This window comes from Streptomyces olivochromogenes (genome assembly GCF_021538895.1).
GTDB classification, from domain to species: domain Bacteria; phylum Actinomycetota; class Actinomycetes; order Streptomycetales; family Streptomycetaceae; genus Streptomyces; species Streptomyces olivochromogenes_A.
This window is the reverse complement of sequence record NZ_JADDRL010000003.1, coordinates 1-115,343: the sequence shown is the minus strand read 5'-3', so window position 1 is coordinate 115,343 and position 115,343 is coordinate 1. Positions and strand designations below refer to the sequence as shown.

At 70.7% G+C, this 115,343-nt stretch carries 75 protein-coding genes and 3 pseudogenes; 32 read left to right on the top strand and 46 right to left on the bottom strand.

What is annotated here, in order from left to right:
• Positions 1 to 130: 130 nt before the first annotated feature.
• From IPZ69_RS02390 to IPZ69_RS02370, 5 genes are all read left to right on the top strand, one after another.
• Complete coding sequence (locus IPZ69_RS02390) at positions 131 to 1,843, top strand: MFS transporter (protein ID WP_235451940.1); 1,713 nt, start codon at positions 131 to 133, stop codon at positions 1,841 to 1,843.
• 189 nt (positions 1,844 to 2,032) lie between these two features.
• Positions 2,033 to 4,888, top strand: coding sequence for a helix-turn-helix transcriptional regulator (locus IPZ69_RS02385; protein WP_235451939.1), 2,856 nt, complete (start codon positions 2,033 to 2,035; stop codon positions 4,886 to 4,888).
• 147 nt (positions 4,889 to 5,035) lie between these two features.
• Positions 5,036 to 5,818 (top strand): hypothetical protein, encoded by a 783-nt coding sequence (locus IPZ69_RS02380; RefSeq protein WP_235451938.1) that lies wholly within the window; start codon positions 5,036 to 5,038, stop codon positions 5,816 to 5,818.
• Positions 5,818 to 8,073 carry a bifunctional serine/threonine-protein kinase/ABC transporter substrate-binding protein gene (locus IPZ69_RS02375; protein WP_235451937.1) on the top strand — a complete coding sequence of 752 codons (2,256 nt, stop codon included), beginning with the start codon at positions 5,818 to 5,820 and terminating at the stop codon, positions 8,071 to 8,073. Before IPZ69_RS02380 ends, IPZ69_RS02375 begins: the two co-directional genes overlap by 1 nt.
• Positions 8,074 to 8,083: 10 nt before the next feature.
• A complete protein-coding gene (locus tag IPZ69_RS02370) occupies positions 8,084 to 10,249 on the top strand; it encodes a bifunctional serine/threonine-protein kinase/ABC transporter substrate-binding protein (RefSeq protein ID WP_235451936.1) in 2,166 nt (721 codons plus the stop codon).
• Positions 10,250 to 10,289: 40 nt separating this feature from the next.
• On the opposite strand, the gene IPZ69_RS02365 is transcribed toward IPZ69_RS02370, so the two are convergent.
• Both IPZ69_RS02365 and IPZ69_RS02360 read right to left on the bottom strand, forming a co-directional pair.
• Positions 10,290 to 10,790: a hypothetical protein gene (locus IPZ69_RS02365; RefSeq protein WP_235451935.1), complete on the bottom strand. Its 501-nt coding sequence runs from the start codon at positions 10,788 to 10,790 to the stop codon at positions 10,290 to 10,292.
• A gap of 126 nt (positions 10,791 to 10,916) precedes the next feature.
• Entirely contained in the window at positions 10,917 to 11,360 is a 444-nt protein-coding gene (locus IPZ69_RS02360) for a hypothetical protein (RefSeq protein WP_235451934.1), read from the bottom strand.
• A gap of 41 nt (positions 11,361 to 11,401) precedes the next feature.
• Between IPZ69_RS02360 and IPZ69_RS02355 the strand changes: the two genes are divergently transcribed.
• On the top strand, positions 11,402 to 12,532 hold the full coding sequence (locus IPZ69_RS02355) for an NAD-dependent epimerase/dehydratase family protein (RefSeq protein ID WP_235451933.1): 1,131 nt from the start codon (positions 11,402 to 11,404) through the stop codon (positions 12,530 to 12,532).
• A 14-nt stretch (positions 12,533 to 12,546) separates the two neighbouring features.
• On the opposite strand, the gene manD is transcribed toward IPZ69_RS02355, so the two are convergent.
• Both manD and IPZ69_RS02345 read right to left on the bottom strand, forming a co-directional pair.
• On the bottom strand, positions 12,547 to 13,788 hold the full coding sequence (gene manD, locus IPZ69_RS02350; RefSeq protein WP_235451932.1) for a D-mannonate dehydratase ManD: 1,242 nt from the start codon (positions 13,786 to 13,788) through the stop codon (positions 12,547 to 12,549).
• 139 nt (positions 13,789 to 13,927) lie between these two features.
• The gene (locus IPZ69_RS02345) at positions 13,928 to 15,373 is read right to left on the bottom strand and encodes a gluconokinase, GntK/IdnK-type (protein ID WP_235451931.1); all 1,446 of its coding nucleotides are present in this window, start codon (positions 15,371 to 15,373) and stop codon (positions 13,928 to 13,930) included.
• Positions 15,374 to 15,695: 322 nt separating this feature from the next.
• Here IPZ69_RS02345 and IPZ69_RS46840 point away from each other — a divergent pair, with 322 nt between their 5' ends.
• Positions 15,696 to 15,827, top strand: a complete 132-nt coding sequence (locus IPZ69_RS46840) for a hypothetical protein (protein WP_268834136.1) — start codon at positions 15,696 to 15,698, stop codon at positions 15,825 to 15,827.
• Positions 15,828 to 15,857: 30 nt separating this feature from the next.
• Here IPZ69_RS46840 and IPZ69_RS02340 read toward each other — a convergent pair whose 3' ends face one another.
• A complete protein-coding gene (locus tag IPZ69_RS02340) occupies positions 15,858 to 17,924 on the bottom strand; it encodes a SpoIIE family protein phosphatase (RefSeq protein WP_235451930.1) in 2,067 nt (688 codons plus the stop codon).
• A 215-nt stretch (positions 17,925 to 18,139) separates the two neighbouring features.
• Here IPZ69_RS02340 and IPZ69_RS02335 point away from each other — a divergent pair, with 215 nt between their 5' ends.
• Positions 18,140 to 20,512, top strand: a complete 2,373-nt coding sequence (locus IPZ69_RS02335; RefSeq protein ID WP_235451929.1) for a SpoIIE family protein phosphatase — start codon at positions 18,140 to 18,142, stop codon at positions 20,510 to 20,512.
• Here IPZ69_RS02335 and IPZ69_RS02330 read toward each other — a convergent pair.
• The 4 genes from IPZ69_RS02330 to IPZ69_RS47330 all read right to left on the bottom strand — a co-directional run bounded on the left by IPZ69_RS02330 (position 20,509) and on the right by IPZ69_RS47330 (position 24,644).
• Positions 20,509 to 21,993, bottom strand: a complete 1,485-nt coding sequence (locus IPZ69_RS02330) for a sensor histidine kinase (RefSeq protein ID WP_235451928.1) — start codon at positions 21,991 to 21,993, stop codon at positions 20,509 to 20,511. The genes IPZ69_RS02335 and IPZ69_RS02330 overlap by 4 nt on opposite strands.
• Positions 21,990 to 22,706, bottom strand: a complete 717-nt coding sequence (locus tag IPZ69_RS02325) for a response regulator transcription factor (protein ID WP_235451927.1) — start codon at positions 22,704 to 22,706, stop codon at positions 21,990 to 21,992. Before IPZ69_RS02325 ends, IPZ69_RS02330 begins: the two co-directional genes overlap by 4 nt.
• A 48-nt stretch (positions 22,707 to 22,754) precedes the next feature.
• Positions 22,755 to 23,780 carry an acyl-CoA dehydrogenase family protein gene (locus IPZ69_RS02320; protein WP_235451926.1) on the bottom strand — a complete coding sequence of 342 codons (1,026 nt, stop codon included), beginning with the start codon at positions 23,778 to 23,780 and terminating at the stop codon, positions 22,755 to 22,757.
• A 63-nt stretch (positions 23,781 to 23,843) separates the two neighbouring features.
• On the bottom strand, positions 23,844 to 24,644 hold the full coding sequence (locus IPZ69_RS47330) for an AraC family transcriptional regulator (protein WP_235451925.1): 801 nt from the start codon (positions 24,642 to 24,644) through the stop codon (positions 23,844 to 23,846).
• Positions 24,645 to 24,875: 231 nt separating this feature from the next.
• Here IPZ69_RS47330 and IPZ69_RS02310 point away from each other — a divergent pair, with 231 nt between their 5' ends.
• The 4 genes from IPZ69_RS02310 to IPZ69_RS02295 all read left to right on the top strand — a co-directional run bounded on the left by IPZ69_RS02310 (position 24,876) and on the right by IPZ69_RS02295 (position 30,546).
• Positions 24,876 to 26,411, top strand: a complete 1,536-nt coding sequence (locus IPZ69_RS02310; RefSeq protein ID WP_235451924.1) for a sulfatase family protein — start codon at positions 24,876 to 24,878, stop codon at positions 26,409 to 26,411.
• A gap of 304 nt (positions 26,412 to 26,715) precedes the next feature.
• A complete protein-coding gene (locus IPZ69_RS02305) occupies positions 26,716 to 27,915 on the top strand; it encodes a beta-1,3-glucanase family protein (protein WP_235451923.1) in 1,200 nt (399 codons plus the stop codon).
• Positions 27,916 to 27,939: 24 nt separating this feature from the next.
• The gene (locus tag IPZ69_RS02300) at positions 27,940 to 28,968 is read left to right on the top strand and encodes a trypsin-like serine peptidase (protein ID WP_235451922.1); all 1,029 of its coding nucleotides are present in this window, start codon (positions 27,940 to 27,942) and stop codon (positions 28,966 to 28,968) included.
• Positions 28,969 to 29,190: 222 nt separating this feature from the next.
• Positions 29,191 to 30,546: an ROK family transcriptional regulator gene (locus IPZ69_RS02295; RefSeq protein ID WP_235452010.1), complete on the top strand. Its 1,356-nt coding sequence runs from the start codon at positions 29,191 to 29,193 to the stop codon at positions 30,544 to 30,546.
• A 2,071-nt stretch (positions 30,547 to 32,617) separates the two neighbouring features.
• Here IPZ69_RS02295 and IPZ69_RS02290 read toward each other — a convergent pair.
• A complete protein-coding gene (locus IPZ69_RS02290; RefSeq protein ID WP_235451921.1) occupies positions 32,618 to 33,481 on the bottom strand; it encodes an SDR family oxidoreductase in 864 nt (287 codons plus the stop codon).
• A gap of 173 nt (positions 33,482 to 33,654) precedes the next feature.
• On the opposite strand from IPZ69_RS02290, the gene IPZ69_RS02285 reads away from it, so the two are divergent.
• From IPZ69_RS02285 to IPZ69_RS02270, 4 genes are all read left to right on the top strand, one after another.
• Positions 33,655 to 34,041, top strand: coding sequence for a winged helix-turn-helix transcriptional regulator (locus IPZ69_RS02285; RefSeq protein ID WP_235451920.1), 387 nt, complete (start codon positions 33,655 to 33,657; stop codon positions 34,039 to 34,041).
• Positions 34,042 to 34,222: 181 nt separating this feature from the next.
• Positions 34,223 to 34,942: a chitinase gene (locus IPZ69_RS02280; protein WP_235451919.1), complete on the top strand. Its 720-nt coding sequence runs from the start codon at positions 34,223 to 34,225 to the stop codon at positions 34,940 to 34,942.
• A 101-nt stretch (positions 34,943 to 35,043) separates the two neighbouring features.
• Positions 35,044 to 35,898, top strand: a complete 855-nt coding sequence (locus IPZ69_RS02275) for a glycoside hydrolase family protein (protein ID WP_235451918.1) — start codon at positions 35,044 to 35,046, stop codon at positions 35,896 to 35,898.
• Between the two features lie 80 nt (positions 35,899 to 35,978).
• Complete coding sequence (locus IPZ69_RS02270) at positions 35,979 to 36,413, top strand: septal ring lytic transglycosylase RlpA family protein (protein ID WP_235451917.1); 435 nt, start codon at positions 35,979 to 35,981, stop codon at positions 36,411 to 36,413.
• Between the two features lie 199 nt (positions 36,414 to 36,612).
• On the opposite strand, the gene IPZ69_RS02265 is transcribed toward IPZ69_RS02270, so the two are convergent.
• From IPZ69_RS02265 to IPZ69_RS02240, 6 genes are all read right to left on the bottom strand, one after another.
• Positions 36,613 to 37,185, bottom strand: coding sequence for a TetR/AcrR family transcriptional regulator (locus tag IPZ69_RS02265; RefSeq protein WP_235451916.1), 573 nt, complete (start codon positions 37,183 to 37,185; stop codon positions 36,613 to 36,615).
• Positions 37,186 to 37,313: 128 nt separating this feature from the next.
• The gene (locus tag IPZ69_RS02260; RefSeq protein WP_235451915.1) at positions 37,314 to 38,327 is read right to left on the bottom strand and encodes an alcohol dehydrogenase catalytic domain-containing protein; all 1,014 of its coding nucleotides are present in this window, start codon (positions 38,325 to 38,327) and stop codon (positions 37,314 to 37,316) included.
• 442 nt (positions 38,328 to 38,769) lie between these two features.
• Complete coding sequence (locus tag IPZ69_RS02255) at positions 38,770 to 41,667, bottom strand: non-ribosomal peptide synthetase (RefSeq protein ID WP_235451914.1); 2,898 nt, start codon at positions 41,665 to 41,667, stop codon at positions 38,770 to 38,772.
• 59 nt (positions 41,668 to 41,726) lie between these two features.
• The gene (locus IPZ69_RS02250; protein WP_235451913.1) at positions 41,727 to 42,575 is read right to left on the bottom strand and encodes a mycofactocin-coupled SDR family oxidoreductase; all 849 of its coding nucleotides are present in this window, start codon (positions 42,573 to 42,575) and stop codon (positions 41,727 to 41,729) included.
• Positions 42,572 to 43,279 carry a thioesterase II family protein gene (locus tag IPZ69_RS02245; RefSeq protein ID WP_235451912.1) on the bottom strand — a complete coding sequence of 236 codons (708 nt, stop codon included), beginning with the start codon at positions 43,277 to 43,279 and terminating at the stop codon, positions 42,572 to 42,574. The genes IPZ69_RS02250 and IPZ69_RS02245 overlap by 4 nt, the downstream gene beginning before the upstream one ends.
• 337 nt (positions 43,280 to 43,616) lie before the next feature.
• A complete protein-coding gene (locus IPZ69_RS02240; RefSeq protein WP_235451911.1) occupies positions 43,617 to 44,285 on the bottom strand; it encodes an LmbU family transcriptional regulator in 669 nt (222 codons plus the stop codon).
• 685 nt (positions 44,286 to 44,970) lie between these two features.
• Here IPZ69_RS02240 and IPZ69_RS02235 point away from each other — a divergent pair.
• The 11 genes and pseudogenes from IPZ69_RS02235 to IPZ69_RS02190 all read left to right on the top strand — a co-directional run.
• Positions 44,971 to 48,222, top strand: a complete 3,252-nt coding sequence (locus IPZ69_RS02235; RefSeq protein WP_235451910.1) for a non-ribosomal peptide synthetase — start codon at positions 44,971 to 44,973, stop codon at positions 48,220 to 48,222.
• Between the two features lie 138 nt (positions 48,223 to 48,360).
• Complete coding sequence (locus IPZ69_RS02230) at positions 48,361 to 50,160, top strand: flavin-containing monooxygenase (RefSeq protein WP_235451909.1); 1,800 nt, start codon at positions 48,361 to 48,363, stop codon at positions 50,158 to 50,160.
• Between the two features lie 258 nt (positions 50,161 to 50,418).
• The gene (locus tag IPZ69_RS02225) at positions 50,419 to 57,042 is read left to right on the top strand and encodes a non-ribosomal peptide synthetase (protein ID WP_235451908.1); all 6,624 of its coding nucleotides are present in this window, start codon (positions 50,419 to 50,421) and stop codon (positions 57,040 to 57,042) included.
• Between the two features lie 174 nt (positions 57,043 to 57,216).
• Positions 57,217 to 58,524, top strand: a complete 1,308-nt coding sequence (locus IPZ69_RS02220) for an MFS transporter (protein WP_235451907.1) — start codon at positions 57,217 to 57,219, stop codon at positions 58,522 to 58,524.
• Positions 58,525 to 58,543: 19 nt separating this feature from the next.
• Complete coding sequence (locus tag IPZ69_RS02215) at positions 58,544 to 62,341, top strand: amino acid adenylation domain-containing protein (protein WP_235451906.1); 3,798 nt, start codon at positions 58,544 to 58,546, stop codon at positions 62,339 to 62,341.
• A complete protein-coding gene (locus IPZ69_RS02210; RefSeq protein WP_235451905.1) occupies positions 62,338 to 63,393 on the top strand; it encodes a TauD/TfdA family dioxygenase in 1,056 nt (351 codons plus the stop codon). The genes IPZ69_RS02215 and IPZ69_RS02210 overlap by 4 nt, the downstream gene beginning before the upstream one ends.
• Before the next feature lie 248 nt (positions 63,394 to 63,641).
• Complete coding sequence (locus IPZ69_RS02205) at positions 63,642 to 63,851, top strand: MbtH family protein (RefSeq protein ID WP_235451904.1); 210 nt, start codon at positions 63,642 to 63,644, stop codon at positions 63,849 to 63,851.
• A gap of 218 nt (positions 63,852 to 64,069) precedes the next feature.
• On the top strand, positions 64,070 to 65,029 hold the full coding sequence (locus IPZ69_RS02200) for a fatty acid desaturase family protein (RefSeq protein ID WP_235451903.1): 960 nt from the start codon (positions 64,070 to 64,072) through the stop codon (positions 65,027 to 65,029).
• A gap of 45 nt (positions 65,030 to 65,074) precedes the next feature.
• On the top strand, positions 65,075 to 68,407 hold the full coding sequence (locus IPZ69_RS02195; protein WP_235451902.1) for a non-ribosomal peptide synthetase: 3,333 nt from the start codon (positions 65,075 to 65,077) through the stop codon (positions 68,405 to 68,407).
• Positions 68,408 to 68,574: 167 nt separating this feature from the next.
• Positions 68,575 to 68,953 (top strand): annotated as a pseudogene (locus tag IPZ69_RS48050) (hypothetical protein); the annotation flags it as partial.
• A 240-nt stretch (positions 68,954 to 69,193) separates the two neighbouring features.
• Positions 69,194 to 69,286, top strand: a pseudogene (locus IPZ69_RS02190) (IS5/IS1182 family transposase); the annotation flags it as partial.
• Here the strand turns inward: IPZ69_RS02190 and IPZ69_RS02185 are convergent.
• The 8 genes from IPZ69_RS02185 to IPZ69_RS02150 form a co-directional block, all read right to left on the bottom strand.
• On the bottom strand, positions 69,287 to 70,999 hold the full coding sequence (locus tag IPZ69_RS02185) for a carbamoyltransferase N-terminal domain-containing protein (protein ID WP_235451901.1): 1,713 nt from the start codon (positions 70,997 to 70,999) through the stop codon (positions 69,287 to 69,289). It abuts the pseudogene before it with no gap.
• Between the two features lie 55 nt (positions 71,000 to 71,054).
• Positions 71,055 to 74,303 carry an aminotransferase class III-fold pyridoxal phosphate-dependent enzyme gene (locus IPZ69_RS02180; protein ID WP_235451900.1) on the bottom strand — a complete coding sequence of 1,083 codons (3,249 nt, stop codon included), beginning with the start codon at positions 74,301 to 74,303 and terminating at the stop codon, positions 71,055 to 71,057.
• Positions 74,304 to 74,325: 22 nt separating this feature from the next.
• A complete protein-coding gene (locus IPZ69_RS02175; protein WP_235451899.1) occupies positions 74,326 to 76,884 on the bottom strand; it encodes a type I polyketide synthase in 2,559 nt (852 codons plus the stop codon).
• A complete protein-coding gene (locus IPZ69_RS02170) occupies positions 76,877 to 80,230 on the bottom strand; it encodes a non-ribosomal peptide synthetase (RefSeq protein ID WP_235451898.1) in 3,354 nt (1,117 codons plus the stop codon). Before IPZ69_RS02170 ends, IPZ69_RS02175 begins: the two co-directional genes overlap by 8 nt.
• A gap of 5 nt (positions 80,231 to 80,235) precedes the next feature.
• Positions 80,236 to 81,642: an acyltransferase domain-containing protein gene (locus IPZ69_RS02165; RefSeq protein WP_308407419.1), complete on the bottom strand. Its 1,407-nt coding sequence runs from the start codon at positions 81,640 to 81,642 to the stop codon at positions 80,236 to 80,238.
• Positions 81,639 to 84,869 (bottom strand): non-ribosomal peptide synthetase, encoded by a 3,231-nt coding sequence (locus tag IPZ69_RS02160; protein ID WP_235451896.1) that lies wholly within the window; start codon positions 84,867 to 84,869, stop codon positions 81,639 to 81,641. The genes IPZ69_RS02165 and IPZ69_RS02160 overlap by 4 nt, the downstream gene beginning before the upstream one ends.
• A 468-nt stretch (positions 84,870 to 85,337) precedes the next feature.
• On the bottom strand, positions 85,338 to 85,595 hold the full coding sequence (locus IPZ69_RS02155) for a phosphopantetheine-binding protein (protein ID WP_235451895.1): 258 nt from the start codon (positions 85,593 to 85,595) through the stop codon (positions 85,338 to 85,340).
• A complete protein-coding gene (locus tag IPZ69_RS02150) occupies positions 85,592 to 85,819 on the bottom strand; it encodes an MbtH family protein (RefSeq protein ID WP_235451894.1) in 228 nt (75 codons plus the stop codon). The genes IPZ69_RS02155 and IPZ69_RS02150 overlap by 4 nt, the downstream gene beginning before the upstream one ends.
• Positions 85,820 to 86,041: 222 nt before the next feature.
• Here IPZ69_RS02150 and IPZ69_RS02145 point away from each other — a divergent pair, with 222 nt between their 5' ends.
• Entirely contained in the window at positions 86,042 to 87,085 is a 1,044-nt protein-coding gene (locus IPZ69_RS02145; RefSeq protein WP_235451893.1) for a MupA/Atu3671 family FMN-dependent luciferase-like monooxygenase, read from the top strand.
• A gap of 206 nt (positions 87,086 to 87,291) precedes the next feature.
• Positions 87,292 to 87,432 (top strand): annotated as a pseudogene (locus IPZ69_RS02140) (IS5/IS1182 family transposase); the annotation flags it as partial.
• Positions 87,433 to 87,759: 327 nt separating this feature from the next.
• Here IPZ69_RS02140 and IPZ69_RS02135 read toward each other — a convergent pair.
• The 15 genes from IPZ69_RS02135 to IPZ69_RS02065 form a co-directional block, all read right to left on the bottom strand.
• A complete protein-coding gene (locus tag IPZ69_RS02135; RefSeq protein WP_235451892.1) occupies positions 87,760 to 88,929 on the bottom strand; it encodes a 2-oxo acid dehydrogenase subunit E2 in 1,170 nt (389 codons plus the stop codon).
• On the bottom strand, positions 88,922 to 89,929 hold the full coding sequence (locus tag IPZ69_RS02130; RefSeq protein WP_235451891.1) for an alpha-ketoacid dehydrogenase subunit beta: 1,008 nt from the start codon (positions 89,927 to 89,929) through the stop codon (positions 88,922 to 88,924). The genes IPZ69_RS02135 and IPZ69_RS02130 overlap by 8 nt, the downstream gene beginning before the upstream one ends.
• Positions 89,930 to 89,932: 3 nt before the next feature.
• Positions 89,933 to 90,862: a thiamine pyrophosphate-dependent dehydrogenase E1 component subunit alpha gene (locus tag IPZ69_RS02125; RefSeq protein WP_235451890.1), complete on the bottom strand. Its 930-nt coding sequence runs from the start codon at positions 90,860 to 90,862 to the stop codon at positions 89,933 to 89,935.
• A 175-nt stretch (positions 90,863 to 91,037) separates the two neighbouring features.
• Positions 91,038 to 92,138, bottom strand: a complete 1,101-nt coding sequence (locus tag IPZ69_RS02120; protein ID WP_235451889.1) for a C45 family autoproteolytic acyltransferase/hydolase — start codon at positions 92,136 to 92,138, stop codon at positions 91,038 to 91,040.
• A complete protein-coding gene (locus IPZ69_RS02115) occupies positions 92,135 to 92,749 on the bottom strand; it encodes a GNAT family N-acetyltransferase (RefSeq protein WP_235451888.1) in 615 nt (204 codons plus the stop codon). Before IPZ69_RS02115 ends, IPZ69_RS02120 begins: the two co-directional genes overlap by 4 nt.
• A gap of 1 nt (position 92,750) precedes the next feature.
• Positions 92,751 to 93,011 (bottom strand): phosphopantetheine-binding protein, encoded by a 261-nt coding sequence (locus IPZ69_RS02110; RefSeq protein WP_235451887.1) that lies wholly within the window; start codon positions 93,009 to 93,011, stop codon positions 92,751 to 92,753.
• A complete protein-coding gene (locus tag IPZ69_RS02105; protein WP_235451886.1) occupies positions 93,001 to 94,539 on the bottom strand; it encodes an AMP-binding protein in 1,539 nt (512 codons plus the stop codon). Before IPZ69_RS02105 ends, IPZ69_RS02110 begins: the two co-directional genes overlap by 11 nt.
• Positions 94,536 to 96,551: a class I tRNA ligase family protein gene (locus IPZ69_RS02100; RefSeq protein WP_235451885.1), complete on the bottom strand. Its 2,016-nt coding sequence runs from the start codon at positions 96,549 to 96,551 to the stop codon at positions 94,536 to 94,538. Before IPZ69_RS02100 ends, IPZ69_RS02105 begins: the two co-directional genes overlap by 4 nt.
• Positions 96,548 to 97,624, bottom strand: coding sequence for an NAD(P)/FAD-dependent oxidoreductase (locus tag IPZ69_RS02095; RefSeq protein ID WP_235451884.1), 1,077 nt, complete (start codon positions 97,622 to 97,624; stop codon positions 96,548 to 96,550). The genes IPZ69_RS02100 and IPZ69_RS02095 overlap by 4 nt, the downstream gene beginning before the upstream one ends.
• A gap of 3 nt (positions 97,625 to 97,627) precedes the next feature.
• A complete protein-coding gene (locus IPZ69_RS02090) occupies positions 97,628 to 98,923 on the bottom strand; it encodes a lysine N(6)-hydroxylase/L-ornithine N(5)-oxygenase family protein (RefSeq protein ID WP_235451883.1) in 1,296 nt (431 codons plus the stop codon).
• A 110-nt stretch (positions 98,924 to 99,033) separates the two neighbouring features.
• On the bottom strand, positions 99,034 to 100,269 hold the full coding sequence (locus IPZ69_RS02085) for an acyl-CoA dehydrogenase family protein (protein ID WP_235451882.1): 1,236 nt from the start codon (positions 100,267 to 100,269) through the stop codon (positions 99,034 to 99,036).
• A 458-nt stretch (positions 100,270 to 100,727) separates the two neighbouring features.
• Positions 100,728 to 101,645, bottom strand: coding sequence for a 3-oxoacyl-ACP synthase (locus tag IPZ69_RS02080; RefSeq protein ID WP_235451881.1), 918 nt, complete (start codon positions 101,643 to 101,645; stop codon positions 100,728 to 100,730).
• Positions 101,646 to 101,925: 280 nt separating this feature from the next.
• A complete protein-coding gene (locus IPZ69_RS02075; RefSeq protein ID WP_235451880.1) occupies positions 101,926 to 102,429 on the bottom strand; it encodes a hypothetical protein in 504 nt (167 codons plus the stop codon).
• The gene (locus tag IPZ69_RS02070) at positions 102,414 to 102,824 is read right to left on the bottom strand and encodes an MFS transporter (protein ID WP_235451879.1); all 411 of its coding nucleotides are present in this window, start codon (positions 102,822 to 102,824) and stop codon (positions 102,414 to 102,416) included. The genes IPZ69_RS02075 and IPZ69_RS02070 overlap by 16 nt, the downstream gene beginning before the upstream one ends.
• Positions 102,825 to 102,858: 34 nt before the next feature.
• The gene (locus IPZ69_RS02065) at positions 102,859 to 103,317 is read right to left on the bottom strand and encodes an acyl carrier protein (protein ID WP_235451878.1); all 459 of its coding nucleotides are present in this window, start codon (positions 103,315 to 103,317) and stop codon (positions 102,859 to 102,861) included.
• Between the two features lie 825 nt (positions 103,318 to 104,142).
• On the opposite strand from IPZ69_RS02065, the gene IPZ69_RS02060 reads away from it, so the two are divergent.
• Positions 104,143 to 105,540, top strand: coding sequence for an MFS transporter (locus IPZ69_RS02060; RefSeq protein WP_235451877.1), 1,398 nt, complete (start codon positions 104,143 to 104,145; stop codon positions 105,538 to 105,540).
• Between the two features lie 53 nt (positions 105,541 to 105,593).
• Here IPZ69_RS02060 and IPZ69_RS02055 read toward each other — a convergent pair whose 3' ends face one another.
• The 4 genes from IPZ69_RS02055 to lnt all read right to left on the bottom strand — a co-directional run bounded on the left by IPZ69_RS02055 (position 105,594) and on the right by lnt (position 110,687).
• On the bottom strand, positions 105,594 to 107,561 hold the full coding sequence (locus IPZ69_RS02055) for a helix-turn-helix domain-containing protein (RefSeq protein ID WP_235451876.1): 1,968 nt from the start codon (positions 107,559 to 107,561) through the stop codon (positions 105,594 to 105,596).
• Between the two features lie 76 nt (positions 107,562 to 107,637).
• Positions 107,638 to 108,438, bottom strand: coding sequence for a 3-hydroxybutyrate dehydrogenase (locus IPZ69_RS02050; RefSeq protein WP_235451875.1), 801 nt, complete (start codon positions 108,436 to 108,438; stop codon positions 107,638 to 107,640).
• A gap of 54 nt (positions 108,439 to 108,492) precedes the next feature.
• A complete protein-coding gene (locus IPZ69_RS02045) occupies positions 108,493 to 108,972 on the bottom strand; it encodes an NUDIX hydrolase (protein ID WP_235451874.1) in 480 nt (159 codons plus the stop codon).
• A 101-nt stretch (positions 108,973 to 109,073) separates the two neighbouring features.
• Positions 109,074 to 110,687 (bottom strand): apolipoprotein N-acyltransferase, encoded by a 1,614-nt coding sequence (gene lnt / locus IPZ69_RS02040; protein WP_235451873.1) that lies wholly within the window; start codon positions 110,685 to 110,687, stop codon positions 109,074 to 109,076.
• Positions 110,688 to 110,919: 232 nt separating this feature from the next.
• Here lnt and IPZ69_RS02035 point away from each other — a divergent pair, with 232 nt between their 5' ends.
• Positions 110,920 to 111,954 (top strand): O-antigen ligase family protein, encoded by a 1,035-nt coding sequence (locus tag IPZ69_RS02035; RefSeq protein WP_235451872.1) that lies wholly within the window; start codon positions 110,920 to 110,922, stop codon positions 111,952 to 111,954.
• 48 nt (positions 111,955 to 112,002) lie between these two features.
• Here the strand turns inward: IPZ69_RS02035 and IPZ69_RS02030 are convergent, their stop codons facing one another.
• Both IPZ69_RS02030 and IPZ69_RS02025 read right to left on the bottom strand, forming a co-directional pair.
• Positions 112,003 to 112,566, bottom strand: a complete 564-nt coding sequence (locus IPZ69_RS02030) for a hypothetical protein (protein ID WP_235451871.1) — start codon at positions 112,564 to 112,566, stop codon at positions 112,003 to 112,005.
• Positions 112,567 to 112,691: 125 nt separating this feature from the next.
• Positions 112,692 to 113,477: a glutamate racemase gene (locus IPZ69_RS02025; protein WP_235451870.1), complete on the bottom strand. Its 786-nt coding sequence runs from the start codon at positions 113,475 to 113,477 to the stop codon at positions 112,692 to 112,694.
• 57 nt (positions 113,478 to 113,534) lie between these two features.
• On the opposite strand from IPZ69_RS02025, the gene IPZ69_RS02020 reads away from it, so the two are divergent.
• Positions 113,535 to 114,710: a glycosyltransferase gene (locus IPZ69_RS02020; protein ID WP_235451869.1), complete on the top strand. Its 1,176-nt coding sequence runs from the start codon at positions 113,535 to 113,537 to the stop codon at positions 114,708 to 114,710.
• Between the two features lie 43 nt (positions 114,711 to 114,753).
• On the opposite strand, the gene IPZ69_RS02015 is transcribed toward IPZ69_RS02020, so the two are convergent.
• On the bottom strand, positions 114,754 to 115,343 hold a 590-nt coding region (locus tag IPZ69_RS02015), incomplete at its 5' end, for a TerD family protein (protein WP_445330166.1).

Genomic DNA, 115,343 nt, shown 5'->3' with positions numbered 1-115,343 from the left:
GGGTGAACACCGTTCTCGCCCGACCGCCCGTCAACCAGGGCCGTACCGGCGAGCCGGACAGTCACATGCATCCGTCCCACCGCGCGCGCGGATCGTCGCCGCGGCGCGGCCCTTCAGCGAGGAGTTCCCGATGTCCACCACCGGTGTCGCGTCCACCGAGACGCCCACCGACTCACCAGCGCCCTACCGGTGGCGCTGGGCTGCGCTCTTCGTGATCCTCGCGGCCGAGGTGATGGATCTCCTCGACGCCGTCGTCACGAACATCGCCGGCCCCAACATGCGGGCCGACCTCGGCGGCGGCGCCTCCACCCTGCAGTGGCTCGCCGCCGCGTACACCCTGTCGATGGCCGTCGGGCTGGTCACCGGTGGACGGCTCGGGGACATCCACGGGCGTCGCCGGATGTTCCTGGTGGGCGCCGCCGGCTTCACCGTGGGCTCGCTGCTGTGCGCGGTCTCCGTGTCGCCCGAGATGCTGATCACCGCACGTGTCGTGCAGGGCCTGTTCGGCGCGGTGATGCTGCCGCAGGGCCTCGGCATGATCAAGGAGATGTTCCCGCCGCACGAGTCCCAGAAGGCCTTCGGCATGTTCGGCCCGGTCATGGGACTGTCCGCGGTGTGCGGACCGATCCTGGCCGGCTGGCTCGTGGACGCCGACTACTTCGGCACCGGCTGGCGGATGATCTTCCTGATCAACCTGCCGCTGGGCGCCGCGGCCTTCCTCGGTGCCGTGCGCTACCTGCCGAAGGGCCGGTCCGGCCCCAAGCCGCGCCTCGACATCCCGGGCATGATCCTGGTGTCGCTGGCCGCGCTGCTCATCATCTTCCCGCTGGTCCAGGGACGTGAGTACGACTGGCCCGTGTGGACGTTCCTGCTGATGGGCGCCTCGGTGGTCGTCTTCGTCGCCTTCGCCGTGTACGAGTCGCGCCTCGGCAGGAGCGGCCGGGACCCGCTGGTCGTCCCCAGCCTCTTCCGCAAGCGTGGCTTCAGCGGTGGCATGGCCCTCGGGCTGGTCTTCTTCTCGACCATGCAGGGCTTCATGCTGGTCTTCAACCTCTACACCCAGATCGGCCTCGGCTACTCGCCGCTCAAGGCGGGACTGGTGATGGTGCCCTGGTCGGGCGGCATGGTCGTCGGCTTCGGCATCGCCCAGGGCATCGCCCGGTTCGGACGGGCCGTGCTGCAGGCGGGCACGCTGGTCATGGCGCTCGGCGTGTTCGGCGTATGGCTGACCCTCGACGTGATGGGCAGCGGCGTCGGCCCCTGGGAGCTCCTGCCCGCCCTGCTCGTCACCGGCATCGGCATGGGCCTGCTCATGGCACCGTTCTTCGACATCGTGCTCGCCAGCGTCGAGCAGCACGAGACCGGTTCGGCGTCGGGCACGATGACCGCGATACAGCAGCTCGGCGGCGCGTTCGGTGTGGCCCTGCTCGGCACCGTGTTCTTCGGTCTGCTGGGCGGCGGGATCGCCGGCGCCGTCGACCACCGCTCGGACCACCTGCGGCAGGAGCTGACCACCGCGCACGTCGCGCCGGCCGCGCGGGACCGCGTCGTGGCGGACCTGCGCGCCTGCGCCTCGGACCGCGCCGTCGCCAAGGACCCCGCCGCGACCCCGGCGTCCTGCGCCCGCCTGGAGAAGGACACCCGGACCGCGGTGACCTCGCCCGAGGCCGGCGCCCGGGTACCCGCCGCGCTGAAGTCGACCGCCACGTCGGCCTTCCAGAGCGGCTTCGGCTCCGTCATGAAGACGGTGTTGTGGATCGTCGACGGCATGCTCGCCCTGACCTTCCTGCTCTCGTTCCTCCTGCCGCGCCACGCGCGTCCCGAGGGGCAGGGCGGGCACTGATCGCGGCCCCACGGGCATCGGCGAACGACGGCAACGGCGAACGACGGCCGGGCACCCCCGCTCAGGGGCTGCCCGGCCGTCGTGGTCCCCGGGCTCCGCCCCTCGATCGGCTGTGCGGCCCCATAGGGTGAGCTGTGGGAATCGAAGATCGACGGGGCCGATCGGGTCACCGGCTGGGGGGACGGGAACATGGCGGAACTGGTGGGCAGGTCGTCGGAACTCGCGCGGCTGGACGCCCTGTTGGTGGCAGACCTGGAAAGTTCCGAACTGCCGAAGGTCGCCGACATCGTCGGTGAACCGGGCATCGGGAAGAGCCGGTTGCTCGACGAAGTGTGCGCGCGGGCCCGCCGGGCCGGGTTCACCGTCCTGCGCGGGCGGGCGACGGAGTACGAACAGCACGTGCCCTTACGGCTGTTCACCGACGCGTTCGCCGATGCGGATGCCGGCGCTGTTGCCGACGCCGGCCTCTTCGCCGACGCCGGTGCTGTTGCCGATGCCGCTCCTGCCGCCGCCCGATTCGGACTTCACCGTGACATCGCCGCGCACCTGACGCGTCTGGGTGAGCGCGGTCTGGTGCTGGCCCTGGACGACCTGCACTGGGCGGATCCCGCGTCACGCGAGCTCGTGGACCATCTGATCCGGCACCCCGCACGCGGGCGCGTCCTGCTGGTGGTGGCCCGGCGGGACCGGCAGACGCCGACCTCGCTTGGCGCGGCACTGACCCGCGGCGCGGACGGCGGAGCCGTACTCCACCTCGCCCTGGAGCCCCTCTCCGAGCGGGAGTCCGTCCTGGCGCTGGCTCCCGACGTTCCCGAGGACCAGGCCAGGCGGCTGCACGCCGCCAGCGAGGGCAACCCCCTGTATCTGTTCGCGCTGGTGCACGCGTACCGCACCGGGGCGTCCTCACGCGGCCTCACCCCCGACCACCACGCCGACGCCATGGAACCGGCCGGCCTGCCCGCCGGGCTCGCGGCCCTGCTGCTCGACGAACTGGCCGCGCTCACCGGGCCGCAGCGCCAGGTCGTCGAGGCGGTGGCGGCGCTCGGCGACCACGCGACACCCGCCCTGTTGAGCGTGGCGACCGGACTCCCCCGCGCGGACGTGGAGAACGCGACCGGCGCCCTCGTGGCACGGGATGTGCTGCGTGCCGGGCCGGGCGGCCGGTGGGTGCTGCGCCATCCCCTGGTCCGGGCCCTGGTCCACGAGAGAACCGGGCCGGCACGGCGTGCCGAGGTGCACCGCCGTACCGCGCGGGAGCTGGCCCGCCGGGGTGCTCCGGCCACCGAACGAGCCCGCCATGTCGAGCGGTCGATGACCTGCTGGGACCCCCAGGCCGCGGAGGTGCTCGTCGAGGCCGCGGCACGGTTCGCTTCGACCGCGCCGGCCACGGCCGCCCACCTCCTGGATGTCGTCCTCACCCATATGCCGGACACGCCCGACCGCTGGGCGCGGCGCGGCGAACTGGTCCTGGCGCGCGCCCGCGCGCTCGGCGTCAGCGGGAACCTCCGGGAGAGCCGGGACCTGCTGCACGCCCTGATCGAGACGTCCGGCAAGGACCATCCCGAACTGCGTACGCAGGCCGTCGCCCAGTGCGCCGTGATGGAGCGGCACCTCGGCCACTCCCCCGAGGCCACCGCACTGCTGCGCCGGGAGCTGTCCCGCGATCCGGGCCCGTCGCCCGCCCAAGGCGTCTCCCTGTGCCTGGCCCTCGGCATGTCCGCCCTGCTGACCGCCTCGTATCCGCAGGCACGCGCGGACGTGGCGCAGGCCGCGGCCGTCGCGCGGTGCGACGACGATCCCACCGGTGAGGCGGCGGCGCTGGCCCTGGCGGCGCTGGGCGAGGCATACGAGGGAGAGATCGACGCGGCGGCCCGGTTCGCCGACGCCGCCGGGTCACTCGCCGACGCGCTGACCGATCCCGGTCTCGCCACGCTGTGCGAGGCGCTGGTCTGGCTCGGCTGGGCGGAAACCGTGCTGGAACGCTACGACGACGCCGAGCGGCACATCAGCCGGGGGCTCGGCATAGCCCGCCGCACCGGTCAACTCCACGTCCTGCCCCACCTGTTGACGAGCAGGGCTTTCGTCCACCTCACCACCTGCCGGCTGCCGTCCGCGCTGGAGGCCGCCGAGGAGGCGGAGTCCATCGCCCGAGCCGCCGGCAGCGACGAACTGCTGGGCTTCACACTGGCCATCAAGACGCTGGTGCTGCTGCTGTCCCGCCCGCTGGGGGACGGCAGCGCCCTGTCCACCGGTCGTGAGGCCACCGCCGCGGCGGGCCGGAGCAGGGGCTGGTGGTCGTCGCTGGCCTGGTGCATGCTCGGGCACGCGACCTACGTGAGCGGCGACCCCCATGGCGCCCAGGAGGCCATCACGAAGGCGGGCGGCGGCCCCGAACTGCCCCTGCTGCAGCCGTCGATCCGTCCGGGCCAGCTCGACACCCTCGCGGCCGCGGCCCTCGCCGCCGGTGACGTCGAGGCGGCCGGCCGCTGTGTCGCCCAGGCGACGCGCGAGGCCGACCGGCTCGGCCTCGACGGCCAGCGCGCGGCCGCCCTGCGCGCCCGGGCCACGCTGGCCGAGCACCGGGGCGAAACCACCGAGGCCGTACGGCTTCTCGACGCCGCGGCACAGGAGTACGTCCGCTGCGGCCAGCCCCTGTGGGAGGCGTACTCCCTGCTGCGGGCGGCGCCCTTGGCACAGCGCACCGGGCAGGGGGCGCGCGCCGCCGCGATGTGGCGCCGGGCCCACCGGATCGCCGTAGACGGCGGCGCGCGCCTGCTGGTGGACCTCGCCGAGCTGATCCGCCCCCAGGTGATGGCCGCGACACCGGCGGTCCCGCCCCAGCTCGCGGAGCTGACGGCCCGTGAGCTGGAGGTGGCGAGGCTGGTGGCGGAGGGGCTGAGCAACCAGGACATCGCCGCCCGGCTCCACCTCAGCCGACGCACCGTCGAGACCCACCTGTCCACGATCTACCGCAAGGCCTCGGTGCCGTCCCGCTCGGCCCTGGCCGGACTCATGACCCGGGTCGGGCTGGGATCCGGTTCCTGAGCGCAACGCACCGAAACACGTAGTCGGTTACGTGTTTCCACCGAGGCCGCTTCCCTCGCCGCCGTCTACGTTCGGTCAGTCGGACGACTCGACCGGTGCAGAGGGGACTGCGTGAAGGGCAACACCCGAGGTATGGGGGGACGCTGGGTGACGCTCCTGGTGGCGGGGGGTCTGCTGGCCGGGTGTTCGGCCCAGGGGGTGGGCGACGGGTCCTCCCGGCCGACCAGGTCGTCCGCCCGAGCCGCCTCGCCGGAGGCCACGACGCCTCCGGCGGGCGGCTCGGCCGCCACCCCCGCCTTCACACCCGACGCCGACCTCGTCCCCAGGACCTCGAAGGACGGGCGCGACCTGGTGGACTCCGTGGTGTTCGCCCCGGCCGACTGGGGCCGGGCCTACGTCGCGCAGGACCCGGCCGCCAGCGCCCCGGGCACCTGGGCCGTACTGGACGACGGCTGCCGCTGGGGACGGGAGAAACTCCCCCGGGAGGTGCTGGCCAGCCTGTCCCGGTACAGCCTGCTGCCGGCCGGCAGGGGCAAGGGCGCCGTCAAGGTGACCGCCGCGGCCACCGCGCACGCCTCCGTCCTCGGTGCCGACGAACAGCTGAGCACCACCCTGGAGGAAGTCCTGCGCTGCCCGGAGCAACGGCCGCGCACCGACGAGCGGATCACGGGCCTGAACTCGCTCGGCACCCCCTTCGGCACGCGCGAGCAGGAGTACGCCGACGACTCGATCCTGGAGGCCGGTCAGTACGTCGAGCGGGGCGGTGCCGCCCAGCAGTACCAGTGGATGGTCGCCCGGCTGGGCACGATCGTCGTGGCGGTCTCCGTGACCGGCGGGAAGGGCCACACCCCACAGGAGCTCCAACAACTGGGCAGCTCCGCCCTGGGTCAGATGCTGGTGCGCGTCCAGCAGCGGTTGAAGGAGAAGTGATGGAGCCGCTGCACACCTCGGACCCGTCCAGGCTGGCGGGACATCGGCTGCTCGGGCGGCTCGGCGCGGGCGGGATGGGTGTGGTGTACCTGGCCCGCTCGGCGGGCGGTGCACTGGTCGCGCTGAAGGTGATCCAGGCCGAGTACGCCGAGGACGCCGACTTCCGGGAGCGGTTCAGGCGGGAGGCGGAGACGGCCCGCCGGGTGACCAGTCCCTGGGTGGCGTCCCTCGTCGACGCGGACCCGGACGCGCCGCAGCCCTGGCTGGCCACCGCCTTCGTGCCGGGGCCCTCGCTCGGTGAGGCCGTCGCGGCGCACGGCCCGCTGCCCCTGCGGAGCCTGCGGGTGCTGGGGGCGCGGCTCGCTCAGGCGCTGGGGGACCTGCACGAGGTCGGGATCGTGCACCGGGACGTCAAGCCGGGCAATGTGCTGCTGGCGCTCGACGGCCCCCGGCTGATCGACTTCGGTGTGGCCCGCGACCCGCGGGACACCGCGCTCACGTCGACCGGCGTGGTGGTCGGCACCCCCGGCTTCCTGGCACCGGAACAGATCCGGGGCGAGCCGGAGTTGGGCCCGGCCGGCGACATCTTCTCGCTGGGCTGCGTGCTGGTCCACGCGGCCACCGGCCGTCCGCCGTTCGGTACCGGTTCGCCGGACGCGCTGCTGTACCGCACGGTGCACGACGCACCGGACCTGGAGGGCCTTCCGCGGGAGCTCGCCGAGGCGGTGGGCGGCTGCCTGGAGAAGGAGCCGGGTCGGCGGCCCACCGCCGAGGCACTGGCCCGGTCCCTGACGGTCGACGCGCCCGCGACGCCTGCCGACCCGCGCGAGGCGCTACGGGCGGTTCGCCAAGGGGACGAGGACGAAGTCCCCGGTGACGAGGCCTGGTTGCCGGAGCCGTTGGTCCGGCTCATCGCCGAACGGTCGGCGGCGGGGCTCGCGGTGCCGGGCGTCGACGACACCGAGATCGACGCCACGGACGAGACCGCGGACGGCGCGACCGTACCCTCCCCGCCGCAGGGGCGCGCCGTGGGCAGGCGCCGTTTCCTCCTGCTGGCCGGTGGCGCCGGCGCGGTGGCGGCGGGCGGTGGCGCACTCGCCCTCTGGGCAGCGTCCCGGGGTGACGGAGAGGGCAAGGGCGCGGGTTCCGGCTCGGCGCCGAAGGACAGCATGCCCCTGTACACCATCGGGCTGCACGCCGACCTGACCGGCGATCAGAAGGCGGTCGGCCGGGCTCAGGAGCGTGGACTGCGGCTCGCGGTCGACGAGTTCAACGCCCGTAGGGACAGCCGGTTCGCGCTGGCCGTCAAGACCGTGGACGACGGCGGCGATCCGGCCAAGGCGGCCGCCGCGGCCAAGCGACTGGTCGCGGACCGTTCGGTCCTGGCCGTGGTCGGTCCCACCACGGACGCCACCGCCCTGGCCGCGCTGGCCACGTACGACGCCGCCTCGCTGCCCCAGATCGCGGTGTCCCCCGGGGCCACCGTGCTGGGGGTGACGGGCAGCCGGTCCTTCCTGCGCGCCCGCGTCACGGACACGATCCTGCCGTTCTATCTCAGCGCGTATCTGCGCGGCACCGCGAAGTCGCGCACGGTCGGGATCGTCGACGACCGGGCGGCGGACGCCTACGCCTGGGAGATCAGCAGCACGCTCGCCCGGGTCCTGCGCGACGCCCGGCAGCCATCCGTGCCGAAGGTGGTCAGCGCGCTGCGGACCGACTTCGCGCCGACCCTGGACGCCCTGCTCGACGGCGGCGCCGACTCCGTGGTCTTCGCCGGCTACCACGACCGGGCCGCGCTGCTGGCCAGGGAACTGACCCGCCGTGACTTCCCGGGCGCGCGGGCCGCCGCCCAGGGGGTGCTCGATGCCCGGTTCCTGTCCGCCGCCGGGGACGCGGCCGAGGGCTGGGCGATCGTCGCCCCCGTCATGGACGCCGCCGTGGCACCCGAGGCGAAGGCGTTCGCCGCCGCGTACCGCGGGCGATTCCATGCGGAGCCGGAGCGGTACGCCGTCGAGACGTACGACGTGGCGCAGCTCGTCCTCAGGACGCTGGGCGCGCTGTCCGTCGGACGCCGCACCCGGCAGCACCTGACGACGGCCCTGCGCTCGGCCACGTACAAGGGGATCAGCCGGAACCTCGCGTTCGACAAGAAGACCGGGGAGCTGGTCGTCGACGGCACCGGGGTCCACCTGTGGAAGGTCACCGGCGGCCGGTTCTCGTACCAGGGCGTGGCGCCCTTCCGGGTCTCCACCTGAGGGGCCGCTGATGGAGCCGTTGCGCGGTGCCGACCCGGCCGGGATCGCGGGGTACCGACTGCTGCGCCGACTCGGCGCGGGTGGCATGGGCGTGGTGTACCTGGCCCGGTCCGGTGGCGGTTCGCTCGCCGCGGTGAAGGTCATCCGCGCCGCGTACGCGCAGGACCCGGGGTTCCGGGCCCGTTTCCGGCGTGAGGTGGAGACGGCGGGCCGCGTCGTGAGCCCCTGGGTCGTACCGCTGCTCGACGCGGAGCCGGACGCGCAGTCGCCGTGGCTCGCCACGGCGTTCGTGCCGGGCCCCTCGCTGGCGGAGGCGGTCGAGGAGTGCGGTCCCCTGCCGGCCGCTTCGGTACGGTTCCTGGGCGCCCGGCTCGCCGAGGCGCTGGACGCCGTGCACGGGGCGGGTCTGGTGCACCGGGACGTCAAGCCGGGCAACGTGCTGCTCGCGGTCGACGGGCCGCGGATGATCGACTTCGGTATCGCCCGGATGCCGGAGGACACCGCGCTCACCGCCAGCGGGATGGTGGTCGGCTCCCCCGGGTTCCTCTCCCCCGAACAGGCCCAGGGAAGGGGCCGGGAGATCGGACCGGCCAGTGACGTCTTCTCGCTCGGTTGTCTGCTGGCCTACACGGTGACGGGCGAACGCCCCTTCGGCCGGGGCTCGGCGGCCGAGGCGCTGGTGCGTACGGTCCACGACGAACCGGACCTGGACGGCGTACCGGCGCCGCTGCTGCCGCTGCTGCGGGGCTGCCTGGCGAAGGAGCCCGGCGCCCGCCCCACCGTGGCCGAGGTGCGGGAGGCGCTGGATGGTGAGGGCGAGGCGGGGAGCTGGTCGCCGGAGTCGCTCACCCGGCTGATCGCGCGCCGTTCGACGGCCGTCCTCGCCCTGCCCGCGGTCGAGGCGACCGCGGTGTCCGGGGCTCCGGCGGGCGTCGACACGGTGCCCGCGGTGGAGGGACCGCCGCCGGGGGCCACACGGCGCCGCTTCCTGGTGCTGGGCTCGGCCGCCGGGGTCGTGGCCGCGGGCGCCACGGCGGCCTGGTGGACGGCGGGCCGCCCCGACCACTCCCCGACGCGCAGTGGCGGCACACGGCTGCCGCGCCTGGTGCTCGCCCTGCAGGCCGATCTGACGGGCGAGCAGAAGACGGCCGGCCTGGCACAGGAGAACGGTGTCCGGCTGGCCGTCGACCACCTCAACTCCCGTACGGGCCGCGGCTTCGACCTCGCCCTCCAGGTGCACGACGACGCGGGCAGCGCCACCCGGGCCGCGCAGGTCGCACGGCGACTGGCCGCCGACGACCGGGTCCGCGCGGTCATCGGGCCGACCACCGACGCCTGCGCCAAGGCCGTCCTCCAGCAGTACAAGACAGCACTGCTTCCCATGGTCTCCGTGTCGGTGGGGCTCGACTCTGAGTCCACCGGCACGTTCCGGACCTACGCGGCCACCCGGCCCCCCGACCGCAACCTGGCGGCTCCGCTGGTCGCTTATCTGGTACGGACCGTTCGGACACGCCGCACGGTGCTGATCGACGACGCGGCCGAGGGCGACTTCAGCTGGGGAATCTGCGCGGACGCCGCGCAGGCGCTCGCATCCGGACAGCGCACCACGATCCGGCGCACTCTCGCCGCCGACGCCGGGGCCGACGCCTTCCGTGCCCTCGCCGAGTCGGTGACCGACGCGAAGGCGGACGCGGTGCTGTTCGCCGGAGGGCACGCACGCGCGGCGAAACTGGCGCGTGCGCTGCGTGCCGCCGGCTACTCCGGTGCCCGGCTGGCCACCCAACGCGCCCTCGACCCGGGCTTCTTGACCTCGGCGGGCGACGCCGCCGAGGGATGGATCTTCGCCACCGCCTTCCTCGATCCGACCCGGGTGCCGGCCGCGCGGTCCTTCGTCACCGCCTACCGCGCACGCTTCCACGCCGCCCCGCCCTGGTACTCGGCGGAGGCCTACGACGCGACGCTCTTCGTGGCCCGGGCGCTGACGACGCTGGGCGCGTCGCGCGCGGAACGGGGCGCGATCGTGGGGCGGTTGCGCGAGATCGACTACCGGGGGATCACCAAGCGGCTGCGCTACACGTCGTCGAGCAGGGAGTACACGGTGACGGCGCTGTACCTCTTCCGGGCGTCCGGCGGCCGCTTCCGCTTTCTGGGCCAGTACGCGGATGCCACCGCCTGAGCCGCGCACGGCCGGCGCGGATCTCGTGGTGGCGCGGGCGTCACGCGTCCTCGGTCGCCTCCGCACGGGTCCAGCTGTGCCGGAGGTTCGGGTGATCCCGGCGGTCGACACGCGTGACCTCCGGCGCTCCGTTGCTGCGCGCCCGCGTCCCGCTGATCAGCGTGCGGTACGCGAAGAGGAGCGTCGCGGCCACGGTCAGGGTGAAGGCGATCCCGGGGCCGTACCCCGTGTCCCTGGACGTGCGGACCAGGTGGACGAGGCCGTAGCCGCTGAGGACCGTGGCCAGGGCGCACACCTTCCACAGCACCGCGTGCAGGCGCCGCTCGCGGCGCACGTCGGCGAACGACGGGAGGGCCACCCGGAGTTGTGCTCCGCAGTGGTCGCACGTCTCGTCGGTCTCGTTCCTGCGCCCGTCGAAACGCTCCAGCCGGCTGGTGGCGGCGTTGGTGAGTGCGGTCGTCCGGGTCGACTGGTGACTGACCTGCTTGGTGAGGCTGTGCATGATCCTGTACTCGAAGGTCCCCGGCACCTCTGCGGCCATGGCTCGCGCCCCTTCTCTCCCCCGACCCGGACAACATCAATTCTCCCCGGGCCTCGGCGACCTACCGCCGGATCAGCACCGTTTGGGACCACCCTGTGACGAAATGCGCGCCCGCCGCGGCGGGTTCTACCGCCGCCGTGCGACCAGGTACCGGGCCCGCCACTGCGGCAGGCAGTCGTGGAGGTACAGCGCGAAGGGGATCCACCAGATCAGATCGTTGGTCAGGAGGATGACGCCGGAGGCCAGGGGCCACTCGCCGGTGAGGGCCAACCCCAGCCAGCCGAGCGGTCCGAGGAGCTTGCCAGCCAGTCCGACCGCGGCGATGGTGAAGCCTTCGGCGGGGCGCAGGGCCACGTCCAGGTAGAGCAGCCCGTACAGGCCGAGCACCATGCCCAGCGTCATGAAGATCTGCGGGTGGTTCTGCGGGGGCATGCCGGCGACCCGGAACAGCCATTGCGGGTCGATGACCGCGTAGCAGCCCCAGGCGATGTTGTAGATGCCTGCCGCGGCGAAGACCCGTCGGTGCAGGCGCTCGCGGGGAACGGGAGAAGTCTCACATGAGGTGACCACCACCTTATTGTCGTGCCCACACGTCGGTAGCATCCCGGCACATGGGGGAATCGAACATCGTCGTGGTCGGGGGAAGCGGCTTCTACGGCCGGTACGTCGTCGCGGACCTGCTCCGCAGACCCGACGTCCGCGTCACCGTCGTCTCCCGCAGACCGCCGCAGCCGCCCTTCCCGTCCGACCGGGTCCACTGGGTCGCCGGTGACCGCGGCGCCCCGGAGCGACTGGGCGAACTCCTGGGCGACGCGGCCGCGATCGTGCACTGCGCGGGCCCGTTCCAGGCGCTCGACGGCCCCGGCAGCCATCCGCTCGGGCCGCTGCGGGCGGCGGTGTCCGCCGGAGTTCCGTACGTCGACATCTGCGAGGACCGCTCCTTTCTGCGCGCGGCAGCCGCGGTGGCCGGACCGGCGACGGCACCCGTCCTGGCGGGGGCCTCCGTCGTGCCGGGCCTACAGGCGCTGATCGTCCACGACCTCGCAAGCGGCATGGACCGGGTCGACGCCGTCCTGTGCTGCGCCGCTCCCGACACCCGGCGGCACCGCGGCCCGGCGATGTTCGAGGCGATGATGCACGGCGCCGGGCTCCCGTTCACGGCTCCTCGCGGGGGCGTCCCGACCGTGGTGCACGGCTGGTCCGAGCCCGAGTGGACCCTGTTCCCGCCGCCGGTCGGCAGGCGCCTGGTCCACCAGGTGTACGAGATGGCCGACCTGGACGTCCTGGCCGACCTTTTCGGTGCCCGAACGATCGCCTTCAAGGCCGGCACCGAATTCACCGCCGTCAACCGGGCGTTGGGACTCTTCGCGACGCTCCGTGCCCGCACCGGGCGGCCCCGCGGCACCCGGCACTGGACCCCGGTGGTGCGCGCGGCCTCCTGGCTCGTCGGCCGGTTCGGCGACGAGGCGGGCGGCTTCACGGTCACCGTGAGCGGGCAGCGCGACGGACGTCCGGTCACCCGACGACTGGGCATGACGGCCCGCCGGGACGGCGGCCGCATCCCCTCACTGCTCGCCGGCATCGCCGTCGACCACCTGCTGACGGGCCGACTCCCCACCCCCGGCCTCGTCCCCCTCCACTCCTGGCTGACACCCCACGAACTGCGCACCGCCCTGCGCGACCGCGGGATCGACCTGTGGCGGCGGGACGACGAGGACGACTGGCGACCCTGGGAGGAGTGACGGCCCGCTCGCCCTCACCAGTCGTGCACGGTCCCGTCGCGCAGCCTGCTGACCGGCAAGTACGCCTGTTGGTATGGGAAGTGACGGGCCGCCTCCACGTCGAGGTCGACGCCCAGGCCCGGCGTGTCGGACGGATGCAGCAGGCCCTCGTCGAAGCGGTAGGAGGTGCGGAACACCTCCAGGGTCCGGGCGGAGTGCCGCATGTACTCCTGGATGCCGAAGTTGTGCACGGCCAGGTCCAGGTGGAGGGCGGCCGCCATGCCCACCGGGGAGATGTCGGTGGGGCCGTGCATCCCGGACCTGACCCCGTAGACGGCCGCGAGGTCCAGCAGCTTCTTCATCGCGGTGACGCCGCCGGTGTGGGTCACCGCGGAGCGCACGTAGTCGATCAGCCGCTCACTGAGCAACGTGGTGTAGTCGTAGACAGAGTTGAAGACCTCGCCGATGGCCAGGGGCGTCGTCGTGTGCTGCCGGATCAGGCGCAGGGCAGCCTGGTCCTCCGCGGGCGTGGCGTCCTCCAGCCAGAACAGGTCGTACGGTTCCAGGGCCTTGCCCAGCCGGGCGGCCTGGATCGGTGTCATCCGGTGGTGTCCGTCGTGCAGCAGCGGGAGTTCCGGGCCGAACTCCGCGCGCACGGCCTCGAAGACGCCGGGCAGGTGCCGTAGGTAGGCGCGCGTGTCCCAGGTCTCCACGGTGGGCCGGGGCCGGTCGCCGGCGGTGGGGCGTGCGGGCTCGTAGTCGTAGCGGTCTCCGCCGCCGGCGCTCGACGCGGCGACGCCGTACACCGAGTCGAAGCCGGGGATCCCGGCCTGGACACGGATGGCGCGGTAGCCCTGTTCCTGGTGGGCGCGTATGGAGTCGAGCAGTTCGGGCACGTCGCGGCCGGAGGCGTGGCCGTAGGCGAGGGCGCCGCTGCGGGACGCGCCGCCGAGCAGCTGGTAGAGCGGCATCCCGGCGCACTTGGCCTTGATGTCCCACAGCGCCGTGTCCACGGCCGCGAGGGCCGCCATGGTCACGGGGCCGCGCCGCCAGTACGCCCCTCGGTAGAGGTACTGCCAGGTGTCCTCGATCCGGGAGGCGTCGCTCCCGATGAGCAGGGGCACGACATGGCTGTCCAGGTAGGAGTGGACGGCCAGTTCGCGGCCGTTGAGCGTGGCGTCGCCGAGTCCGACGATGCCGTCCTCGGTGGTGATGCGCAGGGTGACGAAGTTCCGTCCCGGGCTGGTGACGATCACCTCGACGGACACGATCTTCATGGTGGATCCCCCTCTTCCGGCGGTTCGTTCAGTCGGTCCGTTCGGTCGGTGCGGTCGGTCGGTGCGGTCGGGCATCTCGGCGGGCGCGGCAGCGCTGTGCGGCGGCGACGGCTGGATGAAACCGGGGGCGAAAGCCGGGTCAGTGGCCCCGGGTGCGCCGGGCCAGTTCGGTCTGGACCTCGGCGACGATGCGTTCGACCGGCAGGGTCGCGTCGACGGTCATCCCGGCCTCGTCGTCCTCCAGTGGTTCCAGGTCCTCGAACTGCGAGGACACCAGGGCAGCGGGCATGAAGTGCGACTTCCTGCTCTCCACACGGGACGTCGCGGTGTGCCGGTCGATCGTCAGGTGCACGAAGAACGCGTCGGGCCGGGCCACGCGCAGCAACTCCCGGTAGATGCGTCTGAGCGCGGAGCAGGTGATCACCAGCCCCTCCTCCGCGCCCGCCGCCCGCATACGGCCCGCGAGGGCGGCCAGCCACGGACTGCGGCTGCGGTCGTCGAGCGGGGTGCGGTTCTCCATCGCCTCGACGTTGCTCCGGGGATGGAAGCCGTCCCCCTCCTCGAACGGCACCCGGAGCGAGTCCGCCAGGTACCGGCCGACGGTGCTCTTGCCGCAACCGCTGACTCCCATGACGACCACGGGTGCGCGTCGGGCGTGGAACAAGCCGGCCATGGCCTCCTGGAAGCCGGCCCGATGGGCGGGTGGCAGGCCGTTGGCGTTGAAGTGGTCCAGGCCCGCCCGCAGTCGGTCGCGCACACCGGGATCGCGCAGTCGTCCGCTTCGGATCTCGGCGAGGAGCGCCTGCGCGAAGGCCTCGGCGGCCGTGGCCAGACCCTGGTCGATGGCGTAGGCCAGTCCCATGTGCAGCCACATGGCGATCGGCTCCGGCCGGGTGGGGTACCGCTGGACGGTGTCGGGGCAGAGGGCAGCCCGCGTCGGCGTGATCACCGCCTCCTGGTGGGTGCCGGCCCAGTCCCGGTCGATGCGGTGGTTCAGCGCCATGACGACCGGATAGGACAGGCGCAGGAACAGTTCGTTGCGCGAGCCGGCGAGGAGAGTCCGGTGGAAGGCCGCGTCCACGTCCCTGAAGCGCTGCCGGATCGCCGCGCCCTCCTCGGGCCGCGCGAAGTCCGGGTCCTCGCTCAGGGCGAGCAGGGTGCGCGCGTGGCTGGTGAGGTCGTGGCAGATCTCGGCGGACCGGCTCTGGGCGGCCAGCCTGGCCGCGTGGGGCTCGATCACCTCCCGCAACTCGGTCAGTGACCGCATCTGGCTGTCGGGGGCCACCTCCAGACGCCACGCGATGACGTCGGGGTCCAGCAGGTCCCACCGTTCCAGCGCCTGTACGGTGGCCCCGATCCGCGGCTGCAGATTCACCAGGCCCTTCTGGTGCAGCGTCTGCAGGGCCTCGCGGGCCATGGGCCGGGTGACCTCGAACTCCTGCGTGACGGCGTCCACGGTGAGGTGGTGGTCGCGGGGCTTGCCGCCCTCCACGATCTGGCAACCCAGTTGCTCCACCACCCGCGCGGTGGAGCCCCGTAACGCGTCCTCGGATCCTTCGGGCAGGTCGACTTCGGGACCAGTCATGGCGCAGATGCTAGGTCACAGCACCGTTCTGGTCAGCCGTCCGAACATCGCCAACGGGAGCGCGGAATGCCGTTGGGGCGCACGCCGGGGCGTTTCGCACACCTCTGCCGCCCCCGTGCGACCCCGAAGCCGATTGATGAGGCATCAGACACCTTCTCTGGCCTAGATCACATCAGTACGTTGGTCTGCCATCGAAAGGTTTCGATGACGTGGAGGACCGGCCATGCAGGAGAGCCGTATGCCCGAACCGACCTCGCCCACGCCTCCGCCTCCCCCTCCGCCTCCACCCGAGCGGTTATCACTGCGCTGGGCTCTCATCCTCTTGGCCGCGGTGGTGGCGGGGCTGCTGGTGGGCCTGCTGACGTACGCCCAGTCCCGCAATTGGCCGGCCTCACTCCTGGCGGCGCTCGGAGCGAGTGGCGCGGCCCTGGTGAGTCTTCCGCTGCTGCTCTGAGGCACCGGACGACCGGGCTCGGCTCATCGCTCAGGACTGGGCCCGGGCGATCAGCAGAGCGACGTCGTCCTCGCCCCCGGGCGGCCGCAGTTTCTCCAGGATGCGGTCACAGGTGTCCTCCGGGTCTCTGCCACATGCCGTACTGAGGGCGTCGAGGAGGACGTTCAGGCGGACGTCGATGGGTTCGCTCCGGGTCTCGACCAGGCCGTCGGTGTACAGGGCCAGCTCGTCGCCGGGGCGGAACGCGATGGTGGCCGCCTCGAAGGGCACACCGCCGACACCCAGCGGCGCGCCGGTGGGCAGGTCGAGCAACTGCGCTGCCTGGCCCACCCGCATCAGGGCCGGGGGCAGGTGACCGGCGAGGCAGATCTGGCACTGGCCCCGGTGCGGGTCGTACACGCAGTAGATGCAGGTGGTGATGGTCTGCTCGGTGCCCTCCGTCAGGTGATCGAGGTGGCGCAGGGCCTCGGCGGGGGCCAGGTCGAGTTCGGCGAAGGCGCGGGCGGCGGTGCGGAGTTGGCCCATGGTGGCGGCGGCGTTGATGCCGCTGCCCATGACGTCCCCGACGACCAGGGCGGTCTTGTCTCCCCGTAGGGGTATGGCGTCGAACCAGTCGCCGCCGATCTCGCTCGTGGCGCCCGCGGGTTGGTAGCGGCAGGCCACCTTCAGGCCCGGCAGGAGCGACGGGGGCTCGGGCAGCAGGCTGCGCTGGAGGGTCAGGGCCGCATGGCGCTGCGTCTGGTATCCGCGGGCGTTGTCGATGCAGACCGCGGCCCGGGCGGCCAGTTCGGAGGCCAGGAACGCGTCGTCGTCGTCGAACGGCTCGGGGTTCCGGATGCGTCTGAGGTCGAGGGCGCCGAGGACTTCGCCCCGGGCCACGAGCGGCACGGCCAGGTAGGAGTGCACACCGTCCGCCGCCAGCAGCGAGGCGGACTCGGCGTGGCGGGCGATGCTCGCCGGATCCGGACGGGCGGTGCGGGGCATGAGCACCGGCCGACGGGTGCGCACGCACTGGGAGATCAGGGGGTCGTCGTGGTCGACGAGTCCCGTGACGGGATCGGCCGTGCAGGCGGCGTCCGAGGAGTGAACCGCGTGCACGGCGAGGGCGCGGAACCGAGCGGGGCCGGTGTGCGGCGTCATCCGGTCGGGCAGGGCGTCGTCGAGCACGAGCACGGCGGCCGCATCGGCCAGAACCGGTACAACGATGTCCGCGAGTTCGCGTGCCGTCGTCTCCAGATCGAGGGTGGTACCCACGCAGGCGGAGGCCTGGGCGATCAGGTCCAGCCGCTGCCGGGCCCGGGCGGCTTCCGTGGCGGCTCGATGACGTTCGGTGACGTCGATGACGGAGTAGGCGATGCCCAGCACCCGCCCGGCCGAGTCCTCCAGCCGGTAGTACGAGACGGACCAGGCGTGCTCATGGTCCGGGTCGCTGGGGGGACGACAGACGATCTCCCGGTTCACGACCGACTCGCCCGTCTCCAGGACATGCCTCAGACGGGCCTCGGGGTCCGTGTCGAGGAAGGTCAGGATCTCGCCGACCGACCGGCCGAGACGGTCGGCGGCGGACTGACCGGAGATGCGTTCCAGAGCCGGATTCACGGCCAGGTACCGCAGGTCGCGGTCCAGGATGGCCAGCCCCAGCGGGGACTGGGACACCAGCCGCATGGCCAGGGCGGCGTCGCGCTCGACCTGTTCCACGACGGCCTGGTCCGCGGCCAGGCCCAGCACGTAGGTGTCACCGAGGTCGTCCAGCAGCCGCATGTTGCGGAACTCCACGAGGCGGGTGCTGCCGTCCTTGTGCCGGACGGGGAAGGCCCCGGCCCAGTCCTCGCCGGATTCCATGACCTCGGCGAAGAGCTTGACCACCTCGTCCTGGTGCTCCTCGTGGACGGTCAGCAGCGCCGCGTGCTCGCCCAGCGCCTCCGTCGAGGTGTAGCCGAAGAGCTCCTCGGCCTGGGGACTCCAGAAGACCACGCGGCCCTCGGTGTTCAGCACCACCGCGGCCACGCTCAGCAGGTCGAGCAGGCCGCTGGGCGGCGAGGCAGGGCCCACCGCGGGCCGGCTCATGCCTGCCCGGGAGGAGTCCGTCGTGCCCATGCCTCATTGTCCTTCCCGCTCGGCGCCTCGGCCCGTGCCTACCGGCGGGTGTTCTGCCTCCATCCATGGTCAGGCCTCCCGCTCCGGATGGCATGGTGGGTCGCGCCCGGCAATCCACCGGCCCCCGCCCCGTGGGAGCGGGTGGTCCTCGCGTGTGCGGTTGTCGTCCGTCGTGCGGCACGGGATGCTGAGTGAGCACGAAGGGAAGCGGTGTCATGGATCGTTTTCCGAATGCCGCCAACGTCGATTTCCACAGTCCTCTGGACCTTTCCAAGGCCGCCGCCGCGGTACTGGACGCCGAAGGCCGCGTCTCCGGGTGGGGAGCGTCGGCCCAGCGCCTCCTCGGACACGCGCCGGAGGACGTACTCGGAAAGCCGGCCGGCCGACTGCTCGCCGCGGCCCCCGGACCACGGCTGTCCGCTCTCTGCAGGACGCACAAGCCCCGCAGCACCGTCCTGGACCTGTGCTGCCGGGACGGACGCACCCTGCGCGCGGCCGTGACGTTCAGCCCGCTCGAACACCTGGGCGTCGCCGCGACCGTCGTGGTCGCGGCCGAGTTGGAGGCGCTGCGCGGCTGGGAGGCGCAGCTGGCGATGCTGGAGGGACTGGCGACCGAGTCGACCGTGGGCCTGACGATCTTCGACACCGACATGCGCGTCGTCTGGGGGAACGTCTCCACCGATCTGGAGCTCGCGGGAATCGCCCAGTACATCGGCCGGCCGGCCGCGGACCTCTTTCCCGAGGGCGAGTTCATCTCCCGGCACCACCCCCCGGACGAGGACCAGATCATGGAGCACGTCATGACGACGGGCGAACCGATCATGGGCATGCACTATCGCGGCCGCGCCCCCGCCGACCCGGTGCGCGAGCACGTCTGGTCCTGCTCGTACCACCGGCTGGTGGACGCCCGGGGCGAGCTGCTGGGCCTGTTCGAGGAGTCCCTGGACATCACCGACCGCTACCGCGCCCAGGAACGGCTGTCGCTGCTCGTACGGGCGGGAAAGCGCATCGGCGCCTCGCTGGACGTACGGCGTACCGCCGCGGAGCTCGCCGACGTGGCGGTGCCGCAGCTGGCGGACGAGGTGCTGGTGGACCTGCCGCCGGCGGTCATCGAGGGACGGCAGCCGCCGACGGGGTCGGCGCCGGCGCACAGTCTGCTGCGGATGCACGGCCGGACCCCGGAGGAGTTCCGGACCAGTCCCGTCTCCTATCCACCGTCGTCACCGCAGGCGCAGAGTCTGAGCAGCGGCCGCCTCGTCGTCGACGCCGCCCCGCCCGAGGCACCGGACGAGGAGGGACCGGCCGCCTCGCACTCCTGTCTCTTCGTGCCACTGCTCACCCGCAATACGGTCCTGGGCCTCGCCACCTTCCGGCGCAGCAGCAACCCCGACCCCTTCGGGCCCGAGGAGCAGACGCTCGCCGTGGAGCTGGCCGAGCGAGCCGCCGTCGGCATCGACAACGCGCGCCGTTACACCAGCCAGCACGCGGCGGCCCTGGTCCTGCAGCAGAGCCTGCTGCCCCAGCACCTGCCCGAGCAGAACGCGGTCGACGTGGCGTACCGCTATCTGCCGGCCGACAGCCGGGTGGGCGTGGGCGGCGACTGGTTCGACCTGATCCCGCTGTCCGGTGCCAGGGTGGGCCTGACCGTCGGTGACGTGGTGGGCCACGGCATGCACGCGGCCGCGACCATGGGCCGGCTGCGCGCCACCGTGCGGACCCTCGCCCTGCTGGACCTGGACCCGGCCGAACTGCTGACCCGGCTGGACGGCCTGGTCGCGCAGGACTCGGAACCCCACGCGAACGACGGGCTGAGCGACGAGGCGCTCGGGGTGACCTGCCTGTACGCGATCTACAACCCGGTCAACGGCCGGTGCTCCTGGGCGAGCGCCGGCCATCCCCCGCCGATCGTGGCGGACGCCAGCGGCTCGGTGGCGCTGTCCTCGCTGGCGCCGGGACCGCCCCTGGGGCTGGGCGGCCTGCCCTACGAGAACGTCGATCTGAACCTGTCCGACGGCAGCGTCGTGGCGTTCTTCACCGACGGAGTCGTGGAGGACCGGCGCACCGACATCGACAGCGGGATCGACCGCCTCGCCCATGTGCTGACCTGGCAACGGTGCCCGCTGGAGGAACTGTGCGACCGGGCGTTCTCGTCCCTGCCGCCAGGACCGCAGGCGGACGACGCCACGCTGCTGCTGGTCCGCACCCGGCGGCTCGACACCGACCGGGTGGCGGACCTGGAGCTGCCGCCCGACCCGGCCATGGTGGCGCAGGCCCGCACGCTCACCGAGCGCCAGTTGGAGGCCTGGGGCCTGTCCGAGCTGGCGTTCACCGCCGAACTCGTGGTGAGCGAGCTGGTCACCAACAGCATCCGGTACGCCACCGGGCCCGTCATGCTGCGGCTGATCAGGGACCGCTCCCTGCTGTGCGAGGTCTCCGACAACGCGCACACCGCACCTCACCTGCGGCGAGCGCGGCGGGACGACGAGGGAGGCCGCGGCCTGTTCCTCGTCGCCCAGGTGTCCCAGCGCTGGGGCACCCGCTACACCGCGTCCGGCAAGACGATCTGGGCCGAGCTGGCCATCCCCTAGGCCCTGGGATCCGGTGGTTCGCCGGCGGTGCTGGTCAGCCAGTCCCGGCGCAGGAGCGGCACGGTGTGCTCCACGTCCCGGACGGTGGTGGCCGGCAGGAGAACCTCGAAGCGGGTGCCCGGGCGGCCGTCGGCACGGTCCCGCACGGTGATCCGGCCGCGGTGCAGGGCGACCTGCTGGGCGACCAAGGTCAGGCCGAGACCGGAGCCGGGGCTGTCCGGACCCCGGCGGAAGCGCTGGAAGATTTCCTCGCGGCGTTCGGGCGGGATGCCGGGGCCGTGGTCGTCCACGGTGAGCACCGCGGCCGGTTGGTGCGGGTCGCCGGCCGGGGCCAGCGTCACTTCGATGCGGGCGACGCCGTCCTTGGCACGGCCATGGGTCCAGGCGTTGGTCAGCAGGTTGTCCACCGCCGAGCGCAGGCCCTGCTCCCAGCCGTGCACCTGCACCCCCGCGGCGGCATGCACGGACAGGTCGGCTTCCGGGTGCGTGCGCCGCAGATCGGACACGGACGCGTCCACGAGCTCCGCCAGGTCCAGCGACGTGAACGCGTCCGCCTCGATGAGGTCGCCCTGCGCGAGTGCCTTCAGCATCACCAGCAGCCCGAGCAGTCGTGCGTGCTCGTGCCCGAGGTCATCGAGCACCCCCGCCCGGTCCGCGGCGCCGAGGTCGGGGTGGTCGGTGAGGATGTCGAGGTTGGTGCGCATGCTCATCAGCGGGGTGCGCAGCTCGTGGGAGGCGGTCGAGGCGAACGCGCGGGCGGTGGCGAGCGCTTCGCCCGTGCGCGCGACCTGCTCGTCGTAGCGGGCGAGCACGGTCTGCACCGTGTACGCCAGGTCGTCGACCTCGGCGACACGGGTCGGGCTGTGTTCCAGGCGCGCGGGGCTGGTCCTGGGGTCGAGGCCGCTGGTACGCCGCTGCAGCCGCCGTAGCGGCAGAACCGCGCGGACGGCGACGGCCCAAGCGGTGACCCCGGACAGTGGCGCGGCCAGCAACGCGCCGGTCAGGACACGTCGGCGCACCAGCGACAGCTCGTCCTCGGCGGTGTCCGGCGACAGCAACCACAGATTCGGCGTGGTGCCCTCCTTCGCGGCGCCGACGCGCAGCGACAGGACCATCCAGTCCTTGCCGTCCGATGTCAAAGTGACCGGGTCCGGGGCGCTGTGGGGCAGTGTGGGCAACGGATCGGGCTGCGGGCCCGCCACGATCGTGCCCCCGGGGCCGGTCAGCCGGACGCCCACGTCCCGCGCGGAGTTGGCCAGCCGCCGTCGCCGGACCTGCTGCAGGATCGTGTGGTCGGTCCCGGCGACGTCCAGGTACGCCTTGGCGTTCTTGGCGACGACCGTCGCCCGTGCCCGCAGTTGGTCGTCCTGGTGGGCACGCAGGTCGCCGGTGACAAGGTGCACCATCAGCCAGCCAGAGGCGAGGACCAGCAGGGGTACGCTCGCGCCGACCGCGAGTGCGATGCGGGTGGACAGTTTCACGACGTGCCCTCGGGCTGCCGGCCCTCGCCGTCCGTGCGCAGCACGAAGCCGACTCCGCGCACGGTGTGCAGGATCCGGGGCCGGCCGCCCGCCTCCAGCTTGCGCCGCAGATAGCTGACGAAGGTGTCCACGACGTCGCTGCGGACCTGGAAGTCGTAGCCCCACACCCTCTCCAGCAGCTGCTCGCGGGTGAGGACGATGCCGGCGTTGCGGGTGAGGAGCTCCAGCAGGGCGAACTCGCGCCGCGTCAGCTGCAGGGGCCGGTCGTCCAGGGAGGCCCGGTGAGCGGCGGCATCGAGGACGAGGCCGCCGACGCGGAGGGTGCCGGTGGCGGCGGGCGGGCGGCGACGCAGCAGGGCGTGCAGCCGCAGGACCAACTCCTGGAGTGCGAACGGCTTGAGGAGGTAGTCGTCCCCGCCCGCCTGCAGGCCCGCCACCCGGTCGGCCACCTCGTCCAGCGCGGAGAGCATCAGGACGGGCACGTCGTCGCCGTCGTCGCGCAGGGCCTGGCACACGTCGTTGCCGTTGAGGTCGGGCATGCAGACGTCCAGGACGATGATGTCGGGGCGGTCGGTGCGGGCCTGCGCCAGGCCGGCGGAACCGCCCTCGGCGAGTGCCACCGAGAAGCCGTTCAGTCTGAGCCCTCGCTCCAGGGACCGCCGTATGGCCGCGTCGTCGTCGACCACCAGCACACGCCCGGCCTTGCCTACCATGCACACCTCAGTTCATCGCGTTCAACGAGCGTGTCCGGAGGAGACCGGTCACACCACGGACGCGGCGCCCGACTCCGGACCGAACAGCACCCGACCGTAGTGCTCCGCGACGGTGTGGGGGCTGAACCGCGGATGTCGCGTGATGACCACCACGTCGCGCCACAGGCGTCGCAGCGCGACGTCCGGAGCCGAGTCGCCCACGCCGTGCAGGTCCAGCAGCTTCTCCACGGCTTCCCGGCATTCCTGCGTCGCGGTCATCGTCTCCGACCGCAATCGCGCGTGTTCCTGCGACGGGAGGGAAGGGGACTTCCCCAGGGCGTCGAGAACACCCGCCACGTGCAAGGCGCGACGTGTCGCCGAGTCGACGAGGCGGGCGGCGCCGGTGCCGGTGCCGGTCCACCCCTCCTCCGTCGCGCACAGTGCGCCGCGTGCCGCGCCCAGCAGTGGCGCGAGCGTGAGCACGACCATGCCGAGCAGCGCTGCCGAAGCGCCGGGAGGAGCGGGTTCACCGGCTGCTTCGCTCGGGGTGCACATCACATGCGTGGTGGGCACCACCACGTCCTGGGCCACAAGGGTGTGACTGCCGGTCCCGGCCATGCCGTTGGTGGGCGCGGTGCGCTCGACGGTGAGATCCCTGGTGGAGATCAACACCGGGCAGGGCGGAAGGAGTTGGCTCCTGGTGCGCACGGGGACGGCGAGGACCGCCCACGCCGCATCCTCGCAACCCGCCACGGCCCGCCACCTTCCGGAGATGCTGACGCCGTAACCGGTCCGCTCGCCTTCGGCCCCCACCGGCGTGGTGGAACCGCAGACGACCGCGTCGGGGTCCGCGAACAGAACTGCTCGGGCCTCCTTGGGAAATACGGGAGAGCACACGCTCTTCAAGGCCGCGGACAGCGCGGCGATCCATGCTGTGGAGGGGCAGCCGCGCCCGAGTTTCGCGATCACCCGCACCTGGGTCCGCAGACCGGCTCCGGCACCTCCGGCGCAGCGCGGGACGGCCATCGCGAACAGCCCGGCCCGCCGCGCCGCTGCCAGGGAGAGCGCGGCAGCGTCCCTCGGTTCAGCATTCATGGCATTGCCTTTGCAATCAGGAACCCAGGGTCTCTGGTCACCAGCCGCGAGGTGCGCAGGGTTTCAGGCACGCATCGCCCGATACTGGGACGGCGTGCACCCCATGATTCGACGGAAGCTGCGCGAGAAATGCTCGGATCCGGAGAATCCGCAGCATTGGCCTATGCGGGCGATCGGGTCGTTGCCGCTCTCCAGATACTTGCGCGCCAGATCGATCCTGAGATCGGTGAGGTAGCGATACGGGGTCGATCCGGTGGTGGCCTTGAAACAGCGCACGAAGTGGAAACGGCTGAAGGAGACGAGGGATGCCAGATCGTCCACCGAGACGGGTTGCCCGAGGTTCTCCCGCATGTAGGTCAGAACCGTCTCCAGCTGCCGGGAACTGAGCGCACCGGTGGACCGTGCCGAACCGGCAGTGGGCGGAGAAAGAACATGGGCGGCGATGAACTGCGCCGCGGACTGCACGTACAGGTCGTCCGCACCGACCTCGCTCGCGGCCGCGACCGCCTTCACCACCGCCGCGAGAACCGGGTCGAACCGCACCGCCGGATACCAGTCCCGCAACCGCGCGACGCGCAACTGCAGGTCCTCCTGGCCGATGAACCGGTGCAGCGCGTCGAGGGAAACGGTCAGGGAGGCCATCGTCGCGGGCTCGTCTCCCTTCGGTGCGACGATCAGCGTCCGGCCGAGCCCCGGCGGGATGATGCACACGTCGTCGGGGAGCGGGAACATCTCTTTCCCCGCAGCCCTTTCCAGGTCCCCGCGAATTCTCAGGCGGCCGCTCATGTGGGCGTTCAGCGTGATTCCCGACGACGACGGCAGATGGATCGTGTGGACGCCCTTCTGAAACGTTCGCTTCGACACGTGAAGGAGGCGCCACCTTCCCGCGCCCACCCCGCTGGTTACCTCCAAGGCCCGCTTTCCCCTCTACTGGTCCCCCCGGCTCTCGGCGAAGGTGCTGCATCAAGAATGCAGGCGAAGGAGAAGCGGCAGCAAGGCGGCCGATCCCGGATTAATTCGCCTCGGCTCCGGAATAATTCGGCCGAGCCTCATCGGATATTGACCGCTACGGAATCGCACTGACAGGCTGCCCGCATGATTCGCACTCGTCAATTGCTGACACGGATAGTCGGCGTGGTGGCGCTGGTGTTCGCCGCCCAGAGCGGAGTGAGTGCGGCGACGACCAGCGCCGCCACCACGACCCCCGCTCCGACTCCCGCTACAACTCGCCTCACGCAGCCGGCCGCAGCCGCGGCGAACCGGCCGAACATCGTCTTCGTGCTCACCGACGACATGTCCTCGAACCTCCTGCCCTACATGCCGGAGGTGCGGAAACTGCAGTCGCGCGGCATGACGTTCAGCGACTACGTGGTGAGCAACTCGCTCTGCTGCCCGTCGCGTTCGTCCATCTTCACCGGTCGGTACCCCCACAACACCGGAGTCCTCGGCAACGACGGACCGAACGGTGGCTTCGACGCCTTCCACAACAACGGGCAGGAGCGGAACACCTTTGCCACGGCGCTGCGGGCCAAGGGCTACCGGACCGCGATGATGGGCAAGTACCTCAACGGGTACGACCCCACGGCCACGGTGGACCGACAGCGTCCGTACGTTCCGCCGGGCTGGAGCCAGTGGGACGTCGTCGGCGGCGGCTACCAGGGGTACAACTACAAGGTCGCCCACAACCACCGGATCGAGCCGCACGGCGACAAGACCAAGGACTATCTGACCGACGTGCTCAGCAGGAAGGGGCAGTCGTTCATCAAGAAGTCCGCGGCGGCGAACAAGCCGTTCCTGCTGGAGGTCGCGCTCTTCACGCCGCACGGACCGTCCACGCCGGCGCGCCGGGACAAGCACGACTTCCCCGGTCTGACGGCACCGCGCGGACCCGCCTTCGACAAGCTGCCCACCGACGCGCCGCCGTGGCTGGCCAGGCAGCACAAGCTGACCCAGCGTGAGAAGAACACGATCGACAAGAAGTTCCGTAAGCGCGCGCAGTCGCTCCAGGCGGTCGACAAGATGGTGGGCAAGCTGCGCGAGACCCTGACCAGGGCCGGCGTCGCCGACGACACCTACGTCGTCTTCAGCTCCGACAACGGCTTCCACCTGGGTGAGTACCGGCTCAAGGCGGGGAAGCAGACGGCCTTCGACACCGACGTCCGGGTACCGCTGGTGATCGCCGGTCCGGGTGTGGCGGCCGGAAGGACGAGCAACGCCCAGGTGTCGAACATCGACTTCGCGCCCACCTTCCAGAAGATCGGCGGCGCCGCGGTGTCGTCCCAGGTGGACGGGCACAGCCTGCTCCCGCTCCTGGACGGCGGATCGGACACCGGCTGGCGCACGGCCAACCTGATCGAGCACCGCCACGCCGAGAAGTCGCCGGACGACCCCGACAACCATGGCGGGGAGAGCATCAGCCCGCCGAACTACCAAGCCATGCGCACCGACTCCTACACCTACGTCGAGTACGCCAGTGGCGCGAAGGAGTACTACGACCTCCGCACCGACCCCGACGAACTGCACAACACCGCCGGCCGGTTGAGCAACGCCCGCCTCGCCGATCTGCACGATGCGCTGACCCGTCTGAAGAACTGCCGCGGCGACGGCTGCTGGAGCGCCGGACACCCGTAACGACCGAGGACCCATCGGTGCCCGGGCTGTCCCCCGCAGTCCGGGCACCATGTCGTTCATGTGCTGCTGGAGCAGGGCGAACCGGCGTGGTGGCCGGCTCACGAACGGCCGGGTGTGACGCGCCCCTCACCGTTTCCCGGCACCTCATTTCTGTCACCGCTTGGCGGAAAAAATCACGCTGCGTAACGTCCTTCCACACCGGTGGCCGCTGTCGCCGGGTCCCAAGAGGCGCCCTCCGTGCGCCCGTTCCCCACCCGTCATCCGTCATCCGTCACGCACGGTGCAAGAAGAGAGGAACTCCTCCATGACTTCGCCCGATTCCCAGATGTTCACCCGCCGGCGGCTGCTCGCCTCGATGGCTTCTGCGGCCGTGGCCGGATCCGCGATCGTCTCCGCCGCCCCGCGCGCGCTCGCCGCCTCCGACGGCGACCTGACCGCCGAGGCCGCTCACGGGCTGCCGCTGACGATCGTCAACAACAGCGGAGAGTTCGCCAACCGTTCGGTCCACCTGTACATCGTGGGAACCAAGGGAGAGCGGCAGGTGAGGGTCACCCGCCGCGGCGCCCTGGCACCCGTCAAGCTCTCCGACAACCACGACAACGGCTTCACCGACTACGCCATCCCCCTGGCCGCCCGGGGACAGACCACACTGCGGCTGCCGTTCATGTCCGGTCGCATCTATGTCGCGCTGGGCCGCAAACTGAAGTTCAAGGCCGTCATGGGCGCCGACGGCAAGGTCGCCCTGCAGCACCCGGCGGGCTGGGTGGAGTCCGACCCCAACTACCCCGTGCTGCACGACTTCGTGGAGTTCACCCACAAGGCGTCCGGCATGTTCTGCAACACCACCATGGTCGACATGTTCAGCGTGCCGATGATGATCCGGCTGACCGGAGCGAAGGACCACAGCACCGGCCGGCTGCGCGACGGCGGCCGCGACCGGGTCTTCCACGCCCTGAAGAACACTCCGGACTTCTCACGCCTCGTCGTGGGCGACCGGCGCGTCATCGCCCCGAGCCACGGCCTCGACGTCGGACGGTTCCCCCAGCACTACTTCGACGCCTACATCGACAAGGTCTGGCACACCTACCGGAACAAGGACCTCGTCGTCCGGACGAATGCCGGAACCTTCACCGGCCGGGTGAAGGACCACAGGCTCACCTTCACCGGCCCGGCGTCCGTGTCCTTCGCCAAGCCCTCCACCCGCGACGTGCTGTTCTGCGACGGGGCGCTCACCGCTCCCAACGACGGAACCACCGGTCCCGTGGCCGCCGTCCTGGGCGCCGGGTTCAACCGCTCGACGCTGTTCAGCCACCGCGAGCAGCCGACCACCCACGCGGCCGCCTTCTACGACACACCCGTCACCAACCACTACGCCAAGGCCATCCACGCCGCGACCACCAACGGCAAGGCCTACGGCTTCGCCTTCGACGACGTCGCCGACTGGGCCTCCTACATCCAGGACACCAGGCCCCGGCACATGCACCTGACGCTGACCGCGTTCTGAACCGTGCGACAAGGAATCCATCACATGAGACGCACCGCCGTGCTCGTGAGCGCGCTCACGCTCGCCGCCCTGGGCACGACGCTCAGCCCCGCGCACGCCGAGCCCGGGCCCATCCATGACGACACCCAGGTCACCTCCTTCTCCGGCCAGGAGCAGGACGCGGCGCTGGAGTTCTGGACCACCGCGCGGCTGCGCGCGGCCAAGGACGTCGCGGTCACACCCGCCACCGGAGGGGCCGCCGCACCCTCCGCCGCTCCTTCCTCCGCCCCGGCCGACGACGGCCCGGAGCTGACCGTCCCGCCGATCCCGGATCCCGCCCTCGCGGCGGACCGGCTCGCCGACCCGGCCCGGGTATCCGCCCGCGCCTCCTCACCCACTGCGTGGAAGCGCGGCGGGCTGATCCGAAAGACATCGGGCAAGGTGTTCTTCCAGAGCGCCGAAGGCACCCTGTTCGCCTGCTCGGCGACGGTCGCCGGCAGCAGGAACAAGTCCGTCGTCCTGACCGCGGCGCACTGCGTGGTCGACCCCGCGACCGGCAAGGGCTACCGCAAGTGGGTGTTCATTCCCGGATACGCCCATGGCAGACGCCCCTTCGGCACGTTCACCGCCCAGAAGCTCTTCCATCCGAAGCGGTACGTCACCTCGGGCAGCAGGGACAACTGGGACTTCGCCTTCGCTCGTATGCGCAAGCTCGACGGCCGCACCCTGGCCGGCACCGTGGGCGCGCAGGGCATCAGGTTCAACTCCCCGACCGGGCGCCATGTCCACTCCTTCGGCTACGGCGGTACGCCTGCCGAGGGCAACGGCGAACGGCTCAACCACTGCCAGGGCAAGGAGCACGCCGACCCCACCCGCCCCGGATCCACGATGTGGGGCATCGACTGCGTGCAGTCCTTCGGCGCCAGCGGCGGGGGCTTCCTCGCCGGATTCAAGGAGGCCACCGGCTCCGGGTATCTGGTCGGCAATATCAGCGTCGGCAACGGCACCACCGAATTCCACCCCCGCCTCGGCAATGAGGCCAAGAAGCTCTACCGCAAGGCGAGCAGAGGCTGACCCCTGCTCCCGGAGCGGGATAGTTCGAAATGAACAGGCCCGGCACGGTCATGTGACCGTGCCGGGCCCTTTGTTTGCTCTGAAAGCTTGCCCTGACCCGAAAGTGACCCGGTTCTGATCTGGAGGGTGACCCGCCCACCTGTGTACTTCTTATGCATGCCATGACGCCAATTCCGTCCATGGCCAAGGTTGTTGTACAAACAGGAAGATCCCGTGCTGCGTATGCGCAAGAAGAACGAGGAACTGGTCCTGCGGCTGCTGCGCCGGCACGGACCGCTGTCGCGGAGCGAACTGATCGCCATGAGCGGACTGTCCCGAACCACGCTCTACGACATCGTCGTCGCCCTGGTGGACGACGGCACCCTCACGGTCTCGGTCCCCGAAGTCGCCCGGCGGGGGCGGGGGCGGCCCGTGGAGAAGCTGGCACTGAATCCAGCGGCCGGCCAGGTCGTCGGCATCGACTTCGCGCAGCACGCGGTGCGGGTGGCCATCGCGTGCATCACCCAGGAGTCCATCGGGACGCTCGGCGAACAGCACGAGCCCGGGATGCCCTGGCAGGACCGCGTGGAGACGGCGTACCGCTTGGTGGGCACGTTGGCGGGAGGGACACCACAACTGGGTGGGCCGAGCGAGATCGGCATCGGGGTGAACTGTCCCGTGGCCGCGTCGCGTACCGGCCGCCCGGACCCCGAGGACCACGGCACGGTGGCGGCGCTGGTGCGGGAGCGCTTCGGTGCTCCGGTGCGGTGGGAAAGCAGCACCCGCCTCGCGGCGCTGGCCGAGTCGAAGTGGGGTGCGGCCGCGGGAGAACGCGACGTGCTGTACCTGCAGCTGTCGTACCGCGTCGGTGGCGGCCTCGTCGTGGACGGCACGCTGCACCGTGGCGCCAACGGACGTGCCGGGGAGTTCGGGCACATCACCGTCGATCCGGACGGGCCGGAGTGCGGCTGCGGCGGTTCGGGATGCCTGGAGACCGTGGCCGCCGTCGGGGCCGTGCTCGACTCCTATCGTGCCGCGGGCGGGGCCGCGAGAGATCTGCCGGAGCTGGTGACCGCGCTGGACGCGGGCGACCGCAGGGCCCGTGCGGTTCTGGCGGGGGCCGGTGCGCGGATCGGCAGGGCCCTGGCCCTGCTGGCCGGCACTGTCGATCCGCGCGTCGTCGTGGTCGGCGGTGAACTCGCCGAAGTGGGCCCGGCCGTCATGGAGCCGATCGCGCGGGAGGCGGGTCTCGCCCCCGTGCCGGGCGCGCGGATGCCGACCCTGCGCACGGCGAAGCTCGGCGGGATGAGCTCCGCCCTGGGCGCCGTCACGCTGCTGCGACCGGGCGCCGAAGGCGTTCCACGACTCGCACCGCCGGCCGGCGAGGGCAGGTACCCCGGCCGGCGGCCTCCCGTGCCGCTACGGCATCCCGTCAGCAGGCCCGCTTCTCGGCATGCGTGCCCAGCAGTTCCCGATGCCACAGATGCTCGACCACGTACTGCAGGCCGCGCTTCAGGTGACGTTGGTAGGTACTCACGGACAGCCCCAGCCGCTGGGCAGCCGCTTCCCGTGTGGGAGCGCCCCGCAGAAATCGTATGACCACGGCTCGGTGGTACTTCTCCGCCCGAGGGTCCCCGCCCAGCGCCGCGACAGCCTCCGTGAGGAGTGCCCGCAGTGAGCCGACCGGGTCGTCATGTCCCTGGTCGGCCACCATCCGGGTCCGGGTCAGGGGACTGACGGCGAGGCCGCCCTGCCGGTGCCACGCGTCGAGCGCGTCCAGGACCGCCCTGTCGAACTCCTCGCGATGCATGACGGTCATGACCCCGGTGCCCTCACGGGGGCGGGCATTCGGCTTGGCTCCGGGACCGGCCAGTTCGATGGCGGCGCCGACCTGTGTCCACCGTTCGGGGGTGACGACTCTCCAGTCGTGCGCGTACAGCGTGAAGCGCCGCGTACCCACCGGTGTCTCGTCCCGCAGCATCCGTTGGTCGAGGTACTCCATGAAGTCGGCCCAGAAGGGGTCGCTCGCCAAGGCGATGAAGGACCAGGCGAGACGCTCGGAGTGCAAGAACTGCGCCACACATCGGTGGATCATCAGATCCATGCTCGCCGAGGGACGCTGATAGGTGTCGGAGGCCACCATGAACCGGGCGACGCCGACGTGTTCACGGTCCCGCAGCGGCCGTCGTGACTGTACGTGCTCCCACGCGGCGGCCGCGACGGGGTCCCGGGCGATGGCGTCGGCCAGGTCCGGTGTCAGCCGCAGCCAGGCCATCACGGCCACGGGTGCGGGGGAATCGGCCGAGCGGTACACGTGGAAGGCGCCCGGCTGGGTGTCCAGCCACAGCTCGGCGAGACGAGCGGCATGGGGGCCCTCGGCCGACTCGATCAGTCGGAGGACCTCCGTACGGTCGGCGGGACGGCAGAGGTCCTCGTGGATTCCGCTCTCTGTCTCCCAGGTCAGGAAGCGCGAGACGAGGCCGTTGTGACGGTGGAGATACGTCGACGCCAGGACCGCGGAAAGAGCGTCGGGTCCGGTGGCCGCCCGGGCCTCGTCGAGGAGATACCGGCTCATCCCCTCGTGCATCCGCTGGTATCCGGCTGGATCGCGCCAGCGCAGATCCGCATCGAGGATCTCCCGGACCAGACCGTCCGGGGACAGGCCGTGCCGGCCCGACTCCACGTAGGGACGGCACCTCAGCCAGGCGAACAGGGCGGGTGCCTCCGCGCCGAGCGTGGCTCGCAGCAGGCCCTCGGTCGTGGTCAGTCCGTGGGCGCACACCTCAAGCGCGTGCCGGTGCGCCGGGGAGGGAGCATCGCCGACGAGGCATTCGACGAGCTGCCTGCGGACGGAGCCGCTCGACTCCCACGTCATGGTCCCGACGTGGTCCCGTTTGACGGTCTCCGCTGCCAGGCGCAGCGCGAGGGGATGACCGTGGGTTAATTCGATCAACGTGTCGTGCAGGGACGGGCGTACCCGCATCCTGCGCAACAGCTCGCGGGCCTCCACGTCCCGCAGGTTGGACAGGTGGACCACGCGCAGAGCGGTCGACCAGCCGAGGTCCTTGCGCCAACGCGGACAGGGTGCGTTCCTGCCGGCCAGCACCACCAGGGCACCCACGGGGAGACGTGGCAGGAACTCGTACGCGAGCCAGGGCTCCAGTCCCTGGCAGTGCTCGAAGTTGTCCACGATGAGCACTCCGTCGGGCTGATCGAGCACACTGCCGGCGCGCGCTTCGAAGGCCTGACGGGACGGCTCCATGTCCCGGGCGTTCATGTGTAAGACGCGGCGGCCCGTGCCGCGCGCCTCATCGGCGAAGCGCTGCAGGAGCGTGGACTTGCCCGTACCGCCGACCCCGTGCACGAAGATCACGGCCACGGCCTCGTGTTCGGGACCGGCAGCGGCGACGGCGGACCGGTAGACCGCCAGGATGTCGTCCCTCCCGACGAAGAGGGACGCACGGCGCTCGGCGAGACGCAGGGCCAGTTGTTCACGGTGCGGTGCGGTGGAGTCCGACATCTCGGCGGTCCTTCCGGATGACTTCTGAACGGGCGTCGGCGGTGCGCCCGCACCGTAGGAAGGGACTTTGGGGAAACCTTGTGGCGCCTCGCAGGCCCCGGCCGGCCCGGAGCCGCTGGTGTGCGACCCCGGGCCGGCGGGCCCGCCACGTCAGGAGCCGAGGGCTCCCGCGAGTGCCTCTGTGAGGCTTGTCGGGGGCCGGTCGATCAGGCGGCGCAGATCCGGGGAATCGGTGAACAGCTCGCCCCGCTCGAGGCCGAGGTCCGAGTCGGCGAGAACGCCGGCGAGTTCGGTGGGCAGTCCGGCGTCGAGCAGAGCGCCCCGGTACTGTTCGGCGGGCAGGTCGCTGTAGACGACGTCCTGGCCCGTGGCGCCGGACAGCGCGGCGGCCAGCTCCGCGAGCGTGAACGCGGTGTCCCCGCCCAGCTCGTACACGTGACCCGCATGCCCCTCGGAGGTCAGGACGGCGGCCGCGGCCTGCGCGTAGTCGCGTCGCGAGGCGGCGCTGACCCGACCGCTGCCCGCGCTGCCGGGCACGACTCCGGTCTCCAGATACAGGGGGACCTGTGACGTGTAGTTCTCCAGGTACCAGCCGTTGCGCAGGACGACGAACGGCACGCCGCTGTCACGCAGGTAACGCTCCGTCTTCGCATGCGCCTCGGCGAGCAGCATGTCGGCGGTGCTCGCGTTGAGCGTGCTGGTGTACACGATCAGTTCGGCACCGGCCTCCTTGGCCGCGTCGATGGCACGGGTGTGGTTGGCAAGCCGCTCGCCGACGGTGGTCGTCGACACGAGCAGAACCTTCCGAGCCCCCTTGAACGCCGCCGCGAGGCTGCCGAAGTCGCCGAAATCGGCGCGCCGTACTTCGACACCCTGCTGTTCGGCCAGATCGGTGAGCCGGTCGGTGTCCCGCCCGGTGGCGATGATGTGATGCGGCGCCACTCCACGGCGCAGCAGGTCCTCGACGACGAGCCGGCCGAGCCGACCGGTCGCTCCGGTGACGGCAATCGACATGTCCTACTCCTGGTCACGTAGTTGCGGGAGGGCTTGAACGCCCCGTCAGAAGTAGATCCGAGGAACTCTCCTCTGGGAAGTGACCACTTTTCAGTAAGGTAGCTCTCCAATGGAGAGTGTGCAGGGTGCCCTCTGCGCGAGAGTGCCCTTCGCCATGGAAGGAGAACGCCCGCATGGGGAAAGCGCCGCGAAGCGACTGGGATCCGTACGCCAGTGGCTGTCCGTCCCGTGAGGTCCTCGATCGCATCGGCGACAAATGGACCGTGCTCGTCCTCGGGGAGCTGGCGGAATCCGGCACCCAGCGTTACACCGCCCTGCGCCGGAAACTGGACGGCGTGAGCGAGAAGATGCTGACTCAGACACTGCGCACACTGGAGCGCGACGGTCTGGTCCGCCGGACCGTTCATCCGGAGATTCCGCCCCGCGTCGAGTACGAGATGACTGAGCTCGGGGCGACTCTGCGTGAGCCGTTGAAGGCGTTGAAGAACTGGTCGATTCACCACATGGACGAGGTCCTGGCGGCGCGGTCCGCGTACGACCGGCAGAGCGAGCGGTCGTAGGCCGGGGTTGCGCATTGTTGCCGTGTGACGCCCGTACTTGCGCTCGCGCGTCGAGCAACAACTGCCGGTCTCGCAGCAATCTTTGACCATTGCCCCCGGAATTTGACGGGTAAGTTCGTCGCCGGATGCCCCCAGGGCAACCCGCTTTTGAGCGACTCGCTTTATTCCGAGGAGTTTTGGTATGCGAAAGCTACGCGCTGTCTACGCCGTGCTCGCCGCCGTACTGATAGCCGTCGCAGGGGTCAATCTGACCGCCGGTACGGCGTCTGCCGCAGAACACAGGGGTGGCTTCGTCGTCAGCAAGGCGCAGTACAACAAGATGTTCCCGAAGCACAAGAAGCTCTACAGCTACAAGGGCCTGGTCGAGGCGATGAAGGCGTTCCCGGCCTTCGCGCACACCGGTGACGCCAAGACCAGGAAGCGTGAGGCCGCCGCGTTCCTCGCGAACGTGAGCCACGAGACCAGCGGTCTGATCTACATCAACGAGCAGAACAAGGCTGCCTGGCCGACCTACTGCGCCGAGGAGCCGTACGGCTGCCCGGCCGGCCAGTCCGCGTACCACGGCCGCGGCCCGCTCCAGATCAGCTGGAACTACAACTACAAGGCCGCCGGCGACGCGTTCCACGTCGACCTGCTGCACCAACCAAATCTCGCGGCGAAGAACTCCACCGTGACGTGGAAGCTGGCGCTCTGGTACTGGATGACCCAGTCCGGCCCGGGCACCATGACGTCGCATCACGCGATGGTCAAGAGCGGCGGTTTCGGCGAGACGATCCGCAGCATCAACGGCGCTGTCGAGTGCAACGGCGGCAACCCGGCCGAGGTGCACGACCGGATCGCGAAGTACAAGAAGTTCACCAGGATGCTCGACGTCGGCACGGGCGCGCACCTGAGCTGCTGACGCCAGGATGACCGCGGCGGCACGACGACATGCTCCGTGCCTTTCTGATTCACCGTGACCGTTCGGTGCCTCGTGGCGCCCGTCAGCCGCTTGGAGACATCATGCGAAAAATACGCACCCTCGCCCTGTTGCTCGTGCTGTCCGCCGTGCTCACGCTCGGCGGGCAGGGCGGCACGTCCACGGCGCTCGCGGCCGGCCGTCATGCCGGTACCTTGGCCGCCCCGGCGAAGAAGAAGGGCATCAGCGCCTGGGACTTCAACGGGGTCACCAAGGCACTGGCCGATGCGAAGGTCGGCTGGTACTACACCTGGGCTTCGGGCAAGGGCGGAATCAGGGCACCCCGTGGCGTCGAGTTCGTCCCGATGATCCATGACGCCGGCTCGGTGACCGGGGCGGAGCTCGACCGGGCCAGGAAGCAGGGCAGGACGTTGCTCGGCTTCAACGAGCCCGACCGGGCGGATCAGGCACACATGACGGTGCGTCAGGCACTCGACCTGTGGCCCCGGCTGCAGTCGACCGGTATGCGGCTCGGCGCTCCGGCGGTGGCCACCGGGGGCGATGTCGCCGGTGGCTGGCTGGACCGCTTCATGAAAGGCGCCGCCGCTCGTCACTACCGGGTGGATTTCATCCCCCTGCACTGGTACGGCGCGGACTTCAACGCCCAGCGCGCGACCGCGCAGTTGCGCACGTACCTCCAGGCCGTGCACCAGCGCTACAGGAAGCCGATCTGGCTCACCGAATACGCGCTGACCGACTTCTCGGCCGGCACCCCGCGGTATCCGACGAAGGCACAGCAGGCCGCGTTCGTGAAGAAGTCGACGGCCATGCTGCAGCGACTGCCCTACGTCCACCGGTATGCCTGGTTCACCCTCTCCACGAACCGCGGCGACGGCACCGGTCTTTACCACGGCGCGCAGGCCAACCGGGTGGGCGCCGCCTACCGCGCGGCGGGCTGACGGGGCACGCGCACACCCCGGAACTCCCCCACTCCCCATCCAGATCCAGATCCAACGACAAGGGAAAACGAGGCAAGTACATGAGCAAGCGGATCCTGCGAGGCTCACTCGCGGCCGGCGTCGCCGCGCTGACCGCGACGGTGGCGCTCGCACCGGCCAGTTCGGCCGCGCCCGGCACCACGCAGGCCCACAGGAAGCCGTGCTGGGCGACGCACTACGGCCCGATCCCCGCCGGCAGCCAGACGTCCAACGGCGACATCTTCGACAACAGCAAGAACACCGCGGCGACTTCACTCACCCGCAAGCACCAGCTGCCGTTCGGTACGAGGGTGAAGGTCACCAACGTGACGAACGGAAAGTCCTTGGTCGTGCGCATCAACGACCGGGGCACCTTCAAGCGGACGAAGGAGGTACCTCTGTGCCTGGACCTGACCGACGGAGCCTTCCGCCGGCTCGGCGGCAGCCTCAACCCCGACGCCGGCCACATCGTCGTCCGGCAGAAGGTGCTGAGGTGACCTCCACCGCGGTGTCCGTCTGACGGCACACCCCAAGAACCTGGCGCCCGTCCCCGATCTCGGGGACGGGCGCGCGGCGCAGGCGCGGCCGGTCGTCCGGCCGGCCGACTTGCCGACTTGCTGGGGCCCGGGATCGCCGTCTGTTGGGAACTTCGCTGCCGACCCGAACCACCGGACTCCCACACCGGCTGCTGGCTCGTCAGCTTTCCACGAGTGAGTCGAACAGGGCGAAGAAGTCGTCCAACGGCTTGCTGCTTCGGGTCACCTTGGCCCGCAGAGCGGCGCCTTCCCAGGCGTTGACGAGGAAGTTGGCCAGCGACTCGGGCTCGACAGCGCCCTTCAGCGTCCCGGTGGCGCGGGACTCCTGCAGGAGCGCCGCCACCTTGGCGGTCCACCGCTCAAGCGCGGCTTCCACCTGGCCGCGGACCTCGGCGCTCTGCGTGGAGAGCTCGGCTCCGAAATTGCCGTAGAGACAGCCCCGGGTGAATTGGAAGCGTTCCAGGTCGTCGGCAAGGAACCGAAAGTGCCCGCGCAGGCGCGCTGCGGGAGCAAGCGTCTCGTCCTCAAGCATCTGCAGGCGACGCGCCACCCCGTAGCGGTGAAGGACCTCGACGGCGAGCGCTTCCTTGCTCGGGAAATGGTTGTAGAAGGACCCCTTGGGCACACCCGCGGAACGGGTGATCTCCTGGACGCCGATACCGTTGAACCCCCGCTCCTCAAAGCACTCCGCGGCGGCGTTGACCAACTGCTCCCGGACGCTCGGTCTGGGCATCGCGTCTCCTTCCCACAACTCACCTCCAAAAATGACCGGTCGTCTTGACATTGTCAAGCGGCAGGGACAGCAGCGGGGCCACACGTGCTCCTCGGCGCCCGGCCGGAGCCGTCGCAAGGGTGCCCGCGTCAGGCGGCGTCGAGGACCACGCGGAAGCGGGCACGCCCGGAGAGCATGTGCTCGTAGGCCTTGGGCGCCTCGGACAGCGGGAAGGTCTCGATACGCGGGCGAATGCCGTTGGCGGCGCTGAAGACGAGGTTGTCCTCGTTCTCGATCGGGGTCCCGGTGAGGTGGCCCTGGATGCTCCGGTTGCCGAAGATCAGGTCAGGGGTCTGCGCCTGGAGGGGGTCGGGGGCGGCACCGAGGACCAGGAGCTTGCCGTGCGGAGCGAGCCCCGTCACCAGGGGACTCATGGAGGAGCCGCTGGCGGCGGTGGCGATGACAGCGGCGGCACCACCGAGGTCCTGCAGCGTGCCGGCGACGTCCTGGTCCGTGCTGTTGATGTAGTGGTGGGCACCCAGCTCTCGGGCCAGAGCCTCCTTCTCACTGCCGCGGGCGACAGCGGCCACCCGGTAACCGAGGCTGCGCGCGTACTGGACGGCGAGATGACCGAGTCCACCGATGCCCTGGACGGCGACGAGCGCGCCAGGGCGGGCGTCGACCCGCTGGAGCGCGGTGAAGGTGGTCAGGCCCGCGCACAGCAACGGGGCCGCCTCGGCCGCCGGGACGTCCGCCGAGACACGGACCAGCCCGCTGGTGCGGGCGTAGGCGACCTCGGCGTAGCCGCCGTCCACGGTCGTGCCCGTCTGCTGCTGGTTGCGGCAACTGACGAAATCACCGCGGCGGCAGGGGTCGCACTCGCCGCAGTGCCCGGCGAGGAAGCCAACACCGACGCGCTCACCGACATGCCAGGCGGTCACCCGCGCGCCGACGGCGTCGATGACACCGATGATCTCGTGGCCGGGCACGATCGGCTGCTCGGGGTCGGCGCGCAGGCCTTCGGCCGCGAGCACGTCGCTGTGGCAGACCCCGCAGTACTCCACCTTCAGCCGCACCTGATGCGGCTCGGGGTCGACCAGTTCCCGGTCGACGAGGCGGAAGTTTCGGCTGCCGGTGACTTCCCAGGCCCTGTACGTGGTCATGAGCTGCTCCTGTGGTGTGTCCCAGTCATTCAAGATGACCGACCGTCTTAATCAATATGACCGACCGTCTTGATTCGTGCAACCTCTCGGCCCGATCGATGGACATCGGTGTGACCGACGCGCCCACACCGACATGATCGACTCGGCCATTCCGTTCTCCGCCCGGCGGGCGGACGACGAAACGCGCTTGTCCACGGAGAAGGCTGGTGATCGTGTCTGCCCTGGCGTCCTTCTGGGGGAACTCGCCGAGCGGCAGGAAAGGACAGTGTGGTTCGAGACGGATACCTAAGAGGAGTCGCAGCCGCTGTCGCGACGAGTCGTACCCCGCTGCCGCGCACCGTCCGAGCCGATCCGTCGCACCCAGCACGCGGGGCGGACCAGGCACGACAGGCTGCACACAGCACGTCGTCAAGTGAGCACCGGTCCCGTCCCTGCGACGAGGTCAGCTCCGCGCGCTACCAGTGGCAGCCGGGGCGTCGGAAGCGAGAGTGATCCGCCCCCTGGCCAGCTGGATGAACTGTCGTGCGAAGGAGTTCTGGTAGAACTCCCGCACGGTGATCTTCGGTACACCGAGCTCCTTGACCTCGGCCAGTACGCGGACGACCAGCAGCGAGTTGCCGCCCAGCGCGAAGAAGTTGTCCTCCGGGCCCACCTGCGTACCCAGGTGCCGGCTCCAGATGTCCAGCATGTCGCGCTCCAGCCGGTCGGTGGACCCGGTCTCGACGGGATCCGGGGACTCCGCCAAGGTCGGCCGAGCGGCCGTCGGTGCGGGGAGCTGTGCGACATCGACCTTCCCGTTGATCGTCAAGGGGATGGCATCGAGTTCTGTGACCGTCGCTGGGACCATGTAGTCGGGCAGAAGCTGCCTGGCATGCTCCGCGACCATGGCCACTGTCGCGTCCTTCTTGAGCACTACGTAGGCATCCAGCCGGTCGACTGCTCGATCGCCACTCTCGTCGTGGTGGACGACGACGGTCGCCCCGGAGACCGACGGTGCTCCGAGCAGGACGTTGCGGATCTCGTCCGGCTCGATCCGGTACCCGCGGATCTTCACCTGGCTGTCGATCCTGCCCAGATGTTCCAGGCACCCGTCGGGCCTCATGCGGCCCTTGTCGCCACTGCGGTAGATCCGCTCACCGGTCACCGGGTCGATGACGAAACGTCGCGCCGTGAGCTCCGGCTGCCCCTGGTAGTGACGGGCGACTCCAGCCCCGCCGACCCAGATCTCGCCCGCCGCTCCCACCGGCAGAACCTCTCCTCGCGGTCCACGTACGGACACCGACCAGCCGGGGAGCGCCGGGCCCACCGACCGGCTCCCCCGCAGAGCCGCCTGAGGCGTCACGGTCTGCGCCGTCACGTGCACGGTGGTCTCCGTGATCCCGAACATGTTGACCAGACGGCACTCCGCCTGCGGGTGGCGGGCGAACCAGGGCAGCAGCTCACGGGCGTCCAGCGGCTCACCGCCGAAGATCACCAGGCGCACCGCGAGCTCGGCGGGCGATTCCCGGTCCTGTGCGACGAGGGGCAGGAAGGCGGAGGGCGTCTGGTTGAGCACGGTGACGCGTCGTTCGGCGAGCAGGGCGTGGAACTCCCCCGTGTCCCGCGTGATCCAGAAGGGCACCACCACGAGTTGCCCGCCGGTCAGCAGACAGCCCCAGATCTCCCAGACGGAGAAGTCGAACGCGCTGGAGTGGAACATCGTCCAGACGTCGTCCGCGCCGAGCCCGAAGTCCTCGGCCGTGCCGTCGACCAGGGCCAGCACGTTGCGGTGCGGGACGACGACGCCCTTGGGCCGCCCCGTCGATCCGGACGTGTAGATGATGTAGGCGGGGTCGTTCTCGTCGCAGGGTGTGGTCCGGCCGCGGGAGACGCTCCGCTCGCCGAGCCGGAGCAGCTCCTCGGGGGGCACGGACCGAACGCCCTCGACGACCGGGAACACGTCGGCTGCGGCGACGACGACGCGCACCCCGGCGCTGCCGACCGTGTAACGCAGGCGCTCGTGCGGGTACTCGACGTCCATGGGTACGTAGGCGCAGCCGGACTTGAGTATCGCGAGCAAGGTGACGACGAGGGTCGCGTCGCGCTCCAGGCACACGCCGACCATGCTCCCCGGCACCGCCCCCGAGGAGCGCAGCCCCTCGGCCATGAGTTCGGCCCGCTCATCGAGCTGGCGATAGGTCAGGGTGCGGGTGCCGTCCGTGACGGCGATCGCGTCCGGGCGACGGCGTACCAGGTCCTCGAAGCGCCCGTGGACGGTCGAACCGGCCGTGGGGGTCGCGGCGACCGCAGGAGTCGCTCCCCGCCGGACGATGTCCGCGGCGCGTTCGGCCGGCATCAGAGGGGTGGCCGACAGCGGCAGTTCTTCACCGGACTCACCCAGATCCGCCAACCACTGGGCGACATGGGCAACTTGCTCGGCGAAAGCGCGCGCGATCCGCGGATCGATCACACCCTCGTCGTACCAGCAGGTGCCGCTCCAGGACCGGTCCGGGCGCTGCTCGGCCTGGATCGTGAGGGGGAAGACGGGTGCGAGGCAGGGGTAGTACTGCCGCGCGTCGTCCCACTCGCCGAAGACCATGCCCACCGGAATCGCGAGGCCACCCCCGAGTTCTGTCACCGGTTCGCCGTCCGGCTCCGGTGTCTCGGGCACACCGGCGAGGAAACCGGCGACGGACATGGCCTCGTCTGACTTGAGGACATACGTGGACAGCGCGTGCGGTCCTGTCGCGTCGGGGTCGAGCAGGGCGATCCGCGGTGTCTCCTCGGCGTCGTACCCGGCCAGGACGATGGCGGCCGCGGCAGTCAACAGCTTCTGGTCCACCGGGTTTTCGCAGACCGTCGTGGAGAATCCGGCCGCGCCGACGAAACCGCGGCGCGCGAGGTCACCGAGACCCCACTCAGGCCCCGCGAGCGGGACGGCCCCCGCCCCGCTCGTCTCACGCGCGGTGCCATGCCGACCCGCCCGGGGCAGGGAACCGCCGGTGAGGAACCCGGCCAAGTCGCTCAGTGCCGCCTGGGAAAGGGCGTCACGGGCGGCGACCAGCACCAGATCGGCGACGTCGTCCGTATGCCGCGCGAGCGTGATGCGCAGCCGCGGACCGGAGGTGGCGCGCAGCGGCCGGCGGGCTTCCTGTTCCGCGTACTGCTGCGCCGCCGGTGCCGTCGAGCGCTCCCGGGTGCGCCGTTCCCACAACACGCCTTCGGCGAGTTCGCCGACCTGTTCCAACCGTCGCCGAAGCTCACCACTGCTGGGGGGCTGTGGGCACCTGACCGTCAGACTGTGGCACATGGCGGCCTGCTCATGGCACTGGAACGGCACGGACCAGTGGGCTGTCGCCATGGGGGAACTCCTGTCGGTGCGCCAAGAAGGGTGCGGGGAACACGGTCGGCCGACGCGGATCAGCGCGCGGTGAAGCCCCCGTCGACGGTCAGTACGCTGCCGGTCACTTGGGGGGAGTCGTCACCTGCGAGCCAGAGGGCGGCGCCGGCGATGTCGGAGGGAGCGATGAGCGCGTTCATCGGCTGCGCCTGGACGAAGACCCTCTCGTGGTCTTCCACGGCCACGTCCAGGGAGCGAGCGATCTCGGACAGCATCCGGCCGTCGACCGTCGGGTCGTCCGCGACGGAGCCCGGGCAGAGGGCGTTGACCCGGACCTGGTAAGGCCCGTAGTCGAGAGCCGCGGCCTTGGTCAGCCCGATCAGCCCGTGCTTGGCGGCGACATACCCCGCGAAGTGCCGGTAGCCGACCAGACCGGCGGTGGATGAGACGTTGATGACGCTGCCTCGCCGCTGCGCGATCATCGTCGGCGCCACGGCTTTGATCATGCGCCACGCGCCGGAGAGGTCGACGTCGAGCATCAGACACCACTCGTCCTCGGTGATCTCGTGGACGGCCTTTCCCGAAGGGGCGGCGATGCCCGCGTTGTTGACGAGGACATCGATACGGCCGAAGCGGTCGAGCGCCTTCTCGACGGCCGGCGTGACACTGCCGCGTACGTCGACGGACTCCGCCAGTACCGCCGCGCCGCGCTCCTCGCAGAGCTTGGCGGTGTGCGTGAGCTGACCGCTCGTCGACAGAGGGTAGGGGACGCCCTCGATGTCCTCGCCCACGTCGAGCAGAACGAGGTCGGCTCCCTCTTCCGCGAACCGCAGCGCACAGGCGCGTCCCAGGCCACGGCCCGCGCCGGTGATCACCACGGTCCGGCCCTCCAGGGCCGCACCTGCGGTACTTCTGCTGTCGCGCGTCATGTGCGGGCGCCCCGCGCCGCGGCGTCGATGACAGCGAGCAATTCCTGTTCCCTGTCGGTCAGGTACATGTGTCCGCCCGCGAGTTCCATCAGCTCGAACGGCCCGGTGGTCACCGTCTCCCAGGTCGCGCACCGCGCCCGGCTCACCAGGGCGTCGTCCGTCCCGCGCAGGGCGGTGACAGGCAGCGTCAACGTCTCGTCCGAAACGGGTCGGTAGTCCTCGTGCAGGGCTACGTCCGCCCGTAGCAACGGAAGCAGCACCTCCCGCAGCTCGGGGTCGTCGAGTGCCGCATGCCGATACCCGGCGAGCTCCGCGACCCGCTCCACGAAGGTGTCGTCGTCGAGTTCCGCGGTCCGCCCGGTGCGACCGCTCCGGGGACCGGGGGACCCGCTCACGAAGAGGTGCTCCAGCGCGGTGAAGCCCTGCGCCTGGAGTTCACGAGCCGTCTCATAGGCGAGAACGGCGCCGAGACTGTGCCCGAAGAGCATCACCCGCTCCGCCCCGCCGACCAGGCGGAGCGCGGCCCCGGCAAGATCCTTGGCCGCCTCCGCGGCGTCCTTGTACGGGTCCTCCAGGAAACGCTCCTCCCGGCCCGGCATCTGCAATGGAACGATCCGAAGATCCTGCTCACCGTCGTTCGGCCAGGCCCTGTAGAAGCCGGCGCCGCTCCCGGCGAAGGGTACGCACAACAATGACAAGGTCATTTATCATCCTCATACTTGGAATGCCATTCGCCCAACAGCGCCTTCATCGTCATGGACACCGGTTAAACGCGTCCAGACAAATGAGGAATCCTGGTTTGTGTTGCCGGTGAAAACCTTGTCCCGTCGACCGGACAAGCGCACTCTGCACCGGGCGCCAGGTTCGTTCTTCAGGATATTTTGCGGCGAATCCATTCGAGGACGCCGAAGGCATTTACCTGGGCCTGGCCAACGGCGCGTGACAACATTCGCCGCGGCTCGCTTTCAGGACGGTACCGGCGGCCACCGCACGTCGGAAAGGCGCCCAGGAGGTCTCCCGACGTGCGACGGCACCCTCGCCTCAGGACCCGCCGGCAGCCCGCCGCAGTATCTCCATCGCCCAGGTCTCGACCGGCGCGCCTTCCTTCCTGGCAGCGGTCCGGATCTGTGCCAGGATTTCGGCCGGGAGTTCAATGTGCAGCAGGCCCGCTTCGGGCGAGGGGTCGGCATCGCGCCGGTCCGGACCCGAGCCGGATCCGGTCGCGGCGGGTTCGACCCGCTCCGAAGCCGAACTGGCCCCGGCGGGACCGACTTTGTCCAGCTCAGCGCGGCTCTCGGGCTCGGTCACCTCGCCCTGCCGCGCGCGGAGGCTGCTACGAACCTCCCCGCGAAGCTTGTTCCTGCTCCAGCCCATCGCTTCCGCTTTCCTCAGCCAGTAGTCCTGTTCCGGCTGGTCGAGCGCCACCACTTCAAGGTGATGACTGAAGCTCAGATTCTGCCGCCGGCGGGCCAGCGGGAACTTGCGCGCGACCCACGTGTAGTTACGAAGCGTCTGGTAGCTGAGCGACGTCCGCTTGATGGCTTCGTAGTAGCGGTCCTGGAACTCGGATTCACCATAAACCAGCCAGTCGGCGATCCACCAGGTAGAAGAGTCCGCGAAAGAGAGCAGTCCGGTCCCGACTTGCTCCCACATATTGAGGCTCTGCCTGGATGTGAACGACAAGCCGGACTTGTGGAACTGCACGCCCATGCTCAACAGCTGTCCCGCAGTGCTTGCCGTTGCAACATTCCGCGCAGTTGTCTCGTTTGTCCTCTTTGTTAGGATAGCAGTGCGCAACGATCCCCCGTTGGTTGATGCTTTCGCATGTATTGGCCAACCGTAACAGTTGGACGTCATCCACGGCGTAATTGTGCGCGATACGCGGGCCGCCCGCTACGGCACGGGGACGGGGCGACTGCCGCCCGCACTCGCATATTGCTACTCGCTCGGGATCGACACGAGCGCGAGAGCTCACGCGGGCCGGGGAGCCGTTCACCGATAAGAGGTTTCCTTTAAGCCAAATCTCTACTGGCGCCGGCTCCCCCATTTGCGTCACCCATTTCCGCACCGCCCCGTGCCGCCCATCGGACAATTCGCCATGTTCCCGGCCGATCGGTGCGAGAGTGCGTCTGCGTGCTGGCGGTGTCTCGCCGGCGAGACACCCGAGCGGAGCGAACTACCCCCGCCAGGGCTGGATATGACCCCGGAGAGGCGTCATGTTTGGGACCACGTTCTTCTCGCGGCGACGGCTCTTGATGCGGAGCGAGTGAAACCGTCTGACACGCGCTCGAACGATTGCGTTGATCGAGCCTGAAAATAAGGTGTTACCGAAGGAACGGCCGATCGATGGGGGAGGGCTTCCGTGCCCCGAATACGTCACACACATGGGCTGGATATGCCGGATCTTGAGGGTGACGGTCTCGCGGGCAAGCGTCATTCGCGTATGGTTCCCGCCTCATCACCGCAGCGCAGGATGTACTTCTCCTCGGTGATGCGACCGAACAACTCGTCTGACGTCTGGAGGCCGGTTCTTACCATCGATGGAGATCTCTCGATAGACCGGCTGGAGCGCGCGCTTCAGGTGCTGCGCAGCAGGCACGAGGCATTTCGAACCACATTCCTGGAGCGCGGCGGCGAAGTCTTCCAATTGGTGCACGACGAGGACGGCGACGCCACGCAGCCGGTCCTGATCGACCTCGTGGAGGCCGAGGGCGACTCGCAGGACGAGCGCCGAGCGTGGGCAGACACCGAGGCCAGGAGGGTCGTCGACCTCCCGTTCGACATTTCGTCGGGCCCGCTCTGGCGAACGTCGGTGATACGGATATCGCCGAGCCTCCACCTGGTGGTCTTCGTGTTCCACCACATCATCACGGACGAAATTTCCGGGAAGGTGTTCGCCGAAGAACTCCGTCTCGCCTACGCAGACCCGCACGCGCCCGCCTTCGCGGTGCCGGCCGCACAGTACGCCGACTTCTGCCTGACGGAGAACGCCTCCAAGGTGGATGAGGCCGCCCTGGATTACTGGCGTGGCCAGCTGGCAGGTATTCAGCCGGCGTCGATGCCCGAGGACGGAGAAAAGAGCCCGGGCAGAATGATCGGATCGAGGTTGCCGATCGCCGTCCCGCAGAATGTGGTGGCAGAATTCGAAGAGTTCTGCCGGGCTCGCTCGGTGACCCCGTTCACCGGCCTGCTGTCTGTATACTTCGTTCTGCTGCAGCGTTGGGCGGGATCGAGCGACATATCGGTCGGCACGCAGACGCTCAGCCGACCGAGCTCAGAACTTTTCGGAACGATCGGATTCTTCTCCAATACGGTGGCACTGCGCTGCCAGGTGGATTCGGCACTGACCTTCGATCAGCTTCTCGGTCTCGTGAGCGAAACGGTTCACGACGCACTGGACTACCAGGACGTTCCGTTCGAGGTGGTGGTGGGCGCACTGGCTCCCGAGCGTGACGCCGACCGCAACCCCCTGTTCCAGGCTGCCATCACCTACGGCATGCTCGACCTGAGCGACGTATGGGCACTCGAAGATCTCCAGGTGACGCTCCTGCCGGAACCTGCGGAATTGTCGGGGCTTCAGTTCGACCTGTCGCTGGACATACAGCGGCTGGCAGGCGAAGTCTCACTCAACGTCGAATTCAACCGCCAGCGGTTCTCCGAGGCAGCCATGCAGCGGTTCGCCAAGGCCTTTGGCGACCTGCTGGGCTCACTCAGCCGGCAACCCGATGTCGCGCTCGGCAGCATCCCGCTGCTCGACCAGGCCGCACTGACAAAAACGCTGGCGCTCGGCGCGAGCGGTGAACCGGAGGGCGGCCGTACTCCCTCGGAACCCACGTCCGCGTGGGACCTTTTCGAACTGACCGCGGCTACCGTGCCCGAACGGGAGGCAGTCGTCGCGGACGGCGCGCGGCTCACCTTCGCCGAACTGGCCGGCCGGGCGCGGACGATGGCCGCGGGCCTTGCGGCTCGCGGCGTGCGGACCGGCACCGTGGTGGGGATCTGCCTGGACAGGCGCAGCGATCTGATCGTCGCGATGCTCGCCACCTGGTGCGCGGGCGGCGCCTTCCTGCTGCTGGATCCGCAACAGCCCGAGTTCCGCCGCCGCCTGCTCCTCAAGGAGGCGGGCATCGCTCTCGTCATCGCGGACGAGGCGTTCGCCGAGGTGGAGGCCGTCTCGGCGGCCGACCTCCTGGCGGACGCGGAGAAGACCTCCGGAGACGATCCGGCCGACGGCGGCTTCGCGCGTCGCCCGGCCGCCGCTGCGGCCTACGTGGTCTTCACACCGGGTTCCACAGGAAAGCCGAGGGGTGTGGTCATCGATCAGGCGAACCTTCTCGCGCTCGCCACCACCCAACTGGCGCCGTTGTACGCACGGTTGCCCGAAGGCCGTCAGGTGAATGTCGGTGCGCTGAGTTCCCTGACCTCCGGCGTGTTCGTCAACCACTGTCTCGGCATGATCGCCTTCGGGCACCGGCTGCTGCTGATCGACGAAGAGGAGCGAACGGACCCGTATCAGCTCCTCGCCCGTGGATCGGACCCCGAAACGGCGATCGATGTACTCGACTGCGCGAGTGGCCGGCTGGAAATGCTGGTCGACGACGGCCTCCTGACGCTCCCCCACCCGCCGAAGATCGTGGTGATCGGTGGCGAGAGCCCGTCCGACCGGCTGTGGCAGCGCCTGCACGACCAACCCGGGCTGCTCGCGTTCCACGCCTACGGCCTCAACGAGTGCACCGTCGAGTCGGCCAGGGCGGAGATTCGCGAACACCCCAAGCCGGTAACCGGGCGCGCGACCGGCACGTCACGGATCTACGTCGTCGACGACCAGTTGCAGTTGCTGCCGCCCATGTTCGTCGGGGAGATCTGCATCGGTGGACTCGGCGTGGCCCAGGGGTATGCGGGACAGCCGGCGCACACCAGCGAGCGATTCGTGGCCGACCCCTTCAGCCAGGTCCCCGGACAGCGCATGTACCGCACCGGCGACAAGGGCCGGCTGCGTCCCGACGGGCAGTTGGAGCTGTGGGGGCGCCTCGACGACCAGGTCAAGATCCGCGGCCTGCGCATGGAGCCGGCGGAAGTGGAGGGCGTGCTGCTCGGGCACCCCGCCATCGCCCACGCCGCGGTCGTGGCGGCCCAGGCCGGCACCCGCATGGCCGAACTGGTGGCGTACGTCGTGCCGGGCGACGAAGGCCAGGACGCGCTGACGCCCGCCACCGTCCGGGAGTTCCTGAGCGGCAGGCTCCCCTCCGCGCTGTTGCCCGACCGGGTGCAGGTTCTCGCCGCTCTTCCGACCACTCCCGACGGGAGGTTGGACCGCAAGAAACTGTCGGGTGGCGATCCGTCGAGCACCGTGTCGGACACCGTCCGAAGCGTCTCGGCGTCCGCCGGCCCCCGTGAACGGCAGCTGTGCCGGATCGTGGCCGAGGTGATCGGCGTTCCGCAGACGGGCGCTGACGACAACTTCTTCGATCTCGGCGGAGATTCGCTGCTCGCCATGACCGTCATCGGTCGGGTGCGCGCCGTCATGGGCTGTGAGCTGCAGCTGCGGGCGTTCTTCGACATGCGGTCGCTCGGGGAGCTCGCCGCTCAGCTCAGCGCCGAGGTCAGCGCGCCCCGGCCCGTGCTGGGCAGGAGAGCGGACTCATGACGGTGGCGACGCGTTCGCACTCAGAGGGGGTCTGTCTCGCCGGCGAGACAGACCCACGGGCCTCGTCGAGTACCGACCACGACACATTCCAGGTGCTGGCCGGGCGGCCGGAGAAATGCATTCGGAGGAGAGACATCTATGTCCAGGCACAACGTGTCGGAGCACATGGCGAAAGTCGCCGCCGAGCGGGCCAAGCGACTGCGGCCGGACGGCATCGACCAATACCTGACCCTCAGTGGCGGGTTCGCGCACATGAACGAGGACCCCTTCACCGATCGCATCGAGCGCGAGCCGCACCGCGACCACGTCACGGTCGCGGTCATCGGCGGGGGGTTCGCCGGCCTGATGACGGGCGCCCACCTGAAGGAGGCGGGGGTCTCCGATGTCAGGATCGTCGACACCGGCGGCGACTTCGGCGGAACCTGGTACTGGAACAGGTACCCGGGCGCCCAGTGCGACATCGCGTCCATGATCTACCTGCCGTTGCTGGAGGAGACCGGCTACGTGCCCACCGAGTGGTACGTGCGCGGCCCGGAGATCCTGGAGCACTGCCAACGCATCGGCAAGCAGTACGGGTTGTACGAGAACGCGCTCTTCCACACCCGGGTCACCGGCTTGGACTGGGACGAGTCCGCCCAACTGTGGACGGTGCGGACCGACCGCGGTGACGAGTTCACCGCCCAGTTCGTGATCCTGGGGCTCGGCCACCTGTCCGTGCCGAAGCTCCCCGGGATCCCGGGCATCGAGACCTTCGCGGGCCACACCTTCCACGCGAGCCGATGGGACTACGCCTACACCGGCGACCCGGTCGGCGGACCGCTGGGCAACCTGCGGGACAAGCGGGTGGCGATCATCGGCACCGGCGCCACCGCGGTGCAGTGCGTCCCTCACCTGGCCACCGCATGCCGGGAACTGTTCGTGTTCCAGCGCACGCCTTCCGTCATCGAGGTCCGCGACAACCGGCCGATCGACCCGGAGTGGTTCGCGCAGATGGCCACGCCTGGATGGCAGCAGCGCTGGCTGGACAACTACGCGGCCAACATGACGTCGGCCGAGCAGCCGGCCGAGGATCTGATCAACGACGGCTGGACCGCCATGGCCAGGATGTGGCGCAACGCCGGAGAGGGCTCGAAGCCGGACTCGGACACGTCCGAGGAGATCGGCGGCCCGTACTACGCGGACATCGAGAAGATGGGCCGGCTCCACGCCCGGGTGGAGGAGACGGTCAAGGACGCACGGACCGCGGAACTCCTCAAGCCCTGGTACTGGCTTCCGTGCAAGCGCATGACCTTCCACGACGAGTATCTGGACGCCTACAACGAGCCGACGGTCCGTCTCGTCGACACGGACGGCAAGGGGGTCGAGCGGATCACGCCGCGAGGTGTCGTGGTGGACGGCACCGAGTACGAGGTGGACTGCATCATCCACGCGTCGGGGTTCGAGGTCGGCACCGCGCCCACCCGGCGCGCCGGATTCGACCCCGTCGGCACGGACGGCAGGCGACTGTCGGAGCACTGGACCGACGGCATGCGCACGATGCACGGACTCCATGTGCACGGGTTCCCGAACGCGTTCCTCGTTCAGTCGCTCACGGGCGGGACGCGGTTCTCCAACCTCTCGCACAACCTGTCCGAGGCGGCCAAGACCGTCGCCGCCGTCGTCGCGCACGCGGTCACCACGGGGGCCGACGTCGTCGAACTCACCCGGCAGGCGGAGGACGCCTGGATGAGCAACGTGGGAGTCGATGCGGAGTGGCGCACGTTCCTGGGCACGGAATGCACCCCCGGCTACTCCAACAACGAGGGAACGGATCTCGGTCCGCATTCCCTTTGGGACGAATACGAGTTCCCCGATGGCCTGGGCTTCTTCCGGCACCTTCAGGAATGGCGGGGCAGCGGGGAGTTCGACGGCCTGGAATTCCACCGTTCGGACAGGTGAAGCCGCTTGCCGCGTCTCGCCGGCGAGACAGTCCTCCCGGGCTCCGTCGAGTGATGCCCGGGACTCATTCACCCTGGCGAGTGCCGCCTGCTAGCCTCGCGAAGTCGATACAACTCCGTTTTCCCTTTGCCAATTAATTCTGCCGACATAACGGCTCCCGATCCCGCTGCGGCCCGACGCCTGGCCGGTGATTTCGGCGCCCGAGCCATCGGCTGCGGATCGCGACTGGTAACGGTCGGAAACAGCGAGGTAGCCTGCATGATTCCGTTGTCGTTTGCGCAGCAGCGGTTGTGGATCATCGGTCAGTTGGCGGGGCCGAGCGCGGCGTACAACATGCCGTTGGTGCTGCGTCTGTCCGGGGCGTTGGACCGGCAGGCGCTGGCGGCGGCACTGGGTGACGTGGTGGGCCGGCACGAGAGCCTGCGGACCGTCTTCCCGGTCGTCGACGGCGAACCCGTCCAGCAGATCGTGCCCGCCGACGCGGTCACGCTGCCCCTGGCCTGGACGGACACCGACGACGAGCAGGTGACCGACCTCGCGGTCCAGGCCGCCGGATACGTCTTCGACCTCGCCACCGAAATCCCGCTGCGCGCCCACGCCTTCCGCACCGGACCTGACGAACACGTCCTGGTCCTGCTGGTCCACCACATCGCCTGCGACGGCTGGTCGGTCGGCCCCCTGGGCAAGGACCTCGCCACCGCTTACGCGGCACGAACCGCCGGCACGACCCCGGCATGGACCGAACTCCCCGTCCAGTACGCCGACTACACCCTGTGGCAGCGCGACCTGCTCGGCTCCGAGAACGACCCCACCAGCGCCGTCGCCCGCCAGTCCGCCTTCTGGCGCGACGCACTGGCCGCACTCCCCGTCGAACTGGACCTGCCCTTCGACCGGCCACGCCCCGCGACGGCCGCCCAGCACGGCGCCCAGGTACCGCTCACCATCGACGCGGAAGTCCACACCCGCATCACGGAGCTGGCCCGACAGACCGGCGTGACACCGTTCATGGTCGTCCAGGCCGCCCTGGCCGTCCTGCTGTCCCGACTCGGAGGCGGCACCGACATCCCGCTCGGCACACCGGTCGCCGGACGCACCGAAGAAGCCCTCCACGACCTGATCGGCTTCTTCCTCAACACCCTCGTCCTGCGCACCGACGTCTCCGGCGACCCCACCTTCACCCAACTCCTCACCCGAGTACGGGAAACAGACCTCGCCGCCTTCGAGAACCAGGACCTCCCCTTCGAACGCATGGTGGAGATCATCGCTCCACCACGGACCGCGGCACGCCACCCCCTCTTCCAGGTCATGCTGTCCTTCGACACCAGCACCGAAGCCGCCTTCGACCTCCCCGGACTCAAGACCGGCGAATTCGAGATCCCCGGACAGGAAACAGCCAAATTCGACCTCAACTTCGAGTTCGAGGAGCGGTTCGGTCCGGAGGGCCGGCCGACCGGCATCAAGGGGATTCTCGAGTACGCCACCGACCTGTTCGACCACCACACGGTCCAGGCATTGGCCGAGCGGCTCAACCACCTGCTCGGAGAACTGACCTCCGACCCCGACCAGCCGATCGGCCTGGCGGACCACCAGACGCAGACCCGCGGGTTCCGCAGCGAACTCGGCGAGGTCGAGGCGGTACTCGCGGGGTATCCCGGCATCGCCGAGGCCACGATCGTCTCCCGCGAGGACATCCCCGGCGACAAGCGTCTGGTCGGCTACGTGGTGCCCGGCCCCGGCCTCGACCCGGAAGTCACCGTACGGCTGCCCGCGATCCTGCGCGAGCACGCTGCCGGGCTGCTGCCCGCGCACGTGGTGCCGGCCGCGGTCGTGGTCCTGGACCGGCTGCCGCTGACGGATCACGGGAAACCGGACCACGAGGCCCTGCCCGCACCGGACCATGCCGTCGTGGCCGCCCGCCGTGCTCCGACGACCGTCCAGGAAGAGATCCTGTGCGCCGCGTTCGCCAAGGTGCTGAACCTGGAGCTGTCCACCGTCGGCACCGACGACAACTTCTTCCTTCTCGGCGGGCACTCCCTGCTCGCGACCCGGCTGGTCGCCCGCATCCGCGCCCTGCTCGGGGTCGAACTCGGCATCCGTACGCTGTTCGAGGCCCCCAACATCGCCGCCCTGGCCAAGGCGCTGGCCGGGGCGGGCCCCTCGCGTCCGGCGCTGGTGACCGCGGATCGTCCGGAGCCGCTGCCGTTGTCGTCCGCGCAGCAGCGGTTGTGGTTCCTGCACGAGTTGGAGGGACCGAGCGCCACCTACAACATCCCGGCGGTCATCAGGCTTTCCGGTGCGATCGACACCGGTGCGCTGGACGCGGCGTTGCGGGATGTCCTCGGGCGCCACGAGGTGCTGCGCACGCTCTTCCCGTCGGTCGAGGGACGGCCGTACCAGCGGGTGGTGCCGGTCGAGGAGCTCGGCGGGGTGCTCACCGTGGTCCCGGCCGACCAGGTCGGGCCGTCCGGCGTGACCGCGTCGATCGCCGAGGCGGAGCGCCACTGCTTCGACCTGTCGGCCGAAGTCCCGTTCCGGGCCTGGCTTTTCGAAGCCGGTGCGGACGAACACGTGCTGGTGCTGCTCGTGCACCACATCGCCGGTGACGGCTGGTCGCTGGTGCCGCTGGCCCGGGACCTCTCCGTGGCGTACACAGCGCGCCTGGCCGACCAGGAACCCGGATGGGAGCCGCTACCGGTCCAGTACGCGGACTACACACTCTGGCAGCGTGAACTGCTCGGCGAGGCGCAGGACCCCGAGAGCCTGCTGAGCAAGCAACTGGCCTACTGGCGCCGCGCGCTGTCCGACATACCGGAGGAACTGCCGCTGCCCGTCGACCGTGCCCGCCCCGCGGTGGCCACGCATCAGGGCGGGAGCGTGACGCTGGAGATCCCCGCGCCGCTGCACGCCCGGGTCGCCGAACTGGCCCGGGACGAGGGCGCGACGGTCTTCATGGTGCTCCAGGCCGCGTTGGCCGTGCTGCTCTCCCGGCTCGGCGCCGGCCAGGACATCGTGATCGGGACCCCGACGGCCGGGCGCACCGACACCGCGCTCGACGACCTCGTCGGGTTCTTCGTCAACACCCTCGTCCTGCGTACGGACGTGTCCGGCGGTCCGTCCTTCGGTGAACTGCTCGCCCGGGTGCGGGAGCAGGCGCTCGACGCGTTGGCGCACCAGGACGTACCGTTCGAGCGCCTGGTCGAGGAGCTGGCCCCGGCCCGCTCCATGGCCCGCCATCCGCTGTTCCAGGTCGCGCTCGCGCTCCAGAACAACGCCGATCCCGTGCTCCAACTGCCCGGTCTGCGCACGAGCGTCCTGCCCGACGAGGACACCCCGGCGAAGTTCGACCTCTCCTTCGACCTGAGCGAACGCTTCGACGAGAACGGCCGGCCCGCCGGAATGACCGGCGAGATCTTCTACGCCGTCGACCTGTTCGACCATGCAAGCATCGAGCAGCTCGCCGAACGCTTCACCCGTGTCCTCGACACCCTGGCCACCGGCCCGGACCAGCGGGTCGACCAGGTCCCGGTGCTCTCGGCCGCGGAGCAGGAGAAGGTGCTGCACACCTGGAACGACACCTCCCGCTCCGTCCCGCCCACGACTCTGACGGCGCTCTTCCAGGACCAGGCCGCCCGCACCCCCGAGGCCACCGCGGTCGTCTTCGACGGCACCACCTTGACCTACGGCGAGCTCAACACCCGCGCCAACCGGCTCGCGCACCACCTGATCGAGCACGGGGTCGGCCCCGAGGACATCGTGGGCATGGCACTGCCACGGTCGATCGACCTCGTCGTGGCGATGCTCGGCGTACTCAAGGCGGGCGCGGCGTATCTCCCGATCGACACCGAATACCCGAAGGAACGGGTCCGGTTCATGATCGAGGACGCGAAGCCGTCGTACGTGGTGACGCTCCAGGCCACCGTGGCATGGCTGCCGGCCGACGCACCCCTTCTGGTCCTGGACGACGCCGCCACCCAGGAAGAGCTGACCGCACACCCGGCCTGGAGTCACGACCCGACCGACATCGAGCGCACCGGCCGGCTTACCCCCGCCCATCCTGCCTACGTCATCTACACCTCCGGCTCCACCGGAACTCCCAAGGGCGTGGCGGTACCGCACCACAGCATCACCAACTTCATCACCGTTCACCGTGAGTCGGTCTTCGCCTGCGCCGCCGATCTGTCGGACAGCCGCCCGCTGCGGGTCGCGCTGACCACCTCCATATCCTTCGACGCGGTGTGGGACCAGCTGTCGTGCCTGCTGGAGGGGCACGAGCTGCACGTCGTGAGCACGGAGGTGCTCTCCGACATCGGCCTCCTCGCGACCTGGCTGGACGCACACGACGTCGACTTCCTGGAGCTGACCCCCACGCACATGGCCGCCGCCGTGTCGGAAGGCCTGTTCGACAACGGCCGCCGTACTCCGGCACTGCTCGTGGTCGGTGGCGAGGCCGTGCCCGACTCGCTCTGGGAGTGGCTCGGATCGCTGGGTGAGGGCACCCGCAGCTTCAGCTTCTACGGGCCCACGGAATGCACGGTCTACCAGGTCTTCGCCGAGCCGCGATCCACACCGCGGCCGATACTCGGCGGACCCACCTTCAACATGCGGGTGTTCGTGCTCGACGACGGCCTGGAACCGGTGGCACCCGGTGTGACGGGCGAGTTGTACGTGACGGGTGCCGGTCTGGCGCGTGGCTACCTGAACCGTCCCGCACTGACCGCGGAGCGGTTCGTGGCGTGCCCGTTCGGTGCGCCCGGCGAGCGGATGTACCGGACCGGGGACCTGGCGCGGTGGCGGGCCGACGGTACCCTCGAGTTCGTCGGCCGGGCCGACGACCAGGTGAAGATCCGGGGGTTCCGGATCGAGATCGGGGAGGTCGAGGCGGTGCTGGCCCGGTATCCCGGTATCGCCCGTGCCGTGGCGGTGGTCCGCGAGGACATCCCTGGTGACAAGCGTCTGGTCGGTTATGTGGTACCCGCCCCGGGTCAATCCCCGGAACAGATCGCGCAGTTGCCCGGCCTGTCGCGCCGGCATGCCGCGGGGCCGCTTCCGGAGTACATGGTGCCGGCCGCGGTCGTGGTCCTGGACCGGCTGCCGTTGACCGCCAACGGCAAGCTGGACCGCAAGGCCCTGCCCGTCCCGGACTACGCGGTCGCCTCGACTCACCGCGCTCCGACGACCGTGCGGGAGGAGATGCTGTGTGCGGCGTTCGCCGAGGTGCTGGGTCTGCCCGGCGTCGGCGTTGACGACCACTTCTTCGAACTCGGCGGGCACTCCCTTCTCGCGACCCGGCTGGTCGCCCGCATCCGCGCCCTGCTCGGGATGGAGATCACCATCCGCGCGTTGTTCGAGGCCCCCACTGTCGCCGCCCTGGCCGGTGCGCTGGTCGAGGCGGGACCCTCCCGTCCGGCGCTGGTGGCCGCGGTTCGTCCGGAGTCGCTGCCGTTGTCGTTTGCGCAGCAGCGGTTGTGGATCATCGGTCAGTTGGCGGGGCCGAGCGCGGCGTACAACATGCCGTTGGTGCTGCGTCTGTCCGGACCGCTGGACCGGCAGGCGCTGGCGGCGGCACTGGCCGACGTGGTGGGCCGGCACGAGAGCCTGCGGACCGTCTTCCCGGTCATCGACGGCGAACCCGTCCAGCAGATCGTGCCCGCCGACGAGATCACCGTGCCGCTGGCCTGGACGGACACCGACGAGGAGCACGTGACCGACCTGGTGATCCAGGCCGCCGGACATGTCTTCGACCTCGCCGGCGAAATCCCGCTCCGGGCACAGGTCTTCGCCACCGGCCCCGACGAACACGTCCTGGTTCTGCTGGTCCACCACATCGCCTGCGACGGCTGGTCGGTCGGCCCCCTGGGCAACGACCTCGCCACCGCCTACACCGCACGGACCGCCGGAACAGCCCCCGCCTGGACCGAACTCCCCGTCCAGTACGCCGATTACGCCCTGTGGCAGCGCGACCTGCTCGGCTCCGAGAACGACCCCACCAGCACCGCCGCCCGCCAGTCCGCCTTCTGGCGCGACGCCCTGGCCGCACTGCCGGTGGAACTCAACCTGCCCGTCGACCGGCCACGCCCCGCCACCCCCGCCCGGCACGGCGCCCGGGTCCCCGTCACCATCGACGCCGAAGTCCACACCCACGTCACGGAGTTGGCCAGGCGGACGGGCGGGACCCCGTTCATGGTGGTCCAGGCCGCCCTCGCCGTCCTGCTGTCCCGGCTCACCGGCGACACCGACATCCCGCTCGGCACGCCCGTCGCCGGACGCACCGAGGAAGTCCTCCACGACCTGGTCGGCTTCTTCCTCAACACCCTCGTCCTGCGCACCGACGTCTCCGGCGACCCCACCTTCGCCGAACTCCTCACCCGGGTACGGGAGACAGACCTCGCCGCCTTCGAGAACCAGGACCTCCCCCTCGAACGCCTCGTCGAGATCATCGCCCCACCACGGACCGCGGCACGCCACCCCCTCTTCCAGGTCATGCTGTCCTTCGACACCAACACCGAAGCCGCCTTCGACCTCCCCGGACTCGACATCGGCGAGTTCGAGATCCCGGAACACGAATCCCCCAAGTTCGACCTGAACTTCCTGCTGCGGGGGTCGTACGAGCCGGACGGGCGACCGACCGGCATCACGGGGATCATCGCGTACGCCACCGACCTGTTCGACCACCACACGGTCCAGACCTGGGCCGAGCGGCTCAGCCTGCTGGTCGCGGAGCTGACCTCCGACCCCGACCAGCCCATCGGCAAGGTGGAAGTCCCGGAACCGGCTCGACGGAACGCGAACCCTGACCGGTCGGCGACCCGGCCGGCGCTCGGCCCCGGCAGGCGGCGGGTGCTGGCCCGCCCCGGTCTCCCGCCGGAGCAGCCGCTCGGCTGAGCCACACGTGACCGAGTGCCCGGGAGAAGTCCAGGCACGCCCCCCACACCGCCCGGCACCTCCCCGATCACCCGTGCGGCGAAATCGACCCGATAGGAAGACAGTGATGGACCAACGCGCCGAGACCCCGCGTTCCCGACCGGGAACCGAGATCCGTCAGGCGGTGCGGCGCCCATGAGCGAGGACACCTCGAGCGCCGGGAAGAAGCCGGCTTCGCTGTTCCGCCAGCGGAACTTCGCGCTGCTGTGGACGGGTCAGTCGGCCTCGCTCTTCGGTTCCCAGATCACCTACGTCGCGATGCCGCTGACCGCGGTCCTGCTGCTCCACGCGACGCCGATGGAAGCCGGCGTGCTCGTCGCCCTCGAGACGCTGCCGTTCCTGCTCTTCGGCCTCTTCGTCGGCGTGATGCTGGACCGCCGGGCGCGCCGGTCCGTGATGATCGTCGCCGATGTCGTGCGTGCCGCGGCCCTCGCCTGGATCCCCGTCGCGCACTGGCTCGATGTGCTGAACATCGGTCAGCTCTTCGTCGTGGTCTTCGTCGTCGGCGTGATGACCGTGTTCTTCGACCTCGCCCACCAGTCCTACACACCCGGTCTGATCGGCCGGGACCGGCTCGGCGAGGCGAACGCGAAGCTGGAACTGTCGGACTCGATGGCGCAGGTCGTCGGGCCGGGCGCGGCGGGCCTGCTGATCAGCGCGCTCAGCGCCCCGGTGGCGATCGCGGTGGACGCGGCGAGCTACGCCCTGTCCTTCTTCACGGTGGCGGGACTGCCGGCCGACGAGGCGCCGAAGCCTCAGCCCGGGGCGGAGACCCTCTCGGTGCGGGCCTCGATCCGTGAGGGATTCGCCGCGATCGTGCGGCACCCGCTGCTGCGCTGGTTCACCACGGCCGCGCTGATCATCAACCTGTTCTCCGGCGCCCTGATGTCGGTGTTCTTCCTCTATCTGCTCCGGGTCCTCGACATGGGCTCGAAGCAGGTCGGCCTGATCGTCGCGGTCGGCAGCGTCGGTGCCCTGGTCGGCGTCCTTCTGGTCGGCCCGCTGACCGGACGGTTCGGCGTCGGCCCGACCCTGATCCTGACGATGGCGCTGCCCGGCCTCGGCTATCTCGTCCTGGCGGCCGTGCACGGCCACTCACTGGCCGCGCTCGCCGTCGTCGCGCTCTCCTCCTTCGTCGTCCAGCTCAGCGTTCCCGTCTTCAACGTGACGGTGATCAGCTTCCGGCAGGTCTCCACCCCGGACGAGCTGCTCGGGCGGGTGAACGCCACGGCCCGTACCTGCGCGCTGGGCGCGTTCTCGCTCGGCTCGCTGCTCGGCGGTGCGCTCGCCTCCGGAACCGGGCTGCGGACGGCGATCGTGCTGGCCGCGAGCGGGACGTTCCTGGCCTCCCTGGCCCTGCTGTTCTCGCCCGTGCGCACGGTACGCCGCCTTGAGGCGCCCGCCACCGATGCCGACTCGGCCGCCGCGCCGGAGCCCGCATGACCCTTCAGGAGCAGACATCATGACGAGCGTCGAGACCTGGCAGGAGGAGGGCTACCAGCTCTCCCCGCAACAGCTCGCCCGGTTGGGCGAGGCCCGGAGCACGGCGGTGCGCACCGTCCGCACCGCCACCCGGATACCGGTGCCGGAGCTGAAGGCCCGGATCGCGACGGCGGTCGCGACGCACGAGAGCCTGCGTACGCGGTACACCGAGTTCGCGGGGCTGCCCACGCTCGTCCAGGTCGTGGATCCGGTGGGCCCGGTCGCGATCGAGCGGTCGGGAACGGATCGCACCGTGTTCCGTGCCGGCGCGCTGACCGTCGAGCACGCACTCGGTCCGGACGGCACGCGGCTGGTTCTCACCCTGCCGCGGCTGAGCGTCGACGACGCTTCCTGGACCCTGCTTGTCGGCCTGCTGCTGGAGGACGCGGTCGCCGCGGCCGGGGAGACGGTGCTGCAGTACGCCGATGTCGCCGCCTGGCTCGGTGAAGTGCTGGACGAGTCGGCGCAGCCGCCGGTGGCCGACGAGGCGGCGCGGCAGTTGTCGAAGCCGTCCTCGGCGCTGCCCTTCCTCACTCCCGTCGCCCTCCGGGACGCGGCCGCCGAGCCGGTGAGCGCCTCGGCCGTCGTCGAGGGGCCGGCTCTGGAACGGCTGGACGAACTCAGCGGACGGTGCGGCGTGAGCGAGGCGGCGGTGCTGCTGGCTCTCTGGCGCTCGCTGTACGGCCGGTACTGCCGCGACGCCGACGCCCCTGTGCTGGTGCTGGCCGACGGCCGGTCCACGGAAGGCCTGGAGAACGTGCTCGGCCTGTTGGAGCGTCCGGTACCGGTGCGGCTGGAGATCGGCGCGGACACCCCGGTCGCCGACGCGCTCCAGGCGTCGCAGGACGCGCTCCGCTCTGTAGCGGCGATGGAGAACCAGATCGACCCGGGGACCGCGGCCTCCGTACACCATGCGGCGGACGGCTGCCCTCTCTCGTACCGGCACCGTCTGGACCGGTGGGCCGAGGAACTCTCGGCCGGTGCGTCCGTCCACGAAGCTCCTGGTGCGCTGCACCTCGACTGCGTGCGCGGGTCGCGGAGCCTGCGCCTGACCTTCGTCGGCGGCGCGGGCCGCGTCGCCCAGGCCGACTTGGACCTCGTCGCGGAGGCGTTCGGACATCAGCTGACCGATCTGCTGTCCGGTGGCACGGAGCGCGCCGTCGGCGGCCTGCGCCTCACCGCGCCGAACGCGCCGAACGCCGAGGCCGGGCCCCGTGCGTCGTACGCGTCGGTGCTCGACCGCTTCCTCGCGCAGGCGGAGCGTACGCCCGCGCTGCCCGCACTGCGCTGCGGCGAGACCGTCGTGTCCTACCGGGACGCGGCGCAGGGCGCGGACGCGGTGGCGCACCTGCTGCGCGAGCACGGCGTGCGGGCCGGGCAGCGGGTCGCGCTGTTCGTTCCTGCCTCGGCGGAAACGGTCGTCGCGATGCTCGGCGTCTGGCTCGCCGGCGCGGCGTTCGTCCCCCTCGACCCCACGTGGCCGCAGCAGCGGATCGAGACGATCCTGCGGGAGGCCGACCCCGCGCTGCTGCTCACCCCCGATCCGAAGACCGATCAGCAGGCCTCCGTCCGCATCGTGTGCACGGCCGACGCGGTCGTCGACCCGGGGCGCGCGGTGACTTCCGGCGCGGCGGCCACGGGCGCCGCCTATGTGATCTTCACGTCGGGCACCTCGGGGCTTCCCAAGGGCGTCGTCATCGGGCACGAGCAGCTGTCGCACTACGCCTCGGCGATCGGCGAGACGCTCGCCCTGTCCGAGGGCGCCGAGTTCGCGGCGGTCTCCACCCTCGCCGCCGACCTGGCCTACACGGCGGTCTTCCCGACCCTGGCCGGCGGTGGCTGCGTCCAGATCGTCCCCACCGAGACCGCCACGAGCCCCGCGGCTCTCACCGAGTGGTTCCGGGGGAGCCCCGCGGCCGCGATGAAGCTGGTCCCCTCGCATCTCTCGGCGCTGCTGGCCGAGGCTGCCGATCCGCTCGCGCTTCTGCCGAGCGAGGTGCTCGTGCTCGGCGGCGAACTGCTGCCGCGTGCGTTGTACGAGCGGCTGCGAGAGATCGCGCCGTCCTTGCGTCTGTACAACCACTACGGCCCGACCGAGTCGACGGTGGGTGCCGCATGCCTCCCGCTGGACGCCTCGATCGATGAACGCTGTTCCTCAATCCCGGTGGGCTCCGGCCTCGGGGCGAACGTCCTGACGGTGGTCGACGCGGGGGGTGCCGCGCTGCCGCCCTGGTGCCCTGGTGAGGTGCTGATCAGCGGGCCCGGCGTGGGCCTCGGCTACCTCGCGCGGTTGCGCGAAGGCGGGTCGGGCTTCGGTACGGCGGACACCGCGGACGCCCACCGGACCGGTGACCTCGGCCGCCTGGTGCCCGGCAACGGCATCGAGATCCTCGGCCGGATCGACGACCAGGTGAAGCTGCGCGGATACCGCGTACAGCTCGGCGAGATCGAGACGCTGCTGGCGGATCGGCCAGGCGTCGGCGCCGCGGCGGTCGTGGCGCGCGCGGACGCCGACGGACTCGTCACGCACCTGGACGCCTACCTCACCGCCGCCGGCGGAGTGGACATCTCCGTCGAGGACGTGCGGGCAGCCGTGGTTCTGCACCTCCCGGCCGCCCTCGTGCCGACCGGGTGGCAGGTGCTGGAGCGGTTCCCGCTGACCCGCAACGGCAAGCTCGACCGCCGCGCCCTCGCACCGATCGCGCCGCCGAAGGCCCGGGCCGGCCGGCCGCGCGACTCGGTGGAACAGCGTCTGCTGGCGATCTGGTCCTCGATCCTCGACCAGGACATCTCCTCCCCCGACGCGGACTTCTTCGAGTTCGGGGGACAGTCGCTGCGTGCGATCAAGCTCATGGCCCAGATCAACAACGCCTTCGGCCTGCGCCTGCCGATGTCCGCGGTGTTCAGCGCCCCAACCGTCGCGGCGATGGCGGAGCTGGTGCGCAGCAGCGACGTCCAGGACTCCAACCTGGTCCCGCTGCGCGCCACCCGCGGACCGCATGAGCAGGCCCCGGTCTTCTGCGTCCACCCCGGCGGCGGCAACACGCTCAGCTACTGGGAGCTGGCCCGGCTGATACCGGCGGACCGGTCGGTCTACGGCATCGAGGCCTGGGGTCTGCACGGCAGGCCGCCGCAGGACGACTTCGCCGCCATGGCCGAGGGGTACGCGGCGAACATCGCGGCCGTCGGCGATACGGCTCCCGTGATCATCGGCTGGTGCTTCGGCGGCATCATGGCCTACGCCACGGCCCAGGCGCTGCGCCGTTCCGGGCGCGAGGTGGCGCAGCTGATCATCGTCAACTGCGGCGTCCCCGGTGACGCGGAGAGCGCCCTGGCGCGGCAGCCCGCCGACCATCTCCTGCGCCGCTTCGCCTTCCACTACCAGCTGGACCTGCCGGAGGGGCCGCTCGGTCATCTCGGTCATCAGGAACTGCTCAAGGCCATGCAGGACGTCGGGCGGCTGCCTCCCGACTCCGGTGAGGCGGAGCTGCGGAACCTGCTGGACGTCTACATGACCAACATGACTGCTCTGGACCGCTACTTCGTGCAGGAGCAGGCCGAACTCGGCCGAGCCGACTTCCCGGTGCTGCTGGTGCGCGCCGAGCCGGCCGACGAGCCGCAGGATCCGGACCGTACGTGGGGCTGGGGATCGGTGGTCGGGCCTGAGCTCGGCTTCGCCTCGGTGGCAACGACCCACCACGGCATCATGCGACAGCCCGCGGTGGAGGAACTCGCCGAGCTGATCCGACGGGAGATCGAAGTGAGGACCACGACATGAACGACAGCACTTCCCGGACCCCGGGCCCCCGCTCCCTGCTGGGCGCGACTCGACGGCAGGTGCGGATACCCGGCGGAGATTCGGTGAATATCGGCTTCCTGCCGGAGTCACCGACGACCCCCGTCCTCATCACGCCGGCCGGTCCCGGCGTCGACCTGCCCGGCTGGCTGCGCGCGAACCGGGAAGAACTCGAAGCACGGCTGCTGCGGCACGGCGCGGTCCTGCTCCGGGGGTTCCACGCCGGTTCGGTGGAGAAGTTCGAACAGGCCGCCTCGGCGATTTGCGGCACCCTCTTCCCTGAATACGGGGACCTTCCACGAGAGGGCGAGTCGGCCCGCGTATACAAGTCGACGCCGTATCCGGAAGACCTCACGATCCTGTTCCACAACGAGAGTTCGCATCTGCCGCAGTGGCCGATGCGGCAGTTCTTCTCGTGCATCGTGGCCCCGCAGTCCGGTGGTCAGACACCGATCGTCGACTGCCGGACGGTTCTGGCCCGGATGCGTCCGGAGCTGGCCGAGCTCTTCGCCACCAAGAAGCTCCGTTATGTCCGCAACTTCATCGAAGGCGTCGACGTCAGCTGGTCGCGCTTCTTCGGCACCGACGATCCCGCCGAGGTCGAGCGCAAGTGCGCCGCGGAGGGGACGAGCTTCGAGTGGACGCCGGACGGAGGCCTGCGGACCTCGCGTCAGGCCGAGGCGGTGCTGCGCCACCCGACGACCGGCGAGACCGTGTTCTTCAACCAGCTGGCGCTGCACCACCCGTCGTCGCTGGACCCGGAAACGCGCTCCTCGCTGCTGGAGATCTGCGGCGATCAGGGGATGCCGCGCAACGTCTTCTGGGGCGACGGCACTGTCATCGACGACGCCCTGGTGGACGAGGTCCGCGACCTCATGGACCGGGAATCGGTCGCCTTCTCCTGGCAGGAGGGTGACGTCCTCGTCATCGACAACATGCTGGTCGCGCACTCACGCAGTCCCTTCACCGGGCCGCGGAAGATCGTGGTGGCGCTCGGCGACATGACCGGCGAGTCCGTGCCTGCCATGAGCTGAGCTCGGTTGGAGATCTGGGCGCAGACCACCTGGGTGGCGCGGCAGGCAGCAGTTCGCCGCGCCGCCATCGCCGCCTGCCTTCGTTCCGGCGGCGATCAGGAATAGCGATATCCCATTACACCGACGCCGGTGTCCCGCCGGCGAGACACGCCCAATGCGAGGCCAATTATTCAGCTGCCGCAACGGTGACGGCTGGTTATCGTCACTGTTACGCTGACGGCCGTTTGATCAATTCACCAGGAGAATCCGTGGCAAATCCGTTCGACGATGAAGAAGGCGCATGCCTGGTTCTGGTGAACGACGAGAACCAGCATTCGCTATGGCCCGCCTTCAGCGCGGTACCGGCAGGCTGGAAGGTGGTGTACGGCGAGGAAACTCGCAAGAACTGCCTTGAATACGTTTCCGCGCACTGGACGGACATGAGGCCGGCCAGCCTGATCAGGGCGATGGGCGAGTAGCGTGCGGACCCTCTTGGACAATACGAGCGTCAGCATCGACGACAATTTCCTGGAAATCGGCGGCAATTCCATTGTCGCCATCCGCCTCGGGTAGATCCTGAGCGAAAAACAGTGCTCGACACTTCTAAACTTCGTGCCTCATCCACACGAAGTCGCTGATGCCTGCCCAACTGCCGCAGCGATCTCACGGGAGGCTGCCACAGGGGAAGGTGCCAAAAATGACTTCCGACGCAAGCACGGCGTCGCCACAGGGCCTGTTCCGACGGGCCAAGGTGAACGCCGTCGACGAGCGGACGTTCATCTTCAAACTCTTTGTCGCGTACGCCCTTTGGGCGCTCGGCGTGGCGCTCGCGCTGTTCACCGGGCTGTGGCCGCTGCGGGTGCTGGGTGTCATATTGATCGGCGCGATGTACGCACACTGGCTGGAACTGCAACACCAGTGCCTGCACCACTCGGCATTCCGGCGCGCCCGCCGGCACCGGATCGCCGGCGTCCCGCTGGGCGTGCCCATGCTGGTCTCGTACAGCCATTACCGCGTCCTGCATCTGCAGCACCACCGCTATCTGGGCACCGACCAGGACTCGGAGTTCTTCGGCTTCGACTCGCGTCAGCCCGTCACCTGGGGGGCGCTGGTCCGCGAGGCCCTGGCCTTCGGCCGGCTGGGTGGCGCGGTCGCGGACGTCGTGCGCGCCTGGACCGGTTCCTGGACCTACGACTCCGGCCAGATAGCACCGGCCCGCAAGCGTGAAGTGGTCGCCGAATACCGGCTGTTCAGCCTGCCGATCCTCGCGGCCGTCGCGCTCGCCGTGCTCGGCCAGGGCGAACTGGTGCTGTGGGTGTGGCTGTTGCCCTTGCTGGTCGCGGTGCCCCTGCACTTCCTCGTCGAACTGCCCGAGCACATCATGTGCGACAACTCCAGCACCGACGTGCTGACCAACACCCGCTCCATCACCGGCAGTTGGTTCAGCACCTGGTACACCAACGGCAACAACCTGCACATCGAGCACCACGCGGCCATGGTCGTCCCGATCAACCAGCTCCGCGAGCGCCACGACCTGACGCTGTCGTACGCGAAGCACACCTCCCCCAGCTATCCGCAGTTCTTCCGCGCCATCGCCAAGGAGGCCGCCGCCAACGGCCAAAAGGCCCGTGCACAGGACGGCACCCGTGCCGAGTAGCACACGTCGCGCATGCATGGGACGCACTCACGAAGGTAGGACGGCATGAGCGACACCTCGGAGCGGCTGCGCGAGCAGTCCCCCGCCCAGAACGCCCTGCACACGCGGCGGCTCGAGGAGCGCACCGCGGCGGCACCGGGCGGGATCACCAGACGCCCGGCGGGCACGGGCGCCCCCTTGTCCTTCGCACAGCAGCGCCTGTGGTTCCTGGACCAGTTCGGCTCCGGGAACGCGGCGTACAACATGCCGTACTCGCTGCGGCTGTCGGGTCCGGTGGACCTGGACACGGCGGTGCGGGCCTTCCAGGCCCTGGTGCGGCGGCACGAGACCCTGCGGACCACCTATCCCTCGGTCGACGGCGAGCCGGCGCTGACCATCGCCCCGGTGGACACCCACGTCTGGGAGCCCCGGGTCGTCGACCTGCGCGGCGCGGACGACGCCGAGGAGCAGGCACGGCGGCTCGCAGCCCAGGACGCGCGGGCGCCGTTCGACCTCGGCCGGGGTCCGCTGCTGAGGGTGACGCTGGTGGCGCTCACCGAGCGGGAAACCGTCGCGCTGATCAACCTGCACCGCATCGTCGCCGACGACTGCTCGATGACGGTGCTGACGGACGAGTTCTGCCATCTGTACGACGCCTTCCGCACCGGCGGCGCCGATCCGCTGCCGCCACTCCCCGTCCAGTACGCCGACTACGCCCACTGGCAGCGCGAGCAGTTCACGGACGGTGCGGCGAACCGGGTGGCGCACGGGTCGGCGTACTGGCGTAAGCGGTTCAGCGGCGAGCTGCCCAGCCTGCGGCTGCCGACCGACCGTACCCGACCGACCGTGCAGACGTACGCGGGCCGGACCCGGTCCTTCACCCTGTCCGCCGAGGTGACCGCCGGGCTGCGGGAGCTGGGCGGCGCCGCGAACGCCACCCTGTTCATGACGCTGCTCGCCGGATACGCGGCCCTGCTGCACCGCTACTCGGGCCAGGACGACATCGTGGTGGGCACGACCGTGGCCGGACGTCACCGGCCGGAGACCGAACCACTCGTCGGCCTCCTGGCGAACACCCTGGCCCTGCGCACGGACCTGGCGGGCGACCCGACGTTCCGCGAGCTGCTCGCCCGTACCCGGCAGGCGTCCACCGCGGACTTCGCCCATCAGGACGTACCCTTCGCGCGTGTGGTCGAGGAGGTGCGGCCGGACCGCGATCTCAGTCGCGCCCCGCTGTTCCAGACGATGCTGTCACTGCACGACGCCCCCCGGCCCACGCCGGACCCGGCGGGGCTGCGCGTCAGTTCGTTCAGCGGCGAGGGCCGGACCACGGCGCTGCACGACCTGAGCCTGCACGTCGTCGACGAGGGCGACCGGCTGCGCTGCGCATGGGAGTTCAACGTCGACCTGTTCGCCGACGCCACCATCGAGCGGATGGCCGCCCATTTCGAACGGCTGCTGCTCGGCGCCGTGGCGGACTCCGACCTGCCGCTGTCCCTGCTGCCGCTGCTCTCGGAGGCGGAGCGGGCCGAGCTCCTGAACCGGGACAACCTGATCTCCGTCGAGGTCGCCCCCGACACGTGTGTGCACCACCTGTTCGAGGAACACGTCCGCGCCACCCCCGACGCCGTGGCGGTGGTGGACGGCGAGGACCGGGTCAGCTACCGCGAACTCGACCGGCGGGCCGGGATCATCGCCGCCCGGCTGCGCGCGCTCGGCGTCGGCCCGGAGTCCCGAGTGGGGCTCTGCGCGCCGCGCTGCCCCGACTCGGTGGCGGCCCTGCTCGGCGTCCTCAAGGCGGGCGGCGCGTACGTGCCGCTCGATCCGGCCCACCCGGTGGACCGCCTGCGCTACGTGCTCTCGGACGCCTCCGTACGCCTGCTCCTGACCCGCCACGACGTGGTGGCCTCGGTACCCGGGCTCACCGAAGGGGTGAGCGTCGGCTACGTCGACGACTGGCTCGCCGAGGGCGCCGTTGCGACGCAGGACGAGCCGGCCGCCGTCCCGCCGGTGCGGCACGCCGAACCGAACGCGGACAACCTGGCGTTCCTCGTGTACACCTCGGGCTCGACCGGCCGGGCCAAGGGGGCGATGCTCACCCATGGTGCCCTGATGAGCGCCTTCCGCTCCTGGGAGCGGGTCTACGGCCTGGGCACGGTGGTGCGCCGCCATCTCCAGGCCGCGAACATCGCCTTCGACGTGTTCACCGGCGACATGGTCCGCGCGCTGTGCTCCGGCGGCACGCTGGTGCTCTGCCACCGTGAAGCGCTGCTGGATCCGGCGCGGCTGTACACGCTGCTCCAGCGGGAGCGGATCGACTTCGCCGACCTCGTCCCGGTCGTCATCCGCCGGCTCAGCGCCTATGTGGCCGAGCAGGGGCGGATGCTGGACAACTTCAAGGTACTGGCCGTCGGCGCGGACATCTGGTTCATGCAGGATTACTGGAACCTGGCGAAGCTGTGTCCTCCCCGCACCCGTCTGGTCAACTCGTACGGCGTCACCGAATCGACCGTGGACAGCAGCCTGTTCGAGACTCCGATGCCCGAGCGCGGTGACGAGGAGCCGGTGCCGATCGGACGCCCGCTGCCCAACACCCAGTTCTACGTGCTCGACAACCGGCTCCAGCCGGTGCCCTTCGGAGTGAACGGCACCCTCTACATCGGCGGCCTGGCCCTGGCCCGCGGCTACGTGGGGCGCCCCGAGCTCACCGCCGAGCGGTTCCTCGCCCACCCCTTCTCGGACAGGCCGGGAGCTCGCCTGTACAACACCGGCGACCTGGCACGCGTGCTTCCCACGGGTGACGTGGAGGTGCTGGGCCGGGTGGACCGGCAGGTCAAGCTGCGCGGCTTCCGGATCGAGCTGGAGGAGGTCGAGTCGGTGCTCGGCCAGCACCCGGACGCCCAGGACGCCGCCGTGATCGTCCGGGAGGACGCCCTGGGTGAGCGGCGCCTGGCCGGTTATGTCGAGCCGCGGCCGGGACGCAGCCCCGACCCGGTCGCTCTCCTCCAGTACCTGCGCACCCAACTGCCTTACTACATGGTGCCGTCCACCATCACGCTGCTCGAACGGATACCGCTGAACGCGAACGGCAAGCACGACCGCAAGGCTCTGCCCGCTCCGGCGCCCGTGGCGGATGCGGTCGCGCGGCCTGCCGCCGGATTCGCCACCGCCACGCAGGAGCGCGTGGCGCGGATCTGGTCACAGGCGCTGGGGGCCGACGTGGTCACCGCCGAGGACGACTTCTTCCAGCTCGGCGGAGACAGCCTGCTGGCGCTGCGGATCCGGTGCGCGCTGCGCCGCGCCTTCGACGTGGACCTGCCACTGATCACCCTGTTCGCGGCGACGACGGTGGAGGAGCTGGCCCACCGCGTCGACCTCGCCGCGTCGACACCCGCTTGATCCGGGGCCCCGGACGGGAGCACCGCAGGCGGTCCTGCTGACGGGCGCGACCGGCTTCCTCGGCGCCCATCTCCTCGACGGAGTCCTAGCGCTTCGCCGAGCTCGCCGACCGGCTCGACGCCTTCCACCACAGCCGCGCGAGGCTCGGCTTCCCGCTGCCGTACGAGATGCTGCGCGCCACCAGCTGTCCGCGGCCAGTCGGAGGACAGCGAACGCGCCCAGCTCACCGGTATGCGCGGGGTGGCGGACTCACCGCCGATCGACGGCGGTTACGCGAACGGATCCGGTACGAGGCAGGCGAGCGGTTCGCTCGCGATGAGAAGACCGTGTTGATCGCGAAGGATCTGCGGGTGAGTGAGCGGTCGGTGGAACGCCGGCGCCGTGCCTGGCGGGAGGGTGGGATGGATGCTCTCGCCTCGACGGGACCGTCGAAACTTCCCCCCGCTGTCCGATGGCCAGTTCGCCGAGCTGGAGGAGGAGTTGGCCCTGGGGCCGGCCGAGTACGGCTGGGAAGACCGGCGTTGGACTAGATCTCGCCTGCCCGTCCAGGCCGTTCGCACGAGCTGACGGCGTCCACCGGGTCGTGAGCTCACGCCGACCCAGCAAACCGTCAACCACCGGTCGAGCGCGGCGTCGCACGCCTGAACTGGCGCATCTAGCGGCAGCGCTGAAAGAGCTCCCTGAACGATCCCGTCGCACCGTTACCGATCAGAAGGGCCCGGCGGCCTTCGGCCGCCGGGCCCTCGCCCAACGCCCAACGCTCGGCGCTCGGCGCTCGGCGCTGGGCGCTGGGTAGTGGATCGAAGTATCGGCTGGATCATGACGCACCGCCGGCTCGCCCGCGACTACGAGACCCTCACCACCAGCGCCGAAGCCCTTTCAGAACGCCGAGTCTTCCCGCTGGTACAGGACGCCCTCGCTCCACACCAGGTCGAGCTGGCCCCACTCGATCGCCGACGCGACATCGGGGAAGAAGCTGCGGCCGTTGTAGTTCGCGCTCGTGTTGCACAGGACCGGGATGCCGCTGCACTTGTAGTACTCGCGCAGGATGGCGTGCAGGTTCGGGTCGTCGGACGCGTTGACGGTCTGCAGCCGTGCGGTGCCGTCCAGGTGCATGACGGCCGGGACGCGGTCGATCCACTCGGGACGGACCCAGTGTTCGAACAGCATGTGCGGGTCCGGCGTGCCCGGGTCGAAGACGGTCGGGGCATGCTCTTCCAGGCAGATGGGCGCGACCGGCCGGAAACGCTCCCGGCTCTTCACGTCGTTCAGGAGCCTCTTCATCGACGCCTCGACCGCCGATGCGACGATGCTGCGTCCGCCGAGCGCGCGGGGTCCCAGTTCGGCACGGCCGTCGAGCACGACCGCGGGCTGGCCGGTGGTGTGCAGGATCCGGGCCAGTTCCTCCGGCGTGCAGGGCGAGGTGCTCCAGCCGCGCGGCACGTCCGGCGTCGGTTCGAGAGCCGGGCCCAGCCGGGTGCCCCACTGGATCGGCCGGAGCCCGGAGCCGCCGGCCGCGGCCAGGCAGGCCGTGCCGATGGCGACGCCGGAGTCGTCCGGGAACGGCGGCACCCACATGGCCTTGATCGTCGGGTGGGAGCGCAGGGCGCTGTTCCACTTGATGTTCAGCGCGCAGCCGCCGGCGAAGCACAGGTTCCAGGCGCCGCCGCCCTTCCACGCCTGGATCTTCTTGGTCACCCGGTCGATCAGCAGTTCCTCGAGGAACGTGTGGACGCTGGCCAGTACGTCCTCGTCGGAGACCCCGAGCGCGGCGGTGCGGGCCTGCACGGCGGAGAGGAACTGGTGCACATAGGCGTGCGACGGCTCACCGGTGCTGCCGCACCCGATGATGGCCCGCCGGTACTCCCGCACGCGCGGCGAGTCGGCGTCGAAGTACTCGAAGAACTCCTCGCGGAAGACCTGCTTGATCTGCTCCTGCGAGGTGCCCAGGGCGATGTACGCCATCATCTTCCCGGCCACGGAGAGGTCGTCGACGTTCTTCGACTTGTTCTGCCGCTTGAACGGGCCCCAGTACTGCGAGGTCATCGAGTAGGTGTGGCCGATGAGCGGGAACGCCTCGCCGCCGGCCTCGATCCGGCCGTCGGCGTCCACGCAGTACAGCCGCGGGAAGCAGCCGCCGTCCCAGACCAGCACCATCGACGGCTCGCCGCGGCGCGCGAACGGGCTGGTGCAGTAGGCCGAGGCCAGGTGGCCGGCGACGTGGACGTAGCTGTCGTAGTCCAGCGCCTGGCCGCCGATCACGATCCGGCCGCGGTGGCCCGGCAGCGCCGGGTCGGGCACCAGGTCGGTCTCCCGGTAGGGGGCGACCAGGACCTCGGTCTGGATCCCGCCGGCGAGCACGTTGACGCGCCCGCCGGCGGCGCCGTCCCAGCCGTCCAACGCCCATGTGCCGATGTCGCCGACCTTGAGGCCGAACTTGTCCATGACGCCGACCAGGTCGTCGAGTTCGTCGACGTTGCTGTACCGGGCGCCGTTGGCGATCTTCTGCATCTCGACGTTGAACACCAGACGGTCCTCGTCGAGGATCGCGATGCCGCCGCTCTGCGTGAGCTTCAGGCCTGCTGTGATCATGGTCTTGCGGCTCCCGTATGTCCGAGGGCTGATGTGGTCGTGTCGGAGGTGGTGCTCAGAGGTCGTCATGGTCGGGCCGGTCCAGCTGGGCCAGTGGGCGCTCGCCGTGCGCGACCAGGCCGGCGAGCAGGTTCTGGTAGCGGCGCGCGACGTCGGCGGCGAGTTCGGGGGCGACGACGTCCGTCGCGATCTCGAAGTCGCACCGGAAGCCGTCCGCGCCCTCGATGATGTTCAGCGCCAGGGGGTGGCCGGTGTGAATGATCGGCAGCGGGTCGGCCTCCGACACCGTGAGCCCGTCCATCGGGGGCGCCGCCACGCGGCGGTAGAACGAGACGGACGTCGCGAGCAGGTCGGCGCGCAAGCCGGTTCCGGGCGCGAGCTCCACGAGCAGGTCGGCGAACGGGTGGTCCTGGGTCTCGAGCCCGGTCACGAGGTGCTCCATGACCTCGGCCACGTAGTCCGCGGCCAGGACGTCCGCCGTCCGTCGCAGACGCAGCGGCAGCAGGTTCGAGCAGTACCCGACCACCTGGTCCAGCTCCGGCGGGCGGCGGGCGGCCAGGACCGGGACGACGATGTCGTCCTGCCCCGTCACCTGGTGCAGCACGGCGCCCCAGGCCGCGACCAGGTAGGCGAACACCGTCGCGCCCTGCTCTCGGGCGGTGTCGCGCATCCGGTCGCAGAACTCGGAGTCGAGCCGGACGCTGTGCCGCACGGCCCTGTAGGGGAAGGGCCCGGACGTTCCGGACCCGGGCAGCTCCGGAGCCGCCGCGCCCTGGAGCAGAGTGCGCCAGTAGTCCTGGTGCTCGGCGGCGTCGGGGCCGCCGACGACCCGCTCGTGCCACGCGGCGTAGTCCCGGAACTGCGCCGCGGGCGGCAGCAGGGGCCTGACATCCTGACAGCCGGCGTTGTACAGCGCGACGAGGTCGTCGATCAGGACGCTGAACGACCAGCCGTCCACCGCGGCGTGCGCCCCGGAGATCAGCAGCAGATGCCGCTCCGGAGCGGTCTGCACGATCGCGGCGCGGAACACCGGCCCGGCCGCGAGGTCGAGCCGCTGCTCGGCCCAGGACTGCCGGAAGCGGTCGAGGTCGTCGTCGTCCGGGCAGACGTGTTCGGTCAGAACCTCGTCCAGCACCGTCTCCGCGGCAGGACGCACGACGAGCGTCACGCCGTCGGCAGCGAGCGTGGTCCGCAAGGTCTCGTGCCGCGCGACCAGGCCCTGCACGGCGTCGCGCAGCGCGTCCCGGTCCAGCCGACCGTCCAGCCAGAAGCCGACGGACATCTGATACGCCGGCACGCCGCCCTCGTCCAGTGCCGCCTGCTGCCGCTGCGCGAGGGTGCTGCGCGGCGCGGGCGGCGACACCACGGCCCCGGCCGGGGCCGCCCGGCCGAGGCCGAGGACACCGTGCTCCCGCAGCTCGGTGACCGAGTCGCGGACCGCTGCCCGGATGTGGTCGAGGTCCGCCTGCTCGTGCGCCGTGGACAGGAAGAAGTTGCGCAGCTCCCAGACGAACACGCCGCGGTCGAGCAGGTTGAAGTACAGGGGGTCCATGTTCTGTTCGTGCTCGAACCGGAAGAACGAGGAGAACCGGCGGACCTCGATCGGCACGTCGAGCTCGCGGAAGTCGGCGTTCAGCCGGTCGACGAACACCTCGGTCTTGCGATCGAGGTCCCGCTGCAGGGCCGGGCCCTCGCCGCGAAGGTGGTTCAGAACCGCCCGGGCCGCCACCATGGTCATCGGATGCTGACTGAACGTGCCGGCGAAGAAGGTGGACTCGGCGGTCGGGCGGGAGTCGTCGCCGAAGTCCCACACGCCGCCGTCGATCGTGTCCATGATCCCGCCCCGGCCGGCGATCACGCCGATCGGCATGCCGCCGCCGATGATCTTGCCGTACGTGGCCAGGTCGGCCTCGATGCCGAAGAGCCCCTGGACACCGGCCGGGTGGCAGCGGAAACCGGTCACCATCTCGTCGAAGATCAGCTTCGTGCCGTGCCGCCGGGTGATCTCCCGAACCCGGCGCAGGAACTCGGGGTTCTGCACTCCGGGGGTGCGGAGGGTCACCGGCTCGGTCATCACCGCGGCGAGCCGCGGACCGTGCCTGTCGATGAACTCCAGGGCCTCGTCGGTGCCGAATTCGAGCACGTGCACGTTCTCCACCGCGCGCGCCGGGATGCCCGAGGTGATCGGCCGGGTGGTCCGCACGCCGTTCTCGGAGGAGGCCGCGGCGAGCACGCTGTCCGCGTGACCGTGGTAGGCGGTGGAGAAGACCACGACGTCGTCGCGGCCGGTCGCGGTCCGGGCGATGCGCAGGGCGGTCATGACCGCTTCGGTGCCGGTGTTCAGGAAGGCGACGCGCTCCATGCCGGTGAGTTCGATCAGGCCGGCGGCGACCTCCTCGACCACCTCGGTGCGCGAGGCGATGACGTAGCCGAGGTCCAGCCGCTCGCGCAGGGCCGCCATGACGGCGGGCGGGTTGTGCCCGAGGAGGTGGACGCCCCAACCCAGGGTGAGGTCGACGTACTCGTTGCCGTCGATGTCCCACAGCCGCGCGCCTTGCCCGCGTTCGGCGACGATCGGGTACAGCAGCTCCTTGGTCGTCGGCCGGAAGCCGATGGACGAGCGGCTGTCGGCGACCAGCGGGCGGAACCGCTGGGCGAACTCCTTCGAGCCCTTCGTCCTGCTGCCGAACCGCTCGGCCAGGACCTTGAGATACCGGGCACGCTCTTCCGACTCCACGAGGCCGGCTCCGCCGCGCGCACCGGGTGCGAGCGGGGCGGCCGGCCGGGATGAGGCCGGTCGCCCTGCCGGACGGGCTGCGGGCGCCGGTTCGACGAGGACCGGTCCGGCGCCCGAGGCGGCACCGCCCGCCAGGAGTTCGAGCTGGCTTCGCATGACGGCGAGCTGTTCGGTGATCAGCCGCTCGACCGCCGTCGTGGCTCCGGGCGCCGACACGGTGTCGGCCGAAACCGGCGCCACCGGCGCGGGTGCGAGGGTCCGCGACACGTCGACGGCCGCGGCGATCACAGCACCGGTGGCCGGGGTCGCCGCGGCCTCCGGCGGCGTCCCGGCCGCCGTGTTCGCCGCCAGGTGCGCCGCCAGCGCGGCAGGCGTCTGGATGTCGCCGAACAGCTGCCGGAGCGAGACCTTGCGGCCGAAGCGTTCCTCGACCAGCCGCAGCATGCCGAGCAGCGCCATCGAGTCCGCACCGAGTTCGGTGAACGAGACGTCCGGATCCAGCGCGTCCGGCCGGATGTCGAAATAGCCGCCGACCATCGCGACGACCTCTGGGAGCAGTGGCTCCACGGTGTTCTCCTCGTGGTTCACGTCAGCCGACCCGGGCCAGGTGCGCCGCCAGGCGGTCGATCGTCGGGTTCTTCAGCAGATCGATCGTCGGCAGGGGGACGCCGAGCTCCGTCCCGATCCGGCGGGCGAGCCGCACGGCGAGCACCGAGTCGTCGTTGATGTCGAAGATGCTCTGGTCGTAGCGGTCGACCTCGGTGCGCAGCACCTCGGTCCACAGCTTCGCCAGCAGCCGCTTCAGCTCCTCGCCGCGCGGCGGACCGGCGGGGGCCGCCGGCGGCGCCTCGTCCGGTTCGTCCAGCCGCAGCCTGCTGCGATACAGCGGATGTGCCGGCAGCGGGACCCGGTGGGGCTCCTGGCCGGACCAGTCCGACCAGTCCACCGGCACACCCGCGGTCCACAGTCGGGCCGCGTCGTGGAGCAGCCGCGCCACCGGCGACGGCTCGGAGCCGCCGTCCGGGCCGAAGTCCCCCGGCAGCGGTTCGGCCGGGGTTCCGATGACGACCACCGTCGCCCCGTCCGCGGTCCGGCCCGCGAAGGCCTCGGCCAGCCGGCCGCCCTCCCACACGTCCCGAGTCCAGTGCAGCGGGTCGAGGGCTCGCGACTCGGGCAGCTCGCCGCCCACGACGGCCGACAGGATCGGGACGCGCGGGACCCGCGGCCGCACCTCCGGCGGGCCGTCGAGCAGCCCGGCCCGCCAGGACAGCAGGGCCAGCGCCTCGGTCTCGTCGAGGACCCCGCTGAAGCAGGCCGCGAGGACTTCACCGGCTCCGGCGCCGCCGACCGCGTCGGGCCGCGCGCCGGATTCGGCCCACAGCGTCGCGAGCACCAGTGCGGCGGTCACCCGCGCGGCCGGCGGACTCTGCGCGCCGAACAGGACGCTGTCGGTGGACCGCTGCGCGATGTCGGCCACGGGCGGCACCCGCTCGGCCAGCACCCGGAAGTCCTCGACCGGGACCTCGCCGAACAGGAACGACACGGCCGGGGCGGCCTCCGCCGTCGGCGCCGCCGCGGCCCCCGCGGCGATCGCCCGCAGTCCGGCCACGGCGGTGGCGTGGTCGTCCGCGACGACCGCGCGGCGATACGCGAACCCGCGCCGGCCGGCCCGCAGCGTGTAGTCGGCGCCGGCGAGGTCGGGGGCGTCCGGCCGCGCCAGCACGTCGGCCAGCCGGCCGGCCAGCTCGCGCAGCGCCCGGTCGCTCTTGGCGCTCACCGCGAGCAGCCGGGGACCGGCGTCCGGCGTCGGCCGCGCGGGCAGCGGTGGCGCCTCCTCCAGCACGACGTGCACGTTGGTGCCGCCGATGGCGAACGAGCTGACCGCGGCCCGCCGCGGGGTCGGGCCCGGCTGCCATGCCATCGGCAGGGTATTGATGTGGAACGGGCTGCCGGCCAGCTCGATCTCCGGGTTGGGCCGGGTGAAGGTCGGGTGGCCGGGGATCTCCCGGTGCCGCAGGGCCAGCACCGTCTTGATGAACCCGGTGATCCCGGCGGCGGCGGCCAGGTGCCCGACATTCGCCTTGACCGAGCCCAGCGCGCACTGCCCGGGCTGGGCGCCGCCGGCGAGGAAGGCTTCGCTGAGAGCGGTGAACTCGATGGGGTCGCCCAGGGCGGTCGCGGTCCCGTGCGCCTCGACGTACGTGATGGTGTCGCTGTCCACCCCGGCGACCGCGTGCGCCTCGCCGATCACCGCCCGCTGCCCTTCGACGCTCGGGGCGGTGTAGCCGATCTTGTCGGACCCGTCGTTGTTGACCGCCGATCCCTTCAGCACGGCCAGGATCCGGTCGCCGTCCTCGATCGCCTCGGCCAGCCGCTTCAGGGCCACCAGGCCGACGCCGTCGCCGAACGTGGTGCCGTCGGCGTCCGCGTCGAAGGGACGGCACCGGCCGTCCGGGGAGAACATCATCCCCTCGCGGTACACATAGCCCGGATACGCGTTGGCGATCACCGAGACGCCGCCGGCCAGCGCGATGTCGCATTCCCCCGCGATCAGGCTCTGCGCGGCCACGTGCACCGCGACCAGCGATGTCGAACAGGCGGTCTGCACGGCGACGCTCGGCCCCTTCAGACCCAGCTTGTAGGAGATCCGCGTGGTCAGATAGTCCTTGTCGTTGGCGACCATGAGCTCGATGCCGTCGTAGGTCAGGAGGTCGCAGGACCGGGCAACGACGTTCGTCAGGTACGTGTTCATCGCCGCGCCGGCGAACACCCCGACCGCCTGGTCGCCGGCCCCGCCGGAGTAGCCGATGGTGTCGAGCAGTTCCCACGCGACCTCCAGCATGATCCGCTGCTGGGGATCGATCAGCTTCGCCTCGCGCCGGGTATAGCCGAAGAACTCGGGGTCGAAGTCGAAGACGTCGGGCAGGATGGCCGCTCGCCGGACGTAACGCGGGTCGCGGAGTACCCGCTCGGGCACACCGGCCGCGAGGAGTTCGTCGTCGGTGCAGGTGGTCAGCAGCTCGTCCCCGGCCCGCAGCCGGTTCCAGAACGCGTCCACGTCGGGGGCGCCGGGAAACCGGCCGCACATCCCGATCACGGCCACGTCGTTCGACCGGATCGTCACGTCGATCTCGTCGGCGTCAGGCATTCTTCCCGCCCCGTTCCCGGGCCCGCAGGCGCGCGTCGCGGACCGTGTCGTCCGCCCGTCGGATGCGTCGGCTCGACGTCCGATCCCGGTCGCGGCCCCCGCCTGTGCCGACGTCGGCGGGCGCGGCATCGGCCCGGCCCAGGCGCGCGGCCAGACTGGCCACGGTCGGATAGCGGAACAGCTCGGACCCCTTCAACGGCGGGTCCGCGGCGTCGCCGGCGAGCAGTTCGTAGACTTGCAGCAGCATCATGGAGTTGCCGCCGAGATCGAAGAAGTTGTCCTCGCGGCCGATGTCCTGGCGCTGCAGCACCTGCTGCCAGGCGGCCGTCACCCGGCGCTCGCGGTCGCTCGGCGCCACGGCGGCGCCGGTTCGAGCGGCCACGCTCGCGAACTGCTCGGCCAGTCGCGCGCGGTCGACCTTCTGACCGGCGTCGAGCGGGAACGCGTCGAAGAACCCGATCGCGGTGGGCACCATGTAAGGCGGCAGCGTGGAACGCAACTCCGCTCTCAGGGCACCTTCCGTCACGTTCCACCCCGGCTCGGGAATCACGCAGGCGACGAGGCGGCTGTCGTCGACGCCCGCGCCGACGACCAACGCCGTCGACCTTCTGACACCGGGCACCTCGTCCAGCCGGGCTTCCACGCCTTCCAGCTCGACCCGGAACGCGCTGAGCCTCACCTGGTTGTCGGCACGTCCCAGGATTTCCAGTTGCCCCCGGGTGTTGACCCGCGCCAGATCGCCGGTGCGGTACAGCCGGCCCTGCGGCTCGAGCGGGCTGTCGAGGAAGCGTTCCTTCGTCAGCTGCGGCTGGTTGACGTAACCCCGGCCGACGCACTGTCCGCCGATGTGCAGTTCGCCGGTGAACTCCGGCGGCACGGGCTGCCCGTGCTCGTCGAGGACGTGGACCCGGGCGTTCGCCAGCGGGAGTCCGACCGGCACGCTGGTTCCCGCGCAGTCTTCGGGCCGGACGGGCTGCGCGGTGGCCCAGACCGTGGTCTCGGCCGGGCCGTACGTGTTCCACAGCGTCCCGCACCACTCGCGGACGGTCCGGGCGAGCGGCGCGGGCAGAGGCTCGCCACACGAGAAGACGTGCCTCAGCGCCAGCTCCTGGGTCCCGGTCCGCCGGACCACGGCGGACAGGCCGTGCAGGGCGGAGGGGGTCTGGACCATGTGTGTGACCCGTTCCTCGACGAGCAGCGTGTGGAAGAGGTCGGGCGATCGGGCCGCCCCCGACGGCACGACGACCAGGCACGCCCCGGCCAGCAGGGTGCCCCACAGCGACAGATCGGAATCGGCCGGGTGGAAGAACGCCCCGACCGCGGTCTCGTCGATGACGACGTGCTCACGTATCGACTCCAGCAGCGTCAGGACGTTGCCGTGCTCGATGTCGATCCCCGTGGGCGTCCCGGTCGAGCCGCAGGTGTAGACGGTGGAGGCCACATCGTCGGCTCGCGGCAGGTCGCCGGGCTCGCCGGCCGGCGGCAGCTCGGCCTCCGGCATGACCAGGACCGGCACCGCGGCACCGTCCAGCAGACCGGCCAGGTCCGGCTGGGTGAGCACCACGCGCGCTCCGCTGTCCTCGAGCACCGTCCGGCACCATGCCGCGGGATGGGACGGGTCCAGGACCACGTAGGCCGCCTGGGCCCGCTGGACCGCGACGATCGCGGTCACCGTGTCGAGGGAGGGCTCGAGCAGGAGGGCGACCCGGCTGCCCGGCCCGACGCCCTCGGCCCGCAGCCGGGCCGTCCAGCGCCCGGCCAGCTCGTCGAGCTCGGCATACGTGAGCTGGTCGCCATCGCAGCGCACTGCCGTTCGATGGGCGTGCTGCTCCGCGGCCTGCCGGAATCGGGCCGCCAGGCTGTCGTCCGGCGCGACGGACACCGGCACGGGGTGCCGGTCGGCGCCGTGCCCGGCCTCGGTCAGGATCGGCAGCTCCGTCACACCGCGGTCCGGGCCGGCGACCGCGGCCCGCAACAGCGTCGCGTAGTGCTCGGCGGCACGGCCGGCCGCGGCGGCGGAGAAGACGGACTTGCGGTACTTGAGCACTCCGACGAGCCGGTCGCCGTCATGGACGACCTCGAGGGTGAGCTCGAACTGGTTGTCCTGCTTGGCCAGCGGGAACGGCGCCGCGGACAGTCCGGCCCAGCCAGCCGGGGACGCGCCCTCGTCGGCCACGTGGAAGGCGGCGTGCGCCGGATGCCGGCCGGACTTCTGGTAGATGAACATCGCCTGGAAGATCGGATTGCGGCCGTCCACCCGGCGCGGCGCCAGCTCGCTGACGAGCAGCTCGAACGGATAGTCCTGGTGCTCGAACGCCTCGGCGACGGTGCGGCGGGTCCGGCCGAGCTGCTCGCGGAACGAGACCGCGTCGCTCAGGTCTGCGCGCAGCACGACGGAGTTGACGAAGTTCCCGACGCATTCGGCCAGCGCCGGGTCGGTGCGGCCGGCGAACGGGCTCCCGACGAGCACGTCACGCCGGCCGGTGTAGCGGCCGACCAGGACCTGAAAGGCCGTCAGCAGTACTACGTAGGGCGTGACCGCTTCCGCCTTGGCCAGCGCGAACACGTCGGCGGCGAGGTCCGCGGGGATGGGGAACACGAGCTGATCGCCGCCGTCGGCGTCCGCCGGGTCCAGATCGAACCGGGGCCATTCGGCCAGCTCCAACTGACCGGACAGCTGGGAGTGCCAGTAGGCGCGGGCCCGGGCACCCCGATCGTCGGCGATCAGCTCACGCTGATACGTGACGAAGTCGCTGTACGGATCGTTGCGCCCCGACAGCCCCGCCGGGCGCCGTTCGACCTCGGCGGCGTAGAGCTGCTCGAGTTCGGCCAGCATGGTGCCGAGCGACCAGAAGTCGCACACCACATGGTGGGCTGCCAGCAGAACGACCGCTTCTCCGGGCGCCACCCGGTACGCCCGCGCTCGAAGGGGAGACCCGGTCACGAGGGCGAACGGCTCGCGATAGGCGGCTCGCACCGCCTCCTGGAGTTCTCCGTCGGTCCACTGATGCGCGTCCAGTTCGGCGAAGTCGGGTTCGAGCCAGCCGTGGACGGTCTGACGGCCCGCGGTGCCGTCCCCGTCGTCGGCGCCCGCCCGGCTGAAGGTGGTGCGCAGCGCCGCGTGCCGCCCGACGAGCGACTGCAGCGCGCTGTGGAACGCGGCGGAGTCGAATCCGCCGGTGAACCGGGCGGTGAGGGCGACGTTGTAGGACGCGCTCTCCGGGTCCATCTGATGCAGCATCAACATCGAGCTCTGCGCGTACGAGAGCGGATGCTCCGTGCGTGCCTGCCCGGCCCGTGCCCGAAGCGCCGTCTCCAGCTTCTTCCGGAGGTCGTAGTCAGTCATGAGTGTCACTCCTCGGTCGATCCGACGGGGGTGGAAGGGTCTGGGCCGGCCCACAGAGGCAGGAGGGCGTGCAATTGGTCCTCGGTCAGCGCGTCGAGCGAGGCCAACAGCCGCTCCGCCTCCTCCGGCGAGATCTGGTCCGGCCCGCCCGCCTCCGCACCGGTCCCCGCCCCGAGCTCGAGCCCGAAGACCTCGACCACCGGCCGGCCGGCGTCGTCGACGACCGAGACGTCGACGACCTCTCGCGCCGTCTCGCCCACCCGGTGCCGGACCACCGCGACTCCGGAGCCCGCAGCGCTCGCCGACTCGTGGATCACGACCCGCTCGATCCGGAACGGCAGCTCGGTGGACGGCGCCGGAGCCGGCCGATCCGCTCCCGGCCGATCACCGACCGTCCGCCCCGTCGCACGAAACGGCGCGTGGTACCTCACCCAGTCGACCGGAATCCCCGCCTCCTCCAACCGAGTCAGGTGCTCCAAGACCGTCACCGAATCCGGTGTCCGCGGCGAGAGCCCCGCCAGCCAGAGCTCACCCCCGTCGCTCTGCGCCCGGCCGGCCGTGGTCAGCGTTCGTCCGGGCCCCACCTCCAGGAAGACCGTGCAGCCGCCGTCCATCAGTGCACGAACTCCCGCCGTGAACCTGACCGGTGAGGTGAGCTGCCGGCCCCAGTACTCCGCGCCGAGTTCCCCGCCCACGGCCCAACCCCCGGTGAGGTTCAGCGCCACTGGCACGGCCGGGGTCCGGTGCCGGATCCGGCCCGCCGCCGCGACCAGCGCCGGGACGGCCGGGGCGACCAGCGTCGAGTGGAAGGCGTGGGTGGTCTCCAGCGGGATCGTCAGCCAGCCTCGCCGTTCGAACGCGGCCGCCAACTCCCCCATCGCCGTGTCGGTCCCCGAGACGACGATCCGCTCCGGGGCGTTGTACGCGGCCACCGACGCCGCGCCGCCGTGTGCCGCGACCAGGCGTTCCAGCTCCACCGGGTCAGAACCGCCCACGGCGACCATCCGGCCGGCGCCGGGCACGGCCGCGAAGGCCCGGCCGCGGGCGCTGACGAGTTCGAGCCCTTCCTCGACGCCGAACACCCCCGCCACACAGGCGGCCGCGTATTCGCCGAGACTGTGGCCGACCACCGCGTCCGGTCGCACCCCGCACGAGGTCCAGAACTCCGCCAACGCGACCTGCACCAGGAAGACCGCGGGCTGGAGCAGCTCGGCCCGAGTCTGGGCGGCCGGGTCGGCGAAAACGTCGAGCGGGCCGACGCCGGTGAGCCGGCGGAACTGATCGGCGTGCCGGTCGATGGCCGCGCGGAACAACGGGTGCTCGCGATGGAGCTCGACGCCCATGCCGACGTACTCAGAACTCTGCCCTGGGAACAGGAACCCGGTCCGCGGCCGGGTTCCGGCCGCCGTCACGAGGCCCCCCTGCGCCGCAGCGCCGGCCGGGCACTGCTCTCGGCGGCCCCGAGCCGCGCCGCCATGTCCCGCAGCGACGCCGCGTCGAAGACCACGCGGACACTCAACTCGCACCCCATGACGCTGCGGACCCGGCTGGTCAGCTGCATGGCGAGCAGCGACGTCCCGCCGAGGGCGAAGAAGTCGTCGTCGAGACCCGCCTCCGGCAGGTCCAGGACATCGGCCACGATCTCGCACAGCTGCCGGCCCCGCGTGTCGGCCGGCGATGCGACGGCAGGCTCCGCGCTCGACGGCCCGGCACCCGACGGCTTGACGTCCGCTGGTTGATCGCTCGACGCCATCCGCTCCGCCAACGCCCGGCGATCCAACTTGCCGTTCGCCGTGATCGGGAAGGCGTCGAGCAGCTCGACCCGGTCCGGCAGCATCCCGGACGGCAGCCGATCCCGCAGAAACTCCCGCACGCCGGCGGTGGTCGGCGCGTCCCCGCCGCCGTCCTCCAGCACGAGACACGCCACCAACTTCGCCATCCGCGTGCCCTCGCCGGTCGCGACGACCGCGGCGCGGGCCACACCCGGGTGGCCGAGCAACGCGGCCTCCACTTCGCCCGGCTCCACCCGCACGCCCCGGACCTTGACCTGATCGTCGACCCGCCCCAGGAACTCCAGCTGCCCGTCGGCCCGCAACCGGCCCTTGTCGCCGGTGCGATACATCCGCTGCCCTGGGAGCGGGCTGAACGGGTCGGCGACGAACCGCTCGCTGGTGTACGCCGGCTGCCCCGCGTACCCCTGACCGACGCCGAGCCCGCCGATGCACACCTCACCGGTGAACAACGGTGGCAGCAGCTGGAGTTGGTCATCGACGATGTAGAGCCTCGAGGTACCGGCCGCGCGCCCGGCCACCTGCCGCGGCTGCCCGCCGATCTCCCCCAGCGTCGACTCGACGGTGCACTCCGTGACGCCGTATGAAGTGAACGCCAGGAGCCCGGGCTCCTCGTGCAACCGCTGCCACAATCGCTCGGACGCCCGCTCGTTGCCGGTCACCAGGATCTTCGGCCGATGCGGCAGCTCCAGGAGCCCGGCGTCGACCAGGATCTCCAGCTGACTGCAGCTCATGTCGAGCACGTCGATCGCCGACTTAGGATCCGCTCCCCGGGCCAGCAACCGGGCCGGGTCCAGACGTTCCTCATCGTCGATCAGCAGCAGCCTGTGGCCGAGGGCCGCCATGGCCAGGAACTGGTTGACGAACACGTCGAACGTCACGGCGCTGAGTCCGCCGATGTTCGCCTGCCGCCCCGCGGGCAGCCGGGAGTACATCCGCGCGAGCTGAGTGGCGGCGAGCGCGACCACGCCCGCCTGGTCGACCACGACGCCCTTCGGCTTCCCGGTGGAACCCGAGGTGAACACGACATAGGCCGGTGCGGCCGCCGGGCGGCGCGCGCCGCCGAAGCCGGACTCCCCCGATGCCGTGGCCGCCGACGCCGCATCCGCGCCGAGCCCGGCGACGGAGACCGTGGCCACCTCCGCGAACGACTCGTCCGCGATCAGCAGCGTGACACCGGCCTCGGCGAGAAGCATCCGGCGCCGGTCCTCGGGCTGCTGAGCGTCCAGCAGCGAGAAGGCGCCACCGGCGCACCAGGTGGCGAGCATCGCGGCGATCAGATCGAGGCGCCGATGCAGGCAGATCCCCACCACGGTGCCGGTCCGCACACCGCGGGCGCGCAAGCCCACAGCCATCGTCCGCGCCCGGTCGGCCAGCTCGGCGAAGGTGGCACACTCCGCGCCCGCGCGCACCGCCTCCCGGTCGGGAGTGGCCGCGGCGGTCGTTTCGAAGAGCTCCCACCCCGAGGCCCACCGCCCTGCGGCGGCGCCGTCGGACGTCTCCTCGCCGGCGCCCAGCGCCAGTGTGCGCGCCAGTCCGTCCTCGTCGAGCATCGGGATGCTTCCGAGCGGGGCGCCCGGCGTCCGGATCAGGGCCTTCAGCAGGGATCCGTACGCCTCGGCGAACCGCTGCATGGCCGCGTCGGAGAACCGCCGCCGGTCGTACTCGACGGTGACTGCCAGCTCGCCGGCCGGCCGCTGGACCCGCAGATTCAGGATGAAGTGCAGTCCCGTCTGATCCGCCGGGTCCGGCACGGCCGCGACTTGGAGGCCGTCCAGCGCCCAGACCTGGGTCGGGTCGATCGTGTCGTACTCGATATTGGCCTGGAACAAGGGATTGCGGTCGGCGTCCCGTTGCGGGGCCAGTGCGTCCACGACGACGTCGAACGGCACGTCCTGGTAGTCCAGCGCGTCCTGGACCGTGTCCCCGACGCCGGCGACGAACTCTGTGAAGGTCGGCGTCGACCGCACCTGGGAGCGCAGCACCACCGTGTTGGCGAAGAACCCGATCGTCCGGAAGAACTCCGCGTGCGGACGGCCCAGCATCTGCGCGCCGACCGTCACGTCGCTCGCCCCGGACCAGCGGCGCAGCAGGATGAAGTACACCGCGAGCAGGCCGGTGAACGGCGTGATCGACTGCTCCTTGCAGAACACCTCGAACTCCGCCGCCACGTCCGCGGGCAGCGGCACCGGCAGTCGGCGCCCGACGGCGCCGGCCGGGTTCTCCGCGCCGTCCTCGAGCAGCCGGGCCGGCTGGACGCCGGCCAGCTGCCTGAGCCAGTGGTCCAGGCCCTCGCGGTCCAGGCCGGCAAGCTGCTCCGCCGAGCAGAAGTCAGAGTATGGAGATATCGGCTCGGCGAGGGCGGGCGCGTCCGGGTCGGCATACGCCAGCCGGAGTTCTTCGGCGAAGACCTGCGCGGAGATCTCGTCCATGACGATGTGGTGGAACACGAAGGCCATCAGGTGCAGGTCGGGGAAGATCCGGATGACGATCACCCGGCCCACCGGCCCGACCGCGAGGTCGATCGGGGCGGCGACCCGGCGCGCGGCTTCGGCGTCCGCCCAGTCCCGGCGCTCGGCCGACGACTCGCCCTCGGCCTCGACGACCTCGATCGCGACGCGGAATGCGTCGGCGTCTCGTACCACCTGAAGAACTTCGCCGTTCCGTTCGAGGTACGTCGTGCGGAGCGCGTCATGCCGGCGGTACAGCACCATGAGCGCCCGCTCGAGGCGGTCCATGGAGAGGTCGCCGCCGACGCTCAGCACAGCCTTCCAGATGTCGGCGGTGTCATCCGGTCGCAGGATCCAGGAGAAATACATCCGTCGCTGCGCCGACGATGCGGCGATCATTCGGGAATGACCTCCGGTCGAGGGGCCACCGTCTGAATCCGACATGACCTGACCATTGTTGTACGGCATTCCGGGCACAAAGGAACTCCAACCGATCTGTCAAGTCTGGAAAAGGTCAGCCACGTGAGCCCGCGACGACATCCAACGGGCTGGAAGGGGATGACGGCGAATTCCGGAAGAGGTCGAAGCGCCGTTGACCGAGGGCGCTATCACCGAACCACGAACAATGGGCCGGGACACCGTCCACCGCAAGGTGACATCGGCTCGATGTCTTGCCGGCGAGACAGGCTGCTGTCTGAACTCCACTGATGCTGATGCGACTTGCCTGGCGCGAGGAATCGCACCACAGAACCCGGTCACCGAGGTGGCGACGGATCCACATTCCGTCCCGAGGCCACGCGCGCCGTCGGCAGCGTCACGGCGGCGTCGTACCCGGGACACCGCCCGGACGCGACCGTCACGACATGGTCAGGACGCCTCGCCGACCAGCTCGCTCAGCACGTCGCTGAGGTCGCTGAGCAGCGGGTTCTTGAGGATGACGCCCGTGATCCGGGATATCCCGAGCTCCTGGCGGAGGGCTTGGCCGAGGCGGACGGCGATGATGGAGTTGCCGCCGACGGCCAGGAAGTCGTCACCGATGCCGATGTCCGGGTTCCCCAGAAGCTCCCGCACCTTGCCGACCACCAGCTCGTCCATGGGGTTACGGAACCCGCTGTCGACCGTCACCTGTCCACCTCTCGCACTTCATCGCTCAGCTCTCGCAGGCCGGCAGGCCGCATGTCCGACCAGTGTGCGGACACGTATTCAAGACAGTTCGCCCGCGTGTCCGCGTCGTGCGCGACCGACCAGCCGGCGGGCACGTCATGGGACGCCGGCCACAGCGAGTACTGCTCCTCGCCGTTGACCAGGACCAGATGAACGCCTTCCTCGTCTTCGAACGGATTGGCCACGGCTCTCCTGTGTGAACGAAACCTGATTTCCCGAAGGACGTGTCCATCGTGCGCATGTCTCGCCGGCGAGACAACACTCCGTCGGCCGTTTTCCACCGCGGTCCGCGGTGAGTGTGTCCGCGAAGAACGAGGGTGCTATGAATCAGGATCGGGCGCATTTACCGACCGATGTTCGCCACACACCCCCGAATCCGAACCCGTATCCGCTGGGGAGAACGCACGATGGATCTCAGCCTCTTCTATTTCGCCAATGACAGCGGAAGCGCCGAGGCCGACCGGTACCGGTTGTTGCTCGAAGGCGCCCGCTTCGCCGACGAGAACGGCTTGGCGGCGGTGTGGACCCCGGAACGCCATTTCCACCCCTTCGGTGGGACCTATCCGAACCCCTCGGTGACCAGTGCGGCGATCGCCGCGACGACGGAGCGTGTCAAGATCCGGGCGGGCAGCGTCGTGGCACCGTTGCACCACGCGCTACGGATCGCCGAGGAGTGGTCCGTGGTGGACAACATCTCCCGGGGCCGAGTCGGGGTGTCCTTCGCCTCCGGCTGGCACGCCGTCGACTTCGCCCTGAATCCGGCCGCCTACACGAACCGCCGGACGGAGATGTACGAGCGGATCGAGCAGGTGCGTGCCCTGTGGCGCGGTGAGGCAATCGAGGTCACCGACGGCGCGGGGAACCCGGTGAAGGTGCGGTCGTTCCCGCCGCCGGTCCAGACCGACCTGCCGATCTGGGTCGCCAGTGTCGGCGACGTCGAGACCTTCCGGAGCGCCGGCCGGATCGGAGCCGGGCTCCTCACCCACCTGCTCGGCCAGAGTCCCGAACAGCTGGCGCACAACATCGCCGAGTACCGGAAGGCCGCGACCGACGTCGGCTGGCCGGGCCACGTCGCGGTGATGGTGCACACGTACCTCGGCGAGGACACCGACAGCGTCCGAGAGCTGGTCCGGCCGTCGCTGAGCGACTACATGCGCAGCTCACTCGGGCTCATACTGACGTCGGACCTCAGCGCCGGAGACCTGGAGCCGGACGAGATCGACATGCTCGTCGAGCGGGCCTTCGAGCACTACTTCGACAACGTCGGCCTGCTCGGCTCGGTCGACAAGGGCGAGCAGGTCGTGGCGCGGCTCGCGGAGCTCGGCGTGGACGAGATCGCGTGTCTCATCGACTTCGGACTGCCGACGGACGAGGTCATGACCGGCTTGACCTATCTCAAGCGACTGCAGGACGTGTGCGGCGCCGACGCGCCGGACCAGCGCACGATCTGACCCTGGTCCTTCCCATGCCGCCGCGGTCGCCCGGCCAGGGTGCGGATCCACCGTGCCCGCGCCGGGGCCGGCCCGCGCCGAGCGGGAGTTCACGGCCTTTCTTGATCAACTTGTTCTGGCTGGTACCGGCCCGTTTCCGGGGCGCGGCTGCATCATCTGACGGTGGTCCTTTGTGATCGGGTCGATGGCTGGGCGGCGAGTGCTCCGGATCGGATGCCGCGAAGAAGATCGTGGGCAGGAAGCGGGGCGTCATCACCGACACGATCGGGCTGCTCCTCGCCGTGACTGTCACCGCCGCCGGCCTGTCGGAAAACGCCGTCGGATTACGCCTGCTCGACCAGGCTGAGATCCACATCGCCTCGGTCGACAACCTCACTCTGAACACGCCGCATCGGATCCGCTCTTCGGGCGCATGAGCGGCACACTGTCCAACCGCAGCGGCGCGCACCGAGCTCCGCGAGATCATCAAGCCGACGTGACGCGGCATGCTTGTCTCGCCGGCCCCGGCGAGCGCCGCGCCGAGGTGGGGCTGGATCGGGTCGGCGGTGTAGCCGGCCGCGATCCCGATCCGTGGACCTGCCGACGCCGGGGCGTCGGCCGCTTGGTAGGCGGCGCGCAACGCGCGGAGGTCCACAGGGGCATCGAAGAGCGGCAGTGGCGTCGTCGTCCTCCCGTCAGCCCGCGAGCCGGGCGATGGCGTCGGTGGTCTCCAGGTCCTGCTTCACCGCGGTGAGGAAGCGGACCGCGTCGCGGCCGTTGAGATAGCGGTGGTCGTAGGTGGCCGCGACCGTGGTGACCGGCCGGGTGAACGGCGTACCGTCCTCGGTCAGCGCAACTTCGCTCCGCTCGGCGCACAAGGTCACGACGCAGGTGCGGCCCGGGTGGACGATCGGCGCGGCCAGGATGATGTCCGGATCGTTGTGCAGCGAGAGGGTGATGGCCTCGTCGGCGAACGCGTCCCCGCGGAAGTTCTGCCGCAGGGCGCTGACTCGGAAGTCCATGAGGTCGTCGGCCAGGTCGCCGATCGGACGGCGGGCGGCGTCTTTGAGCACCGGGATGAACAGGCCGGTCCCGACGTCGACGGTGACCCCGACGTTGGCGGCCGACGCGAGGGTGAGGGTGTGGTCCGCACCGGGCGTGGCGAAGAACAGCGGGAAGTCGGCGTGGCGGGCGGCAATGGCCTTGACCAGGAGCTCGACCAGGCCGTACGGGGCGCCGCCGCGGGTGGCGCGGAACGCTGTCAGGTCGACCGCGATCGCGGCGAAGGCGGCCGGGATCGTGCGGTGCGCCTCGCTGACGACGGCTGCCACCGCGCGTTGGTGCGGGCTGAGGCTGACGACGGCGGCGTCCGCTGACGCCCCAGCCGCTGCGGACGCCGCCCCCTGGTCCATGAACCCCTGGTCGATGAGCCGCTGGACGTCGGAGGCCTTCACCACCCGCTTGCCGAGCGTGCGCAGTTGCTCGGTCCGGATGCCGTGATCCTGGGCGAGGGTGCGCGCGGCGTCGCTGAGGATCGGGTCCGGGCCGCCATCGTGGTCCTCGCCCTCGCCCTCGGGTGCGGTGGTCACGACGGCGGCCGCCAGGCTCGCCAGGTAGTCGTCCCGTTCCTGGCGGCTGTCGAACAGCAGCCCCACGGGCCGCCCGAACTCGCAGCGCGCTCCGGCCTCGACGAGCCGGTGGAGGACGCCGTCCGCGTCCGCGACGAGTTCCTCCAGGGCCTTGGCGGTCTCGACCTCGGCGACGACCGCGTCCGCGGACACCGCGGCGCCGTCGTCGACCGTCCAGCCGACCAGGACGCAGTCCTCGTCGTTGTTGTTGAACTTCGGCAGCAGCAGTTCACGCATGCAACGCCTCCCAGATGGCGCGGTGGATGTCAGAAGCTTGGGGGAGCACGGTCTGTTCCAGGTGTGCGGCGGTCGGGATCACCTCGGCCTCGGCGCTGCACAGCACGACCGGGCGCCGCAGCCGGCCCCACAGCCGCTGATAGACGCGCGCGGCGACCTCCGTGCCCCAGGTGCCGCCGGCGGCGCAGTCCTCGACCAGGCACACGACCTCGGCGCCGGCCAGGGCGGGCAGCAGTGGCTCCACGTCGAACGGGTACAACCGGGTCGGAACGATCACCTCGCAGGTGATCTCGTGCTCGGCGAACAGCGTCCCGGCCGCCGCCAGCGCCCGCCGGGCCACGCCGCCGGGCGCGATGATCACACAGTCGGCCACGTCGTCGCCGTCCGACGCCCGCAGCCGTGCCGGGCCGCCGGCTCCGAACGGGAAATCGGCGACGAACGGCCCGTCCGTCCCCGGCTCGTACATCGGCTGCGTGTAGAGCACCTTGTCCTCGAACAGGACGGCCGGCTCGCCATCGGCGAGCAGGCCGGCCAGCAGCGCCGTGCTGTCGTGGAACGGCGAGATCTCGTGCACCGACAGGTGCGGCACGCCGATGAAGTGCTTCTGCAGGCTCTGGCTGTGGGTCGGGCCGTACCCGCGCCGCCCGCCGGTGGGACAGCGCACGATCACCGGGACCTCGACACGGCGGCCGTACATCGCGACCGATTTGGCCGCGAAGTTGACGATCTGGTCGAAGGCCAGGGTGGCGAAGTCGCCGAACATGATCTCGACGATGGCGCGCCCGCCGGACAGCGCCAGCCCGTTGGCCACGCCCACCAGCGACTGCTCGCTGATGGGCGTGCTCAGGACCCGGTCGGGGTAGCCCGACGACAGCCCTTTGGTGATCTTGAAGGCGCCGCCGTACGGATCGGCGACGTCCTCCCCCAGCAGGAACAGGTCGGGGTCGGCGGCGAAGGCCGCGTGCAGCGCCCGGTTCAGGTTCTCAGCGACACGCTCCACGGTTCAGCCCCTCTCCCACACCGAGGCCGGACGGGCCAGGACCCGGTCCACGGCCTCGGCGATCCGCGTCCGTTGCTCGTCCTCGACCTTGGCGAACAGGTCGGGGTCCAGGCGCCGATAGGCGTCGTGCCAGTCGTGCTCCCGCTCGGCGGCGACCTCGGCGGCGGAGCGCGTGTCGTCGCCCTTGCTGTGCGGGCCGAGGCGGTGGGTCGCGAACTCCACGACGACCGGCCCGCCGCCGGCGCGCGTCCGTTCGACCACCGGTGCCAGGCGCGCGCGGATCGCGGCGACGTCGCTGCCGGTCACGGACACATGGGCGATTCCGAACGCCGCGGCCCGCCCGGCGATGTCCCCGGCCATGGCGCGCGCGGTCGGCGTGGTCTGCGCGATGCCGTTGTTCTCCACGACCACCAGCAACGGCAGCCGCCACAGCGCGGCCAGGTTCAACGCCTCGTAGACGGCGCCCTCGCCCCAGGTGCCGTCGCCGATGTAGGCCACGGCGATCCCGGGCAGGCCGGTCCGCTGGAACCACAAGGCCGTGCCCACGGCCACCGGCAGGCTCTCGCCCTGCACCCCGGTGGACAGGTAGGTGCCCCGGAAGATGTGCTGGCTGCCGCCGACGCCCGAACAGACGGCGCCCTCGCGGCCGGTCATCTCGGCCAGCAGGCCCTCGGGGTCGTCGAAGCGGGCCAGGTAGTGTCCGTGGCCGCGGTGGTTGCTGAACACGAAGTCGTCCGGGGCCAGCAGCGGCCCCAGGGCCACCGGCACGTACTCCTGGCCGAGGCAGGTGTGCGTGGTGCCGCTGAGCAGCCCGCGCGCGAACAGGTCCAGCACGCTCTGCTCGAAGTGCCTGATCATCAGCAGGCTGGAGAGATCGTCGACGTCGATCCCGGCATCGATCCCGGCGACGCTGATGGCAGTACCTGCTTTCATGACAGGTTCCCTTCCGGAAAAGCTTCTGACGCGTGTCCCTCGAGGACTGTCGTGAGCTGATCCTCGTGGTTCACAAGGACGACGAATCGCCCGTTCTCGTCATCGAGCACGTTCGTGTTCCCGCCGTCGGAGTTCGAAGAGATCAAGAGGGACCGACAACTCGGCACCCTCGGCGTCACCCCGCATCATCCGCGCCCGCCCGGGGAGAGCCATCGGTGCGGCAGTCCGGGTCCGCGAAGGTGAACTCCCTGGTGACAGATGCGGCGGGATCACCCGGCCTGATGTACAACTGGCCGCTCCCCGGCAAGGCGACGGCCGCGGCGACGGTGCGCTCGTACCGGATGTCACCGGTTCCGACCACTCGGATGGGAGGGACCGAGAGCAAAGCGAAATGCTCCTCCACCCCTGCGGCCGGTGCCATCGCGGCGAGACCGGCGCGGCACGCCTCCAGCCTTCGGCGTGAGGAGTTCCGCGCGAAGACGTTGATCTCGTCGAAGGGTTCGAACTCGGGGTGGAGGAAGTGGTTGGTGTGCTCGGCCTGTTGGGCTTCGAAGCAACGGAACCCGCCGTCCAGAGCCTCCACCCAGACCGCTTTGCCCGCGTCGCAGAGCATGAACGACCGTGAGCTGGCCAACGGGAGACCGCGGAGGCACTCGACCGCCTCATCGACGGTGGCAGCGGAGTCCAACACATGGCGAATGGCCAGGTACGGCGGGACTCCGGGTTTCCAGTCGCCGCCGAGGACCAGGTTGAGGCCCACGGCCAGGCCGTCGCTGTTGACGCCCAGATAGCCGAGGAGGCCCGCGAAGCTGAGCACCAGGACCCCGCGCGGGGAACCTGTGAGCCGGACGTCGAGGACGCTGATCTGATCGTCCAGGTCGCCGTTGAGGTCCACCGTCTGGGCCAGTACCGGAGGGGAACCAGCCCTCGCGTAGGTGGTGCAGTCGCCTCGCGCCGGGATCTTCCGGTAGCCCAGGATCTCCCGGCGCAGTTGCAGCAGCAGCGCCTGGTCGCGGTGGATTCCGATCCCGTCGGCGAGTCCGGTGATCTCGTCCGCGAGCCGTGGCAGCTCCGCCGTGATCACCTTGTCGAACGCGGACAGCACCGGTTCGAGCCCGGACATCGTGACCTGTTCGTCCAGAAGCAGGTCGAGACGGCAGAGCGAGTCGTCGACGAAGCCGCGCAAGGGACCTGCGAGAGCAGCGCCGTGCTGTCGGCCGACCTCGTGCGGATCGCCGCGGAGACGCAGATGGGTGATGCCCGCTCCGCCGGTCACACCGCCATGTCCTGACGGGTCACCTTCGCGTGAGCGGCCAGCTCGTCCTTGAGCCAGGGCCACTCGCCGCGCACCACGCTGTAGAAGACCGCGTCCCGGCGCCTGCCGCCCGGCATCGGGTTGAAGCTGCGGAAGACGCCCTCCTCCAGAGCGCCGATGTTGCGCAGGCCCGCTCTGGCCTGCACGTTGAGCCGATCCGTCTTGAACTCCACGCGCTCGGCGCCCAGGGTCTCGAAGGCGTGCTCGAGCAGGAGGTACTTGGCCCAGCGGTTGATGCCGCGGCCCTGGAAGTCGACGCCCAGCCAGGACCAGCCGATCTCCAGGCGCGAGTCCGCCTCCGAGAGGTTGCCGAAGCTCATGCTCCCCGCGCAGCGCCCCGTCGTCTTGTCGGTGATGTGGAAGACCACGCGCCTGCCCGCCGCGTGGTCGGCGACCATGCCCTCGAAGAAGGCGTCGAAGTCCGCCTCGGTCTCGACGAGGCTCACGAAGTAGCGCCAGATCACCGGGTCCATCGCGATGCCGTGGATCGACTCGCGGTCCTCGGGACCGATCGGACGCAGCCTCACGTGGTCGTTCTCCAGCGTGGCCGCGGCCAGCTCCGCCCAACTCACTCTAGGCAGCCTTTCCCGCGTAGCGCGACAGGGTGTCGACGACGTCGTGGAGGGTGCGCATCTCGGCGACGTCGCGCTCGCTCAGATGCGCGAGGTCGACCGCGAGGTCCTCGCAGAGCCGGGTCAGGAACAGGACCTTCTGCAGCGAGGTCAGTCCGTAGTCGGTCAACGCGACGTCCGCGTCGATCCCGTGCGGATCCGCGGCCGGCTGGAGCGCGGCCGACAGGTTCTCCCGCGCGGTGGTCTCGATGTCACTGGGCATGGATACCGTCCTGGTTGTTCGTGATCTCCGCCTGGAAGGCGGCGAAGATGGCCTGCCGTTTCGGCTTGAACTGCGAAGTGAGCATTCCGTTGGCGATACTGGGCCGCGGGCTCGCGACCACGACCTTGCGGATCTGTTCGTCACGGCCGAACGAGGCGTTGGTGCGGGCCAGTTGTTCGGCGATCGCCTTGAGGTCGGGCGTGTCGGAGGACGGCGAGACCACCGCGACCAGGGACGTCTGCGCGGGGCAGAACACCACGCACTCCTCGATCGCCGGACTCGTCCGCATGTGCTCCTCGATCGGCCGGACGATCACCTTCTTGCCGTTTCCGAGCACGATGACGTCGTCGGCGCGCCCCTGGATGAACAGGAAGCCGTCCTCGTCCACGTAGCCGAGGTCGCCGGTGCGCACCACCCCGTCCGCGACGAACATCCGCTCGGAGTCGCCGGGCTCGGCGAACTCGTAGCGCCGGTTCACCGGATGCTCGCTGCGGACCAGGATCACGCCGTCCTCGTCGAACAGCACCTGCTTCCCCGGCAGCACCCGCCCCGCGCTGCCCTCCTTGTGGGCACCGGGGTGGTTCTTGCTGACGATGCACGTCTCGTTCAGCCCGTAGCCCTCATAGACGGGAAGGCCCGCGTCGGTGAGGTAGCGCAGCACCTCCCGGTCCGCCGGTGCCGATCCCGTCCACAGATAGCGGATCCGATCGCCGAACAGCCGCCGCGCGGCCGCGCGGCGCGCCGCGTCCGGCGTGACGCCGTCCGCGCGCGCGGCGTCCTGGCTGATCTGCTGCCTGGCGGCCTCGAAGAACGCCGGCACACCCATCACCACGGTCGGCCGGGCCGTCGCGAGCGTGGCGAAGGCCGCCTCGTACGTGGTGACGGTCGCGTCGTGGCCGAAGCAGAGGGCGGAGTAGACCCAGTACCGCTGCTGCAGCAGCGACAGCGGAAGGAAGACGAAGAGGTTGTCACCGCCCCGGTGCTCGAAGATCTCCTGCACGGCCCGCATCGACACGTCGATGCTGCCGACGGTGGCCCCGAGCCCCTTCGGCACGCCGGTGCTGCCGGAGGTGAACTTGATCGTCGTCACCTCCTCGGGCTCGTACACGACGGGCTCGGGCAGCTCCGTCCAGGTCCGTCCCGCGGCCTCGGCGACGTCGGCGAAGGCTCGGACCGCCGCCGGCGCGCCCGCCGCAACGTCCTGGTCGGTGAACAGAGCCTTGAGCCCGTAGCGCGCCACCAGCTCTCCGGTGTCGGCGAACTTGCCCGGCTCGAAACCCGCGACCACGGCCTTGAGCCGCAGCGCGGCAAGGTCCAGCAGGACCCATTCCAGGCTGTTGGCCGCCAGGATCCCGATACGGTCCCCGGACTCGACGCCGAGGCTCCGAAGGTAGGCGGCGACACGGCCCGACTGTTCGTACAGCTCGGTCAGGTCCAGCGTCCTGCGGCTGCCGAGCCGGAGGAACGAGATCCGGTGGCCGGGAGCCGGAGGCCCCGCCACCACGCGGTTGATCACAGAGTCCGTCATCCCGTGGTCTCCGCGGCGAGCGGCCAGTCCGACGGCAGAGCCGCGAAGTAGGACTGGTCCTCAAGGCTGATCCGGGTCCCGGGCGCGACCAGCTCGACCTGGGAGGGCCAGGACGAGAGGTCGGCCGTCCCGAGCGCCTCGGCGAGTCGGGCGGCGAATCGCGGCATGACCGGCGCGGCCGCGCGCGCCAGCAGCTGTGCCGCGGCCAGTTCCAGCGCGACGGCCGTTCGGGCCTCGTCGTTCCAGTCGGCGATCAGCGCGGTCCGTGCCTCTGCCTCGGCGAACCGCCGAGCGTCCACGACGATCCCGTCCAGCTCGGCGGCCGCACGGTTCAGCGAGAATCCGTCCTGTCCGAGGCTGTCGGCGACAGCGGCGAGCCGTATGCCCAGGCGGTTGAGGAACGCCGTGTGCTCGGGAGTCCAGACGCCGGCGTCGGGGGCGATCCCGCCGTACTGCCCGGCGATCCGTGCGCCCAGGTCGTTCAGCCAGCTCTGCCAGCCGTCCACCAGGACCCTCTGGACGGTCTCCGTGTACGCCTCGAGCTCGAAGTTCGTCCGTTGCTGCTCCGGACGTGTGAGCGACAGGTAGTAGCGCACCGCGTCCACGGTCTCCGGGCGCAGGATCTGCTTGCCCCAGACGGCATGGCGTCGGCTGGTGGAGAACTTGCCGCCCTCCAGCAGGTAGAACTCGTTGACGTGGTAGTCGATGTCGGGATTCCACGCCGGGTACGCCGACCGGTAGAGCGCCGGGTAGAGCACGGCATGGTAGAAGCTGTTGTCGTAGCCGAAGAAGTGGACGAACTTCCAGTCCTGCTCGGGAGCGACGGCTCGCCAGTCACGGCCCAGACGCCCGCCGAGGGCTTCGATGCCGTGGAGGAAGCCGTAGGACATCTCAGGCCAGACCCAGATCACCTGCCCGTCCACGGTCGTCTCCGCGGGTGCGACGCCCCAGTCCGAAGGGTGCGTCACGGGAATGTCGAGGCTGGTACGCGCGAACACCCGGTCCGCCAGTTCGCGGAGTCGGGCCGGGACCCGGCCGAGGCGGTGGTGATCGGCGACCTCCTTGCCGAACTCGTGGAGCGGCAGGACGAAGCGGGAGACCGGCTGCTGCTTCGACGGCGCCTGCGACCGGCTGCTCCGCGGGTCGACCAGGTCGACGCAGACGTTCGGCTCGCCGCATTCTTCGCAGATGTTGCCGCTGGTGCCGCCGCCGCATCCGGGACAACCGCCCGAGACGTCCACCTCGTAGAGGTAGGCGCCCGTCTCCGCGTCCACCAGGGCGGCCGTCTGCCGGACGGCGACCGCACCCGAGTCGACCAGCTTCGAGAAGTACCCACGCAGGCCGTCCCGGTAGCCGGGATCCTCGTTGGTCACGGTGTACTGGTCGACCTCGATGTCCATCAGACGGAGCGTCGCGGCGATCTCGGCGCTGTAGTGCCCGGCGGAGCGCGCCGGTTCGCGCTCCTCGCGGCGGGCGCACTCGACCACGTAGCTCTGGAAGTCGTCGCTCCCCGTCAGGTGCCACACTTCGGTGCCCTGCATGCGCTGGAACCGGACGTAGGCGTCCGCTCCCAGGTAGGGGCCGGACAGATGGCCGAGGTGGAGGTCGCCGTTGGGAGTGGGCGGGGTCGAGAAGACGAAGACCGGCCGCTCGGGGAATCGGCGGCGCGCGGCACCCGCGGCCGCGGTCCGGGCGGCGAGCGCCGGGTCGCGCCAGTACAGGTCGAAGAAGACCAGGTCGATGTCGCCGTCGTTCTCGATGACGTGCGTCTCGAAGGGCTCGAACTGGCACACCGTTCCCGGCTCCACCCGGATGCGCCGGCCGTCGAAGGCCACCCATCCGGTTCCGGCGACGACGACGAACATCTCGATCTCGTCGTGCTGGTGCGGATCGGAGGTGACGCCCGGAGCGACCCGGCCCCAGCCGGCCCCGGCAGTCATCGACTCCACGGAGCTCATCTCGATGCCGAATGCCTGGTGCAGCTCCTCGGTGGCGAAGACGCTCACGTTCATGGGTGGCTCCCTTGCTCGGAAACGTTCTGAACGGCCGTACGGAGCAGGTGTGCTGCCTCCGCGGCGATGGCGGGTGCGAGCCTGTAGCCGGAGCCGTTGGCAGCACCCGCGAACACCAGCCGGCCCTCCTCGTCCAGTGCGCGCACCAGAGGCTCCCGATCCGCGCTGTACGCATCGCAGAACACCCGTCCGCTGCGGGCGGAGTCGGCCAGGCGGGGGGCGCGGCGGATCAGCACCTCGCGGGCCTCGGCGAGGTCCGACGCGGAGACGCTGCCGGTGAGCCGGTCGGGGTCGACGTCCCAGACCTGGCTGGTGTAGCTGAAGAGCCAGCGCCGCTGCTCGTGGAGTGGGAGCAGGAACGCGTCCTCGTCATGGAAGACGACGACTCCGTCCTCGGCCGCGGGCGGCTGTTCGATGTGCAGCGCCACGACCTTCTTCACTCTGGCGCCCAGGGGCGCGAGCCGTTCCCGCCAGGCCGGTGCGGCCAGCCACGGGCCGGGTGCGAGCACGACCGCGTCGGCCGTGACGCGTTCTCCGGTGCCGAGCGCGAGTTCGTATCCGTTCCCGGCCTGGTCCAGGGCGGCGACGCAGACCCCGTCCCGGAAACTCGTCCCCGGCCGCAGCGACCGGGCCAGTGCTCGGGCCAGTGCGCCGACGTCGGCGTACTGGCAGCCCTCGCCCTTCCAGGCCGCCGTCTCGTCCGACAGTGGCGGCAGCCAGTCCGGCAGCGCGTCCACCCGGGACATCCGGGCCTCGTCGAGGTAGGCCGTCTCCACCTGGCCCGCGCTCGCGCGGTCGGACACCACCAGCATGGGAACCGGGTGGATCGGCAGAGTCGGATCAGCGTCCAGCAGAGCCCGGTAGCAGGCCTGGCTGTAGCTGGACATGCGGCGGACACGCTCCGTCGCGCCACGGGGGAAGTGCAGACCGGCCGAGCGGCGGCTGGCTCCGGATCCGACGGCGTCTTGGTCGAGCACGAGCACGGAGGCGTTCGGAGCCCGAAGCACCAGCTCCCGTGCGATCGTGCACCCGATGATTCCGCCGCCCACGACTGCGAAGTCGACATGCGTCATGGTTCACCCCACGCTCTCGTCCGGGCTGAGCTTCGCCGACCATTCGATGAACGAAGGTGCCGGATCGTCACTGCGCACGCATCGAAGGCGGTCGATGATCCGCTGGCTCCGCCAGGCGAGCAGGCTGAGGTTCTTGTCCGCCAGTCCACGCTGTCGCAGTGCCGCGTTCTGGAGGAAGACGCTTCGGTTCGAAGGACCGTCCCATCTGACGGCGAAATCACTGTCGATGCGGTACTCGTCGCCCTCGCGCTCGAGTCGGTCCGCGATCGGCGCGAGGAAGTCGGGCGCGGCGGTGCGGAATCCGGTCGCCCAGACCACCACGTCGGCGTCTACCTGCCCGAGGACCGCCGGATGGCTGCTGTTGGACAGCTTCAACGACCACGCGTTGTCGGAGGCGGCGACCGCGATCACGTTCCGGTTCGGGTACAGCGAGACCAGGTCGGGGTTGCCGTGGATGAACCGCTCGGCGTAGATACGCTGGTAGATCTCGCGGAGTGTGCTCTCGGAGATGCCGTCACTGGTGAGGACGTGCTCCCGGTTGAACGATTCGCGCGTCCCCTGGTCCAGCCGGGCGAAGTAGTCCGAGTAGCCGGGCATGTAGAAGTCGTTGGTGAAGGGCGAGTCGTCGATGGGGTAGAAGTTGCGGCGGCGCGACACCCACGAGACCCGGCGCGGCCGCTCGGCGGACGGCCGCGAGATGAGGTCGAGGAACGCCTCGGCGCCCGACTGGCCACCGCCGACCACGCAGACCCTCTTCCCCGCCAAGTCGCGGCTGAGAGGCACGAATTCGCTGACGTGGAACTGAGTGAGGCCGAGGTGGTCACGGGCCGCCGCCGGCACCCAGGCATGGCTGCCGATGCCGATGGACACGTTGTTCGCCGTGACAGTGCGCCGGTTGGTACGCAGAACGAATACGCCGTCGAAGTCGACGGACACGACCTCCTCGCCGAACACCACGTTCTGGTTGCGCCGGCTCGCCCATTCCAGGTAGTTGCGGAACTCCTGCCGCGGCACCGCGCTGAACTGAGCATTGATGAAGTGGTAGATCCGCCCTTTGTCCTTCAGGTAGGAGAGGAACGAAAAGGGACTGGTCGGGTCCGACAGGCTCACCAGATCCTTGAAAATGGACACCTGGAGGGTCGCATCGGGGATCTGCTGTCCATCATGCCAACCGAACTCCTCACGCTTCTCAAGGAAGAGATTCGGCAGCCCCGGACAACCGTGCAACAGAGATGCAAGACTCAGGTTCGCAGGGCCGACGCCGACGCCGACACACTCGTAGTGCTGTTGGTCACTCATGGCTCTCCCCGTGTATGCATCAAATGTCTTTCCGTACCCGGCAGCCAGGGTGAGCCAGGATGTATGGGTACGGATCTGCCCGTGTCATTGCTACGACAGGGGAGGACAAGTCAGCGCTCCACTCGACTTGACTTGCGTCCGGATGCCGCTCGGGATCGGCCCGCGGGCGGCCGTCGTCCCAGCGCGTCCGCGATGATCATCTTCTGGACCTCGGACGCTCCCTCGTAGATACGCAGGGACCTGACCTGCCGGTACAAGCGCTCGGGGACGCTGTCGGCAACCAGGCCGGCTGCCCCGTGGATCTGGACGGCAGCGTCGACGATCTCCTGTGCGGCCTCGGTGGCGGCCAACTTGGCGATACTCGAGTGCTTCGCGTAGCCGGGGTTCCCGTGGTCGAGCTCCCACGCGGCCCGCGCGACCAACATCGCGGAGTAGTTCAGCTTTGTTTCCATGTCGGCAAGCGCACCCTTCACAAGCTGAAGGTCCATCAGCTTGCCGCCGTACACCCGCCGCTCACGGGCCCGCTGGACTGCCGCGTCGGCAGCGCGCCGCGCGAACCCCACCGCGGCCGCCCCCACCGTCATCCGGAATCGCTCCAGCAGGTCCGTCGCGACCACGAACCCCTGTCCGGGGCGTCCGAGGACGCTCGATTCGGGGACCAGGCAGTCTTCGAAGGCCAGGTGTCCGAACGAGCGCGGAGCAACCAACCGCACCTTCTCCAGCACCCGGACTCCAGGCGTTCGCGCCGGCACCAGAAACGCCGTGAGCCCCAGCGCACCGGGTCCCCCACCCGTTCGCGCGATCACGCAGTGCAGATCCGCGATGCCGGCATTGGCGATCCAGGCCTTTCGGCCGTTCAACAGATAGCCGTCGGACACTCGGTCGGCGGTCAGACCGACTGCCGAGATGTCGGAGCCGGCCTCCTCCTCCGAGATCGCGAACGATCCCGTCACCTCGCCCGACGCCATGCGCGGCAGATACTCCTGCTGCTGCTCACTGTTTCCGTACTGGACGATCGTGGTCGCCGACAGCGCTTGGATGGAGAAGGCGAAGTCCGCCAGATCGTCGGCGTACGCAAGGATCTCCCTGGCCAGACAGATCGAGCGGTAGTCACCGGCGGCGGACCCGTTCGCGGGATCGAGGAATCCCAGCCATCCGGCGGAGCCGAGCGCGCTCAGGATCTCCCTGCCTGCCTTCTCCGGGGTCTGCTCCAGAGGACGTGACCACAGGCCGGCGTGGCCGGCGCACCAGTCGGCGAGCTCCACGGCCAACGTGCGGTGCTGCTCCTCGTAGAACGGCAACGCCAGGATGCCCTCATCGAGACCACTGAACAGCACGTGAGTCATGTCGCCCTCTCAGATTCGCAGGTCAGCATCGGTCGGGACGGCCGCGAGCCCGGCGGCACCTTGATCAGGCGATGCTCGATGAAACCTACGCAACCGAAGCGCGGCCCCGCCAGAATCCGCCGCCCTCTCGCGGCACCACGCCGATGTCGGCGCCGTGACGGGCCTCCTCCCCATCAGGAGACGACGACGGTCGCGGACTCACGGGCATGACAGACGGCGAAATCGTGGATCACTGGGCGCATCCTCACTTCGCCGATGTCGGTTGATCACCTCGTGGCGGGGATTCGGCAAGAAGGCACGGAACCTGATGATCGTCTGGTGTCGGAAACCGTACGACCGCAGCATCCGCGCTCCGCCGGCCGTCTTCTCCATGAGTTTGCTGCGATGTGTCGGCCGACGCCTGTCTCGCCAGCGAGACAACGCCCCCGCCGACCATTCCGAAAATTCCGGTTCGAGTGCTAGCGCGTCTGCTTGCGGAGCAGAACCCCGTACCGTACTCCAGGAACTGAGGCGGCCAGCAGGTAGTGGCCGTTGTCGCGAAGGCGACCGGCTGCTGCGAGGTCCGTCAGGTTGATGATTGGGTCAGCGGCGAAGCAGTGGCCTACCCGTGCGATGTTGTCTGTATACAACTGCGCTGCGGCGAACCCCGCCTGAAGCTCTTTCATCACGATGATGGCTTCGAAGATATTGGCGTGCATGAGGATGTCGACCTGGTCGATTCCGATGGATGCACGTTTCATCAGCTGCGTGTTCACGCGGCGGGAGAGGTCCGGACTGATCTGGTTCGACCAGTCCAGGTCCTTCAGCTCGTGCGCTGCGGCACTTGCGACGATCTCGTACTCCCCGTCGGTGTCCGACACCAGCACACCGGCCGCGCCATCGCTGAACAGGGCGAACTTGGCCAGTCTTTCCGCCTCGACAGTGACTCTGTCGGTGGTGATGACCAGGACCCGCCGATGGATTCCGGCAGCTACGAAGGCCTCGGCGACTCGCAGGCCCGCCAGCAGGTTCGTGCATCGGTCGAGCGTGATGCCGAGGAAGTCGGTCTCACGCGTTCCCAACCCCTCCGAGATGGTCCGCACGAAACTGCCGTGGCTGTCCGGCCCCCCTGGAAAACTGGTGCAGCACAGCACCAGTGCGTCGACGGAGGAGGGGTCGACGCCGGCGGCGCGGAGAGTCGCCTTGCCCGCATCGACCGCCAGGTCCTCCAGCGACTTGTGGCTCCGGTGCACATGGCCCCAGCCCCAGAGCTCCGGGGCATACGGCACCCCTAGTTCACCGGCCCGCGCCTCCAGATCCGGAGTCTCCGTATGGTGCGACGCGATCTCCCCCAGCACGTACTGCGGTCCGCTCAGGAAGACAGAGGAGGAACTCATCGAGGCTCCACAACGGGATGTGTATTTGGGCGGTCAAGTTACGGCGATGGCCGGCGCGGCCTCGGACCCGGCAACCGCCGATTCGTCCGACCGGGCCTCCTCGATCATGTCCAGGTCCCGCATCCTCCGCGGCGGCGAGAAGAACACCTACAACCCCGCACACCAGCAACCGATCACCGAGACCCATAGCGTTTCACGGACCCCACCGCCGTGCCCAGCATGCCGCCGACGACCACACCGACCGGCATCCGGCCCCAGGTGACGAAGCGCACGCCGGCGTTCACCCGGGCCAGCCGGGCCAGCGGCTCCGGCGGCGTGATCGACTGACGACAGGTGACCTGCGCGGCGTTGAAGACGATCCCTGGGCAAGTAGAAGGTGCCGCCCACGAACAGCAGCACGCCCCAGCCCGGCGACGCCATCGGCAGCGCGAAGGTCGGAATGCCGAGGACGAGCGCCGAGACCCGGATGATCCGCGCGCTGCCGATCCGGTTCGACAGGCGTCCGGCCGCCAGCCCGCCGATCATGCCGCCGACCGCCGACCGCCGACACCGAGAAGACGAGGCCGACGCCCGCGGGGGTGACGTGCAGCACCGGGACCAGGAAGACGATCTCCACTGCGCCGATCATCGAGCCGAGGAAGTTGAACGTGCTCATGGAGCACACCACATTGCGCAGAATCGGGTGCTTGACGACGAATCCGAACCGGTCGGCGATCTCCCGCTTCATCTTCCGGTCCTCGGCGCGCGGCTCGGGCGCCGGCTTGCGGATCAGGAACAGTGACAAAGCTGACAAACGCTGACAAACGCTGACAACGCATACGTGGCCGCATCCGCGCAGATCGCGCGCGCGACGCCGAGCAGCCCGACGAGCCCGCCACCGATCGACGGCCCGGCGAATTCCGCGAACGACGCCGTCGTGCCCGGCTTCCCGTTGGCGTCCATTCGCTCGTCGCCGGGGAGCAGCAAGCGACCGATGTCGCACCACATCATCAGCTTGTGCTTGGCGAGGCGGTCGACTACGACACCGGCCGGGAGGGAGAAGAGCAGGAACGGCAGCACGCCGAGGCTTGACAGGATCGCGACTTCCGGCGTCGATGACTTGAGCAGGACGACGCGGCAAGCGGGATCGCCAGATTCACCAGTAGAGCCTTGAGCACCGCACAGGTCGTCGGCCCGCACGAACGATGGACGGCCCGTGTCGGGGAGGCCGAGCTCAGTCCGCGGGCGTTGTCTCGGATCCGGGTCCGAGTCCGGCCGCCAGGCGCTCCATCTCCGCGTCGTCCAGGCCGTCGAGGGTCGCCAGCAGCTGCGCGGCCGCCTCCGGAGAGGCGTCGTCGAGGTCTGCCCCGGCGGGTCCGCCGGCAACCGGTCCGGCAGCGAACGCGGCGACAGACCCACCTTCCGCCCGCACCCGCGCCGTCAGGCCATCCAGGGTGAGGTTCAGCAGCTCGCCAACCGGGACGTCCACACCGAGGTCGGTCCGCAGCCGGCTCCACAGCTCGATGGCCTTGAGCGAGTCGAACCCGAGCGAGACCAACGGGACGTCCCAGCTGAACGGGCTGGTCAGTCGCGCCCGGATCAGCCCGTCGAGATAGCCGCGGACGGCCGGGAGGCCGTCGCCGATGCCGATCGTCACCTGCTGGCCGCCTCTCTGCCGCGACTCATCGGCCATCTCCCTGATCCTCGAACTGGGTTCGCCATGACTCTCCTGTGCAAACAATCCGACACTCGACATCCGAACGGCGGCCGACACCACTTCGCCGCGGCACGCGATAACCCTCGCAGGCCCTCCCCATGCTGTGCCTGTCTCGCCGGCGAGACAACACCGCGCAGACCATTCCCGGTCCGCTCCGCATGCAGTGGTCCGCAAGCACGGCCGTTCCAACATCATGAGGTGAATCCGAGGATGTGGAACGGGTGTTCTGCCTGTCGTGCTGCCCGGCGGGGGCTTCGGCGGTGTCGTCGCGTCCGTGCAGGTGAAGCGCCCTGATGGCGAAGGTCCACAGCGCGGCCATGACACGCCGGCCGGAACTGGTGCGGTCGCGGCCAGGCGCACCCGCCAGGGCACCACCAAGTGGCGTCGTGGAACGGGGCCACGTCAAGAGTGTCCAGCGCGAAGCGCCGCAGCGCGTCGAGTTCTTCATTGCAGCCGAGTTCGACGAGGAGCCGGACGCAGTGCGCGGCCCGCCACCTTGCGTCGTGCTCGGGGTCGCCGAGGACCGCCCACAGATAGCCCTGCGAGGCATTCCGCGGCCTTTGCCGGTTTGGCGGGAAGATCGGCGAACACGGTCCCGAAGTCGTCCAGGACGACCTGCGCCTGTACGCCGGTGAGCCGTGGAGCGAGCCGCCTGAGCCGCCCTTGCGTGAGCCGGCATGGTGGCCGCACGCATAGCCAACCCTCGAACTATGTTGCCCCACCACATGTGCGCCTGACCTGCGTCTTCCTACGGTGTGCCGACACGTACCCGTCCCCACCGCACACGAGGAAGTGGCGCACATGGCCTCCGGAACCACCGCTCCCCCACCACCCGTGAACCTCAAGCGCATCGTCGCCGCCAGCCTCATCGGCACCACCATCGAGTGGTACGACTTCTTCCTGTACGGCTCCGCAGCCGCGCTCGTGTTCAACAAGCTGTTCTTTCCGGACTCCGACCCGCTCGTCGGAACCCTGCTGTCGTTCCTGACGTACGCGGTCGGCTTCGCCGCCCGCCCGCTCGGCGCGCTGGTGTTCGGGCACTACGGTGACCGGCTCGGGCGGAAGAAGCTGCTGGTCCTGAGTCTGCTGCTGATGGGCGGGGCGACGTTCGCGATCGGCCTGCTGCCGACGCACGCGAGCGTCGGCAGCGCCGCACCGGTGCTGCTGACGGCCCTGCGTCTGGTGCAGGGCTTCGCGCTCGGCGGCGAGTGGGGCGGGGCCGTCCTGCTGGTGTCGGAGCACGGGGACGCCCGGCGGCGCGGGTTCTGGGCGTCGTGGCCGCAGACGGGCGCGCCGGCCGGTCAACTGCTGGCGACCGGTGTGCTGTCGCTGCTCACCGCCGTGCTGTCGGACGAGGCCTTCGGCAGCTGGGGCTGGCGGATCCCGTTCCTGCTGTCCGGTGTCCTGGTCGTCGTCGGTTTGTGGATTCGGCTCTCTGTCGATGAATCACCGGTCTTCCAGGAGGCGCGGGAGCGGGCCGAGGCCCGCCGGGCGGCGCACGACGGGGATGCCGAGAAGCTGCCGCTCGTCTCCGTGCTGCGGCACCACTGGCGGGACGTGCTCGTGGCGATGGGCGCGCGCATGGCGGAGAACATCAGCTACTACGTCATCACCGCCTTCATCCTCGTCTACGCCACCACCTCCGCCGGCGTCTCCAAGCAGACGGCGCTGAACGCCGTACTCATCGGCTCCGCCGTGCACTTCGCGGTGATTCCGGCCTGGGGCGCGCTGTCGGACCGGGTGGGACGCCGGCCCGTGTACCTGCTGGGCGCGGCCGGGATCGGTCTGTGGATGTTCCCGTTCTTCTCGCTCGTCGACACCGGCTCCTTCGGGAACCTGGTGCTGGCCGTGACCGTGGGACTGGTGCTGCACGGCGCGATGTACGCGCCCCAGGCCGCCTTCTTCTCGGAGATGTTCGCGACCCGGATGCGCTACTCCGGCGCCTCCATCGGCGCCCAGTTCGCCTCCGTCGCGGCCGGCGCGCCCGCGCCGCTCATCGCCACCGCGCTGCTGTCGGACTACGGCAGTTCGACGCCGATCGCGCTGTACGTCATCGCGGCGTCGGTGCTGACGCTGGTCGCCGTGGGCGTCGCCCGGGAGACCCGGCACCGCGACCTCGCCGACGTCGCGGGCGACGGGCAGGCCCTGGCCGGACCGGAGACCGCCGCGTCCCGGGCGGCGGACGCGCGCACCGTGTGACGGACCGTGCCGCACCGGCCCCGTACGACCACTCGTACGGGGCCGGTGCCGTGTCAGTGCCGGTTCGGTGCCGCCAACCGCTGCAGACGCAGGGCGAGTTGGATCTCCAGGGCGCGTGCCGGGTCCTGCCAGTCCTCGCCGATGAGGCGGGCGACACGCTCCAGCCGCTGGGCGACCGTGTTCACATGGACGTGGAGTTCGTCCTTGGTCCGGGCCGGGCTCATGCCGCAGGCGTAGTACGCGTCGAGGGTGCGCAGCAGCTCCGTACCGCGCCGCTCGTCGTACGCGACCAGCGGGCCGATCGTGCGCTCGACGAAGCCGGCGATGTCCCGTTCGCCCGCGAGGAGCAGCCCGAGGAAGCCGAAGTCCTCGGCCGCGGCGCCGTCGCCCAGGCGGCCGACCAGGCGCAGCGCGTCCAGGCAGCGGCGGCCCTCCCCATAGGCGGCGGCCACGGTGTCGGGGTGTGCGAAGAGGTCGGTGACGGGGGCGGAGGAGCCCACGGTGACCGGCTCGTGGACGGCGCCGCCCAGGTGGCGGGCGGTGCGGCGGGCCACGTCGGTGGCGGTGTCGCCGTCGCCCAGGGGCAGCAGCAGGACGGTGCCGCCGTCGCGGGCGGCCGCGAGGCCGTGCCGGGTCGCGGCGAGGTGCGAGGCGGCGGCCCACAGACGGCGGCGGGCGTCGGCCTCCTCCTCGGCGTCGGTCGCCCGGACGTCGAGGCGGGCGGCCAGGACGACATGGGTGGCGTCGAGGTCGGCACGCAGCCGCAGGGCGCGGTCGCGCAGCAGGCGCGGGTCGCGGTCGCGGGCGTCGAGGAGGTCGTCGAGGAGTTCGCCGCGTACGCGCTGCTCGGCCTCGGCGGCGGAGCGGCGGGCGAGCAGGAGCAGCGAGGTGACCATCGCGGCGCGCTCCAGGGTGCGCTGGTCGACGGGGTCGAGGCCGGGCTGGCCGCGCAGCACCAGCGCGCCGAGCAGTTCGCCGCCGGCGGCGACGGCGGCGATCCAGTCGTCGCCGTGGCGCACGGCGTGGCCCTCGGCGCCGGAATCCTCGAGCGGCTGCGCGGGTGCGGTGCCCGTCTCGACGAACTCGACCGTGCCGTCGAGGACTTCGGAGACCGCCGCGGCGACGTCGTGCACTCCGCCGCCGCGCAGGACGAGTTCGGCGAGGCGGTCGTGGACCTCCGAGGCGCGCTCGATGACCCCGCTGCGGTCCCGGATGATCTCGTTGGCGTGCTCCAGGCCGGCCAGGGCCGAGCGGGTCTCGGTGAGCAGGTTGGCGGTGTCGATGGCGGCCGCGGCGAGGGCGGCGAAGGAGCCCAGCAGCGCGATCTGCTCCCGTTCGAAGACCCGGGCCCGCCGGTCCGCCGCGAACAGCACGCCGATGACGTGCGGGCCCAGCATCAGGGGCACCCCGAGAATGGCGACCAGTCCCTCGTCCCGTACACCGGCGTCGATGCTGAGGGTGTGCTGGAAGCGGTCGTCCTTGAAGTAGTCGTCGGTGACGTACGGCCGGGCCGTCTGGGCGACGAGGCCGCCGAGTCCCTCGCCCATGCCGAGGCGCAGCTGCTGGAAGCGGGCCGCGACCGAGCCCTCGGTCACCCGCATGTAGGTGTCGCCGCGGACGGGGTCGTTGAGGCTGAGATAGGCGATGTCCGTGCCGAGCAGCGAGCGGGCGCGCTGCACGATCGCTTGCAGGACGGCGTCCAGGTCACGGAGGCCCGCAAGGTCGTGCGCCGTCTCGAACAGGGCGGACAGCTCGGCCTCGCGCCGCCGCCGTCCCTCCAGGTCCGCGCGGACCCGCAGCGCGAGGAGCTTGGCGTGTTCCAGCGCGGCGATCCGGTCGGCCGGGCGGCCCTCGGCGCGGGCGAGCAGTACCGGCTGCTCGTACGCCTCCGCGGAGGCGCCGCGGGCGAGAAGGTCGAGGAAGGGGGTCTCGGCGCCGCCGTCGGGGGTGACGGCGGTGCCGGTCGGCGTCCCGGCACCGGAGGCGGGACGCCCGGCGGACTGCACGTGATCGCGGGACATGCTCACAGGATTCCGCATCGTCCGTCCGTCCCGTCAGGCCTGTGGACAACTTCCGGCCCCGCAGGCACGGGGTCGCTCAGTGTGCCGTCCAGCCGCCGTCCAGCACCAGTGAGGTGCCGGTGACGAAGGAGGCGTGCGGGCCGCACAGGTAGGCGACGGCCTCCGCGACCTCCTCCGGCTCGATGAGCCGTTTGACCGCGCTGTCCTGAAGGAGCACCTCCGCCAGTACGCGCTTCTCGGGGATGCCGTGCGCCCGTGCCTGGTCGGCGAGCTGCTTCTCGACCAGGGGGGTGCGCACATAGGCCGGGTTCACACAGTTCGAGGTGACTCCGTGGGGTGCCCCTTCCAGGGCGGCCGTCTTGGACAGCCCCTCCAGACCGTGTTTGGCGGCCACATAGGCCGACTTGTAGGCCGAGGCACGCAGACCGTGTACCGAGGACACGTTGACGATGCGGCCCCAGCCCTGTCCGTACATGTGCGGCAGCGCGCCGCGCACGAGACGGAACGGCGCCTCCAGCATCACGGTGAGGACGGTGTGGAAGACGTCGGGCGGGAATTCCTCGATGGGGCGCACCAGTTGCAGCCCCGCGTTGTTGACCAGGATGTCCGTGCCGGCGGCGGCGAGTTCTGCCGCGTCCAGGTCGGTGAGGTCCAGCACGTGCGGTTCGACGCCGCCCGGCAGCCCCCGGGCCTCGTCGGCCAGCTCCTCCAGGCCCGCCGCGTCCCGGTCGACCGCTCTCACCTTGGCACCGGCGGCCGCCAGCCGCAGCGCGCAGGCGCGGCCGATGCCGCCGGCGGCGCCGGTGACGAGGGCGGTGCGGCCGCCGAGGTCGAGCGTGGGGGCATGCGGGCCGGGCGGGTTGCTGGGCGAGGTCATGGACCGACCCTAGGCAGCTCCCCCACCCGGCCACATGTGGTCACACCCCATACTTCATTCGAAACTCGTAGGGTCGAACCATGTGGGTTCGTCGGACAGCGCCTGCTTGATCCGGACGAGCTGGTGGTCGTCCATCTTGGGCAGGGCGTCCACCTCGAACCAGCCGACCGCCAGGGACTCGTCGTCGTTGACGCGCGCCTCGCCGCCGACGGCCCGGCAGCGGAAGGTGATGTCCATGAACTGGCAGATGTCGCCGTTGCCGTAGGTGACCCGCTGGCTGGACCTCACCATGACGACCCGCTCGGCGACGCACCGTACGGCCGTCTCCTCGTAGACCTCCCGCACGGCGGCGGCCGCGGGCTGCTCGCCGGGGTCCGGAATGCCGGAGAGCACCGCCCACTGGTGGTTGTCGGAGCGCTGGCCGAGCAGTACCCGGCCCTCGTCGTCGAAGACGACGGCGCTGACGCCGGGGAGCCACAGCAGCTGGTGACCGGCCGAGGCCCTGATGGTGCGGATGAAGTCAGGAGTAGCCATGGAACCGACCCTAACGGGCCGGTTCCGGTCGCTCCTGTCGCTTCACCGGGGCGTCCGCGGATGCCCCGGGCGCGTACGACGGGCGTACGACGGAGGGACGGCTACGCGTCACCGGAGCGCCGCGCGCGCAGTCCGGCCCCGATCGCCCAGCCGATGCCGCCCGCGGCGACCAGCACCAGGGCGATCTCGGGGAGGATGCCGAGCCGGGTGGCGGGCGTCTCGGAGGAGCGCAGCGGCACCTTCTGGACCAGGTAGTCGGGCACGAACATGCCGGTCTTCTGGGTGATCTTCCCGTCCGGCATGATGAACGCGCTGACGCCGCTGGTCACCGGCACGGTCACGGTGCGGCTGTGCTCGACGGCGCGGACCCGGGACATGGCGAGCTGCTGGTAGGTCATCTCGCTGCGGTCGAAGGTCGCGTTGTTGCTGGGCACGGAGATCATCTGGGCGCCGTGGGTGACGGTGTCCCGTACCGCCCAGTCGAAGGCCGCCTCGTAGCAGGTGGCGAGGCCGACCTTGGCGCCGTCGATGTCGAACACGCCGGGCTTGGTGCCGCGGCTGAAGTCCTGGCGGACCATGCCGGTCCAGTTCTTGTTGATCGCCCCGATGACCGACCGCAGGGGGAGGTATTCGCCGAACGGCTGGACCTGCCGCTTGTCGTAGGTCTGCGTGGCTCCCTCGGCCGGGTCCCACAGGATCTGCTCGTTGAGCAGCTTGCCGTCCCGCTCGACGACGCCGCCGACCGAGATGGGCGCGCCGATCGCCTTGGCCGCGTCGTCGATGACGATCGCCGCGTCGGGGTTGGCGAAGGGGTCGATGTCGGAGGAGTTCTCCGGCCACAGGACGTAGTCGGGCTTGGGGGCCTTGCCCGCCTTGACGTCGGCGGCCAGCTTCATGGTCTCGCGCGCGTGGTAGTCGAGCACGGCGCGGCGCTGGGCGTTGAACTCCAGCCCGGAGCGCGGCACGTTGCCCTGGATGACCGCGACCGTCGCGGTGCCGTTCTCCGCCGCGTCGCTGACCAGCGACCGCGCGGCCACCGCGCCCGCGACGGGCACGGCCACGCTCAGCAGCGCCGCGGCCGCGGCCGCCTTGCGGACGGCGCGGGTGCGGCGCCCCTCGACGACCAGGCGCCCGACCTCGTACAGACCGAAGCCGCACAGCACGACCGCGAAGCCGAGCACCGGGGTGCCGCCCACCGCGGCGAGCGGCAGGAAGACACCGTCGGCCTGACCGAACGCGATCTTGCCCCAGGGGAAGCCGCGGAACGGCACGCGCGCGCGGACCGCCTCGCCCGCTATCCACACGGCGGCCCCCCACAGCGGCCAGGCGGGCAGCCGGGACACCGCGGCGACGCCCACGCCGACCAGCGCGACGAAGACCGCCTCGATGGCGACCAGCGCGAGCCACGGCCCGGGGCCGACCTCCACGCCGGTCCACACCAGCAGCGGCAGCAGGAAGCCGAGGCCGAAGACATAGCCGAGGCCGAACGCCGCCTTCCAGCTCCGGCCGCGCAGCACCCAGGCGAAGCCGGCGAAGGCCGGCAGGGCCAGCCACCACAGGGTGCGCGGCGGGAAGCTGACGTACAGGAGCACGCCGCAGAGCGCGGCGGCTGCGGCCGGGACCAGACGCCGGAGCAGGCGGATGCCGCGCGCGCTGGGCGCGGGCACCGGCTGGAGCTGGTCCGACTGGTCCACGGAAGTTGCGGTGACGGTCACGCCGCGAGTGTACGGCCGGTGACCTTGCCGCCGACAGCACGGTCCGGGCGGCGGGACCCGCCGCCGCACCGCCCACGCGCCACATCGTTCCTGCGCAACTCGTGCACAAAACGGTCATCAGCCGTTACGGTGTGCCGGAACCCGTGTCGTGCGGTCGGTCACGTTCCGCGCGCGGGGTCTGCCAAAGGTCGGGGGACCAGGTACGAGGGGCGACGGGGTGGGGTCGACGGGGATGACGTCCGCGACCGGTGCGGATGCGGACAGCGACAGACGAAACGTTTCTGACGCGACGGGCGTGGCGGTGCTCGGAGGCTGCGCCGCGTGGTCCCTGATCACCGCGGCGGCGCACGAGGGACGGCCGGAAGGCGTCCTGCTCGCGATACTCGCGGTGGCCGCCGGCTATGCCTCGGGCCGGATCTCCGGGGCGCTGCTGCCGGTCGCCGCGCCCTGCGCCGGGGCGCTCGCCGGGCTCGGGCTCGCGGTGGCGATGCCCCGCCTCGCCCCGGGGCCCCAGTTCGACGCCCCGCTCGGGCACGCCGGTGCCACGGCGGCCCTGCTGACCCTCGCCGCCGGCGCCGCGTGCTGCGCCGCCTGGGCCACGCCCCTACCCGGCCTGCGGCTGGCCCTGCGGCTGCTCGCCGTCGCGATCGCGGTGACCGGGGCGGCGACCGGCTCGACCGCCGGCTGCGTCCTGGCCGCGGCCGTCGTCCTGAGCTCACTCGCGGCCGGCCGGATGGGCCGCGGCCCGGGCCTGCTGGGTCTGGCCCTGGCGGCGGTCCTGGTCACCGGCGCGACCTGGGCGGTGGCCGGGAGCTTCCTGCCGGACGGGCTCGCCGCGTCCCTGGAGGGCCAGCTCACCCCGCGCCGCGTCCAGCTGTGGCACGACGCCCTGCACCTGGCCCGCCACGAATCCACCCTGGGCATCGGGCCCGGCCGCTTCGGCGAGCTGAGCACCACCGCCAACCAGGCGCTCCTGCCCGACGGCAAACCGCACTCCGCGCCTCTGCAGCAGGCGGCCGAACAGGGACTGGTCGGCGTGCTGCTCCTGGCGACGGCGTTCTGCTGGGTGCTGTACGCCCTGTGGCGCACCCCCCGCTCCACACCGGTGGCGCTCACCGCCGGGGCCGCCCTGACCGCACTGGCCGCGATCGCCGCCGTGGGCGACGCGCTGAGCTTCACCACGGTGTCGGTGGGGGCGGGCCTGCTGGCCGGTATGGCCACGGCCCGGCCGCTCGCCACGCTGCCTCAGGGCGGTGATCCCCGGTGACGAACGGGTTCTTCGCGCGCCGGTGAGGGCGGTCGCGACCGCCCTCCGTCAGTGCGCGGGTCCCGAGGCGATCGTGCGCAGCCGGTCCCTGATGGCCCGTACGGCCGACTCCGCGTCGTCCACGGTGATCGTGAACGTGTGGCCGTCCCACAGGCGCAGGACTACACCCTCGCCCCGGCGCACGACGACCGCGGTGCCCTTCTCGGGACGCCAACGGTAGCCCCAGCCGCCCCAGTGGCGCGGGGTGACGTGCGGCTCGAAGTCGGCGCCGGCGACCTGGTTCAGCGGGATGCGGCGGCGGGGCACGCCCATGTGGCCGCAGCGCACCTCGACGCACTGCTTGTCGAGCTTCAGGTCGACGTGCACGAACGCGAGGGTGCCGAAGAGGACCAGCAGTCCGGCGGCGATGCAGCCGATGACGGACATGGCCAGCGGGGCGACGCCGGACGTCCAGGCCGAATCCACGGCCAGCTCGATGCCGAGCGCCATGCAGGCGGCCCCGACGAGCGCGAGCAGCCACTGCATCCTGTTGGTGGCGCGCCCCGTCCACACCTCGGGGCGAGAGGTGTTCTCGGCGTCCTCGGCGACCTCATCGTGGGACCGGTCCCTCATGTTTATGAGATTACCCAGGTTTCGCTGCGCGGGTACCGCGTCGCGCAGGGTGACCGCTCCGGAATGACCGGAACGGGCCCGCCGACCGGAACGGAGCCGCCGACGGGGTACCCGGCGGCCGGTGGTCAGCCGGCCGGGGTGACGGCCGGCAGCAGCCTTCCCTCGGCGTAGTTCAGCGCGGGCACGGGCAGCTCGCCCTCGCGGCCGCTCAGCAGCACCGTCAAGGTGCCCTCGGCCGGAGCCTCGGGGGCGGGCAGCTCGCCGATCCGGCGCAGCGCCTGGGCGGCCACCGCCCCGGCGGAGCCGTGCAGCACCAGCGCGGGCGCGTTCGGCCGCCGCACCGCGGCGCGGATACGTTCCGCCACCAGCTCGTAGTGCGTGCAGCCCAGGACGACGGTGGTCACGTCGTCGGGGGTCAGTTCGGCGGCCGCGGCGACGGCGCGGTCGATGGCCGCCTCGTCCGCGCGCTCCACGGCCTCGGCCAGTCCCCAGCAGGGCACCTCGGTGGCCGGGACACCGTCGGCGAACGCCTCGATGAGTCCGCGCTGGTAGGGGCTGCCGGTGGTGGCGGGCGTCGCCCAGATCGCGAAGGGGCCGCCGCCGGCCGCCGCCGGCTTGATCGCCGGGACCGTGCCGATCACCGGGATACCGGGCTCCAGGAGGGTCCGCAGGGCGGGCAGCGCGTGCACGGTCGCGGTGTTGCAGCCGACGATGAGCGCGTCCGGCCCGTGCGCGGCCGCGGCCTCGGCGACGGCCAGGGCGCGCTCCGTGAGGTCCTGAGGCGTGCGCGGTCCCCAGGGCATGCCGTCGGGGTCCAGGGAGAGCACGAGATCCGCGTCCGGCCGCAGGCGCCGTACCGCGGCGGTGGCCGCCAGGAGGCCGATTCCGGAGTCCATGAGCGCGATCTTCACCCGGCCACGATAGACGATGGCCCCCGGCGGCCAGGCCCGGTGGGGCAGACTGCGCGGGTGAGCGCCATCGCGTGGACCGCCGCCGTATCCCTCGCCGCCTGGCTGTGGCTGCTGCTCTGCCAGGGCTTCTTCTGGCGCACGGACGTACGGCTGCCGCCCCGGCGGGATCCCGCCGAGTGGCCGTCGGTGTGCGTCGTCGTACCGGCCCGCGACGAGGCGCCCGTGCTGCCCGCGAGTCTGCCCTCGCTGCTGGCGCAGGAGTACCCCGGGCGGGCGGAGGTCTTCCTGGTCGACGACGGCAGTACGGACGGCACCGGTGAGCTGGCCCGCGAGCTGGCGCGGCGGCAGGGCGGGCTGCCGCTGACCGTGGACTCCCCCGGCGAGCCGCCCGCGGGCTGGACCGGCAAGCTGTGGGCGGTGCGGCACGGCATCGCCCTGGCACGCGCGCGTGACCCCGAATATCTGTTGCTGACGGACGCGGACATCGCCCACGCGCCGGACAGCCTGCGGCAGCTGGTGGCCGCGGCGCGCACCGGGGACTTCGACGTGGTCTCGCAGATGGCCCGGCTGCGGGTGGAGAGCTTGTGGGAGCGGCTCGTGGTGCCCGCCTTCGTCTATTTCTTCGCCCAGCTGTATCCGTTCCGCCGGATCGGCCGGAAGGGGTCGCGGACGGCGGCCGCGGCGGGCGGCTGTGTCCTGGTGCGCGCGGACACAGCGGTGCGCGCGCGGATCCCGGACGCCATCCGGCATGCCGTGATCGACGACGTGGCCCTCGCCCGCGCCGTGAAGGGCGGCGGGGGCCACATCTGGCTCGGGCTGGCCGAGCGGGTGGACAGCGTGCGCCCCTATCCCCGGTTGCACGACCTGTGGCGGATGGTCTCGCGCAGCGCGTACGCGCAACTGCGGCACAACCCGCTGCTGCTCCTCGGTACGGTCGCCGGTCTCGCCCTGGTGTACCTGGTCCCGCCCGCCGCCGTCCTGGCGGGCGCGGCGACGGGCAGTACGGCGGCCGCGGTGGCCGGCGCGGCGGCGTGGCTCGTGATGACGGCGACGTACGTGCCGATGCTCCGCTACTACCGGCAGCCGCCGTGGCTCGCTCCGCTGCTGCCCTTCACCGCGTTCCTGTACCTCCTCATGACGGTCGATTCCGCGGTGCAGCACTACAGGGGGCGCGGCGCCGCCTGGAAGGGGCGCACGTACGCCCGCCCCGACGCCGTGCCCGACGAGGGCTGACCGCGGCTTCTCCTTATGTACGTACGGCATGGACGTGCGGCGGCTACTTGCGGCCGGGGGTCCAGTTCATCCCCCACGCGTAGGCGCGGTCGACGGTCCGCTGGGGGCTGACCCCGCGCTCCGGGACCAGGTAGCGCGCCTCCCGCTGGACGACGAGGTCGCCGCCCGTGTTGGTGAGCAGGGCGAGCGCGCACACCGTGGAGGGCACCGAGCACTCGTCGAGCGAGAAGTCGATGGGCGCGCCGTGCTGGGGCTGGAGGGTGACCGTGGCGTGCAGGTCGGCGAAGGACCGGGCGCCTTCGTAGATGGTCACGAAGACGAGGATGCGCCGGAAGTCCCGCGTGTGGTCGAGGTTGACGGTGAGGTTCTCGCCGCTCGCCACGGCACCGGTGCGGTCGTCGCCGTCGAGGTGGATGTACGGCGGCCGGTTCAGCGATCCGAAGGCGTTGCCGAGGGCTTGTACCACTCCCTTGCGGCCGTCGGTGAGTTCGTACAGGGCGCACAGGTCGAGGTCGAGGTCCGCGCCGCGCTTGCTGCCCCAGCCCGAGGCCTGCCGGAGCATCTGCCAGTTGAGGTTGACCCGCAGGGCGCCCGAGGTGCCGCCCTGCTTGGCCAGCGACACCGAGGGGGCCG

Bases quoted from the DNA above. Each gene is read 5' to 3' on its own strand.
- IPZ69_RS02340 (WP_235451930.1), bottom strand. From the start codon at position 17,924: ATGGGCACGACGGACTCCTCCCGGGCAGGCATGAGCCGGCCCGCGGTG.
- IPZ69_RS02310 (WP_235451924.1), top strand. From the start codon at position 24,876: ATGATTCGCACTCGTCAATTGCTGACACGGATAGTCGGCGTGGTGGCG.
- IPZ69_RS02045 (WP_235451874.1), bottom strand. From the start codon at position 108,972: ATGGCTACTCCTGACTTCATCCGCACCATCAGGGCCTCGGCCGGTCAC.
- IPZ69_RS02065 (WP_235451878.1), bottom strand. From the start codon at position 103,317: ATGGCCGATGAGTCGCGGCAGAGAGGCGGCCAGCAGGTGACGATCGGC.
- IPZ69_RS02300 (WP_235451922.1), top strand. From the start codon at position 27,940: ATGAGACGCACCGCCGTGCTCGTGAGCGCGCTCACGCTCGCCGCCCTG.
- IPZ69_RS02235 (WP_235451910.1), top strand. From the start codon at position 44,971: ATGCCGGATCTTGAGGGTGACGGTCTCGCGGGCAAGCGTCATTCGCGT.
- IPZ69_RS02240 (WP_235451911.1), bottom strand. From the start codon at position 44,285: ATGGGCGTGCAGTTCCACAAGTCCGGCTTGTCGTTCACATCCAGGCAG.
- IPZ69_RS02275 (WP_235451918.1), top strand. From the start codon at position 35,044: ATGCGAAAAATACGCACCCTCGCCCTGTTGCTCGTGCTGTCCGCCGTG.
- IPZ69_RS02255 (WP_235451914.1), bottom strand. From the start codon at position 41,667: ATGGCGACAGCCCACTGGTCCGTGCCGTTCCAGTGCCATGAGCAGGCC.
- IPZ69_RS02290 (WP_235451921.1), bottom strand. From the start codon at position 33,481: ATGTCGATTGCCGTCACCGGAGCGACCGGTCGGCTCGGCCGGCTCGTC.
- IPZ69_RS02090 (WP_235451883.1), bottom strand. From the start codon at position 98,923: ATGAGTGACCAACAGCACTACGAGTGTGTCGGCGTCGGCGTCGGCCCT.
- IPZ69_RS02370 (WP_235451936.1), top strand. From the start codon at position 8,084: ATGGAGCCGTTGCGCGGTGCCGACCCGGCCGGGATCGCGGGGTACCGA.
- IPZ69_RS02230 (WP_235451909.1), top strand. From the start codon at position 48,361: ATGTCCAGGCACAACGTGTCGGAGCACATGGCGAAAGTCGCCGCCGAG.
- IPZ69_RS02225 (WP_235451908.1), top strand. From the start codon at position 50,419: ATGATTCCGTTGTCGTTTGCGCAGCAGCGGTTGTGGATCATCGGTCAG.
- IPZ69_RS02265 (WP_235451916.1), bottom strand. From the start codon at position 37,185: ATGCCCAGACCGAGCGTCCGGGAGCAGTTGGTCAACGCCGCCGCGGAG.
- IPZ69_RS02305 (WP_235451923.1), top strand. From the start codon at position 26,716: ATGACTTCGCCCGATTCCCAGATGTTCACCCGCCGGCGGCTGCTCGCC.
- IPZ69_RS02095 (WP_235451884.1), bottom strand. From the start codon at position 97,624: ATGACGCATGTCGACTTCGCAGTCGTGGGCGGCGGAATCATCGGGTGC.
- IPZ69_RS02185 (WP_235451901.1), bottom strand. From the start codon at position 70,999: ATGATCACAGCAGGCCTGAAGCTCACGCAGAGCGGCGGCATCGCGATC.
- IPZ69_RS02085 (WP_235451882.1), bottom strand. From the start codon at position 100,269: ATGACTCACGTGCTGTTCAGTGGTCTCGATGAGGGCATCCTGGCGTTG.
- IPZ69_RS02250 (WP_235451913.1), bottom strand. From the start codon at position 42,575: ATGACGCGCGACAGCAGAAGTACCGCAGGTGCGGCCCTGGAGGGCCGG.
- IPZ69_RS02170 (WP_235451898.1), bottom strand. From the start codon at position 80,230: ATGACTGACTACGACCTCCGGAAGAAGCTGGAGACGGCGCTTCGGGCA.
- IPZ69_RS02375 (WP_235451937.1), top strand. From the start codon at position 5,818: ATGGAGCCGCTGCACACCTCGGACCCGTCCAGGCTGGCGGGACATCGG.
- IPZ69_RS02200 (WP_235451903.1), top strand. From the start codon at position 64,070: ATGACTTCCGACGCAAGCACGGCGTCGCCACAGGGCCTGTTCCGACGG.
- IPZ69_RS02110 (WP_235451887.1), bottom strand. From the start codon at position 93,011: ATGCCCAGTGACATCGAGACCACCGCGCGGGAGAACCTGTCGGCCGCG.
- IPZ69_RS02055 (WP_235451876.1), bottom strand. From the start codon at position 107,561: ATGTCCCGCGATCACGTGCAGTCCGCCGGGCGTCCCGCCTCCGGTGCC.
- IPZ69_RS02135 (WP_235451892.1), bottom strand. From the start codon at position 88,929: ATGCGTGAACTGCTGCTGCCGAAGTTCAACAACAACGACGAGGACTGC.
- IPZ69_RS02365 (WP_235451935.1), bottom strand. From the start codon at position 10,790: ATGGCCGCAGAGGTGCCGGGGACCTTCGAGTACAGGATCATGCACAGC.
- IPZ69_RS02295 (WP_235452010.1), top strand. From the start codon at position 29,191: ATGCGCAAGAAGAACGAGGAACTGGTCCTGCGGCTGCTGCGCCGGCAC.
- IPZ69_RS02175 (WP_235451899.1), bottom strand. From the start codon at position 76,884: ATGCCTGACGCCGACGAGATCGACGTGACGATCCGGTCGAACGACGTG.
- IPZ69_RS02320 (WP_235451926.1), bottom strand. From the start codon at position 23,780: ATGAATGCTGAACCGAGGGACGCTGCCGCGCTCTCCCTGGCAGCGGCG.
- IPZ69_RS02355 (WP_235451933.1), top strand. From the start codon at position 11,402: ATGGGGGAATCGAACATCGTCGTGGTCGGGGGAAGCGGCTTCTACGGC.
- IPZ69_RS02100 (WP_235451885.1), bottom strand. From the start codon at position 96,551: ATGAACGTGAGCGTCTTCGCCACCGAGGAGCTGCACCAGGCATTCGGC.
- IPZ69_RS02105 (WP_235451886.1), bottom strand. From the start codon at position 94,539: ATGACGGACTCTGTGATCAACCGCGTGGTGGCGGGGCCTCCGGCTCCC.
- IPZ69_RS02285 (WP_235451920.1), top strand. From the start codon at position 33,655: ATGGGGAAAGCGCCGCGAAGCGACTGGGATCCGTACGCCAGTGGCTGT.
- IPZ69_RS02145 (WP_235451893.1), top strand. From the start codon at position 86,042: ATGGATCTCAGCCTCTTCTATTTCGCCAATGACAGCGGAAGCGCCGAG.
- IPZ69_RS02050 (WP_235451875.1), bottom strand. From the start codon at position 108,438: ATGACCTCGCCCAGCAACCCGCCCGGCCCGCATGCCCCCACGCTCGAC.
- IPZ69_RS02270 (WP_235451917.1), top strand. From the start codon at position 35,979: ATGAGCAAGCGGATCCTGCGAGGCTCACTCGCGGCCGGCGTCGCCGCG.
- IPZ69_RS02335 (WP_235451929.1), top strand. From the start codon at position 18,140: ATGGATCGTTTTCCGAATGCCGCCAACGTCGATTTCCACAGTCCTCTG.
- IPZ69_RS02060 (WP_235451877.1), top strand. From the start codon at position 104,143: ATGGCCTCCGGAACCACCGCTCCCCCACCACCCGTGAACCTCAAGCGC.
- IPZ69_RS02195 (WP_235451902.1), top strand. From the start codon at position 65,075: ATGAGCGACACCTCGGAGCGGCTGCGCGAGCAGTCCCCCGCCCAGAAC.
- IPZ69_RS02030 (WP_235451871.1), bottom strand. From the start codon at position 112,566: ATGAGGGACCGGTCCCACGATGAGGTCGCCGAGGACGCCGAGAACACC.
- IPZ69_RS02260 (WP_235451915.1), bottom strand. From the start codon at position 38,327: ATGACCACGTACAGGGCCTGGGAAGTCACCGGCAGCCGAAACTTCCGC.
- IPZ69_RS02390 (WP_235451940.1), top strand. From the start codon at position 131: ATGTCCACCACCGGTGTCGCGTCCACCGAGACGCCCACCGACTCACCA.
- IPZ69_RS02245 (WP_235451912.1), bottom strand. From the start codon at position 43,279: ATGACCTTGTCATTGTTGTGCGTACCCTTCGCCGGGAGCGGCGCCGGC.
- IPZ69_RS02325 (WP_235451927.1), bottom strand. From the start codon at position 22,706: ATGGTAGGCAAGGCCGGGCGTGTGCTGGTGGTCGACGACGACGCGGCC.
- IPZ69_RS02210 (WP_235451905.1), top strand. From the start codon at position 62,338: ATGAACGACAGCACTTCCCGGACCCCGGGCCCCCGCTCCCTGCTGGGC.
- IPZ69_RS02385 (WP_235451939.1), top strand. From the start codon at position 2,033: ATGGCGGAACTGGTGGGCAGGTCGTCGGAACTCGCGCGGCTGGACGCC.
- IPZ69_RS02215 (WP_235451906.1), top strand. From the start codon at position 58,544: ATGACGAGCGTCGAGACCTGGCAGGAGGAGGGCTACCAGCTCTCCCCG.
- manD (WP_235451932.1), bottom strand. From the start codon at position 13,788: ATGAAGATCGTGTCCGTCGAGGTGATCGTCACCAGCCCGGGACGGAAC.
- IPZ69_RS02280 (WP_235451919.1), top strand. From the start codon at position 34,223: ATGCGAAAGCTACGCGCTGTCTACGCCGTGCTCGCCGCCGTACTGATA.
- IPZ69_RS02345 (WP_235451931.1), bottom strand. From the start codon at position 15,373: ATGACTGGTCCCGAAGTCGACCTGCCCGAAGGATCCGAGGACGCGTTA.
- IPZ69_RS02080 (WP_235451881.1), bottom strand. From the start codon at position 101,645: ATGAGTTCCTCCTCTGTCTTCCTGAGCGGACCGCAGTACGTGCTGGGG.
- IPZ69_RS02160 (WP_235451896.1), bottom strand. From the start codon at position 84,869: ATGATCGCCGCATCGTCGGCGCAGCGACGGATGTATTTCTCCTGGATC.
- IPZ69_RS02125 (WP_235451890.1), bottom strand. From the start codon at position 90,862: ATGAAAGCAGGTACTGCCATCAGCGTCGCCGGGATCGATGCCGGGATC.
- IPZ69_RS02035 (WP_235451872.1), top strand. From the start codon at position 110,920: ATGACGTCCGCGACCGGTGCGGATGCGGACAGCGACAGACGAAACGTT.
- IPZ69_RS02220 (WP_235451907.1), top strand. From the start codon at position 57,217: ATGAGCGAGGACACCTCGAGCGCCGGGAAGAAGCCGGCTTCGCTGTTC.